The sequence below is a fragment of the Streptomyces sp. NPDC052012 genome (assembly GCF_040689265.1).
Classification (GTDB): Bacteria; Actinomycetota; Actinomycetes; order Streptomycetales; family Streptomycetaceae; genus Streptomyces.
This window is the reverse complement of record NZ_JBFAXA010000016.1, coordinates 1-115343: the sequence shown is the minus strand read 5'-3', so window position 1 is coordinate 115343 and position 115343 is coordinate 1. Positions and strand designations below refer to the sequence as shown.

Genomic DNA, 115343 nt, shown 5'->3' with positions numbered 1-115343 from the left:
CGTGGAACTGCTCAACGTGGTCCGCCCGACGGCCGCCGTCGCCTGGTTCGTCGCCTTCATCGCGCACGCGCTGCACCGCTGGCCCGAGCACCGGGCGCGGCTGAGCGACGGCGACAGCGCGTTCACCGCCGCGTTCACCCACGAGGTCCGCCGGTTCTACCCGTTCGTGCCGTTCCTCGGCGGTCTCGCCGCGCGGGACCTGATGTGGCGCGGCGAATGGGTACCGGCCGGGGGACTGGTGCTGCTCGACGTGTACGGGCAGAACCACGACGAGTCGCTGTGGGGCGATCCGTACGCCTTCCGCCCGCAGCGCTTCCTGGACCGGCCCGTCGAACGCGACGAACTGATCCCGCAGGGCGGCGGCGACCCGCGGACCGGCCACCGCTGCCCGGGCGAGGGCATCACCATCGGCGTACTGGAGGCACTCGCGGTGCGACTCGCCCGAATGGAGTACACGGTGCCCGAGCAGAATCTCGCCATCCCCCTCCACCGGATCCCGACCCGCCCGCACAGCGGCTTCCTGATCGCCGACGTGCGCTAGCCGGTGCGCGGCCGGCGGCGTGTGCTGACGCCGCGGCAGGCGGCGTGTGCCCTACGTGGCCGCCTCGGCCCGGTGCCGTGCCCACGCCGCCCGGCGCAGTCCCGGTTCCAGCAACACGTCCGCCGCCGTGCACGCCAGTGCCTGCGTCGCCGCGAGCAGGACCTCGCGGGCCCGTGAGGAGGCGGCGGCCGCGGCGAACTCGGGCGTGTGGTCGGAGCCGTCCGCGCCCATGATCGCCACGAAGGGGTGGATCGCGGGCAGCCGGGTGCTCACGTTGCCGATGTCCGAGGACCCCAGGTACACGCCCGGCGCCGGCGGGGTGAGCGCGATGCCCGAGTGCGCCAGATGCGCCGCGAACCGCTCGGACAGCGGCTCGCTGTCCTGGAAGTGCTCGTACCGGACGGTCGCCCGCTCCACCTCGGTGGCCGTCCCGGTGGCCAGGGCGACGCCCTCGGCGCACGCCCGCAGCCGGTCCGTCAGCTCCTGGAGCGCCCGGGTGGTGGCCGCCCGCAACCCGAACAGCCCCTCGGCGTACTCCGGGACGATATTGGTGGCCGTGCCGCCGTGGGTGACGATGCCCTGCACGTGCGAGGCCTCGGGCAGCCTGCGCCCCAGCACCGCCAGCACGTTGAACAGCTCCACCAGAGCCGCGAGCGCGTCGACGCCCTCCGTCGGGTTGCCGGTGGGATGCGCCGCGCGCCCGTGGAACGCCACCCGGTACTGCACCTGCGCGGTCAGCGGCGCCCGCGCCCAGTCGTACACCCCCGGATGGAACATCAGCGCCGCGTCGACGTCGTCGAACACGCCGGCCTCCACCTCGACGGCCTTCCCGCCCCCGCCCTCCTCGGCGGGCGTCCCCACGGCCAGCACCGTGCCGGCACCGGCCGTCTCCGGCACGGCCCGCAGGGCCAGCGCGGCGCCCAGGCCGGCGGCCGCGATGAGGTTGTGGCCGCAGGCGTGGCCGAGCCCGGGCAGGGCGTCGTACTCCAGCAGCAGCGCCACCACCGGGCCACCGGCGCCCGAGCGGGCCGTGAACGCCGTCGGCAGCCCCGCCACCCCGCGCTCCACGGCGAACCCCGCCCGCTCCAGCTCGCCCGTCAGCAGCGCCGCCGCCCGGTGCTCGGCGAAGGCGTACTCGGGGTCGGCGTGCAGCCGCAGGGCCACCTCCCACAAGGCCTCGGCCCGGTCGGCCACCTGACGGCGGAGTGCCTGCCGGACGTCGTCGCGTGCACGGGCCACGGGTGCCTCCTCGGCGCCGGTGAGATGAGGTGTCAGGTCCGCTACCCCCGCCGGGTTTCACCACCGCGTGCCCTCACACGACCCCAAGCGTCATCGGCGCGATTCTCACCCGAATTGTTGAAGAAGGGACGGAAGTTGGATTTGAGTAAGTTTGCATCTTTCGTCTGATATGGGTAAATCGGGAGGTGCAGGTACTCACTACACCTCAGGGAGATGGTGTTATGCAGACCGAAGACAAGGTCCTCGACGAACTCACCGGCGTTCGCAGCGCCGACATCGAGGCCGCACTCGACCCGGCCGAGGTCGACGGCGTGTTCCGCGACAGCAGGGAGTGCGCCGGACTGGCCCTGTTCGCCGGTGGCGGCAAGCTGCTGCTCTCGCCTCCGACCCCGCGCCCGAAGAAGGGCTGAGTGAGTCGACGGGAGTAGCAAAGATGGAGCAGTCAGGCACTTCGACCCTCTTGCAGGGCGCGGTGCAGGACCTCGCTTCCGCCGTGGTCTCCGCCCTCCGGGGCGGAGACCACGCACGTGCGGTCCTCCCCGCGGGGGCCGACGGGGAAGCAGGAGACGTCACCCTCGCCGCCGTACGCGTACTGGGCGCCGACGCACTGCTGCCGAGCGTCCTGCTGCGCACGCCGCCCGACCCGGCGCAGGTGGCCGTCTTCCGCAAGGCCGTGGAGGCGTACCCGCCCCGCGCCGACGCGGCGCCCACCGTCCGGTGGAGCCACTGGGCCATGGCGCGTACCCTGCGCCAGGTCGATCCGTCCGTCACCTCCGAACCCCTCGACGAGCCCGACGCCGGCTGGCTCGACGGGGCGAGCTGGCAGTTCCTCACCCATCAACTCGCCGTGCTGGCGCCGCTCGCGCTGCCCGGCCGGGACGACGCGGTGACCCGTGCGGCCGGCCGCCGCTCGGTCGACGTCGCCCGCGGCTTCGTGCGGGCCGTGCGCCGCAGGGACTGGCGGCAGGCGGCGGGCGCCGGCCGCTGGCTGACCCTGCTGCCCGGCGTCCCGGACACTCTCGGCCTGCAGTCCGGCCTGGACTTCGTGGACCTGATGGGCGGACAGGACCCGCAGGTCGCGCTCCCGTTGCAGGCGGCCCGGCTGCTGACACGGACCGGGGCACTCGTGTGACCGCGACCGGCACCCGGGAGATCCGGGAGGTCGCCGAACGCGCCCTCGCCTGGGTCGACGCGCACCGCGCCGACTTCGCACTCGGCGAGGACGCCCTCGCCGCCGACGGCGAGGTCGACCGCAGCTGGAAGCCGCTCGGAGAACTCGCCCAGGTCTGCGCGACCGTCACCCGGCACACCGCACCCCCCGACCCGCTGCACGCCCGCGCCGCCGGTCTGCTGGAGTTCGCCTGGCACCAGACGGGCCAGGGCGAGCTGTTCCCGCGCATCCAGCGGCTGGAACCGTTCGCCACCTACCCGTTGGAGGTGTACGGCGCCTTCGCCTCCGCCGGGTACCGCCATCCCGCCTACGAGGAGGCCGCCGCCGTCGTCGCCCGCACCCGCAGCTGGTGGCTCACCGAACAGGAGCCGACCAGGCGCCTCGCCGTCCTGAGCGCCGAGGAACGCAGCGGCATCCGCCGGGCCGGGCCCGAGGAACTCCTGCCGGCCGGCACCTGGCTCGCCGGACGGCCCGAACCGTGGACCTTCGAACGCGACGCCGGATACGCGGCCACCCACGTCGTCTTCCACCTCACCGACTGGGGACGCGACCCCGGCGCACTGCCCCCCGACCTCGCCTCCTATCTGGCCGACTGGCTGCCGGCCTGGCTCGACACCTGCCTCGAAGCCGGCATGTGGGACCTGAGCTGCGAGCTGCTCGCCGTCGCCGCGACCGTCCCCCGCCCCGAGAGCGAACCGCTCCTGGAAGGGGCCTGGCAGCGCGTCCGCGCGGCCCAGCACCCCTCGGGCGCCCTCCCCGAACTGGAGCACACCCCCGGCGGCGCCGGGGACGACGGCAGCGAGCGGCACTTCATGAACCACTACCACTCCACCCTCATGGCCGCCTTCGCCGCGGTACTGACCACCGCTCAGCCGCGCGAGGCGACCGACGGGACGACCGACGCAGCAGGCCGGACGCGGCACCGGCAGAGCGGACAAGGAGCGCCCGCATGACCGACACCCGCCTGATCCACAACGTCGGCGTGGGCGCGATGGAATGGCTGTGGGCCCACCGCGACGGATTCCGCCTGGAACCCGACGTGGACCCCGAAGTGGGCTTCCTGGAGCGCTTCAAACCCATCGGCGAACTCGCCATGATCTGCGGCGTGCTGTTCCGCGAGGGCGTCGCGGGCTCCCGCCAGGCGCAGCTGGCCCGCCGGCTGCTCGACCGCACGTGGCGCGAGACCCTGGACGGCGGCCGGATGCTGGTGCGCGGCCAGCGGATCGAACCGCTGTCGCCCATCCCGTTCGAGGTGTACCTGCCGTACCGGGAACTCGGCTACAGCCAGCCCGAGATCGAGCGCTCCGCCGCACTGCTCCAGCGGCTCGACGGCTGGGAGGTCTTCGAGACGACCCCCACCCGGCGGCTCGGCCTGTCCGCCTTCCAGCGCCGCCTGGGACTCACCCCCCGCCCCCCGGAGTCCGAGGCCCTGCGCGGCACCTGGCTCGCCCGCACCCCCGAGCCCTGGATGGTCGAGGGCCGCATCGCCTACGACATCACGCACTGCGTGTTCCACCTCACCGACTGGGGCGAGAAACCCGAGGGACTGCCCGACGACATCGCCGACTACCTGGAGACCTGGCTTCCGGCGTGGATCGACGACTGGCTGGACCTGGAACGCTGGGACCTGCTCGGGGAACTCCTGGTCGTCGACGCCTGTCTGCCCCGTCCCACGCTGGACGAGCGGGCCTGGAAGGCCTTCGCCGCCGCCCAGCAGCCCGACGGTGCCATGCCCGCGATCCGCGAGATGCCCGAGGGCGACCCCGACGACGTGTTCGACGTGGTCTACCACTCCACCCTCGTGGCCGCCTTCGCCTCGGTCCTCGCCACCTCCCGCGCGCTCAGCGAACTGGCCCGCGCCTCATGACGACGGCGTACCGCACGCCGTGGCCGGGCAGCCCGCTCGACCGGGACGACGAAGCCGGGGCGCGGCCCACGCGTCCCAGCGCCGGCGAGGCGGAGCCGGCCCCCGGAGACGGCGACTGGGGCGCGCGGCTCGACGACGCCATCACCGCCACCGACGCGCCCGACGCCGTCTTCGCCGTCTCCCACCGCGGCCGTCGCACCGTCCGCACCGGCGGCACCGCGCCGCCCCCGCCCTACCCCCGCGACCGCGTGCGCTACGAGATCGGCTCAGCCACCAAGACGTTCACCGGGCTGCTGATGGCGGACCTGGTGGAGCGCGGCGAGCTGACCGGCGGGGAACCGGCCGCCCGCCTCCTCGACTCCGGCCGGCCGCCCGGCACCGCCCCGGTGACGCTCGCCCACCTGATCACCCACACCGCCGGACTGCCCGCCCTCCCGGCCGGCTTCTACGTCCGCGCCCTGCCCGCCTGGCGCACCAACCCCTACGCCCGCTACCCGGACGCCCGCGTGATCGACGCCTTCCTGCGCCACCGTCCGCGGCACCGGCCCGGCACCCGCTGGTGCTACTCCAACTTCGGGGTCGCCGTGCTCGGGCACGCCCTGGCCGCCGCCACCGGCACACCGTGGGAGGCCCTGATCAGCGCCCGGCTGCTGGAGCCGCTCGGCCTGACCGGCACGGCTGTGCGGGCGGCCGGTGGCCCGGTGGACGCCATCGGCCACGGCAGGAACGGCTCGCCCGTCCCGGCCTTCGACGCGGGCGGCTTCCAGGCGGCCGGGGCGATCCGCGCCACCCCGCACGACCTGCTCACCTTCCTCGAGGCCCACCTCGACCCCGCCCGCGCCCCCGCACTGGCCGCCGCCCTGCACGCCGTGCGAACTCCCGTCCTGCGACGGGGCTTCCGGCACCGGCATGTGCACACCATCGCGTGGTTCCGGCACCCCACCGACGGCGGTCCGCTGTACTTCCACAGCGGGGCGACCCTCGGCCAGCAGGCCTTCCTCGGCTTCCGCCCCGACACCGGCACGGCCCTCGCCGCGGCCTGCTCCCGCCGCTTCCGCGCCGACGACCCCTTCGTGGCCGCGTCGTACGCACTGCTCGCTGAAGGCTAGGCCCTGTCGTCGCATTCCCGCCTGCCCGGCGGCGTCGTGCACGTTCCCCCACTGCCTTGAGGGCGCGGGAGGTGCCCACTCGACGCACCGGGCGCCGACCACGGACAACCAGTACGCCGGTCGACGCCCGGCATTCCCCCAGCCTCGGGCCGGGGAGACCCCAGGGCACGCACCTGACGCCGCTGGGCCCGCCGTTCGGGCGGACGACGGAAAGGTGACGACAGGGCGCAGCGCCCGACAGGGCACGTGCCGAGGCGCCGGCCGCGGCGGGAAGCCGCGGCCGGCGCCGTAGGGGTCAGTGGGTCACAGGCGCTGCCACAGGGCCGGGGTGCCGGCCGGGGCCCACGTGCTCTGCGCCTGGTGGGTCTGCAGGCACTGGTAGCGCACGCCGTCGCGGACCACGGTGGTGCCCGCCTCGTAGACCCGGCCCTCGGTCCACTGCTGGGTCGTGCCGTCCTGCGGGGCCGGTGACGTGGCCTGCGCGGCGGCCGTGGTGAGGGTCAGTCCGAAGTCGCCGAGGATCGCGTTGACCGGCTGGTAGTAGGTCGTGCCGCCGGCGGTGCAGTCGCCGGAGCCGCCGGAGGTGACGCCCTGCGCCTGGGAGCCCGCCAGGTAGGGGCCGCCGGAGTCGCCCGGCTCCGCGCACACCGTCGTGCGGGTCAGCCCGTCGACCCGGCCCTCCGGGTAGGTGACGCTGGTGTCGTGCTGCTGGATCGTGCCGCAGTGCCAGCCGGTCGTCGAGCCCGAGCGGCACACCGACGCCCCGACGAGCGCCTGCACCGAACCGGTGACCTGGACCTCCTGGCTGTCCTGCGCCTTCACGCCCGGCGTGGGCGTCCACTGGGCGTTGGTGGCCACCCACGCCATGTCCTCACCGGGGAACGTGGAGGCCTGGAAGGAGCCCTGCGCGGTCCGGTCGTAGCCGGTCGTGGTGTCGCCCGCCCGGCCGCAGTGCCCTGCGGTGACGAACCCCGGCTGCGCCCCCTTGGTCACGGAGAAGCCGACCGAGCAGCGCGCGGAGTCGTTGATGTAGAAGGCGTCGCCGCCGGTGATGTCCTTCAGCAGCCGCGGCCGGTCCTTGGTCGCGCGGATGCCGACGTCCTCGGCCTGGAGCCCGGCCGCCTTGATGAACGCGGCACCGGCCGCCAGGCTCGTCGCCTGCACCATGACCCGGTTCTTCGCCACGTCCACGTACCACACGGGCGTCTCGAGGGTCTTGACCCGGCCCGCCGCCGCGTCCAGCTTCTCCTTGGCCGCCGTCAGCTCGGCGAGCGGCCGCTTCACGACCATCGCCGTGGCGCCCTCCGCCTCGATGACCGGGACGTCGTCGGAGTCGGTGGTGGCGACCGTGAGCTCCTTGGCCGTCGTGCCGCGCACCCAGGCACCGGCGAACCGCTCGCCGAGCGCGTTGCGCAGCCGGCCCGCGCGGGTGCCCGCCTCGGCCTCGTTGACCAGCCGCTCGGACGCCTGAGCCGGCGTCAGCTTCAGATCGCGCTGGAGGGCGCTCAACAGCTGCGGGGAAGGCCGGTCGGCACCGAGGGTCTGGGCGGCGCCGGGCACCGGTCCCGCGGTGGGCGCGGGCTCGGCCCCGGCGTTCGCGGGAAGGGCTGCGAGGACGAGCGCGCTCAGTGCGCCGAGTGCGCCGAGACCGGCTCGGCGCGCGGTCCGGGCATGTCTGTGGACCATTCGGTACCTCTCCTTCGTTCGGGATCGAGCTGCCGCGGGCGCAATAGGTCTAGCCCGCGCCGCCCGACGCGATGTCAGGAGCGCCGCACTTTCGCGCTTTGGTGACGCGGACGCGCCATGTGCAGTACCAGGGCGCGACGCCGGGCCCCGGCCGTGGTCAGGCGGGCTGGAGACCGGGCGCGCCCACCTCGGTGACGAAGGACGCGGCCGTGGAGACGGCGGCGCCGGGCGTCGTCACGATCGGCACGGTCCTGAAGTCCGCCCGCGCGTCCTGCCGGCCCAGTTCGACACGCACATAGCCGCGCCGGCCGTCGTAGAACTTCATGTGGGGATTGGCCCGCAGGTACGTGTCCCAGTTGGCCGGCCGCTCCACACCGTCGCGGCCGCTGGCGACGGAGGTGCAGGTGAACTCCGTGCCGAGGGTGGCGGAGGCGGGGTCGTCGAAGTCGTCCTTGATGTCGAAGGCGTATCCGACGTGCACGTCGCCGGTGAGCACCAGCCAGTTGGCGACCCCGGCGGCCTTCGCCCCCGCGACGAGACGGCCGCGGCAGGCGCGGTAGCCGTCCCAGGCGTCCATCGACATCTTGGCCTCGGCGTTCAGGTCGAGCTTGCGCTGCGAGAAACACACCTGCTGCGGCATCACGTTCCACAGGGCGGAGGAGGCGGCCCACCCGTCGATCAGCCAGCGTTCCTGGGCGTCACCGGTCATGGTGCGGGCCGGGTCGTCCGACTCCGGGCCCGGCGCGTGCGGCGTGTCGCCGTAGGCCTGGTCGGAGCGGTACTGGCGGGTGTCGAGGACGTCGAACTGGGCGAGCGTCCCCCAGTGCAGCCGGCGGTACAGCCGGGCGTCGGGGCCCTGCGGCAACTGGGCGGCGCGCAGCGGCTGGTTCTCCCAGTAGGCGCGGTAGGCGGCGGCGCGGCGCACCAGGAACTGCTCCGGGGCACTGCCGTTCTCGTCGACGGCGCCCGCGTAGTTGTTCTCGGTCTCGTGGTCGTCCCAGGCGACGACGAACGGATGGGCGGCGTGCACGGCGCGCAGATCGGGGTCGCTCTTGTAGAGCGCGTACCGCAGCCGGTAGTCCGCGAGCGTCATCGTCTCGCGGTTGAACACCTCCGGCAGCACGCGGTCGGTGTAGTTGCGCGCCCCGCCCGCCGAGTTCACCGCGTATTCGTAGAGGTAGTCGCCGAGGTGGAACACCACGTCGACGTCCTCCTGCGCGAGGTGCCGGTGCACGGTGTAGTAGCCGTCGTGGTAGGCCTGGCAGGCCACCGCGGCCAGCCTCAGGCTCGCGGTGTCGTCGCCAGCGGGGGGTGCGGTGCGGGTGCGGCCGGCGGGGCTGATCCAGGTGCCGGTGCGGAACCGGTAGTAGTACGGCGTGCCCGGCTCCAGGCCCTGCACGTCGACGCGCACGCTGTGGCCGTACTCCGGGTACGCGGTGACGGTGCCGCTCTGCACGGTCAGGAAGAAGTACTCGTCCAGCGCGACCTCCCAGTCCACCTCGACCCGCTGCTGGCCGAGGCCCCCGTCGGCCTCGAACGGGGCCGGGGCGAGCCGGGTCCAGATCAGCACCGACTCGGGCAGCGGGTCTCCGGAGGCGACCCCGAGCGTGAAGGGGTCCTCGGTGATGCGGGCGGCCTCCAGGCGCGGGGCGGCGAAGGCGCCGCGGGCGGGCAGGTTGGTGGTGAAGGCGAGGGCGGCGGCTGCCGCGGTGAGGGTGAGAAAGCGCCGGCGGGCCAGATGCGGGGCGGCGGTGCGCAGTTCGGCGTCGTGCGGGGAGAAGGCGTGCTCCAGGGGGAGTCCGGTACGGCCCGGCAGCGCCATCTGGTGTCCTCTCGTACGGGGTCGGGGCATCCGTCGGCGAACGGCGCGACGGGCACGGGGCCCCCGGCGGTCGCCCCGCGCGGGCCGGTGTGCGAGCCGGGGCCGGCGAGCGCGGACCGCGCCCCAGGCTGGTGTGTGTGGCGAACAGCGGCCGTGGGGCGCGGAGCCTGCATGCTAAGCAGACAAAATGCCTAAAGTGGGCACGCCTGGCGGTCAGTTCACACACAAGGCGGTACGCGCACCGGCGGCGGACAGCGAAAAGCGCCACCGGCGGGTGGGCCGATGGCGCTCAGGAGTGGTGCGACGGGGGCGGTTCAGCCGGCCGCGTCCATGCGGGCGGCGGCGGTCACCGGCTCGCGGACCGGCAGGTGGTAGACGTGGAAGGCACGGCCGATGACGGGCTGGGCGACATTGCGCACCTTGACGCCACCGCCGGTCATGCCGTGCTCCGTGCCGGCGTGCGCGTGGCCGTGCACGGCGAGGTCCGCGCCGGCCGTGTCGATGGCCTCGGCCAGCAGGTAGCTGCCGAGGAACGGGTAGATCTCCAGCGGTTCACCGGCGAGGGTCTCCGCGACGGGGGAGTAGTGGGTCAGGGCGATCCGGGCGTCGCACTCCTCCTGCGCCAGCCGCTCCAGGGACGCCCGCAGGCCGTCGGCGCAGTGCCGCGAGTGCCGGACGAACTCCTTCATCACCGGTTCGCCGAACTCCCCGGCCGACCGCCCGACGAATCCGCCCCCGAAACCCTTGGTCCCGGCCACGCCGACGCGTGCCTCCCCGCACCGCACGACCGTCCCCTCGCCCTCCAGGACGTGCGCACCGGCGTCCCGCAGGAGGGCCGACACCTCGTCCGGGCGGTCGTCGTGGTGGTCGTGGTTGCCGAGGACGGCGACCACGGGCACGGCCAGCCCCCGGATCTCGTCGGCCACGACGCGGGCCTCATCGGGCGTGCCGTGCCGGGTGAGGTCCCCGGCCAGCAGCAGCAGATCGGCACACTCGGGCAGGGTGTCGAAGGCGGGACGCAGCCGGCCCCGGCTGTCGGGCCCCATGTGGATGTCTCCGACGGCGGCGATCCGGATCATGGCAGCTCCTCCGCGTGATCGGGTGACGAGGTCTCGCTGACCACGATGTCGCAGTGCACCGCGAGCCCGGCCAGCTCCTCACGGACGGTGCGCAGCACGTCCTCGCGGCACGGTTCCGAGGGGACGGTCCCGGTGACCAGCACGGAGTCGCCGCGCAGTTCCATCCGCACCCCGAGCTCACCGAGCTCCCCGGAGGCGAGCCGGTCCTGCAGATGGGCGATGCGGTACTCCGCGCTCAGCGCCGAGGGTGCGCCGCCCGGCGATGCGGCGCCTTGCGTGCTCATGAGGATGCTCCTTCCGCGGGTGCGGGGATCACGTTCAGGCGTTCCAGGAGGAAGAAGAAGGCGGCCGGCATGGGCTCGTCCCCGCAGTCGCTGCGCACCCGGTCCCAGTCGACCTTCTCGCGCAGTGCGCGGGCGATCGGCAGCACCGCGCCGAAGTCGCAGTGGTGCTCGGAGAACGCGGCGATCAGGCTCCACAGCAGGTCCGTGGGCGCCAGGACCGGCATGCGCACCGACTCCACCGACAGTTCCTCCGCCCGGTCCAGCATGGCGGTGGAGACCCGGCGGTGCGCCAGCTCGAAGATGATGTCCACGTCCTGGCCGAAGCACGTGGCCTTGATCAGCCAGTCCTCCGGCGGATGGCGCACCGGCAGCCCCGCCTCGCGCAGCGTGTCCTCCACGGGGCCCGCGTCCTCGGGGCGGACGCAGAAGTCGACGTCGTGCTGGAGGTTCCCGCTGCCGCCGTGGGCGTACACGGCGACGCTGCCCGCCAGCGCGAAGCGGTGCCCCTCGCGTTTGAGCACCGCGCCGACCTGCTTGGCCGCCTCCAGGATGGCCTGGTTGCGGTCCCGGGGGAGCTCGGGCTCGGCCTCCCCGGGCGGTGTCGGAGGAGGCGCCGGGCGCCCGGACGCGTCGCCGGCCAGGCGGAGCTCGGGTATGCCCGGCCGCCGGACGTGGGCGGTGTCCTCACTGTTCTCCGTCATGAGCACTCCCTTCGCCGAGCCGGACACTGTGCGTACCCGAGTGCCCGCTCCCCGCGGGCGCACGCACCCACCTCCGTCCGCCGGGCGGCTCGCGAGGCCCGCCTCGGGCGCACGAGGCCCGCCTCGGGCGTACAAGAAAAGCGCTTCGGCCGCTCACGCCGGAATATGGGGCAAAAGGTAGGGAAACCGGTGAGTGCCCTTCGGTGACGCTCTCGTGGAGGTCGGCCATGGTCCAGAACACGTCTCGATCGTCGGAGCTTCCGCAGCCGCTGCGGGCCGTCGCCTCGGGCCTGCGGCATCTGCCCGGTGCCGAACAGGTCGGCAAGGTGGCCGGCGGCACCCTGGACCGGATCGGCGCGGTCTCCCCCCGCGGACGCCGCATGGCGGTCTACGCCGGCGCCGGAGTGCTCGGCGTCGCCGGCATCGTCGAGTGGCCCGTGGCGCTGACCGGAGCCGCCGTCGCCTGGCTCACCCAGCCACGGCCCGGCCCCGGCCAGGAGACCCGCGCCCCGAACGGCGCAGCAGCGGCGGCCGAGTCCGACGACACGCACGCACCCGCTGCCACCCCGGCCGGCCCGGACCCCGAGCCGCCCGCCGACCAGGGCCCCGCCGACCAGGGCCCCGGCGACCGGCTGGCCCGCTCACGGCACCGGCCGGGACCGGCCGCCCCGCACGTGCACGAACAGCCCGCCAAGGTCGGCGACACCGAGACGGCCTCGGCGCTCAAGAAGGTCGCCGAGGCCACGGGCCACCACGAGCCGCACACCGCCCACCCGCCGCACGGAAACGGTGGTCGCGAACGGACCCGCGACGACCGGCACACCGGCTGAAGTCAGGACACGGGACACCTCCACGATGCTCACTCGCTTCGACGTCGCCCCTCTCGCCGGGGCGGTGGCGGGCGCCGCCGCAGGCGCCGCCCGCAGCACCGCCCAGGGCATGACGTCCGTCCACGACACGACACGCCGCATCGGCCACGTCGCCCGCAACGCCCTCAGCGGCGGCCGGCACTGGCGGGCCGGGCCACGCGTCCACCTCGCCCTGCGCCACCCCGACGGCGACGGCGTCGCCCCCCTCGCCCGCAAGGTCGCCGCCGAACTCATCGACCACCCCGACGTGCTGGCCGCGTACTGGGACGAGGGACTGTCCCGGCTGGTGGTGACCGCCGTGGAGGACGCGGCCGGCGACCGCGTGGCCGAGCGGGCCGGTGAGATCGCCGCCCGGCTCGGCCTGAGCGAGAGCGCCGACCCGGAGGAGGAGGACGAAGACATCTCCCACCCCGGCGACCCCCGGGAGGTACGCGTCAGCGCCGCCGCGCTGCTGCTCGACGCCGCCGGAGCCGCAGGCGCCCTCGCCGGACGCACACTGCGCCTGCCGCGCAGCCCGAAGGCCGTCACCGCCGGTGTCACCCTGCTGCGCGAGAACCCCCGCTTCCGCGCCCTGCTGCGCCGGCGGTTCGGCCCGAGCGGCATGGAACTCGTCCTCGCCGCCGCCAACGCCGCCGCGCACGGCGCCGGACAGTCCCCGATCGCCCTCGTCCTCGACGGGCTGCTGCGCACCGGTCAGCTCACCGAGGCGGTGGCCAGGGCCGCGGCCTTCGAGGCGCTGCACGACGACCTGTGCCGCGACGAGCGCACCGGCCTGCCCTGCCCGCCGGGCATCCGCCCCCCGCTGCGGGTCACCCCGGCCCAGGAGTACGCGGCGCACGCCGGCACCGGCAGCGTCGCCGGCGCCGCCGCCACCCTCCTCGTCACCCACGACACACGGGAGGCGGCCGAAGCCGTACTCGCCGGCTCCCCGAAGGCCGCGCGCTACGGCCCCGCCGCCTTCCTCGCCACCTTCGGCACCCACCTCGCCCGGTCCGGGGTCCTGGTACGCAGCACGGAACGGCTGAGGCAACTGGAGATCGCCGACTGCCTCGTCCTGCACGCCGACGCCCTGCGCAACCCCGCCTCGCACGCCACGGCCGGCGACGAGCGGGCCGCCGCCTTCGACGACCCGGTGGACCCCTTCGCCGAAGCCGTCCTCGACGCGGCCCGCCGGGCCGGGCTGCACGTCGTGATCACCGGCGGCTCGGACCTGAAGGACATCACCCGCATGGCCGACGAGGTCGCCCCGCCCGACCTGCCGTTCGGCGACGCCGTACGGGCACTGCAGAACGACGGGCACATCGTGGTGAGCGTCGCCCGCGTCGCCGCGGACGGCGCCCCGGACGTGGCCGAAGGGCTGCCCGCCGGTGACGTGGCCATCGCCCTCACCGACGCCCGCTCGGCCGTCGCCTGGGGCGCCGACATCCTCGCACCGGGCGGCCCGGCCGACGTGTGGCGCCTGCTGCGGGCGATCCCGGCGGCCCGCCGGGTCGGCCGCCGCTCCCAGACGCTGGCCCGCGCCGGGGCGGCCCTGTCGGGACTGATGGTCGCCCGCGGCGGCAAGCCCGGCGGCCGCGTCTGGAACCTTCTCACCCGGCACGCCCCGGTGAACATCGCCGCGGCCGACGCCCTGTACTTCGGCTGGATCGAGGCCGTGCGCGTGGCCCGCGCCACCCCGCCCGAGCCCCGGCTGCACGTGCCCTGGCACGCACTCGAACCCCACGAGGCGCGCGAGCGGCTGCGCCGCGACCGCACCGACGCCGAACCGCGCGGACTGGCCCTGCTCGCCGACCGCTCCCGGCAGCGCGCCGCCCGGCTCACCCGTACGCCGGTGGCGGCTCCCGCCCGCTGGACCTGGCAGGCGGCCGGCGCCGTCCGCCGCGAACTCGACGACCCCCTCACCCCCGTCCTCGCCACCGGCGCCGTCGCCTCCGCGCTGCTCGGCTCCCTCGTGGACGCGCTGCTGGTCGTCGGCGCCATGGACATCAACGCGGTCGCCGGCGGACTGCAGCGGCTGCGCGCGGAACAGGCGCTCGCCCGGCTCGCCGCACGACAGCAGCCCAAGGCCCGCCGACAGGACACCCGCAAGCGCACCGTCACCGTGGACGCCGCCCGGCTGCGGCCCGGGGACCGGATCAGCCTCGGCGCCGGCGACGTCGTACCGGCGGACGCGCGGCTGCTGGAGGTGGACGGGCTGGAGGTCGACGAGTCGGCGCTCACCGGCGAGTCGCTGCCGGTCACCAAGGCCGTCGAGGCGACCCCGGGTGCTCCCGTGGCGCAGCGCACCTGCATGGTCTTCGAGGGCACCACCGTCGTCGCCGGCCGGGGCGTCGGACTCGTCGTCGACACCGGCGAGCACACCGAGGCGGGCCGCGCGGTCGCCCTGGCCTCGCGCACCCCGCCGCCCGCCGGAGTCCAGGCCCGGCTGCAGGAACTCACCCGCAAGGCCCTGCCGGTGACCTTCACCGGCGGCGCGCTGGTGACCGGGCTGTCCCTGCTGCGCGGCAGCCCGATCCGGCGGGCCGTCAGCGGCGGCGTCGCCGTGGCCGTCGCCGCCGTCCCCGAGGGCCTGCCGCTCGTCGCGACCGTCGCCCAGATGGCCGCCGCACGCCGGCTGTCCCGGCGCGGCGTCCTGGTGCGCACCCCGCGCACCCTGGAGGCCCTCGGCCGGGTCGACACCGTCTGCTTCGACAAGACCGGCACCCTCACCGAGAACCGGCTCCGCCTGGTCCGCGTCGCCACCGCCGACGGCACCGTCCTCGACCCCGACGCCGAGCAGGCGGTGCACGTCGTACGGCTGGCCGCACGCGCCTGCCCCCAGGAGGAGACCGGGCAGGGACGCAAGATCGCGCACGCCACCGACGAGGCGGTCCTCGACGTCGCCCCGCCCGACGAGAGCTGGAAACCCACCGGCGAACTCGCCTTCGAGGCCAGCCGCGGCTACGCGGCGGCCGTCGGCCGGGACGAAGCCGCCACCTCTGCGCAGGCCGGCGAGCTGCTCGTGGTCAAGGGCGCCCCCGAGACCGTCCTGCCCGCCTGCCCGGACCTCCCCGACCACGCCACCGAGACCGCCCACGCCCTCGCGGGCAAGGGGCTGCGCGTCCTCGCCGTCGCCCGGCGCCCCTGCCGGGGAGGCGACCCCGCCGAGGAACTCGACGCCGGCCTCGCGGACCTGGAGTTCGTGGGATTCGTCGCCCTCGCGGACGTCCCCCGCGACACCTCCGAGGCCCTGCTCGTCGAGCTGCGCCGCTCCGGCATCCTGCCCGTGATGCTCACCGGCGACCACCCGGAGACCGCCCGCGCCATCGCCCTGCAGCTGGGCTGGCCGGAGGAGACCGAAGTGGTCACCGGGGACGAACTGGTCGCCATGGACCGCCGCGAACGGGTCAGCGCGCTGCACGGCGCGGGCGTCGTCGCCCGGGTCGCGCCCGAGCAGAAGCTGCACGTGGTGGAGGCGCTGCAGCAGGCCGGCCGGGTGGTGGCGATGGCCGGCGACGGCGCCAACGACGCCGCCGCCATCCGGGCCGCCGACGTCGGCGTCGGCATCGAGGCCCGCGGCTCGGCCGCCGCCCGCAACGCCGCCGACCTCGTGCTGACCACCGGCGACCTGTCGGTCCTCGTGGACGCCGTCGTCGAGGGCCGCGCCCTGTGGCGCAGCGTCGCCGACGCGGTGAGCATCCTCATCGGCGGCAACGCGGGCGAGGTCGGTTTCAGCGTCCTGGGCACCCTCCTCGCGGGTTCCTCGCCGCTGTCGACCCGGCAGCTGCTGCTGGTCAACCTGCTCACCGACATGTTCCCGGCCATGGCGGTGGCGGTGACCCCGAGCGACGACCCGGCGACGGCCGCGCACGCCGCGACCGGCCCGATGGGTCTCGACGTGCTCGGCGCCCCGCTGCTGCGCGCCATCCGGCGCCGGGGCGTGACCACCTGCCTCGGCGCGGTCACGGCGTATCTGATCGGCCGCCTCACCCCCGGCACCGAGCGCAGGTCCACCACCATGGCGCTGTGCGGGGTGGTCGGCGCCCAGCTCGTGCAGACCCTCTCCGGCCGCCGCCACAGCCCGCTGGTGTGGACGACCGCCCTGGGCTCCGCCGCCGTGCTGGCCGCCCTCGTCCAGACGCCCGGCGTCAGCCACTTCTTCGGCTGCACCCCGCTCGGACCCGTCGCCTGGGCCGGCGTCGCCCTCGCCATCGCCCTGTCCGCCCTCGCCCCGCGCCTGGAACGCATGGAGGCCGTCCGCCGGGCCTACGACGCGGCGTCCCGCCTCCTGCTGCGCCTGGGCGCCTACGCCCAGCACACCCGCCACCTGCTGCACAGCGGCATCGCCCGCCCGGTGGTGTCCTAGCCCGTTCCGCGCGGGCCCCGCGGCCCGCGCGGAACTCCCGGCGTTCGCCCAGACTGGAAGAGCAGGGCGGCCCCCGGCACCCTCCCGGGGCCCGCCGACGCAGGCGGGCGCAGGTGCGCCCGACGCCGTGGCCCGCCGGGATCAGAAGGGTGAGGATCGGCATGAAGGGCTACGTCTTCCACGGCCCCGGGCAGTCCGCCTGGGAAGAGGTCCCCGATCCGGGCATCAAGGAACCCACCGACGCGATCGTGCGGGTCGACGCCGTCACCGTCTGCGGCACGGACCTGCACATCCTCAAGGGCGACGTGCCCGAGGTGCAGCCGGGGACCGTGCTGGGGCACGAGGCGGTCGGCGAGATCGTCGAGACCGGCGGCGACGTCCGCAGCGTCCGCCCCGGCGACCGGGTGCTCGTCTCCTGCATCACCGCCTGCGGCCGGTGCCGCTACTGCCGCGAGGCCATGTACGGCCAGTGCCGGGGCGGCGGGGGCTGGATCCTCGGCCACCTGATCGACGGCACCCAGGCCGAGTACGTCCGCGTCCCCCACGCCGACCTGTCCGTGCACGCCCTGCCCGGCGCGGTCGGCAACGAGGACGCCGTACTGCTGGCCGACATCTTCCCCACCGCCTACGAGGTCGGAGTGCTCAACGGGAGGGTGCGGCCCGGCGACACCGTCGTCGTGGTCGGCGCCGGACCCGTCGGGCTGGCCGCGATCGCCGCGGCGCACCTCTTCGCGCCCGAACGCGTCATCGCCGTCGACGTGGCCGCGCCCCGCCTGGAGTTCGCGCGGAGCCTCGGCGCGGAGGCCGTCGTCGACGCCCGGGAGGGCCCCGAGCAACTGGTCGAGGACCTCACCGACGGACTCGGCGCCGACGTGGTCATCGAGGCCGTGGGCGTCGCCGAGACCTTCGAACTGTGCACCCGCATGGTGCGACCCGGCGGGCGGCTGGCCAACGTCGGCGTGCACGGCGGCCCGGTCACCCTGCACCTCGAGGACCTGTGGATCAAGAACGTCATCCTCACCACCGGCCTGGTCGACACCCACTCCACGCCCACCCTGCTGCGCATGGCCGCAGCCGGCCGGCTGCCCACCGGCCCGCTGGTCACCCACACCTTCCCCCTGGAGCACATGCAGGAGGCGTACGACGTCTTCGGCAACGCCGCCGAGACCGGCGCGCTCAAGGTCGTCCTCGGCGGTCCCCGGCACGACGAGGTCGTCCCGGTGCCTTCGGCGTCCTGACGCACGCCCCTGCGGTAGCGAGGAGGTGACACCCCATGGCGAGGACACGCGGGGCGCGGCTCCCCAGGGTGCGGCTGTGGCGGTGGCGGAGGAACCCGCTGCGGCGCCGCAGCGATGTGATCGAGGCCTGGCTGCTGCTCGCCACGTTCGTCCTCGCCCTGCTGGCCGCGGTGTTCGCCGGCCTGCTGGGGGCCCGGGCCGTGGACGCGTCCCTCGACGAGCGGCGCGCGCAGACCCGGGCCGTCCCGGCCGTGCTGACCAAGGACGCGGCCGACGCGCTGCCGGCCCCCGTCTCCGAGGAGGGGGCGGGCCATGTCTGGGCGCCCGTGCGGTGGACCGCCCCGGACGGCACCAGCCGCACGGGCCGTGCGAAGACCGAACCGGGGGAGAAGGCGGGCAGCCCCGTCACCGTGTGGACGGACCGCACCGGCCGGCTGGTCACCAAGCCCCCCGAGGGAGCGGAGGCCCGGTTCCAGATCGTCATGGCCGGCGTCACGGTCGCCGTCGCCTCCGGGGGACTCCTGCTGTGCGGCGGAGGCGTCGTCAGGGTCCGGATGCGGCGCCGGCGCCTCGACCGGTGGGAGGCGGAGTGGCGGCAGGTCGAGCCCATGTGGCGCAAGCGCATGACCGGCTGACCCGGCCGGCCCGCACGAGGCCCTGACCGGCCACGTCAGTCCGTCCCGGCGTCGCCCGCGGGATCCTCACGGCGGGCGTGCACGAACAGATGCGGCTCCGGCCTGGCCTCGGGATGCGTCGGCGTGAACATCACGCTCTCCTGCGACAGCACCGTCAGACCCGCCGCCCGCACCACAGCGACGACGTCCTGCGCGGCGAAGCTGGTGACCCGCACGTCCTGCCCCATGAAGACGCCGTCGAAGCTCTCCACGTCCAGCGGCACGGTGGCCAGCGCCAGCAGACCGCCCGGCCGCAGCGCCCGCGCCAGCCGCTGCACGAGACCGGCCTGCTCGGCGCGCGACATCTGCAGCAGCGCGAAGTACACACAGACGGCGTCGAACGAGCCGTCCTCGAGCGGCATCCCGTGAATGTCGGCGCACACGAACTCCGCCTCGGGCACCTGACGGGAGGCGATCTCCACCATCACCGGGGACACGTCGACCCCGAGCACCCGGTGACCGGCCCCGGCGAGCGCGGCGGCCGTCGGCCGGCCGGTCCCGCTGCCCACGTCCAGCACCCGGCTGCCGGGCGGCAGCCGTTCGAGCAGCCACCGCAGCGACGCCCGGTGCGCCTCGGAGGAGGCGAACGCCTTCTCGTACTCGCTGCCCAGCGCATCGAAGACCACTGCCGCGGGCGGCCTGCGCTCCTCGTCGACCACGACGCACCCCGTCTCCCGATTCCGACGCATTCCGACGCGCACGCATCGTGCCACCGACGTGCGGCCCCCACAACGCCGCCCGCCGTCCGAGCCGCGGACGCGGCTTGCACGCGAGCGGGGGCGCACGGCAGGGTCGGGGTGTGCCGACACTGCTGATCGTCCATCACACGCCGTCACCCAACTGCCAGGCGATGTTCGAAGCCGTCGTCTCCGGTGCCACCGCCCCGGAGATCGAGAACGTGCAGGTCGTACGCCGGCCCGCCCTGGCCGCCACCGCCGGCGACGTCCTCGAGGCCGACGGCTACCTGCTCGGCACGCCCGCCAACCTCGGCTACATGTCGGGGGCGCTCAAGCACTTCTTCGACCAGATCTACTACCCGTGCCTCGACACCACCCGCGGCCGGCCCTTCGGCACCTATGTGCACGGCGGCAGCGACGTCACCGGCGCGCTGCGCGGCATCGAGTCGATCACCACCGGCCTAGGGTGGCGGCGCGCCGCGGACACCGTGACCGTCACCGGCGCACCCGACAAGGCCGCGCTCGAACGCTGCTGGGAACTCGGCGCCACGCTCGCCGCCGGCCTCATGGACTGACGGTCACGGTTCGTCCATGCGCCGCCGGTCCTGCTCGTCCCACTTCCGAGTGTCGCGCGGCTGGGTGTACGGCTCGGCCTCCGGGGGATGACCGCCGGCGATGGCGCGCTGCCGGGTGATCTCCGCGTCGAACTCGAGGCCCAGCAGGATCGCCAGATTGGTGATCCACAGCCAGATCAGGAACACGATGACGCCCGCCATCGTGCCGTAGGTCTTGTTGTACGAGGCGAAGTTGGCCACGTACACCGCGAACGCGCCGGAGGCGATCAGCCAGATCACCAGGGCCAGGAAGCTGCCCGGGGTGATCCAGCGGAAGCCCCGGACCTTCGCGTTGGGGGACGCCCAGTACAGCAGCGCGATCATCACGACGACCAGGAGGACCAGGACCGGCCACTTGGCGATCGACCACACGGTCACCGCGGTGTCGCCCAGCCCGAGCGCATCGCCCGCGCGGCGGGCCAGATCGCCGGTGAACACGACGATCAGCGCGCTGGCCACGGCCAGCAGCATCAGCACGACGGTCAGCCCGACCCGCACCGGCAGCACCTTCCACGCCGGACGGCCCTCGGGCATGTCGTACACCGCGTTGGCCGACCGGATGAACGCCGCCACATAGCCCGAGGCCGACCACACGGCGAGGACCAGACCGACGATCGCGACGATCGAGCCGATGCCGGCACCGCCCCGCAGCTGGTCGACCGCCTGGGTGAGAATGTCCCGGACCGCGCCGGGTGCCAGGTCCTGGACCTGCTCCATCACCTTGTCCGTGGCCGACTTCCCGGCGATGCCGAGCAGCGACACCAGCACCAGCAGCGCGGGGAAGAGCGCGAGCACCCCGTAGTACGTGAGGGCAGCGGCCCGGTCGGTCAGCTCGTCGTCCTTGAACTCGCGCAGGCTGCCTTTCAGCGCGGCGACCCACGACTGTTTCGGCAGTCCCGTGGGCGCGTCCGGAGCCGCCCGTTCCACCGCGTCGTCCGGCCCCGGCTCCTGCGCCGCGGGCCTCTCGTCGGTCTGCCGGCCGTTCTTGCCCGGTATGTGCAGCTTCATGGGCGCCGGGTAACCACCGCCGCGTGGGTCATTCGCCGAAGGAGGCCGCGCGGCCAACATCTTGTGGGAGCGCTCCCAGCAGGGGAGGATGCCGTACATGATCTCCTCGCCAGCGATCCGTCCCTACCGCCCCGAGGACCGGGACGCCCTCGACGACATCTGCGTCCGCACGGCGCACAACGGCCAGGACAGCCGGCCGGTCTACGCCGACCCCGGGGTCCTCCCCGCGACCTTCGCGGCGCCCTACGTCCATCTGGAACCGGAGCTCGCCTTCGTGCTCGACGACGGTCATGGCCGCGCGGTCGGCTACATCCTGGGCACCGCGGACACCCCCCGCTTCGCCGAGGCCTTCCGCACCACCTGGCTGCCGCTGGTCGCCGAGCGGTACCCCGAGCCGTCCGGCCCGCCGAGCACCCCGGACGAGACGATGGCCCTGCTGCTGCACCACCCCGAGCGCATGGTCGTGCCGGAACTGGCCGCCTACCCCGCCCATCTGCACATCGACCTGCTGCCCGCATGGCAGGGTCGCGGCCACGGCCGGGAGCTGATGCGGACCTTCCTGGGCGCGCTGCAGGGCAGGGGAGTGCCGTCCGTCCACCTCGTGATGGCGACCGCCAACAAGCCCGCCCGCGCCTTCTACGACCGCATGGGCTTCCACGTGATCGACGTACCCATGGACGCCTCGGTGACCTGCCTCGGACGCACCACGCGCGACCTCGACCGACTCTGACGGGACGTCAACGGGGTGTGTGGTTCGGGAGATTCTTCGAAGAATCTGTGAGGCGCTTGAACACATGACGGCCCCCCTACGTATGGGGCGTGGGAATTCCATGCCGACCCCCCGCGTAGGAGTACTGCCTTGGCACGCAACACACGCAGACGCCCGAAACAGCGCGCGACCTTCGCCGCCGTCGCCCTGATGCTGGGCGGAGGAGGGATGATGGCGGCCAACGTCTACGCCTCCGCGACGGTGGAGAGCGGGACGGGCGAGGGCCAGGTCCTCGCAGCCGCCACCATCGACTGCCCCGATGTGGCCACCCAGCTGACCTCGGTGCCGGAGCAGGCGCGGGCCGAGGTGGACAAGGAACTCGCCGCGCTGGACGCGCAGATCGCCGACGCCTACAAGCGCATCGGCGAGTCGACGCAGGCCCTCCAGCAGGACCCGGCCTTCGCGGAGAACGCGATCGCCCAGCCGCTCGAGGAGAAGCGCTCCGCGACCCTCGAGCGCATCGCGATCGCCATCGACCGCGTCGGCGACCGGCCCGAGGGCCTGGACGAGCTGGCCGCCTGCGCGGTGCGCGAGTCGGGCAACGCCCCCGCGCCGACCGACGCCGGGCAGGAGGGCGACGCGGACGCGGGCGAGCAGACGGGCGACGGCCAGGACCAGCAGGACCAGCAGGACCAGCAGGGCGAACAGGGTGCGGACCAGGGCCAGGAACAGGGCGGCAACGGCGGTCAGGGCGGCAACGGCCCCGTCGCCGGCGACTACGTGGACATCAAGAGCGTCCAGCCCGACGTCGCCGAACCGCAGCCGGCCGAGAACGCCTCCCGCGGCACCTTCACCAGCGAGTGCGGCGTCAACGCGAACGGCCTGTTCAACTCGGACAACGTGATCGCGGCGCCGGGTGTCAGCAACGGCGCCCACCACTTCCACGACTACATCGGCAACCAGGCCACCAACGCCTTCTCCAGCGACGAGGAGCTGGCACAGGCCGAGACCAGCTGTGTGGACCAGGGCGACAAGTCGTCGTACTACTGGCCCGTGCTGCGCCTGCAGAACGGCAAGCAGGAGCAGGACGCCAACTCCCCGGGCGGTGGCATCGAGGGCAACGTCGGTGAGATCGTGACGCCCAAGGACGTCACCCTCACCTTCGTGGGCAACCCGCAGGGCGAGGTCACGGCCATGCCCCGGCTGCTGCGCATCATCACCGGTGACGCGAAGTCGTTCGTGAACGGCCCCGCCAACGCCAACGCCTCCTGGAGCTGCACCGGCTTCGAGGACCGGCAGCTGAAGGACAAGTACCCGCTGTGCCCCGAGGGCAGCGACGTGGTGCGCACCTTCAAGTTCCAGAGCTGCTGGGACGGCCGCAACATCGACAGCGCCAACCACCGTACGCACATGGCGTTCGCGGACGCGGCCGGCAACTGCCCGTCCGGCTTCAAGGCCGTGCCGCAGCTGGTGCAGCGCATCGTCTACGACGTGGACGCGCCGAGCCTGGAGGACGGCGGGAAGACCACACCGCTGTTCGCCGTGGACTCCTTCCCCGAGCAGCTGCACAAGCCGATCACCGACCACGGCGACTTCATCAACGTCTTCGACGAGGACCTGATGAAGGAGATGGTCGACTGCATCAACAGCGGCCGGGAGTGCGGCGTCGGCGCCGACGGCGGCGACGGCGGCGGTGACAACGGCGGTGACAACGGCGGCGACAACGGCGGCGGTGAGCCGACCGAGGAGCCTCAGCAGCCGGAGGAGCCGCAGCAGCCGGAGGAGCCCACGGCCACTCCCGACGACCCGGGCCAGGGCGGCGACGGCAACGGCGGCGGTGACCAGTCCGGTGACGGCGGTGACAAGCCCGGGGACGGCGGCGACCAGGGCGGACAGGAGAACCCGTCCGAGCCTCCCGCGGAGAACCCGTCCGAGCCCCCGGCGGAGACCCCGGCCACCGAGGAGCCCTCGGAGCCCGCGGCCACCGAGCAGCCCGGCATCAAGGCCTCGAACCCGCCCGAGGGCGGCGCGGGTGCCGCTGACGGCGGCGACAAGAACGACGGCGGCGACCAGGGCGGCAACGGCGGCCAGGACGGCGACGACGACGCCGGCCAGGCCGCGCAGGGCGCCCAGGTGCCCGGCAGCCTCCCGGAGCTCGAGGACCGGACCGAGGCGCAGGCCGAGACCGGCAGCCTGGCCGAGACCGGTGCCCAGCTGTGGCCGGCCGCGATCGGCGGCGTGCTGGTGGTCCTCGGCTTCTTCGTCCTGCGCAGCGTGAGGCGCAACGCCTGACCCCGTCCCGCAGATGAACGGCGGCAGGACCCGCACGGGTCCTGCCGCCCTCGCGTTCTCGAACGCGCTACCGCTCGGGCGCGGCGGGAGCCGGCCGGGTGCTCTCCCGCCCGCCCTCCGCGTCGATGTGCGGCAGGATCCGGTCCAGCCATCCGGGCGTCCACCAGGCGTGCCGCCCCAGCAGGGTCATCACGGCCGGGACCAGCAGCAGCCGCACCACGGTCGCGTCGATGAGGACACTGACCGCGAGGCCCAGCCCGAGCATCTTCACCACGATGTTGTCGCTCACGATGAACGCCGCGAACACGCTCACCATGATCAGCGCGGCGCAGGTGATGACCCGCGCGGTGATCTCCAAGGCGTGCGCGACCGCCGCCTCGGCGTCCCCGGTGCGCAGCCACGCCTCGTGGACCCGGGAGAGCAGGAAGATCTCGTAGTCCATGCTCAGGCCGAAGATGATCGCGAACATCATCATCGGCACATAGCTCTCGATCGGCACCGTGCCGTGCACACCGAGCGCCGGCCCGCCCCACCCCCACTGGAACACGGCGACGACCACGCCGTAGGAGGCGGTGATGGACAGGACGTTCAGCACGGCCGCCTTGACGGCGACGAGCAGCCCGCGGAAGACGGCCAGGATGATGAAGAACGCCAGGGCGACCACCACGCCGATGATCAGGGGAAGCCGTTCGGCGATGACGTCGCGGAAGTCGACCTGAGCCGCCGTCGTACCGGTGACGTAGGTCTGGGCGTCCGTGCCGCGCACGGCGTCCGGCAGGGTGTCGTCCACCAGGCGGTTCGTCAGCTCGGTGGTCGCCGCGTCCTGCGGGGGCGCCGACGAGTACACCGTGCCGACCAGGACGTCCCCGTCCTGCGTGGCGGTGAGCGGCGTGACGGCGGCCGCGCCGTCGACCCCGTCCAGGGTCTTCTGGGCCTGCGAGGCGAGGTCGGAGCGCTGGGATCCGGGGACGGAGGACTGGTCGATGACGACGGTGAGCGGACCGTTGGAGCCGGGCCCGAACGCGTCGGTCATCAGGTCGTAGGCCCGGCGGTCCGTGAACGACGTGGGGTCCGCGCCGTCGCCGATGTGACCGAGCTGGATCGAGAACACCGGGATCGCGAGGACGGCGATCGTGGCCACGCCCGCCGCGAGGAAATGCCACGGTCTGCGCTCCACCCGCTGCGCGTACCGGTGCCAGGTGCCCTGGGGCGCCGCCCCCGGCTCGGCGTCGGTCTCGGCCACCGGCCGGCGCACCCGGTAGCGGTCGACGCGCCGGCCGATCAGGCCCAGCAGGGCCGGTACGAGGGTGAGCGCGCCGGCCACGGCGGACACGACCGTGACGGCCGCGGCGAGCCCGAGCAGGCCGATGAACGAGACACCGGACACGGACAGACCCGCCAGCGCGACGATCACCGTGCAGCCGGAGACGAGGACGGCCCGCCCGCTCGTGGACGTGGCGTGCCCGGCCGCCTCCACCGGATCCCGGCCGTCCATGATGTCCTGCCGGTACCGGGTGATCAGGAACAGCGCGTAGTCGATGCCGACGCCCAGGCCGATCATGGTGGCCAGCGTCGGCGAGACGGTGGCGAAGGCGAACGCGGCGGCCAGCAGGCCGAGGACGGCGAGACCCCCGACCACGCTGATCAGCGCGGTCAGCAGCGGGATGCAGGCGGCGATGACACTGCCGAAACCGACCAGCAGCACCACGACGGCGACCGCGAAGCCGATCAGCTCGCTCACCCGGTCGTCGGGGGCCGGCCGGGCCAGCTCGCCGAGCGGACCGCCGTACTCCACCTGGACCCCGGCCTGTCGCAGCGGCCGGACGGAATCGTCCACCCCGGTGAGATAGCCGCCCCCCAGGGTCGACGGCTGGACGTCGAAGCGGACGGTGATGTAGGCCGTCTTCCGGTCGGAGGACAGCGGGCCGACGTCCGGCTGCGACCCGTCCGTGGACGAGCCGGACGCGGACAGCGGGTTCTGCGCCGACAGGACGTGCGGGAGCTTCTCCAGGTCGCCGACCACCGTGGACATCTGCGAGCCGAACGCGGTCAGCTGCTGCTGCGCGTCGTGCAGCACGATCTGGCTGCTGTAGCCGCCCGCCTGGGGATCGTGCCGTTGCAGCACCTCGATGCCCTGCTGCGACTGGGCGTCGGGCAGCGTGAAGTTGTCGGAGTAGTCCGCCCCGACCGTGCGGCTCGCCAGCTGCAGGGCCAGCAGCGCCGCCAGCCAGGCGACGATCACGACCGCGAAGTGATGCGCACACCATTCGCCCAGCCGCCGCAGCAGTCCCGCCTTCGGCTTCCTCCTGGTCCCGCCTCGGCGGCGCTTGGACGGCATGGACGTGGTCTCCTCTGCCCGGCCGGGCGCTTCCCGACCCCGCGTCCCATTACATGCGCGCGGGATCATCCCGGCATCTCGGACCATGCGGACACGGTGACGGCCCGCCACTCGCGCGGGGCAGGGGCATGGTGACGCCCGCCGCTCACGCCCCGGGGGGCACGGTGATGGCCCGCCGCCTCACAGGGTGCGTGCTCACCGGTCCCGTGCGACGACGGTGTCCGCTTCACCGAGGCCAGGGGGACCGGCGGCCGGCCGCCGAAGGAACGGGTGGCGCATACGCGTGCCGGCGCGTACGGCCGTACGCCGGCCGCGTGCCGCAGGGCTAAGCACCCCGGAGCCCAGGGCGACCCCGGCCCCCACGAGGGCGCTGCCCACCGCTTGGGCCGGGCCGTAGGCGCCGGTGCCGACGAGCGGCGCGGTGCAGGCGGCGGCCACCGGGATCAGCCCGGAGTACAGCGTGGCGCGCTCCGCGCCGATCCGCTGCATGCCCATGTACCAGCACACGAACCCGATGACCGTGACCACCACCGCCTGCCACAGCAGCGCCGCCGCCTCGACGCGGTCCGGCCCGCGCAGCCAGTCCGTCCCGTCGAGCATCATCCCGGCCGCCGCCGACTCGACCGCGGCGACACCGCTCACCACCGCCGACAGCAGCCGCGGACCGAGGGGGCGCAGCACGGGCACCGCCAGCACCGCGAACCCGACCTCCCCGGCCAGCGCACACACCGAGAAGGCGATGCCCGCCCCGTCCGTGCGCCCCCAGCCCTGCACCGTGAACGCGCCGACGGCCACGAGCACCGCCCCGTACAGGACGAGGCGCTGGGGCCTGCGCCCGTCCAGCAACGGCACGAGCACGGCGACCACCACCGGCGCGCAGCCCACGAACACACCGGGCACCGCGGGTTCAGCGGATCGCTCCGCGGCGAGCACGGCCAGATTGAAGCCGACCATGCCGACCGCGGCGAGCAGCGCGAGCCGGGCCCACTGACGGGACGTGAGCGAGCGCAGCCTGCCGGCCGCGCCCTTCCCGGCGAGGGGGACCAGCAGCAGGCAGGCCAGTGCGTAACGCAGGAACTGGCCGCCCGCGTACGGGTAGTCGCCGAGAACACTGTTGGCGGTGAAGGAGCCTCCGACGAGGACGCAGGCGAGGGCGGCGAGCAGGGCGCCGCGCGTGGCGGTGGAGTTCATGGCACCGACGCTAGGAAGCACGGCGGTCCGCCGAGAGGTCCACTTCCCTCGCGCCATGGAGGACCACTTCGCGCGCCGGAGCGCGGCCGGTCAGCCGGGCTCGGCCTCCCAGCCGTACGCCGTGAGCAGCAGGGCCACGTCGTCCAGCCGGTCCTCCGCCCGGTGCGCCGCCTTGATCAGCTGGTCGGCGAGCTGCTCCACCGAGTCCGTGCGCGTGTCGGCCAGGCAGCGGCGGACCGCCTCGATGCCCGTCTCGATGTCGCCGCCCGGCATCTCCACCAGCCCGTCGGTGTACAGCGCGAGCACACTGCCGGCCGTCAGCGTGAGGGCGGTGACCGGATAGACCGCCTCGGGCTGGACGCCCAGCATCACCCCGCCGACGAGATCGAGGACCTCGGCGCGGCCGTCGGGGTGGCGCAGCAGCGGCGGCGGATGGCCCGCCCGCACCGCGAGGGCGCGGCCGGTGCGCGGGTCGAGCTCGATGTAGCAGCAGGTGGCGATGGCGTCCGCCTCCAGCTCCGACAGCAGCCGGTTGGTGTGGGTGATGACCTCCTGCGGCGGGCGCCCGCTGGCGGCGAAGGCGTGCACCGCGCTGCGCAGCTGCCCCATGACGGCCGCGGCACTCACGCTGTGCCCCTCCACGTCACCGATCACCAGAGCCACCCCGCGGCCGGTCCTGATGACGTCGTACCAGTCGCCGCCGATGGCCATGCCCTGGGTGCCGGGCAGATAGCGGCCGGTGGCGACCATGCCCTCGATGGGGGGCAGCCGGTGCGGCAGCAGCCCCTCCTGCAGTCCGCGGGCGACGGCGGACTCGGCGTCGTAGAGCCGGGCCCGTTCCAGCGCCTGAGCGGCCAGTCCGCTGAGCGCGGTCAGCGCGGAGCGCTCGTCGGGGGTGAACCGGTGCCGGTCCGCCCAGCCGAGGATGCAGGACCCGACCGGGTGACCGGAGGCGATCAGCGGCAGGAACGACCACGAGTTCATCCGGTCCAGGGCGATGCCCGGATACGCGTTGCTCAGCGCGTCCGGCGACTCGAAGAACAGCGGGAACCGGGTGGTCAGGGCGTGCACGCCGGGCAGCGGGGTGTCGAGCGGCACGCCTTCGAACGGATCGAGGAAGCCCTTCGGATAGCCTGACTCCCACAGCAGGTACATCCGCCCCTCTCTGACCGTGTACAAGGCCAGCTCCTGGGCACCGAACGCCGGGAGCAACTGCTCCGATACCGCCTGGCACACATCCTCCACGGTGACGGCCTCGGTGAGGACGCTGGCCATCTGCACCACGTGGTACAGCGCGCCCGCGCGGGCCGGGGCGACCGGCTCCGCCGGGGCGGTCGCCCCTGCCGCCTCGGCGCCGCGATCGGTGACGCGGCCCGCCGGCGCCGGCTCCGCCCCCGTCGGCGGGGTCGTGCGGAAGACCCGGCCGGTCAGGCCGTGCACTCCCGGATAGAGCACGAATCCCAGCCAGGAGCCGTGTGGGTCCGGCACCAGGTACGACACCGGCTGCTGCGACAGCATCGCCGCGCGGTAGCGATCCTCGTAGGCCGGGTCGTGCAGCCAGGTGATCACCCGCCACGGGTGGTGGCCCAGCAACTGCTTGCGCTCACATCCCAGCAGGTCGAGACAGCGGCGGTTGGCGAACGTCACGCGGCCGTCCTGGTCGAGGGAGAACAGCCCGTCGGGCAGCCGCTCGGCGGCCTCCGCCGCGCCCGCCGCACCCGCCGCGTCGACCAGCGCGCCCGTCAGCAGCCGCCCGGCCGAAAGGGACCGTACGACATGGGCCCACAGCTCGACCGGTCGGTAGCGGGGTTGCCGGTCCTCACCCGGCTCGTCCAATACCCGGAAGTGCCGGGCTCTGACGTATCCGGTCGTCAGCGCGTCGCGCCGGCTCGCCCGCAACTCGTGCAGGTCGTCGGGGCACACCCGGTCCTCCACCTCCGCCGTGGTGCCGCGGAACTCGGACGCGTCGAGACCCAGCAGGTCCAGCGCTTCATCGTCCAAGGACCAGCGGTCGGTGTCCAGGTCCCATTCGATGCCGCCGACCTGCACGGCACGGGCCGGCGGGGTGGGCAGCCGCACGCTGACCGGCTGGTCGTCGTACTCGATCCCCGGGACGGCCACGCCGGGGTGCGCGGGGGCGGGCACCCGGCGGGCGTACTCCGTGAGGCGCCGCTCCATGGCCCGTCCGGCGTTGCGCAGCGCGAAGCCGACGTCGTCCGCCGCCATCGGCTCCAGGGACGCCGAGCGCAGCACCACCAGTACCCCCACGGCCTCGCCGCCCGCGCTCACCGGGTGGTACGCGGAGGCGAACGGGTACGGCAGCGCGGCGGTGAACTGGGGGAAGCGCAGCATCGTCGCCCGCTCGTCCGGCAGCCACAGACTCTCCCGGCGCCGATAGGACTCGGCCATGGGCAGCGCGCCGCCCACGGGCACCCGCCACCAGGACCTCAGCAGCGACCGCGGAACCCCGGTCACCACACAGAGCACCAGCGAACGCCGGTCGGGCGAGCGCAGATACACCAGCCCGCCGTAACCGCCCAGGTCCCGGACGGCCGCCAGGGCGGGCTCCGCGAGCGCGTCCTCGATCCGGGCCGGCTCCCCGGTCCGGATGTCCTCCTCGCCCCGGCCGCCCGTGCCTGCGCGCCGTTCTCCGTCCGGTACGGCGGCTGCCTCTTCCATCTCGCGTCCTCCCGGTGCGGACGCACAGGATTGGTTCGCTCCTCACCAGGATGTGCCATGCGCGCCGGGAAGGCGCGGCGGATGCGCCACCGTCGGCAGGGGCCGTCCCACCGCACGGGTCCGCCGCCCGGAAACGGCCGGGATGAAGCGCAACCTTCGGCCCGAGCGGGTCGTCTCACCCGATAACAGGCACATGCAAGCCCGGGGGGCGAAAATGCTACGAACCAGAACTACCAGAACCGTCTGCGCGACTCTCGCGCTCGTCGGCGCCTCGCTGGGAGCCGCCGCGGTCCCGGCCGTGGCCACCCAGACCGCGCCCACCAGGACCACGGCCTGCCCCACCGGCTGGGGCAGCCTCCCCAAGACCGACACCACCGCCACCACCACACCGGTGCGGGACATCAGGACCGGCCGGCACGCCTGCTACGACCGGATGGTCGTCGACCTGCCGGGCGCGGGCCGGGGCGTCGGCTACTCCGTCCGGTACGTCGACCGTCTCCACCAGGACGGCTCGGGCCGGCACATCCCCGTCGCCGGCGGCGCCGTCCTCGAGGTGCGGGTGGCCGCCCCCGCCTACGACCCCGGCACCGGCGCCCCCACCTATCCGGCGCGCGCCGGACGCCCCCTGCCCGGCGTCGACCTGGCCGGGTACCGCACCTTCAGGGACGCCCGGTTCGCGGGCAGCTTCGAGGGCGACACCCAGATCGGCCTCGGCGTGCGCGCCCGCCTGCCGTTCCGCGTCCTGCACCTGACGGACCGCGTCGTGATCGACGTGGCCCACAGCTGGACGGGCACACGCTGAGCACGGCCGCACGGCAATGGGCGCCCCGGCCGGAAGGCGGGGGGCGCTCAGGCGTCCGGGCCGCCGGTCTCGCACACCCGGCGCGCCACGTCGCGCAGCTTGGTGTTGGTGCGCTGGGAGTGCATGCGCAGGATGTCGAAGGCCTGGTCCTCGGTGATGTGATGGCGGCCCATCAGGATGCCCATCGCCTCGCCGATCAGGTGCCGGGTGGCGATCGCCTCCTGCAGCTGGGCGTCGGTCCGTGCGGTGGCGAAGGCGACCGCCGCGTGCGAGGCCAGCAGCCAGCCCGCCGTCTCGCTGTCCTCGGTGAACATGCCGGGCTTGCGGGAGTACATGTTGAGCGCCCCCAGCTCCTCCTCCCGCGTGTACAGCAGGAACCCCATCATGCTGCCCACCCCCAGCTCCCGGCCCGCCGGCACGAAGGCGGACCAGCGGTCGTTCTTCGCCGTGAAGTCGACGATGCGGAAGACCCGGTCCTCGGTCTCCGGCCGGGCCACGTCGAAGCACGGCCCCTCCTGGAGACGTTCCTGGAGGCGATCGCTGTCGACCACCAACGGGTCCGTCGGGGCCAGCGAGCGAACACGCTTTCCCTGGAGGACGAGGATGCCGGCGGCGTCGCAGCCCTCCACGAGGTCCACGGCCGCGGTGGTGATCTGTTTCAGCGTGTCGTCGAGGGTGCCCTCCGCCAGGAGGTCACGGGCCATGGAGGCCATCTGCTGTGCGAAGCCACGCCAGTCCACCGCCGCCTCCCGGGCCGATCCGGTCCGTACCCAGCCCATGGTTGCACGCCCGCATCCGGCGTACCTCCCTCCGCACCATGTTTGAGCGACGCGTCATAGGCGACCCGGCCCCCCAGGAACACCGATCGCGAACGCGACTGGGAGTGAGTCACGGTGGCTGGAGAGCAGAAGGCCAAGGCGAAGGCCGAACAGGCCAAGGGCAAGCTCAAGGAGGCGGCGGGCCGCGCCGTGGGGAACGAGCGGCTCGAAGCCGAGGGCCGGGCCGGGCAGTCCAAGGGCGACGCGCGGCAGGCGAAGGAGAAGACGAAGGACGTCTTCAAGCACTGAGAGTTTTCTACGCACTGAAGGACGACACCGACGGACGACTCCGGGCGTGGTCCCTGCCGTGGCGGGGGCCCCGCCCGATTGTCAGTGCCGGATGCCACCCTGCCGGTATGGACGAACTGGAGTTCATGCGCGGCCGGGTCTACGGCGCGGATCACGACGATCCCGGCCCGCGCGCGGGACGGACGTACGTGGAATTGGCGGGCGGTCCGCTGGACGGCCTCCTGCTGGACGTCACGGACCGTTCGGAGACGGAACGGGGACAAGGCGTGGTCCTGCCCACCGAGATAGGGCGCTACGGAGCGGGCGGGCGTGCCGTCTACGTACCCCGCGGCACGGGGGAGCGGGTCTTCGACTGGCGCGGCGACGTGCCCTGAGCACACCGTGCCCGCGTACCGGGAAGGGCGCCGGGGCAGGGGTACGCGTAGAGCGCGGCTGTCGCGGCCTTCGCGGCCGTCGCTGCCGGCTCGGTCGTCGTGGGCGGTGCGGACACAGGAAGCGGAGGGAGCCATGGGACTCCTCTCGGACGGGGGCTCGGCAGTGCGGGACCGCATCGGCACCGCGATCCTCTCCCGGGTCGCGGGACCGGACGGACGGCACACCCGCGAGCAGATCCACGGTATGCCCGGCCCGCGCTGGTTCGGTCCCGACCGGCCCGTCCGGCGGGTGCACGGGGACGCCTCGATGTTCATCGGCGGACTCGCCGCCCTGCTGATGCAGACCCTCCACCCGCTGGCCATGGCCGCCGTGGCCGGACACTCCGGATTCCGCGGCGACCCCTGGGGCCGGCTCCAACGGACCAGCTCCTTCCTCGCCGTGACCACGTACGGCACCGCCGACAGCGCCCAGCGGGCCGTCGACCGGGTGCGTGCCGTGCACGCGACGGTGCGCGGCACCACCGCCGACGGCCAGGAGTACCGGGCGGACGACCCCCGCCTGCTGTGCTGGGTGCACATCGCCGAGGTCGACTGCTTCCTGCGCGCCCACCAGCAATACGGCGCGCGGCCCCTGGACGCCGCGGGCTGCGACGCGTACGTCGCCGACATGGCGCGCGTCGCCACCGCACTCGGCGTCGTCGACCCGCCGGTGAACCGCGCCGGACTCGACGAACGGCTGGCCGCCTACCGCGGCGACCTGCGCGCCACCCCCGAGGCACGCAGCACGGCACGCTTCCTGCTGCTCAACCCGCCCGTACCGCTCCTCGCCCGGCTGCCGTACGGCGTCCTGGCCGCCAATGCCGTGTCGCTGCTGCCGGGCTGGGCCACGCGTGCCCTGTGGCTGCCCCGCGTCCCCCCGGCCGAGGGCGTGTGCGTGCGCCCCCTGGGCACGGCCGTCACCGCGGGCATCCGCTGGGTGCTGCCGCCGCCGCGCGACGCACGGTAGCGGCGCGCCGGGGTCGCGCCGAGGGTTCCTGGTGCTGCCGCCGGTTGACCTCTCTCACAGGGGGCACTCAGTGCTGACTGGTGCCGCTGAAGGACATGGGAGGTCGTCGTGGCGGTCCGACATCGTCTGATCAGAACGAGCCCGCAGACCGTCTGGTCCGTCCTCGCGGACGGCAGCCGCTATGCCGAGTGGGTGGTGGGGACCTCGTCCTCGGAGCCGGAGCACGGCCACTGGCCCGACCTCGGCGCGGCGATCCGCTACACCGTCCGCCTGGGCCCGGTGCAGCTGTCCAACCACACGGTCGTCCGGCGCTGCGTCCGGGGCGAGACCCTGGAACTCGAGGCCCAGGCGGGGGCGCTCGGCACCGCGCGCATCGCGATCGAGCTGCGGCCCTGGGGCGAGCACTGCCTCGTCGTCGTGGACGAGCACCCGCTGCACGGCGTCGGCGGGACCTTGCACAACGTGGCCGTCGAAGCCCTCATCCAGCTGCGTCACCGCGCCATGCTGGCCCGGCTGGCGGAGCTCTGCGAGACCGAGGCCGCCGAGGAGGAGCGCCGCCGCCCCCTGGGGCAGGTGGTGACGCCGGGGCCGGACGAGGGAGCCGCCCGTGCCTGACGCGGTGGTGATCGGGGCCGGCCCCAACGGGCTCGTGGCGGCGAACGTCCTCGCCGACGCCGGCTGGAGTGTGCTCGTGCTGGAGGAGCAGCCCGAACCCGGTGGCGCGGTACGCCACGACCGGGGCGTCGACCCCGGCTTCGTCAACGACCTGTGCAGCTCCTTCTATCCGCTCGCCGCCGCCTCCCCGGTCCTCGCCGCGATGCGCCTGGAGGATCACGGGCTGCGCTGGAGCCACGCCCCGCACGTCCTCGCCCACCCGCTGACGGACGGCAGATGCGCGGTGCTCGACCGCCGGATCGACGTCACCGCCGAGTCTCTGGAAGGCTTCGCAGCCGGTGACGGAGCCGCCTGGCGCGGACTGCACCGGTTGTGGCAGCGCCTGCGGCCCGACCTGCTCGACGCGTTGTTCACGCCGTTCCCGCCCGTCCGCTCCGCGGCCCGGCTCGCCCTGCGGCTGCGCGCCGCGGGCGCGCTGCACGTTGCCCGCACCCTGCTGCTGCCGGTGCGCCGGATGGGGCAGGAGGAGTTCCGCGGCGAGGGCGGCAGACTGCTGCTGGCGGGCAACGCCCTCCACGCCGACCTCGCCCCCGAGGCGGCGGGCAGCGGCGGCTACGGCTGGCTGATGGCCATGCTCGGACAGACCTACGGCTTCCCCGTTCCGGCCGGCGGCGCGGGCGCCCTCACCGAGGCCCTGGTCCGCCGGCTGCGCACGCGTGGCGGCGAACTGCGCTGCGGGCAGCGGGCCGACCGCGTCCTGGTGCGCGACGGCCGGGCGGTGGCAGTGCGCACCGCCACCGGCGACACGGCCAGGGCCCGGCGGGCCGTCCTGGCCGATGTCGCAGTACCCGATCTTTACGGCCACCTCGTCGCCCCCGAGCACCTTCCCGGCCGGCTCCTCGACGACCTGCGGCGCTTCCAGTGGGACTTCGCCACCTTCAAGGTCGATTGGGCGCTCGGCGGCCGGGTGCCCTGGCAGACGGAGCCGGCCGTGGGTGCCGGCACCGTCCATCTGGCCGACGGTGTCGACGAACTCACCTGCTTCGCCGCCCAGATCGCCATGCGACAGGTCCCGGACCGCCCCTTCTGCCTGTTCGGCCAGATGACCACCGCTGACCCGTCCCGCTCACCCGAAGGCACCGAGTCCGCGTGGGCCTACACCCACGTCCCCCACGACATCGCCGGCGACGCCGGCCACGAAGGGCTCACCGGGAGCTGGGACACCAGGGAGCAGGAGATCATGGCCGACCGGGTCGAGCGCCAGGTCGAGCGGTTCGCGCCCGGCTTCCGCTCCCGCATCCTCGCCCGCCGCATCCTCGCCCCGCCGGCACTGCAGTCCCTCGACCGGAACCTGCACGGCGGCGCCCTCAACGGTGGCACGGCGGCCCTGCACCAGCAGCTGTTCTTCCGCCCGACCCCCGGCACCGGCCGCCCGGAGACCCCCGTGAAGGGCCTCTACCTGGCCTCCGCGGCCGCACACCCGGGCGGCGGCGTGCACGGCGCGGCGGGCGCCAACGCCGCGCGCGCCGCACTGCGCGGGCGCCTGGCACCGGGACTGTCGCAGGCCCAGCGCCTGCTCACCCGGCGGTCCGGGGAGCGGGACCACACGTGAGGCGACCGCGACCGAACAGGAACACCACGACCACAGGCGGAGGCGAGACGATGACCGGTCACGACGACGGCCCCGACCGCGCCCATCAGCGTCCCGAGGGGGTCAGCGACGAAACGGTGGCGGCCCTCGGGTCGCTGTCGAAGGCGCTGGAGACCACCGAGCGCGCCCGCGGTCACCTCTACAGCTTCCACCAGCTCACCGGCACCGCCGACCTCGAACTGGACCGCGCCGTCGAACTGCTCCGCAAGGCCGGCCACACCGACTGGGCCGAGACGGTGCGCACCCAGGTCCTCGGCCGCAACGTGATCCCCGGTCACTGGACGTTCCAGATCATTGAGGCCTACGACGCCACCTACTACCAGCCGTTCCGTGAGATCGAACGAGCCGCCGTCGACGAGCTGGCCGACGGCCGCGACCACCTCTACGAGGCCGAGATGAAGGAGGCCCGCCGCACGGTCGGCCACCCCGACCACACCGCCCGGCCCGACACCACTCCCGCCGACGGCACCCGGGACGGGGAAGGGTGACGGGGAGACGGTGAAGGCGGTGAAGGCACCACCGACGGGCCCGGGCCCCCTGCTGCACCGCACCGTGGTGGTGACCGGCGCGGCCCGGGGCATCGGTGCGGCCGTGGCGCGGGATCTGGCCCGGCGCGGTGCCCGGCTCGCGCTCCTCGGCCACGAGCCGGCCGAACTGGCGGCGGTGGCGGCCGACCTGCCCACCCCGGCGCTGGTCCACGAGGTCGACGTCACCGACGAGGCCGGGCTGCAGACCGCCGCCGCCCTGGTGCGGGCGCGCCTGGGCACACCCTCGGCCGTGGTGGCGAACGCGGGCGTCGCGGAGGGTGGCCCGTTCGCCACCTCCGACCCCGCCACATGGCGCCGGATCATCGACGTCAACCTCACCGGCAGCGCGGCGACCGCCCGAGCCTTCCTCCCGGACCTCCTCGGGACCCAGGGCTACTACCTGCAGGTCGCCTCGCTGGCCTCGTTCGGTGCCGCGCCCATGATGAGCGCCTACTGCGCCTCCAAGTCCGGCGTGGAGGCCTTTGCGCACAGCCTGCGGGCCGAAGTGGCCCACCGCGGAGTCGCCGTGGGCATCGGCTACGTCAACTGGACCGACACCGAGATGATCCGCGACGCCGACCGCTACCCCGTGCTCCGAGAACTCCGCGCCCACATGCCGCTCCCGGCGCGTCGCGTCCACCCTGCCGAGGTCGTCGCCGCACGCCTCGCCACGGCAGTCGAACACCGCAGCACGGCCGTCTACGTCCCCCGCTGGCTGCGCCTGGTCCAAGCGACGCGCGCGGTCCTGCCGCCTCTGGTCCTACGGGTGTCGCGCCGTGAACTGTCCCGTCTGGAGGCGGAGCAGCCGCTGCGGCACACGGGCCCCCTGGGCGCGGGCGGCCAGGCCGACCGGGCGGCTGTACGGCGGGACGGATGACACCGCAGACGTTCGGGGTCCTCGCGGACGTTCGGGCTTCAGCGGGCGGACGTCGCGTGCAGTACCGCTCGGTGGACCGCACGGGCCAGTCGTGCCCCCCACAGGGAGCGGGGGCCGGCGAAGGTGCAGGGCTCGTCGCCGGGGGAGGGGGCGCGGGCGGCGACGCACACCGCGTCGGTGGGCGTGCCGGAGCAGTCGTACCCGGCCTCCAGCAGCGCCTGGACCTTCGCCTCCGTGGCGGTCGCCACCGCGTTGACCAGAGCGGCATCGGTGAGCGCCGCGGGCACGGCGACGACGATGTTGATCGTGCCCGGAGCCCGCGGGCCGCCGCCCTCCTCGGCGGAGGCCGCCCAGCCGCGCACGTCGATACCGGAGGTGACGACCGCTTCCGCGCCGCCGTCGCGGGCGTGGGCGTACGCCGAGACATCGGCCGCAGTCATCAGCCCCACCCCGGGCCCCCGCACACCCGCCGCCGCGGCGAGCGCGGCGAGGTGACGGTCGGGGTCGGTGCGCCGGTAGCCGTGGGAGACCTGGGCATTGAGCACCCAGGCCCGCTCCCCGATCCCGCCCCCCAGGACGGCGCTGCTGATCATCCGCCAGCCGGGGCCGGCGACCCACAGCAGGGACCGCAGCCGCTCACCGTCCTCGGCGCGGGTGAGACGGCGCGGACGCAGCAGCCCCTCGGCGCTGCGGGGCGGTGGAACGACGGCGGTCACCGGGCGGAACTCCTCGCGGGGGTGGGACCGGCCGATCGTATGCCGCACCGCCCACCCCGCCCGCACCGGGGCCGTCACAGGCGCTCCGGCGGCGCACCTCGGCGACAGCCGTCAGCGGCAGCCGTCAGCGGTGGCCGCCGCGGAGCTTGCCCAGCAGGCGCTGCGCCTGTGCACGGCGCCGCGGATCGGCCGCGGCCCGCCGCACCTGCTCTGTCGTACGCCGCCCCTGGGGGCTCCTGGCGAATCGCTTGATGCGCTCCATCATGCTCGGCATGGGGGGCTCCTCTCCTCGCGCGTCCGTGCGCTGTGCGTGCTTGCCCTTGCCCACTGCGCCTACCCCGGCCGGCGGACTCAAGGCCTCACGTCTCACGCACCGGCGCGTACACCTCGGCACCCAGCCCGAACGTCCACGCCACCCCCTCCCGTGCCGTCCGTGTCGCCGGCGGGACGCGCAGCCAGTACGTGCGGTGGCTGCCGTCCGGCTCCGGCGTGGAATTGACGACCTCCACCATGACGACCGGCTCGTCGCCCACGAGCTCGATGCGCCACAACGTCCCCGTCGCGTCCCGGTGCACCGGCTGCGCCCCGGAGTCGGACAAGTAGCGGTCGTAGCCGTAGTACTCGAGCATCACCCGCCGCAGCTCGGCGTTCTCCTCGGCGCGGATCCGCTCGGGCGTGAGCGTGCGCAGCTCCTCGAGGAAGGCGCGCGGCACCGGCATGCCCCGCCAGGCGCAGAGCGCGAAGCCGTCGGGGAACTCCAGCGCGGGCCCCTCGCCGTGGTCGAGTCGCCCGGCCTCGTCACGGTGCAGAGCGACGGGACGTTCACACACCACCGCCACCTTCTCGAACGGCCACCACCAGCCGGCGCTGCGGCACACCCGCGCCGCACCCTCCAGCGGTGACCCGTCCCGGTCCAGCGCGGCGAGCCACGGCGCGTCGTGCTGCCCGAGCAGCGCGTCCAGCAGGATCAGCCGTATCTCCGTACGGGCCGCCCGGTCCTCCCCGGCGAGCTCGTCGAGCACCCCCGCGCGGATCCGGTCCACCAGCGCCTGCGTGGAGTCCCACAGGGCACCGCCGGTCGCCGACCAGTGCCGTGCCCAGCCCGCCGCCCCCAACTCCTGACGCAGGCGGTGCCGCTCGGCCGCCCACGGTGCCGAGCGCACCGTCTCCCGCACGCTCGCCCCGAAGCCGGTCCCCTCCCGCGCCAGTGTCACGCCCTCGCGCGGCGACCCCGCCCAGACCACCCGCTCCGGCTCCGCCAGCCCGGCGCGCCGGTACGCCAGCCGGATGCCCTCCTCCGCCGCCGCACGGTCGGCGGGCACGGCGGCCGAGGCCCACTCCCGCCAGCGCGCCACCCCGTCCCCGGCACCGACCGGCTGATCCGTCACCGTCACCGTCGTCGTGACCGTCGATGTCATCCTCGAACTCCCCCTGCTCATCCGCCCTGTCCGTCCCTGCCGCCGCCCTCGCCGCCCAGCGCCGTTCCGCGCCCGTCAGTCGGCCACGAGCCGGACGGAACCCGGCACGTACTCGCGTTGCCGGATCACTCGGTACCAGCCCTCGGGCAGCGCTATCGCGGCATGCTCCTCGTGGACCACCCGGCCGCCGTCCGGCAGATGCAGCAGCAGCGGCCCGAACGGGCCCGGCTCGCGGACGAGTTCGCCGCGGCCCACCACCGCGTGCGCATGCCCGGTGACCTCTCCCAGCGCCAGCACGAGCCGGCCCCGGGCGTCCCGCGGCTCCTTCGGCGCGTCCGCGACGTGGGACGGCACCGCCTCGTCGGCGACGGGCACGATCAGCACGTCTCCCTGCCGGTACATGGGTCTCCCCTCCGCTCCGGCGCCCAGCGCTCCGGAGCCCATGCCGCAGACAGTACGAGCGGCCACTGACAATCGGCCCCGGAGACGGACCGTCACCCGCCCCGCCGCCGGGCGTTGTCAGTCGCTGTTGGTAGAACTGGGCTCTCACGCGATCCGTCGCACGTCAGGAGCAGCCGGTATGACCATCCATGGCCACCTCGAGAAGCTGTACGGCCTGCCTGCCTTCACGTTTCCGGGGCCGGAGGACGAGTCGGAGCTGCCCGAGCCCGACGCCGTCGCCTGGCGCGTCACGAGCGACGTGTACGACGCGGACGAGGAGTGGGAGGCGGCCTTCGCCCGGTTCTGCTCCGCGGTCGACACGACCAGGGTGCGGGCCCTGATCGTCGGTGCCTGGCAGGAGGCGTACGACTCGGACCCCTCCGGCGTCATCGATGCCCTGCTGGCCGCGCGTGACCGGCTGCCCGCGCTGCGCGCGCTGTTCCTCGGCGACATCGTGATGGAGGAGTGCGAGATCTCCTGGATCAACCAGACCGACGTCACCCCGCTGCCGGCCGGCTTCCCCGCCCTGGAGGAGTTCGCCGTGCGCGGCGGCACGGGACTGCGGTTCCCGGCCCTGCGCCACGAAGCGCTGCGCAGCCTCACCATGGAGACCGGCGGCCTGCCGGTGGACGTTGTGCGTGGCGTCGGCGCCAGCGACCTGCCCGCCCTGGAACACCTCGACCTGTGGCTCGGCACCTCGTGGTACGGCGCCGACAGCGAGGCCGCCGACCTGGAGCCCATCCTGTCCGGCGCCCGGCTGCCCCGGCTGCGCCACCTGGCGCTGCGCAACAGCGAGATCCAGGACGAGGTCGCCGCCGCCGTCGCCTCCGCCCCCGTGGTCGCCCGCCTCGACGTGCTCGACCTGTCCATGGGCACCCTCGGGGACGACGGTGCCGCCGCCCTCCTCGGCGGTCAGCCCCTCACCCACCTCAAGAAGCTCGACCTGCACCACAACTACATCAGCGAGCCGCTGCGGCAGCGTATACGGGAGACGCTCGAACCGGCCGGGGTCGAGGTGGACCTCGACCAGGACGACGCCGACTTCGACAAGGACGACGACGGCACGGTCCACCGCTACGTCGCCGTGGGGGAGTGACACGACCGGTGAGGTTCGCCGTCGTGGGGAACCCCGGCAACCGCAGGGTCGCGCTCTTCGCCGACGCCGTACGCGCGGCGGGCCTCGCCACGCCGCGCGTCGTGCCCTGGCTGGACGTCCTGCGCGCGGGCGGCGCCGACTTCGACGCCGACGAGATCGTCCGGCTCGATTCGCCCGGCGAGCATCCCGAGGTCGACGGACTCCTGCGCGGCATCCCGGAGGCGACCCGTGTCGAGGGCACGGGACGCTGGTACGCGCGGTTCACGCGGGCCGTTCGCTCGCTGCGCGGCGGAGTCCGCCTCGACGACGCCGGTGAACTGGCCGTGATGTTCGACAAGCGGCGCTGCCACGCCACCCTCGCCGCGGCGGGCGTACCGGTGCCCGACTCGCCCACGTCGGGGCCCGCGGCGGCGCGGATCACGGGCTGGGACGACGTGCGCGCGGTCATGCGTGCCCACCGGATGCCGAGGCTGTTCGTCAAGCTCGCGCACGGCTCCTCGGCCTCCGGTGTGCTCGCCGTCGAGTCGTCGGCCGGCGACCGCATCAGAGCCACCACATCGGTCGAACTCGCCCCGGACGGGCGGCTGTTCAACTCCCTGCGGGTGCGCCGCTACGAACGGGAGCGGGACGTCGCCGCCATCGTCGACCGGCTGGCCCCCGACGGGCTGCATCTCGAACGCTGGCTGCCCAAGGCCGCCGTCCGGGGCCGGGTCGCCGACCTGCGGGTCCTGGTGGTGGCGGGCCGGGCCACCCACGCGGTGGAACGCACCAGCACCTCACCGCTGACCAACCTTCACCTCGGCGGCAGCCGCGGCGACCTCGACGCGGTCCGTGACGCCGTCGAGACGGCGGGCGGGCGCTGGGCCGACGTGCTCGCCGTGTGCGAGCGCGCGGCGGCCTGCTTCCCGCGCACCCTGTGCGTGGGCGTCGATCTCCTCCCGGCCGTCGGCTGGCGCCGGTTCGCGGTCGGCGAGGTCAACGCATTCGGTGACCTGCTGCCCCGCCTCACCGGCCTGCCGGGCAGCGGCGCGGAGGGGCTCGACACCTATGCCGCCCAGGTGGCGGCGGTCCGACACCGGCACCAGCGGCACCACCGGCACGAGCACCACCACCAGCACAGAACAGGAACCACCCATGTCAGCGCCTGACCCGACGACCCAGCCGGACATGAACGAGATCGTCGGCAGCCACGACATCCTCCTCGTCACCCTCGACACCCTGCGCTTCGACGTCGCGGCCGAGCTCGCCGCGGCGGGCCGCATCCCGAACCTGGCCCGCCATCTGCCCGGCGGACACTGGGAGAAGCGGCACGCCCCGGGCAGCTTCACCTACGCCTCGCACCAGGCGATCTTCGCCGGGTTCCTCCCGACCCCCGCCGCCCCCGGCCCGCACCCGCGCCTGTTCGCGGCCCGCTTCGCCGGCAGCGAGACCACGGCCGAGGGCACCTTCGTCCACGACACCCCGGATCTGGTCGCGGGCCTGGCGAAGGAGGGCTACCGCACCGTGTGCATCGGCGGAGTCGGCTTCTTCAACAAGCAGGGCCCGCTCGGCTCGGTCCTGCCCGGACTGTTCCAGGAGTCCCACTGGCAGCCCGAGTTCGGCGTCACCTCGCCCACGTCCTTCGAGTCCCAGGTGGCCTGCGCGGAACGGGTCGTACGTGACCTTCCGCCCGAGCAGCGGCTGTTCCTCTTCGTCAACGTCGCCGCCCTGCACCAGCCCAACTGGTTCCACCTGCCCGGCGCGACCCGCGAGTCCGGCGACACCCGCGCCTCGCACGCCGCCGCACTGGAGTACGTCGACCGGCACATCGGCCGCCTGTTCGCCGCGGTGAGCGGCAGGCGCCGCTGCTTCGCCATCGTCTGCTCCGACCACGGCACCGCCTACGGCGACGACGGCTACACCGGCCATCGCATCGGCCACGAGTCGGTGTGGACCGTGCCCTACGCCCACTTCTTCCTGGACCACACCCCCGCCGAGGCCGCCCGATGACCACCGCCACCCCACCGCAGCCGCCCCGCACGGCCGGCGTGCAGCCGACCAGCCCGTACCAGGCTTACGTCTACGCCTACCCCCACAAGACCGCCTACCGCCCGCTGACCGACCGCCCCCGGCTGAGCTCCCTGTGGGCCGCCGAGCCCAAGGACGCCCTCTCCCTCTATCTGCACATCCCGTTCTGCGAGGTCCGCTGCGGCTTCTGCAACCTGTTCACCCGCATCGGCGCGCCGGACGGCCTCACCGGCGCCTACCTCGACGCGCTCGACCGGCAGGCGACGGCGGTACGCGCGGCGCTCGGCGAGCGGGAGCCCGTCCATTTCGCCACGGCGGCCTTCGGCGGCGGCACCCCCACCTTCCTCACCGCCGCCGAACTGGAGCGGCTGTGCGACATCGCCGAGCACCGGATGGGCGCCCGTCTCGGCGCGATCCCGCTGTCCGTGGAGGCCTCGCCCGCCACCGCCACCGCCGACCGGCTGGAGGTGCTCGCCGCACGCGGCACCACCCGGCTCAGCCTCGGCGTGCAGAGCTTCGACGACACCGAAGCACGTGCCGCCGTACGCCCCCAGCGCCGCGTCGACGTCGAGGCGGCACTCGGCCGCATCCGCGACGCCCGCGTCCCCGTCCTCAACATCGACCTGATCTACGGCATCGACGGCCAGACGGAACGCACCTGGCTGCGCTCCCTGGACGCGGCACTCGCCTGGCGCCCCGAGGAGCTCTACCTCTACCCGCTCTACATACGCCCCCTGACCGGCCTCGGCCGCCGCGCCACCGGCCCCGACCCGGCCTGGGACGAACAGCGGCTGCGCCTGTACCGCCTCGGCCGCGACCATCTCCTCGCGCACGGCTACGAGCAGCGGTCCATGCGCATGTTCCGCCGCACGGACGCACCGCCCCAGGGCGCGGACGACTACGCCTGCCAGACCGACGGCATGATCGGCCTCGGCTGCGGCGCCCGCTCCTACACCGCCGGGCTGCACTACTCCTTCGACTACGCCGTCGGCATGCACGAGATCCGCGGCATCATCGACGACTACGTCGCACGCCCGGCCGCCGACTTCGGCCACGCCGAGTACGGCCGCCGGATCGACACCGACGAGGCCCGCCGCCGTCATCTCCTGCAGTCCCTGCTCCAGGCCGACGGCCTCGATGTCGCCGACTACGCGCGCCGCTTCGGCGGCCGCACCCCGAGTGACGACTTCCCGGCCGAGCTGTCCCGGTTCGCCGACCGCGGCTGGCTTCAGGACCACGGTCCGCACGCGGCCCGCCTGCGTCTGACGCCCGAGGGCCTGGCCCACTCCGACGCCGTCGGCCCGGAGCTGTTCTCCCCGGCCGTGCGCGCCGCCATGGCCGCCTACGAGCGGAAGTGACCCACCCCGATGGACCTGACCCTCCTCTACCGGGGCCCGCTCGCGTCCTGCGACTACGACTGCCCGTACTGCCCCTTCGCCAAGCGCCGCGACAGCGGGGAGCAACTGCGCACCGACCGCGCCTGCCTGGAACGCTTCGCCGACTGGGCCGGCGCGCAGACCACCGACCGCCTGTCGCTGCTGTTCACCCCCTGGGGCGAGGGCCTGGTCCGCTCCTGGTACCGCCGCACCCTCACCGAGCTGTCCCACCAGCCGCACATCCGGCGCGTCGCCATCCAGACCAACCTCAGCTGCCGCACCGACTGGCTCGCCGGTGCCGACCTCGACACCCTCGCCCTGTGGTGCACGTACCACCCCGGCCAGACCCCGTACGACCGCTTCCTCGGCAAATGCCGGGAACTCGCCCTTCTCGGCGCCCGGTTCAGCGTCGGCATCGTCGGCCTGCCCGAGCACCTCGACGCGGCCAGGCGACTGCGTGCCGACCTGCCGGACCAGGTGTACCTGTGGGTCAACGCGGCGGAGGGCCGCACCTACGACGACGCCGAGGCCGCCGTGTGGACCGCGCTGGACCCGCTGTTCCCCTACAGCCGCCGCCCGCACGCCAGCGCCGGGCTGCCCTGCCGCACCGGTGAGTCCGTGATCTCGGTCGACGGTGAAGGCACCGTCCGCCGCTGCCACTTCGTCCGCGCCGAGCTGGGCAACCTCTACGACGGCACCTACCGCGGGGCCCTGCGCCCGCGCCCCTGCCCGCTGACCACCTGCGACTGCCACATCGGCTATGTGCACCTGGAGACGCTGCCGCTGTACGACGTGTTCGCCGGCGGCGTCCTGGAACGCATCCCGGAGACGCTCCCGCCGCACACCTCGTCGGCCCCGACGGGTTTGCCCCGGGAATCGGAGGCAAGTCGGTGTCCATGAGTGAACAGAACAAGAACACACAAGCGAAGAACGCGGCGACCGGCGCCACCGCCTCCAAGGCCCGTCAGGCCACGGACAAGGCGACCGCCCCGGCCGAGCGGGCGGCGAAGAACGCCGGGTCCAAGGCGACTGACACCGCGTCAGCGGCCGCGTCCGGCACCCAGCGCGCGGCCCAGGCCGCCGAGGCCGCCGCGCAGAGCGCGGTCAAGGGCGTCGAAGGCGCCGCGCAGACCGCGGCCAAGGGCGTCGAGGCGGGCCGCCGCGCGGTCGTCGCGACCTCCGGTCAGGTCGCCGCCGGCGCCAAGACCGCCTGGACCGTCATAGCCAACCGCAAGCTCGTCGCCGCCGGTGTCGGTGCGGGACTGACCGCTCTGAGCGCCGCCTCCTACGCGGTCGGCCGGCGCGCGGAACGCCACGCGCACGGCCCCCTCACGAGGATGACCGGCGGCCGGATCTGACCGCCGGCCGCGCCGGCACCGGCACCTGCGACGCCCGGTCGGACGGGCGCCAGGGGGCCCGCTCGCGCGAAACGTCCCTGACAAGGAAAGATGTCTCCGCAGGAGAAGAATCAACCCATGCGGAGGAGTGGGCACATGCAGCACGAGCGAGCGGGCGGCCCGGCCGGCCCCGAGGATCTCGTCGACGTCGCTCGGCTGGTCACGGCGTACTACGCGTTGCACCCCGATCCGGAGGACGCCGGTCAGCGCGTCACGTTCGGGACGTCGGGACACCGTGGCTCGTCCCTGGCGGCCGCGTTCAACGAGGACCACATCGCCGCGACCAGCCAGGCCATCTGCGAGTACCGCGCCGAGCAGGGCACCGACGGTCCCCTGTTCCTCGGCGCCGACACCCACGCGCTGTCCGAGCCCGCGCGGATCACCGCGCTGGAGGTGTTCGCGGCCAACGACGTCACGGTGCTCATCGACGCGGCCGACGGCTACACGCCCACCCCGGCGGTCTCCCACGCGATCCTCACCCACAACCGGGGCCGCACCAGCGGCCTCGCGGACGGCGTGGTCGTCACCCCGTCCCACAACCCGCCCGCCGACGGCGGCTTCAAGTACAACCCGCCGAGCGGCGGCCCCGCGGGCTCGGAGGCGACCACCTGGATCCAGGACCGCGCCAACGACATCATCCGCGGCGGTCTGAAGGACGTCCGCCGCATCCCCTACGCCCGCGCGCTCGCCGCACCCGGCACCGGCCGCCACGACTTCCTCGGCACCTACGTCACCGACCTGCCGAACGTGCTCGACCTGGACGCGATCCGGGCGGCCGGCGTGCGCATCGGTGCCGACCCGCTGGGCGGGGCGTCCCTGGCCTACTGGGGCCGGATCGCCGAGCAGCACGGCATCGACCTGACCGTGGTCAACCCGCTCACCGACCCCACCTGGCGGTTCATGACGCTGGACTGGGACGGCAAGATCCGCATGGACTGCTCCTCCCCGTACGCGATGGCCTCGCTCATCGAGCAGCGCGACCGCTTCGGGATCGCCACCGGCAACGACGCCGACGCCGACCGGCACGGCATCGTCACCCCGGACGCCGGCCTGATGAACCCCAACCACTACCTCGCCACCGCCATCAACTACCTCTACGCCCACCGGGAGCAGTGGCCGGCCGGGGCCGGGGTGGGCAAGACGCTGGTGTCCTCCGCGATGATCGACCGGGTCGCCGCCGACCTGGGACGTGAACTGGTCGAGGTGCCCGTCGGGTTCAAGTGGTTCGTGGACGGACTGGTCGGCGGCACCCTCGGCTTCGGCGGGGAGGAGTCCGCCGGGGCGTCCTTCCTGCGCCGTGACGGCTCGGTGTGGACCACCGACAAGGACGGCATCATCCTCGCGCTGCTCGCCTCCGAGATCACGGCGGTCACCGGCAGGACCCCCTCGGAGCACTACGCCGGCCTCACCTCCCGCTTCGGCGAGCCCGCCTACGAGCGCATCGACGCCCCGGCGACCCGCGAGGAGAAGGCGAAGCTCGCCAAGCTGTCGCCCGCCCAGGTCACCGCCGACACCCTGGCCGGTGAAGCGGTCACCTCGGTGCTCACCGAGGCTCCGGGCAACGGCGCCCCGATCGGCGGGATCAAGGTGACCACGGACAGTGCCTGGTTCGCGGCCCGCCCCTCGGGCACCGAGGACGTGTACAAGATCTACGCCGAGTCCTTCCAGGGCCCCGACCACCTCCGCCAGGTGCAGGAGGAGGCGAAGACGGTGGTCCTCGCCGCCCTGAACGGCTGAGCCCCCGGCGCGCGGGCCGGTCGGCGCCGTCCGTCAGCCGGCCTGCACCGCGGACCCGGAGGGAGAAGGGCTGACGGCACGGGCCGGCAGGGACGTGGCCGTCGGCAGGTCCGCGGGGACGTCCTCCGACTGCTGCAGCACGGTGTCGCCGGGCCCCTCCGGCCGGCCGCCCCCGCCCGTGGAGAGCTGGGCCCAGGCGCCGAGCACCAGCGCGATCGCGACGGCCGTACCGGCGACCCGGCACACACGGCGCAGCCGGGCGCGGCCGTCCAGGTCCCGCCAGGCCGGGCCCTCCCACGGGTCGTCGGGGCGCCACAGATCGCCGACCGCGTCCGCCGCGTCGTACCCCGTACCGTCGTCGGCGGCGCGCGGCGGCTGCGGGCGGTGCCCCGCCGCCCGCTGCCGCGCGGAGGGTTCCCTGGGCGCGGAGGCGCGGATGGCGTGTTCGTCGTCGGTGAGGAACCGCTGCCAGACGTCCTCCGGCAGCAAGGGTCCGCCGCCCGGCTCCTCGGGCGTCCCGCCGTCCTCCGGCCGCTGCGCGGTCACGTCCGTCCTTCCCCTCTCGTGCCGGTGCTCGGGCAGGATCATGGCACAGCGCGAATTCACCGGAACAGCGACCCGGACCCGCACCCGGAGCGGACCGGGACCCGGACCGCGGACATCACCGGAAGCTGACGTTGCGCCGACTCCGCTTCGCACCACCGGTCCCGCGTGCCACTCTGGTTGCGCCACCGAGCACCGCGGCATACGGGGAAGCGGCTGCCGCGGGCCGGCGCCCCGGGCAGCGACCTGTCCGGGGCGCCGGGCGGTGTCGCGAGCGTGCGCGACAGGCACCGCCGAGGCCCCGTGCTACCTTCCAGCTCCGAGCGGCCGAGCGGAGCCCGCCCCCGGTCGGTCCGGGACCGGCGAGTTCAGACACAAGGGACGGTGACACCGGAGGATGACGGCAGCAGGCGGCGACACCCCCGGTACCCCACGCGAGGACGCCCCGCTCCCGCGGATCCTGTGCGACACCGCCGCACTGGCCGCCCTCGACGACGCCCCCGCCGGCGCGCTCTGGCGGCTCGCCGAGTCAGGCCGGCAACTCGACGCCAACGTCGTGCACCTGCCGCCCGGACACCACGTCGGCACCCACCGCGAGCCCGACCTCGACGTCCTCCACCTCGTCATCGCCGGCAGCGGCACCCTGACCGCACCCGACGGCACCCACCCCCTCCACCGGGGCACGCTGACCTGGCTCCCGCACGGCTCCACCCGCAGCCTCACCGCCGGCCCCGAGGGCCTGACCTACCTCACCGTCCACCGCCGCCGCCCCGGCCTGCGGATCCAGAGCCCCGGCCGCGGGTAGCCCTCGTCGTCCCGTCGGACCGGCGAGAGCCACAAAGTGATAACAACGGACAACTCCTGACTGCTTGTTGCTGTCTAGTCCCCCATGAAGATCTCTTTCCTGCTCCACAACGCCTACGGGATCGGAGGCACGATCACCACCACGTTCAATCTGGCCGGCGCGCTGGCCGAGCGGCACGACGTGGAGATCGTCTCCGTGTTACGGCACCGGGAGCACCCCAGCCTCACTCCGCATCCCGGAGTGAGATTGCGGCCGTTGGTGGATCTGAGACGGGAGAAGGAGCATCCTCTGCATCTGAGACCCGCCCGGGTCTTCCCCTCCGGCGAGTACCGCTACCACCAGTACAGCGAGTTGACCGATCAGCGGATCGCCGAGTGTCTGGAGACGACCGACGCCGACGTGGTCATCGGCACCCGGCCGGGACTCAACGTGCATCTCGTCTCCCAGGCCCCGGAACGGGTGATACGCGTCGGACAGGAACACCTCACGCTCGACAACCACCCGCCCCGCCTGCGCACCGCGCTGCGCCGCGCCTACCGCGGCCTCGACGTGCTCACCACCGTCACGGAGGCCGACGCCCGCGCCTACCGGCGCAAGATGCGCCTGCCGGGCGTGCGCGTGGCGGCCCTTCCGAACAGCGTGCCCGACCCCGTGCTGCCCGCCGCGGACGGCAGCGCCAAGATCGTGATCGCGGCCGGCCGACTGGTCCGGGTCAAGCGCTACGACCTGGTCATCGACGCGTTCGCCCGTGTCGCGGCCGTGCATCCCGACTGGCAGCTGCGGATCTACGGCAAGGGCGAGGAGGAGGCCCGGCTGCGGGCACGGATCGAGCACCTCGGCCTGTGGAACAACGTGTTCCTGATGGGTGCGGCCGCTCCCATGGAGGCCGAGTGGGTCAAGGGCTCGATCGGGGCGGCGGCGTCCGACTTCGAACCGTTCGGCATGACCCTCGTCGAGGCCATGCGCTGCGGCCTGCCCGTGGTCAGCACCGACTGCCCCCACGGGCCGGGCGAGATCATCCGGGACGGCGAGGACGGACGCCTCGTCCCGGTGGGGGACCCCGAGGCCTTCGCCACCGCCCTGCTGGAGCTCGCCGGTGACGACGAACGCCGCCGTCGCATGGGCCGGGCGGCCCGCGCCAACGCCCGCCGCTACGCCCCCGGACCAGTGGTCGAGCAGGCCGAACAGCTCCTGCGGGACGCCCGGGCCGCCAGAGGCGCGGGGCGAGGGCCCACACCCGGACGCGGCGGGATACCCGGCACCCTGATCAGCGGTGCCCATGCCGCCCGCGACCTCGCCCTGGTCGCGGCCTCCGGCGCGCTGCGCACCGTACGGAAGGCACACCGATGAGCACCCGGCCCCCTGCGCAGCCGCGTCTGCACTGCACGGCCGAGGCCGACGGCCGGATCACGTTCGACCTGGCACCGGGGCACCCCGAGCGCGCCCGGCTGGCACTCGTCCTGCGGCCCGGGAAGGGACGTCCGGAGACGACCCGGCACCTGCTCGACCTCGAACGCCACGGCGCCGACGGCCACTCGAGAGCCGTGCTGGAAGCGCGGACCGTGCTGGAGGAGGGCCGCTGGGACGCGTATCTGCTGTCCGCGGCGGACACCGGCGCCGAGCAGCCGGGGCAACCGGGAGCGGAACGGCAGCGGCTGCGCCCCGGCCTGCGCGACCTGCGCCGGCTCGTCGACGGCGGCCTGCGGGACCGGCCCTCACCCGTGGCCGTCAGGGTGCCGTACGCCACCATGGACGGCTTCTTCGCGATCCGCGCCTGGTTGCGCCCCGCCCACGCGGAGGCCGGCCGTATCGACATCGCGCACGGGGCGATGACGGTCCACGCGCGCCTCCACGGCGCCGAACTGACCGACGAGGCCACCGTGCGGCTGCGGCTGCGGGGCAGCAGGGACACACTGCTCGGCTTCCGGCCCGTGGCCGACGGAAGGGACTTCTCCTTCACCGCCGCCTTCGACGAACTGGTGGGCGCGTCCGGTGGCGTCCCTCGCGTGTGGGACGCCTTCCTCCAGCCCGCCGCCGGTGCGCCGCTGATCAGGATCGGACGTCTGCTGGACGACGTGGCGGACCGCAAGCGGGTGTGGGTGTATCCGCGCACCACCGTCGAAGGAGCCGCGGTGTGCCCGTACTACACCGTGGACAACGACCTCGCCGTCGAGGTGGCGTCGGGGTGACGGGCGGCTGACGACCGAGCCGGTGCGCGGTGCCTCAGGACGGGGAGCTGGTCTCGGACGTCTTCGCCGTGTCCTCGGGGTCGGTGTCGGGCGCGGTGTAGAAGACCGATGAGCCCTGCTTGCTGCGCTGGGCCTGGTTGCGGGCGACGAGGCCCTCGAGGGTGCTGCGCACGACCGTGGTCTTGACGGAGCGTTCGGGGTGCGACCGGCCGATCGCGGTGGCGATCTCCGCCGCCGAACGCGGCTCCTTCTGCTCGGCCAGATGCCGCCGGACGAGTTCCACCAGCTTGGGCCCGGTGGCGGCCTCGGACCGGGTGGCGCCCTTGGACCGGGAGGACGTGCGCGCCGGCTTCCCGGACGTCGCACGGGGAGAGGCTGCGGTGCTCCTCTTCCCGCGCTTCGGCTTGTCCGCGCCCGACTTGGCGCCGCCGCTCCTCCTGCGGGGCGCGGGAACCGTCGCGCCGCGCGACACCGCCTCCGGGCCGGACGTGCCGTCGGACGCCGGCGGTTCGGCGGATCCGGCGGTCTCCGCGGCGGCCGGCGGCTGCGCCGCGACGCCCAGTGCCTGCTGCATGTTCACCAGCACGGTGTGGTCGCGCTGCAGCGCGGCCAACCGTTCCTGGAGCGCGGCGATCTCGGCCGAGACGCGCTCCTGTTCCTTGACGTTGCGCTCCAGGTCACTGGCCACCTGAGCGGTGTACTGCGAGGTGAGGTCCGTGACGGAGGCCGGGCTCTCGGACATGACGGTGCCCTTCTCGTGGGTTGCCTGATGGCCAGTCATCGTACGACCGCGTCACGCACGCCGTTCACGGACTTCTCCGGGACGTTGTGTCCATGCCATTGACAAGCGTGGCGTTGAGGGAAACTCTCGGTCGAACACCCGCAAGAAATCTACGGAGTTACGCAAATAAGAAACCCAACTGAAGAATGAGGGCTTCATGAGACGGAAGCAACGCGGTCTGCGGGCGCTCACCGGCCTCCTCCTGGCCGGCCTCGTCGCCGTCGGCCTCCCCACGGGCACGGCCGGCGCCGCCGCGCAGGCCGCACGCGGCCCCAACCTGGCGCTGGGCAAGCCGGTCACGGCCGGCGGCTCCCACGCGGGCCACCCCGCGCCGAACGTGACCGACGGCAGTCAGCAGACCTACTGGGAGGGCCCGGCCGGGGCGTTCCCGCAGTCGGTACGCGTCGACCTGGGCGGCACCGTCGAGGCCGACCAGGTCGTGCTGAAACTGCCCACCACCTGGGAACCCCGCACCCAGACCCTCACCGTCGAGGGCAGCACCGACGGCTCCTTCTTCTCCTCTCTCTCCGCCTCCGCCGCCCGCCGCTTCGACCCGGGCGACGGCAACACGCTCACCCTCGGCTTCACCGCCCGCGACGTGCGCCACATCCGCGTGACGGTGACTGCCAACACAGGCTGGAACGCGGCCCAGTTGGCCGAGATCGAGGTCTACGACAGCGACACCGGCGGCGACCCCGAGGTGCCGCCCGCCGACGGCACCAACCTGGCCCTCGGCGAACCCGTCGAAGCCTCGTCCACGATTCACTCGTACGTGGCACGCCACGCCAACGACGGCCGACGCGGCACCTACTGGGAGTCCGACGGCCACCCCGCGACCCTCACCGTGCGGCTCGGTGCGGACGCCGACCTCACCGGCGTCGTCGTCAAGCTCGACCCCGACCCCGCCTGGGCCGCCCGCACCCAGAGCATCGAGGTCCTCGGACGCGAGCAGGGCGCGAGCGACTTCACCACGCTCACACCCCGCGCCGACCACACCTTCGACCCCGGGTCGAACGACAACACGGTCACCATCCCGGTCACCGGCCGCTACGCCGACGTGCGGCTGCGCTTCACCCACAACTCCAGCGGATACGGCGCCCAGGTCGCCGAGCTGGAGGTGATGGGCACCGCCGCACCGAACCCCGACCTGGTCGTCACCGACCTCACCTGGACACCACAGGCCCCCACCGAGTCGGACGACGTCACCGTCCGCGCCACCGTGCGCAACGCCGGCGCCGCCGCGTCCCCCGCCTCCACCGTGAACGTGAGCCTCGAAGGCACCGTCGCGGGCAGCGCCCCGGTCGGCGCGCTCGCCGCCGGCGCCTCGACCACCGTCACGGTCGACGCGGGCAGGCGCACCGCCGGCAGCTACACCGTGTCCGCCGTGGTCGACCCCACGGACACCGTCCCCGAACAGGACGACACCAACAACAGCCGCACCGCCACCGGCCCCCTGACCGTCGGCCGCGCCCCCGGCCCCGACCTGGAGGTCCGCGCGATCAGGACCGACCCGGCCTCGCCCGCCCAGGGCGCCTCCGTCTCCTTCACCGTCACCGTGCACAACCGGGGCACCACGGCGGCACCCGCGGGCTCCGTGACCCGGCTGGAGGTGGGCGGCCGCCGCCTCGACGGCACCACGGGCAGCATCGCCGCGGGCGCCACCTCGGACGTCGGCGTCAGCGGCACCTGGACCGCGACGAGCGGCGCGAGCCTGCTCACCGCGACGGCGGACGCCACGGACACCGTCCAGGAGACGAACGAGGGCAACAACATCCTCACCCGCTCGATCGTCGTCGGCCGCGGCGCCGCCGTGCCCTACACCGAGTACGAGGCCGAGGACGGCACCTACACCGGCACGCTCCTCACCGCCGACGCCAAGCGGACCTTCGGCCACACCAACTTCGCCACCGAGTCCTCCGGGCGCCGGTCCGTCCGCCTGAACTCCACCGGGCAGTACGTACAGTTCACCTCCACGGGCGCGACCAACTCCGTCGTCGTGCGCACCTCGATCCCGGACGCCCCGGCGGGCGGCGGCACCGAGGCCACGCTGAGCCTCTACGCGGACGGCGAGTTCGTGCAGAAGCTCAACCTCAGCTCCAAGCACAGCTGGCTCTACGGCAACACCGACGCCCCCGAGGGGCTCACCAACACCCCGCAGACCGACGCCCGCCGCCTCTTCGACGAGTCGCACGCCCTGCTCGACCGCACCTACCCGGCGGGCACCACCTTCCGGCTCCAGCGCGACGCCGGTGACACGGCCGCCTTCTACGTCGTCGACCTGATCGATCTGGAGCAGGTGGCCCCGCCCGCCGCCAAACCGGCCGACTGCGTCTCCGTCACGGAGTACGGGGCGGTCCCGAACGACGGACTGGACGACACCGACGCGCTGCAGCGCGCCGTCACCGCGGACCAGAAGGGGCAGATCGACTGCGTGTGGATCCCGCCCGGCCAGTGGCGCCAGGAGCAGAAGATCCTCACCGACGACCCCCAGGACCGGGGCCAGTTCAACCAGGTCGGCATCCGCGACGTCACCGTCCGGGGGGCCGGCATGTGGCACTCACAGCTGTACACACTCACCCCGCCCCACCAGGCCGGCGGCATCAACCACCCGCACGAGGGCAACTTCGGCTTCGACATCGACGACAACACCAGGATCTCGGACATCGCCGTCTTCGGCTCCGGCACCATCCGGGGCGGTGACGGCGGCGCCGAGGGCGGGGTCGCGCTCAACGGCCGCTTCGGCAGGAACACGAAGATCAGCAACGTGTGGATCGAGCACGCCAACGTCGGTGTGTGGGTGGGCCGCGACCACAGCAACATCCCCGAACTGTGGAACCCGGGCGACGGACTCGAATTCACCGGCATGCGGATCCGCAACACCTACGCGGACGGCATCAACCTCACCAACGGAACACGGAACTCCGTGGTGGACAACTCGTCGTTCCGCAACACCGGCGACGACGCCCTCGCGGTGTGGGCGAGCAAGTACGTCAAGGACCCGTCCACGGACGTCGGCCATGACAACCACTTCCGCAACAACACCGTCCAGCTGCCCTGGCGTGCCAACGGCATCGCGATCTACGGAGGGTACGGCAACACCGTCGAGAACAACCTCGTCCACGACACCATGAACTACCCGGGCATCATGCTGGCGACCGATCACGACCCGGTGCCCTTCTCCGGGCAGACCCTCGTCGCGAACAACGGCCTGTACCGCACAGGCGGCGCCTTCTGGAACGAGGACCAGGAGTTCGGGGCCATCACCCTGTTCGCGCAGGGGGCGGACATCCCCGGCGTGGTGATCCGCGACACCGACATCCACGACTCGACCTACGACGGCATCCAGTTCAAGTCCGGCGGCGGAGCCGTGCCCGGCGCCAGGATCACCGACGTCACCATCGACAGGTCCAACAACGGGGCGGGCATCCTCGCCATGGGTGGAGCGCGGGGCAGCGCCACCCTGACGAACGTCACCATCACCGACTCGGCCGAGGGCGACGTCGTCGTCGAGCCCGGGTCGCAGTTCGTGATCAACCGGTAGGCGGCGCCCCGGCATCACCGCACACGGCGGGCCCGTACTCCACCCGGGGGACGGGCCCGTCACACGGACGGACGACGGGACACGCTGCCGAGAGCGGTGCACCGGTCCGCGGGGCGAGCAGATGGGGGACGTTGCCCGGACTCGCGCGGCGTGCGGGCGGGTTTCGCCGGAGTCGAAGTCAGGCTGAGCCCATGGCTTCATCGATCGACCACCCGCACCGTGGGAGTCGCCGCGCTTCCTCCCGGCGTGACCCGTGGCCCGCCTCCCTCCGCCGCGCTCGTCACCGTCTGCCGCGGCCGGCCCTCGCCCTCCTGGTGACGGTGGCCCTCAGCGGCTGCGCGTCGCTCACCGAGGGCCCCGCACGGGACGTCCGGCCGGCCGCCTCACCGGCGGGCGGCGCCCCGGCGCACGGCGCACCCACGCAGGGCGCCCCCGGCACGGCGAGCACCACGCAGGGCAGAGCCGAGACCCCCGCGGAGACGCGGGCCCCGGCCCCCCTGCCCGGCCTCGGCCCGCGCACGCTGGCGCGGATCCCCGAGAAGAGCCGTCAGGTCGTCCTCGTGACCGGCCGCGCCCGGGACGCCAACCGCTCCGAGGTCGTGCTGTACTCGCGCACGGCGTCCGGGTGGCAGGCGGGCACGCCCTGGCCGGCCCGCAACGCCCAGAAGGGCTGGACCGAGGACCACTATCTCGGTGACCTGCGCTCGCCCATCGGCGTGTTCACCCTCACCGACGCCGGCGGGCTGCTGCCCGACCCCGGCACCCGGCTGCCGTACTACCAGGACGAGGGGTTCGGCATCAGCGGTCCGGGGCTGGCGGGGGAGTCCCTCGAAGGGGCCTTCGACTACGTCGTCGCGATCGACTACAACCGCGTGCCCGGCACCTCCCCGCTCGACCTGACCCGCCCGCTCGGGGAGGACAAGGGCGGCGGCATCTGGCTGCACGTCGACCACGAGGGCCCCACCCAGGGCTGTGTGAGCCTCTCCGAACAGCACATGAAGGACCTCCTGCGCGCGCTCGACCCGGCCCGGTACCCGGTGATCGTGATGGGCGACGCCCAGTCGCTGCGGCAGTGAGCCGCACCGCGCCGGGCCGGTGGCCCGGGGCCGGCGCGCCGCCCCTGCGTCACACGTCCTCGCCGCGCCGCCGGCCCTCCTCCTCCGGCGGCGCCCGGTTGGACGCGCCCTCGCCGGCGGTCAGATGCTCCAGGACCTCGACCAGCTCCTGGCAGGCGCGTTCCACGGAGCGCCGCAGGTTCCGCTGCTCGCTGATCATCGAGGACAGCAGCAGGGCGGTCAGCGCCGCCGCCCCGTTGAAGGCCAGAAGATTGATCATCACCTCTGTCCGGGTCAGCTCCGCGAACGGCCCCGTCCGGTCCGTCGCCGCGATGGTCGCCATCACGGAGGCGAACAGGGCGCACACCATGCTGCCGGCGAGCTGGAAGCGCAGCGCCGCCCAGATGAGCAGCGGATAGACGATGAACAGCAGGCTCGCGGAGGTGTGGGTGGCCAGGGGGACCAGGCCGGCGGTGATGACCGTCAGGACCGCGGCCTCCTTCCACCGCGACCAGCGCACGGGGGTGTGGATGCGGTGGAACAGGAGCAGCAGGGGCGTGACGATCAGCACGCCCATGGCGTCGCCCACCCACCAGGCCAGCCACACGGTCCAGAAGCTGTCCGCCGGGAGCTTGCCCTCGGCGAGCAGCAGGACCGCGCCGGTGGTGGAGCTGATCAGCATGGCGGCGAAGGCGCCGAGGAACACCAGGCTGAGACCGTCCCGTAAGCGGGCGAGGTCGGTGCGGAAGCGCTGTCTGCGCAGCAGCAGGTATCCGCAGACCGGCGCGGCGGTGTTGCCGGCGACGACGACCAGCGACTGCGGCTGCGGGGTGGTGATCGACATGACCACGAACAGTGCGCCGAGCGCGATGCCGAGCGAGCTGCGCAGGCCGAGGATGAGCAGGGCGGCGAGAGCCACACCGGTGGGCGGCCAGATCGGGGTGACCACGGCGCCCTCGACGACCAGTTCGCGCAGCAGCCCCAGCCGTCCGGCCGCGAAGTAGCACGCGGCGACTCCCAGTGTCCACAGAGCGAAGACGACCGGTGCACGCAGATCCTGTCTAGCCACCACACAAGCCATCAGACACCGAGGCCGCGCCGTCGGCGAGGCGGAGGACGGTGCCCTGCGGCCCTATGGCTGAGCCCGCAGTCCGTCGTGCCCGATGACGAGCACGGCCGCGTCGTCGTCGTGCCCGACCCGTTCCGCCCCCTTGATCACGGCGGCGGCGAGCGCGTCCGCGTCCATCTTGGCGACGGCCGCGACACCCGCGAGCCGCACCGCCTGGTCGAGCCCCTCGTCGAGCGTCATGGACGGCCCTTCCACCACCCCGTCGGTGAGCATCACGAAGACTCCGCCGGTGGCGAGCCGGTACCGGGTGACGGGGTAGGTCATCCCCCGGGCGATGCCCAGGGGCGGTCCCCCCTCGTCCTCGGTGATGCCCGACCTGCCGTCCGCGGTGGCCCACACGCACGGCAGATGACCGGCCCGGGCGCTCTCCAGCACACCGGTGACCGGGTCGAGCCGCATGAAGGTGCACGTGGCGAACAGCTTGGAGCCGAGCGACAGCAACAGATCGTTGGTCCGGGCGAGCAGCTCGCCCGGTTCGCTGTCGACGGAGGCGAGGGCGCGCAGTCCGACCCGGACCTGGCCCATGAAGGCCGCCGCCTCGATGTTGTGTCCCTGGACGTCCCCGATGGACAGCCCGATCCTGCCGTCCGGCATCGTGAAGGCGTCGTACCAGTCGCCGCCCACGTTGAGGCCCTGGTACGCGGGGGAGTAGCGCACCGCCAGATGCACGCCGCGGGCGACGGGCAGGTCCCTGGGCAGCATGCCCCGCTGGAGCGCGAGGGCCAGCTCGACCCGGGAGCGTTGCACCTCGGCCTGGGCGCGCGCCTGAGCCGTCAGCGTCCCGAGTCTGGTCAGCAACTCGTCGCCGTCGTCCGCGGGGCCGGTGCGGGACATGGATCACTCACTCGGGCGAGGGCGGTCACGCTCGGTGATCACCTTCGTGGACAGAACCCCCAAAACAGGGCTCAACGGATGATAGTAGGAAATCTAATGAAGGGGCCAGTCGCGGAGGCGGGGCGGACGGCCGGATGCGGTGATCCGTGCCGGTGCCCGGTGTTCATGGGGCAGGCTGTGCGCATGGAGCAGCACCAGATCATGCAGCGGGCCGTCGGCATCCTCACCGAGGCGCTCGACATGCGGCGGCGCCTCAGGGAGAACCCGGATGCCGACGTGACGAGCAGCGGGGCGGTCGCGCAGCTGCTCGAGGAGATGCTTCCGCGCATCCAGCTGCCCGCGGACGCCGGCGCCCGTGAGGTGGCGGACATCATCACCGCGGAGCTGGGGCCGGCCATCGTCCAGATCACCTCCGCGCTCACCTTCGCCTTCGTCCAGCTCGCCGAGGTCCACGACGCGGGCCGCACCGACATGACCTCCGCGGACGTCCTGCGGTCCATCGCGCTGCACTACGAGTCCGACGGCGGGCGGTGAGCCGGGGCGTTTGTCACCCGGCGGCCAATCCGCGGCTGCTGACCGCTCACCCGGCGACGGATCCTCCGTCGCCGGCTCAGGTCGGCCGTCCCTGTCCCTTGACTCATTACGTGTCAGTAGCGATCCTCTGCCATGTCTGCACGGACATGACAAACGTTCACGTTCGCCGTCCGTGCCGCCCCGCTGACGGAGGGACGTGGGTAGTGACCATCGCTCGGCTTCCGTATCGCAGACGGCGGTCCGTCGCCGTCGCATCGCTGCTCCTGCTGGTACTGGCCGCGGCTCTCGGCCCGACCCCCAGTTCCGCGGCCGGCGGCGGCTGGTGGGAGCCGGACGCGCGTCCGGCCCCGGACTCGCAGATCGGAGTCAGCGGCGAGCCGTTCCGGGGCACGGGCGCCGGTGGCGAGGTGCGCGGCTTCGTCGACGCGCACAACCACATCATGTCCAACGAGGCCTTCGGCGGCCGCCTCATCTGCGGCAAGGCGTTCTCCGAGAAGGGCATCACCGACGCGCTCAAGGACTGTCCCGAGCACTACCCCGACGGCTCGCTCGCGATCTTCGACTTCATCACGGGCGGCGGCGACGGCAGACACGACCCGGTCGGCTGGCCCACCTTCAAGGACTGGCCCGCGCACGACTCCCTGACGCACCAGCAGAACTACTACGCCTGGATCGAGCGCGCCTGGCGCGGCGGCCAGCGCGTGCTGGTCAACGACCTGGTCACCAACGGCGTGATCTGCTCGGTGTACTTCTTCAAGGACCGCAGCTGCGACGAGATGACCTCGATCCGGCTCCAGGCGAAGCTGACGTACGACATGCAGGCCTACATCGACCAGATGTACGGCGGCCCCGGAAAGGGCTGGTTCCGCATCGTCACCGACAGCGCGCAGGCCCGCCGGGTCGTCGAACAGGGCAAGCTCGCGGTCGTCCTCGGGGTCGAGACCTCCGAGCCCTTCGGCTGCAAGCAGATCCTGGACGTCCCGCAGTGCGACAAGGAGGACATCGACCGCGGGCTGGACGAGTTGTACGCCCTCGGCGTGCGCAGCATGTTCCTGTGCCACAAGTTCGACAACGCGCTGTGTGGCGTCCGCTTCGACTCCGGCGCGCTCGGCACGGCCATCAACGTCGGCCAGTTCCTGTCCACCGGCACCTTCTGGCGCACCGAGAAGTGCACCGGCCCGCAGGCCGACAACCCCATCGGCCTGGCCGCCGCCCCCGGCGCCGAGAAGAAGCTGCCGCCGGGCGTGACGGTGCCCTCCTACTCCGCGGACGCGCAGTGCAACGTACGCGGGCTCACCGACCTCGGCGAGTACGCGGTGCGCGGCATGATGAAACGCAACATGATGCTCGAGATCGACCACATGAGCGTCAAGGCCACCGGCCGGGTCCTGGACCTCTTCGAGGCCGAGTCGTACCCCGGCGTGATCTCCTCGCACAGCTGGATGGACCTGAACTGGACCGAACGGGTCTACCGTCTGGGCGGCTTCATCGCCCAGTACATGCACGGCTCGGAAGGATTCATCGGCGAGGCCGAGCGCACCAAGGCGCTGCGCGACAAGTACGGCGTGGGTTACGGCTACGGCACCGACATGAACGGCGTCGGCGGCTGGCCGGCCCCGCGCGGCAAGGACGCGCCCAACCCCGTCACCTACCCCTTCCGCAGTGTCGACGGGGGCTCCGTCATCGACAGGCAGACCACCGGCGAACGCACCTGGGACCTCAACACCGACGGTGCCGCCCACTACGGTCTGGTGCCCGACTGGATCGAGGACATCCGGCGCGTCGGCGGGCAGGACGTGGTCGACGACCTGTTCCGGGGGGCCGAGTCCTACCTCGACACCTGGGGTGCCTCCGAGCGGCACAGCTCCGGCGTCAATCTCGCCGAGGGTGCCTCCACGACGGCCAGTTCGACGGAGTGGAACCCGTTCACCAGCTATGCGCCCGGCCGCGCCGTGGACGGCGACCGGGGCACCCGCTGGGCCAGCGACTGGAGCGACGGCCAGTGGCTGCGGATCGACCTCGGCGCCACCCGTCAGGTCGGCCGCGTCACGCTCGACTGGGAGCGCGCGTACGGCAGGTCGTACCGCGTCGAGGTGTCCACCGACGGCGCCGACTGGCGGACCGTGTGGTCCACGACGTCCGGCGACGGCGGCCTGGACACGGCGAGGTTCACGCCGTCACAGGCCCGCCAGCTGCGCATCCAGTTCCTGGACCGGGGCACCGACTGGGGGTACTCGCTGCGGGAGGTCTCCGTCCACAGCGGTTGACGTCACGCCAGCTCCGCGACCTCCGCGAGGAGTTCGCGTGCCGCGTCCAGCGCCCGCGCCCGGTCGGCCGGGACCAGGCCGATCCGGGTGCGGCGGTCGAGCAGATCGGAGGCGTCGAGGGCGCCCTCGTGGCGCAGTGCCCACAGCAGCTCGGCGCCGGTGACGGGATACGACGGCAGCACCGGCTCGTTCAGCCGCGCGTCCCGCACGCCGAGGGCGTGCACCGCCGGTGCCTCCGTGCCGTAGCGGCGCACGAGGCGGCGCGGCGCGGGCAGCGCGGCGAGCACGTGCGGCGCCGCCGCGCCCACCAGCGGCAGGGACGCGGTCGCCGACCGCCCGGCCGGCAGCCGGCGCTCGCGCACCGCGGCGTCCACGGCGTCCTGCGCCATGCGCCGGTAGGTGGTCAGCTTGCCGCCGACGACGGTGATGACGCCGTCGGAGGAGGTCAGCACCGCGTGTCGGCGGGAGACGTCGGCCGTGCGCGGCGCGGTGCCCGCATCGCCGCCGGTGGTGTCCAGCAGCGGACGCAGACCGGCGAACGCGCCCACCACGTCGTCCCGGCGAACGGGCACGTCCAGGACGGAGCCCAGCACGTCGAGGAGGAAGCCGATGTCGGACTCGGGCGCCTCGGGCACGTCGGGGATGTCGCCGTCCACGGGCTCGTCGGTGAGCCCGACGTAGACCCGGCCGTCGTCCTGGGGCAGTACGAGGACGAAACGGTTGCTCTCGCCGGGGATCGGGATGTGCAGGCCCGCGGGGAGCGTGCCGAGACACTCGGGGCGCAGGACGAGATGCGTGCCGCGGGACGGGCGGATCCGGATGCCGTCGACGAGCCCGCCCGCCCAGACACCGGAGGCGTTGATCACCGCGCGGGCGCGGATCTCCCCTTCCTCGCCGGTGAGTTCGTCGCGGACCCGGGCGCCGGTGCCGGTCAGGCCGAGAGCCCGCACGCGGGTGAGGATCCGCGCCCCGCGCGCGGCGGCCGTACGGGCGACGGCGGTGACCAGCCGGGCGTCGTCGGTGAGCCGGCCGTCCCAGGACAGCAGCCCTCCGCGCAGCCCGTCCCCGCGCACGGCGGGCGCGAGATGCCGGGTCTCGACCGCGGACAGCCGGCGCGGCGGGGGCAGGGTCGCGCGGGCGGTGCGGGCCGCGAGGCGCAGCGTGTCACCGGCGTGGAACCCGGCCCGCGCGAGGGCCGCCTGACCGCGGGAGACCAGGGGCGTGAGGGGCAGCACGAACGGCTGGGCACCGACGAGGTGCGGCGCGGTGCGCTCCATCAGCACCCCGCGCTCGACGGCGCTCTCGTGGGCGACGTCGAGCTGTGCGGACGCCAGATAGCGCAGCCCGCCGTGGATGAGCTTGCTGCTGAAGCGGGAGGTGCCGAAGGCCAGGTCGTGGGCGTCGACGGCGGCCACGCTCAGACCCCGCGCCGCGGCGTCCAGGGCGACCCCGGCGCCGGTGGCGCCGAGACCGACGACCAGGACGTCGACGGCCGGACCGCCCACGGTGTCGGTCAGCTCACGGGCACGCCGGCCGGCGGACAGGGACGAGCCGGGCGCCGGACCGCTGGGGGAGTTCATGGCGTGAGGGTCCTCTCCAGGATGTCGCGCAGCTCCGCGAGGAAGGCCTCGCCGCCGAGCTCGGGGTCGTCCTCGTCGGTCATGGTCCGCAGGGACAGGGCGTAGGACTGGACGATCAGCAGCACCGAACGGGCCTGCCGTCCGACGTGCCCGGTGCGCACCGAAGCGTCGGCGTGCCCCTCGCGCAGCTCGCCGGCCAGCAGCTCCAGCAGGGCCTCCTGGCTCGCCCCGCGCCGGTCCAGCACATACGGCAGCAGCAGCTCCGGATCGACGTCGACGATCTTGCGGAAGAGCGGGTGCTCGCGGAACGCGCGCACTCCGGCCACCAGACCGTCGACGACTCGGGCGCGCGTGGTCACGTCCGGCCGGCGCTCGGGCATGGCGCCGGTGGCCACGTCGATCCACTCACGGGTCATCAGATCCCCGACCAGCGACCGCACATCGGGCCATCGCCGGTACAGCGTCATCCGGGAGACACCGGCGCGGCGGGCCACGTCGGTCATCGTCGTGCGGCGGACCCCGACGGCCAGGACACAGTCCCGTACCGCGTCGAGGACCGCGTCGTTGTCCGAACCGTTGTGACGATTAGGCGTCATGTGTAACAGTGTAACGCCACGTGAGGCCGTCGAGCGACGGCATCGCTCATATCGACCGGTGAGGACGACAGCCATGGACATGCTGTGGAGCGGCTGGGGCGACCCGGCCAGGGCGACGCCGCTGCCCGAGACGGTGATCGGGCTGTTGCGCGATCTGCTCGGCGTCAAGCCGCGCGAGACCGGGCCGGTCGCCCTCGAGGACCTGACCGTCCCCGAGTCACGGCTGCCGCAGGCCGCGCACCGCGCCCTGGCCGCCGCGCTGGGCGGCGAGGACCACGTGCGCACCGACCCGGAGACGCGGATCCGGCACACCCGCGGCAAGTCCACCCCCGACCTGCTGCGCATCCGCGACGGCGAACTCGACGACATCCCGGCGGCCGTACTGCTGCCCGCCTCGCACGACGAGGTCGTCGCCGTCCTGCGGGTGTGCGCCGAACACCGCCTGCCGCTGGTCCCGTTCGGCGGCGGCACCTCGGTGGTCGGCGGACTCGCCCCCGACCGGCAGGGCCCCTTCGTCGCCCTGGACCTCAGGCGCATGGACGCCCTGCTCGCCCTCGACCCGGTCTCCCGCACCGCCACCCTGCAACCCGGACTGCGCGCCCCCGCGGCCGAGGCGCTGCTCGCCGAGCACGGCTTCACCCTCGGCCACTTCCCCCAGTCCTACGAGTGGGCCACCATCGGAGGCTTCGCCGCCACCCGCTCCAGCGGCCAGGCCTCCGCCGGCTACGGCCGCTTCGACGAGATGGTCCTCTCCCTCACCCTCGCCACCCCCGCGGGCACCCTCGACACCGGCCGCGCCCCGCGCTCGGCCGCCGGACCCGACCTGCGCCAGCTCGTCCTGGGCTCCGAGGGAGCCTTCGGCGTCATCACGTCCGTGACGGTCCGGATCCGGCCCGTCCCGCAGACCCGGATCTACGAGGGATGGCGCTTCGCCTCCTTCGACGAGGGCGCCGGCGCCCTGCGCCGGCTCGCCCAGGACGGACCGCGCCCCACCGTGCTGCGCCTGTCCGACGAGACCGAGACCCTGATCGGTCTCGCCCAGCCCGACGCGATCGGCTCCGGCACCCCGGAGTCCGCCGGATGCACGGCCGTCGCCGGCTACGAGGGCACCGCCGAGGACACCGCCCACCGCAGGGAACGCGCCGCGGCCGTCCTGCGCGCGTGCGGCGGCACCCCGCTGGGTGAGGAGCCGGGGGAGCGCTGGGCCCACGGCCGCTACTCGGCCCCGTATCTGCGCGACTCCCTCCTCGACGCCGGAGCCTTCGCCGAGACGCTGGAGACGGCCACCTTCTGGTCGCGCATACCCGAGCTGTACGCCGCCGTCCGCGACGCCCTCACCACCACCCTCACCGAGGCCGGCACGCCGCCCCTGGTCATGTGCCACATCTCCCACGTCTACGAGAACGGCGCCTCGCTGTACTTCACCGTGGTCTGCGCCCAGGGCGAGGACCCCGTGGCCCACTGGGCGCGCGCCAAGCACGCCGCCAACGAGGCGATCCTCGCCGCCGGCGGCACCATCAGCCACCACCACGGAGTCGGCACCGACCACCGCGACTGGTACGTCCGCGAGGCGGGCCCCCTCGGCATCGCCGCCCTGCGCGCGGTGAAGGAGCGCCTGGACCCGGCCGGACTGCTCAACCCCGGCGTGCTGCTGCCCGCCGACTGAAACGCCGTCAGCTCCCCTCCCCCCATCCCGTCGGCCGCCCCCGGAGGTACCCCGATGCGACAGTTCACCGCCGTCGTCAACCCCACCGCGGGCGGATCCACCGGCGCGGCCGCGCTGCTCGCCCTCGCCCGGCTGCTCCGCGAGGCCGGCGCCGAGCTGCTGACCGAGTACAGCCGCAGCCTCGCGCACGCCCAGGAGCTGGCCCGCGCGGCGGGGGAGCGGGGGCGTGTCGTCCTCGCCGTCGGCGGGGACGGCATCGCCGGCGGCATCGGCGGCGCCCTCAGCGGGACCGGCGCCGTCCTCGGTCTCGTGCCGGCGGGCCGCGGCAACGACTTCGCCCGCGCCCTCGGGCTGCCCGGGGACCCGGAGTCCCTGGCCCGCGTCCTGCTCGAGAACGAGCCGCGGCTCGTGGACACCATCGAGGTCACCTCGGCCGTCCACGACCGCACCGTGGTCCTCGGCAGCGTCTACGCCGGCGTGGACGCGCTCGCCAACCGCCACGCCAACCGGTCGACCCTGCTGAAGGGCTCCGCCTCCTACTACGCGGGCGGCCTGCGCGCCGTCACCACCTGGCGGGCCGCCCGCTACACCGTCACCGTCGACGGCGAGGAGCACCCGCACACCGGCTACACCGTGGTCGCCGCCAATTCCGGCTACTACGGGTCCGGCCGCATCATCGCGCCCGACGCCCGCGTCGACGACGGCCTGCTGGACGTCGTGATGATCCAGGACGCCCCGCGGCACCTGTTCTTCACCCTGATGAACGAGCTCAGGACCGGCGCACACGTCCACCGGCCCCAGGTGACGATCCTCCGTGGCCGGGAGATCCGCATCGCGGCCGACCGCGAGGTCCCCTACGGCGCCGACGGCGAGGTCGAGGCCGTCCTCCCGGTCACGGCGAGGGTCCTGCCGGGGGCGCTGCGCGTCCTGTGCTGACCGGCCGCAGCGTATGCGGGCGCCGGCCGGAGCGTCCTGTGCCGGTCGGCCGGCCGGGACGCTCCGTGCGCCGACCTCACTCGCGGGAGCCGTGGTAGCGCTGAGCCAGCCGGGCCAGCGCGACCGCGCCGAGGAGCAGTCCGAAGTCCCGCAGGGCGATGTCGTAGTGGCCGGGAATGGTCAGCAGGTCGACGATGATGCCCGCAAGCCAGCCGGCGACCAGCCAGCCCCCGAGGCGCGGGGCCAGGCCCACGACGACTCCGGCGACGATCTCGACGACCCCCACCGCGTACATGGCGGTCTGGGCGCTGCCCGGAACGATGTCGTCGATCCACGGCGCGAGGTAGACCGGCCAGTCGACGAGCAGGTTGGCGAACTTGTCCAGGCCGAACAGGATCGGCGCCACGGTGAAGCCGGTGCGCAGGATCACGAACGCCTGGTAGCCGGGGTCGGCGAAGGCCGCTCGCCGGGCCGCGGGCGCGGTGCTTCTGGTGGTGGACGTCATGGCCCTCTCTCCTTCTGCCGTGCTGCCGACTTCTATCGACAACTTTCACTAACGATAGAAGCCCCTTCCCGTTCTTTAGTCAATGGCTCTGGGTTTTACACTCGGACGTGTGGACGACACCGAAGCAGCAGCGGACGGCACGGCAGCGGCACGCGACGCGGAGGTCTCCGCCATCGCCGCCCTCGACGAGCCCACCCGCCGGAAGCTCTACGAGTACGTGGTGCGCCGGCCCGACCCGGTCGGTCGCGACGAGGCCGCCGCCGCACTGGGACTGGCCCGGCAGACCGCGGCCTTCCACCTGGACCGGCTGGCCGGCGAATCGCTGCTCGACGTCGTCTACGAGCGGCGCAGCGGGCGCACGGGGCCGGGTGCGGGCAGGCCGGCCAAGCTCTACCGGCGGTCCGCGAGGCAGATCGCGGTCAGCCTTCCCGACCGGCGCTACGAACTCGCCGGAAGGCTGCTCGCCCGGGCCGTGGAGGAGTCCGCCGCCACCGGCGAGCCGGTGCGCGACGTACTGCACCGCAGGGCGCACGAGTGCGGGGCGCGGCTGGCGGCCGACGGGGACCGGATGGAGCTCGTCCCGCTGCTGGAGCGGTACGGCTTCGAGCCGCGGCGCGACGGCGAAGCCGTCGTCCTGGGCAACTGCCCCTTCCACGCGCTGGCCCGCGCCCACACCGAGACGGTGTGCGGGATGAACCAGCATCTGCTGCGCGGCGTCCTCGACGGTCTCGGCGACACCGGCTTCGAGGCCCGTCTGGCACCGGAACCCGGCCGCTGCTGCGTGCGCCTGGAGCCCGCGGCCTGAGGACCTTCGCGGCCTGAGGCCCTTTGTGGAGTGGTCCCCGACCGGACGTCCCGACACGCACCTCGCGTGTCGAAGCCCGGTCGGGGACCACTCCTTTCTGCATGATGACCCCGTCGCTCCGGGGCCGCCGCGTGCCCGCCACCCGGGAGTCATCCGCAGTTCCCGGAAGTGGCACAAGACTGGAACGGTTCGTACTCTGGAATTAATCGTGTCTTGGGCGGTAGGTTCTGCTCCATGACCGCATCCCGGCCTCCCACCACCGCCGAGGAGCTCCGCGGTGCCGGCCTTCGTGCGACGGCCGCCCGCGTGGCGCTGCTCGACACCGTCCGCCAGGGTGACCACCTCGGAGTCGAGGCCATCGCCTCCGGAGTGCGCGGACGCATAGGGCACGTCTCCCTCCAGGCGGTGTACGAGGCCCTGAACGCGCTCACCGAGGCCGGCCTCATACGCCGTATCGAGCCGGCCGGGAGCCCCGCGCGGTACGAGGGCCGCGTCGGGGACAACCACCACCACCTGGTGTGCCGGTCCTGCGGCCGTGTCGTCGACGTCGACTGCGCCGTCGGCGACGCCCCGTGTCTGACCGCCTCCCAGGGGCACGGCTTCGAGATCGACGAGGCCGAGGTCATCTACTGGGGCCTGTGCCCCGGCTGTTCCACCGCCCGCACCAGCTGAGCTGCGCGAACCCCTTTTTCGCCCGGAAGGACTTCCCATGACCGAGAACCACGACGCGATCGTCACCGACGCGAAGGCGGAGGAGACAGGCGGCTGCCCGGTCGCGCACGGGCGCGCCCCGCACCCGACCCAGGGCGGCGGGAACCGCCAGTGGTGGCCGGACCGGCTCAACGTCAAGATCCTGGCCAAGAACCCGCCTGTCGCCAACCCGATGGGCGAGGAGTTCGACTACGCCGCGGCGTTCCAGTCCCTCGACCTGCCGGCCGTCAAGCGGGACATCGCCGAGGTGCTGACCACCTCGCAGGACTGGTGGCCCGCCGACTTCGGTCACTACGGCCCGCTGATCATCCGCATGGCCTGGCACAGCGCCGGCACCTACCGGATCAGCGACGGCCGCGGCGGCGCCGGAGCCGGCCAGCAGCGCTTCGCCCCGCTCAACAGCTGGCCGGACAACGCCAACCTCGACAAGGCCCGCCGCCTGCTGTGGCCGGTGAAGAAGAAGTACGGCAAGAACCTGTCGTGGGCCGACCTGATGATCCTCGCCGGAAACGTCGCGCTGGAGACGATGGGCTTCAAGACCTTCGGCTTCGCCGGCGGCCGCGAGGACGTGTGGGAGCCCGAGGAGGACGTGTACTGGGGCCCCGAGACCACCTGGCTCGACGACCAGCGCTACACCGGCGACCGCGAGCTGGAGAACCCGCTCGGCGCGGTCCAGATGGGCCTGATCTACGTCAACCCGGAGGGCCCGAACGGCAACCCGGACCCGATCGCCGCGGCCCGCGACATCCGTGAGACGTTCCGCCGGATGGCGATGAACGACGAGGAGACCGTCGCCCTCATCGCCGGCGGCCACACCTTCGGCAAGACCCACGGAGCCGGTCCGGCCGACCACGTCGGCGCCGACCCCGAGGCCGCGCCGCTCGAGGAGCAGGGCCTCGGCTGGAAGAGCACCTACGGCACGGGCAAGGGCGGCGACGCCATCACCTCCGGCCTGGAGGTGACCTGGACCGAGACGCCCACGCAGTGGAGCAACAACTTCTTCAAGAACCTCTTCGAGTACGAGTACGAGCTCACCGAGTCCCCGGCCGGCGCCAAGCAGTGGGTCGCCAAGAACGCCGAGGCGATCATCCCCGACGCGCACGACCCGTCGAAGAAGCGTCTCCCGACGATGCTCACCACCGACCTGTCGCTGCGCTTCGACCCGATCTACGAGCCGATCTCGCGTCGCTTCTACGAGAACCCGGAGGAGTTCGCGGACGCCTTCGCGCGTGCCTGGTACAAGCTGACCCACCGCGACATGGGCCCGAAGTCCCTGTACCTCGGCCCGGAGGTCCCGGAGGAGACCCTGCTGTGGCAGGACCCGCTGCCGGAGCCGGAGGGCGAGGTCATCGACGCCGCCGACATCGCGGCGCTGAAGGCCAAGCTGCTCGACTCGGGCCTGACCGTCTCCCAGCTGGTCAGCACCGCCTGGGCGTCGGCCTCGACCTTCCGCGGCAGCGACAAGCGGGGCGGTGCCAACGGCGCCCGCATCCGCCTGGAGCCGCAGCGCAACTGGGAGGTCAACGACCCCGACCAGCTCGCCGTGGTGCTGCGCACCCTGGAGAACATCCAGCAGCAGTGGAACACCGGCGCCAAGAAGGTGTCCCTCGCTGACCTGATCGTCCTCGGCGGCTGCGCCGCGATCGAGCGGGCCGCCAAGGAGGCCGGCTTCGAGATCGAGGTGCCGTTCACCCCGGGCCGGGTCGACGCGACCGAGGAGCACACCGACGCGGAGTCCTTCGCCGCCCTGGAGCCCACGGCGGACGGCTTCCGCAACTACCTGGGCAAGGGCAACCGCCTGCCCGCCGAGTACCTGCTGCTCGACCGGGCGAACCTGCTCACCCTGAGCGCCCCCGAGATGACGGTCCTGGTCGGCGGTCTGCGCGTGCTGGGCGCCAACCACCAGCAGTCGCAGCTCGGCGTTTTCACCAAGACGCCCGGTGCGCTGACCAACGACTTCTTCGTCAACCTGCTCGACCTGGGCACGACGTGGAAGTCGACCTCCGAGGACCAGACCACCTTCGAGGGCCGCGACGCCGCCACGGGTGAGGTGAAGTGGGCCGGCAGCCGCGCCGACCTCGTCTTCGGCTCGAACTCCGAGCTGCGCGCTCTCGCCGAGGTCTACGCCTGCGACGACGCCAAGGAGAAGTTCGTGCAGGACTTCGTCAAGGCGTGGGACAAGGTCATGAACCTGGACCGGTTCGACCTGGCCGCTCGCGCCTGATCCTCACCTCGAGCGTCCGGGACGGCTCTCACGGCCGTCCCGGACGCTTCGTGTGCCGGTGGGTGCCTGCGGATCAGCCGGCGTACACCCGGCCGTCCTTGACGACGTAGTGCACCGGGTCGGAGCAGCCGATGGACGGTGTGACCAGCAGGCTCACCGTGACCGGCGCCGGCTCGGTACCGGCCGTCGAGAACTGGCAGACGGCCCCCTTGCCCGTGAGCGGATACCAGAACCAGCCGTCCACGTCGCCCACGGTCACCCGGTCCGACTCCTTCCACGCGCCGTGGGACTTGGTGAACACCTGCAGCCGTACGGAGGCGGCGTACGGGTCCTCGGCGGAACGGAGCGCGGTGAGGGTGATCTTGTAGTCGGCGCCGAGCGCGGACGACGCGATCCGCTGCTTCTGCTTCTGCTTCTGTGTCTCCGTCTGCTGCTGCGGTGCGGTGCTGTCGGCGCCGGCGGCACCGGCCCCGGCGGCACCGAGCGCCGCCGCCATGAGGAGGGTGAGCGCCGCGGCGGTGCCACGGCGGGTGCGAGAGCGGGTCAGGCTCATGAGGTTCCCCCGGTGGAACGAGTCGAAATGATCGGTTTGCTACGGAAGGTCTCGTTGCTCCCGTTCACTCATGATGACCCCTCGTACGGCCCGATGGTTGTACGCACCCGGACTCGGGGAAGACTCGCCGCCGGACATCGACGGCACAACCACCGCACACGGGGGAGACATGGCCATGAACAAAACGGCGGACAGGGTGGCGCCCGGGACGCGCACGCAGTTCCGGGCGGGGCCGGTCACGGGCCTGGCGGCGTTGATCGCTCTGTCCCTGACCTTGGCCGGCTGCGGCGGTTCGGACGGTGGGGACGGGGCGTCCGCGGGCGGTCCCGAGGCTTCCGCGTCGGCTTCGGCACCGTCACCGTCGGGGAGCCCCGCCGCCGGTCGCTCCGTGTCGGCGCAGCCGTCGGTGCCGGCGGCCGACGGGGACGACGTCGGGGCCTGCGCGGACGGCGACTGCGAGATCGCGGTGTCGGAACCGGTGACGATCCGCTTCCCGGGGCCGGACGGCGGCAAGGCGACGCTGTCCGTGACCAAGGTCGGCCCGAACGAGATCGAGTACACGGTGAAGTCGGGCAACGGCCAGGCCGAGGCGGGTGCCGGCGGCCCCGGTCAGGGCTGCGTCACCGTGCTGCGCGCGAACGGGTCCGGCAACTCCTGCGGCGGACTCGGCGATCCCCGGCCGCCCCGGGCGCAGCCCGACGCCGTCGTCGTCCAGGCGGCCACGGGCGAGGACGGCACGGCACTGCTGCACATCGTGTCGGAGTGACCGGCTCACGCGGCCCACGCAACAGGCCGTGCCTTAGGTCTCGTTCAGGCGATGGACGCCGAAATCACCGCGGACACCGCGAGGTTGCAGGCGGCGGTCACCCACACCGCCGGGTGCGGCTCCGGCTCGACGAGCGTGGCACCGAGGCGGCCCGGCGTGATCAGGTCCACGACGAGGAACGCCACGGCCATCATCACCAGGCCCAGCAGCCCGAACACCGCCGTCGACACAAGGCCCTTGCCGAAGTCCTCGTACGTCGTCCAGATGGACGTGAACACGATGCCGCCGATGCCGAGCAGCGAGGAGCTGAGCACCGCGGCGGCGTTGCGGTTGCGCTCTTCCCAGATCTGCCGGCCGAGCTTCCCGGGCGTCAGCACGTCGACCAGGACGATGCCGAGGACCAGAAGGACCAGGCCGAGCGCGCCGTAGGCGGTGGCGCGGCCGAGTCCGTTGACGATGTCGGTCATGGGGTTGCCGGCTCCGTAGGGTGAGGGATCGTGAGTGATCGCGGTCAAGGGCGAGCAAAATGTAGCGCACCCGTTCGGCCGCTCCGCGGCCCGGCCGAGGGTGTGAATGCCCGGTCCGGACCACGGTCTTGACCCCCACTTAGTTCATTCCTTAAATCAAGGGTCGACGCGTATCCCCCCACCACCATGCTCAGAAGGGAGAGCCATGGCCTCTCCACGCGCACTGCGCCAAGGGCTCGTCGCCGCCCTGTCCGCCGCACTGGTCGCGTCCGGTGCCGCAGGGCCCGCCCAAGCGGAACAAGCCGAGCCGGAGGGTGGCGCACACCCTGCTGCCGTCACCTTCCAGGACACCTTCGACGGGCCCGCCGGCGCGGCCGTCGACTCCTCCAAGTGGCAGATCGAGACCGGCGACAACGTCAACAACCACGAGCGCCAGTACTACACCCCCGGCGCGCACAACGCCGCCCTCGACGGCCAGGGCCACCTGGTCATCACGGCCCGCAAGGAGAACCCCGCCGGCTACCAGTGCTGGTACGGCGCCTGCGAGTACACCTCGGCCCGCCTGAACACCGCCGGCCGGTTCACCGCCCAGTACGGGCACGTCGAGGCCCGGATGAAGATTCCCCGCGGCCAGGGCATGTGGCCCGCGTTCTGGATGCTCGGCCACGACCTCGGCGAGGTCGGCTGGCCGGCCTCCGGCGAGATCGACGTCATGGAGAACGTCGGCTTCGAGCCCTCCACGGTCCACGGCACGCTCCACGGCCCCGGATACTCCGGTTCGGGCGGCATCGGCGCGGCCTACTCCCTCCCGGGCGGCCAGGCGTTCGCCGACGACTTCCACACCTTCGCCGTCGACTGGGCCCCCGACGCGATCACCTGGTCCGTCGACGGACACGTCTACCAGCGTCGCACCCCCGCCGACCTCGGCGGCCGGACCTGGGTGTTCGACAAGCCCTTCTTCCTCATCCTCAACCTGGCGGTGGGCGGCTACTGGCCGGGAGACCCGGACGGCAGCACCGTCTTCCCGCAGCAGCTCGTGATCGACCACGTGTCGGTGACCACCGGCTGACCGGACGCGGTCACCGCCGAATCCCTTTGCGCACAGGGGAGTTGTCATTACGATCACCGCGTGCGCATCCCCCGCTCAGCCTCGGGCTGGACCATGGCCGTCTTCGGTGTGCTCGCCGCCGTGCTCGGAGCGGTGGGCCTGGTCTCGCCGGCCGCCCAGCTGTCGATGCTGGGCCTGGCCGTCCCGGGCGAGCGGGGGAGCGGTGACCACACCTCCGCCTTCGTCACGGCCTCGTCGATGGCCGCGCTCAACATGGGCGTCTACTACGTGCTGGCGGCACTGGCCGACTGGCGGGCCTTCTTCCGCTGGACGGTGCCGTTCAGACTGCTCACCTTCACGGTCTTCACGGCCGCCGTCGTCGGCGGCAGAGCACCCGAGGCGTTCATCGGCGTCGCCGTGTGGGAGGGCCTCGGCGCCCTCGCCACGGGCGCGGCGCTGCGGTACGAACAGCGCAGGCGCGGCCCCGCCCCGGCCTGACCCGTTCAGCGGGACCGCTGAACCTCCCGGCGGACCGGCCGGAAGGCCCGGTCGAGCTTCGGCTCCACCGTCCACCGGAACACCCGCCGCACCGGCGCCGTGCACAGCACCGTCACCACCACGGCCGCGACCCCCGTGACGACGACGGCACCGAACGGACGGTACAGCCAGTCGGGGTCGTACCAGCCCCAGTACTTGCTGACCTGCGCGACGAACCCGTGCAGGAGATACCCGTACAGCGTGGCCGCGCCCAGCGAGGTGAACCACGTCCGCCGCCCCGGCACCCAGGACAGGAAGCACGCCACCAGCAGCAGCGAGGAGCCGAAGAGGGCGAGCGTCACCAAGGGCCCGTACCAGGCCGGAGCGCCCAGTTCCTGAGCGCTGTCGCGGTGGTAGAACCAGGCGGACGTCATCCGGGGAACCGCCCAGTACGCCACCGCCAGGGCCCCGGCGAACACCGGCACGGCCAGCATCCGCACCCGGCGGCGGCGCACCAGGCGGAAGTGCTCCGGCCGCAGGCACAGACCCAGCACGAAGTACGGCAGGAACTGCAGCGTGCGCTGCAGGTCGAGATCCTCGCCGAGCGACGGCGAGACGGAGGCCAGCACGGCGACGACCAGGGCGATCGGCACCGGCCACCGCACGAGCCGCCACAACGGCGTCGTCAGCCGCCACACGAAAAGCGCGGCCAGGAACCACGTCAGATACAACGGCTCCAGCAGGGTGACCGGACGGTCCGGCACCCCGTCCGTCCACCGGGTGAACAGGGTGTAGGCCGTCTCGAACACCACATACGGCAGCACCACCCCGGTGAGCAGGCGTCCGACGCGCTTCTCGCTGCCGTCGAAGCTGCGGGAGTGATACCCGGCGACGACGATGAACGCCGGCATGTGGAACGCGTAGACCAGCATGTACAGCGCGCTGACCGTCCGGCTGCCGTCCCGCAGCGGCTCCCACGCGTGCCCCACCGCCACCAGCACGATCGCCAGGTACTTCGCGTTGTCGAAGAACGCGTCACGCCGCAGCCCCTGCTGCGGCTGAGGAGTGCTGGGCGGGGCTGCGGTGGCGGAGAGCGACGACATCCCCCGCGCCTCACCCGTCCCGCGGGAGTCCAAACATCGCCCTCGCGGCCCGCCTGCCGGGCGTTCCCGCCCGTTCCCCCCGGGGTGGTCCTTTGCTTTTCTTTTGCCAACCGGGAACATGGCCGCTGACCCATCCGTTCATCAAGCGGACGGACCAAGATCCCGGACCGGTGACCGGCACGGGACGAACAGCAACAGAAGCCGAGGTGGCACGAGTGGCGATGTGGGACCGGCTCAAGGACCAGGCCAGGGCGCTCCAGCAGTCCCAGGGCGGCCGGGCGGGAGGCGCGCAGGGGCAGGCACCCTTCGGCCAGGGGCACACCGGCGGCCAGGGGCACGGAGGGGGTCCGGGACACGGCACGCGGTCCTCCTCCGGCGGCTCCAAGGCCCAGCTGATCGGGCTTCTGAAGTCGCAGCTCGCGGCCGCCAAGACGGAGCTCAAGAGCGGCGCCTTCCGGGACGCCAGCATGGCGGTCTGCGCCCTGGTCGCCGCGGCCGACGGCCATGTCGACCCGGCCGAGCGGCAGCGCGTGGAGGAGTTGATCGTCGCCGACGAGGTCCTGCAGAACTTCCCGGCGGAGCAGCTCCGCAAGCGGTTCAACGAGCATGTGGACCGCCTGGTGGCCAACTTCCAGGCAGGCAAGGCGAAGGCGCTGGAGGACATCGCCAAGGCCGCGAAGAAGCCGGTCGAGGCCCGCGCGGTCATCCAGACCGGCATCGTCATCGCCGGAGCCGACGGGCACGTCGAAGCCTCCGAGCAGTACGCCATCCACGAGGCGTGCGCGGCCCTCGGCCTCTCACCCGCGGAGTTCGGCATCTGACCACCGCGGCGGCGCACGGAGTGGCGGGTGCCGGCCCCCGGACGAACCGGTGAGCCGGCACCGCACCGCCCGGCCGCTCAGCCGCTCGCCGCGACCCTCCCGAGGAGACCGGCGTCCAGGGTGTGGCCGAGCAGATGCAGCGGGGCGGCCGCGATCCCCGCCCGCTCCATGGCCTCCGCGTACGCCCGTGCCGTCGTCGCGTCCACCAGGCCGTGCACCGGCGGCAGTTCGTGGCCCGCCGCATGCAGCAGGGACTCGGCCCGGCAGGACGCCAGGGTGCCGTCGATCCACGGCTGGGCGAGATGACCGGCCTTCGCGACGGCGGGCAGATCGTCGGCGGCCTCCCGGACCGTGGCGCCGACGTGCACCAGCCCACCGCCCACGACCAGCACATCGCCGCGTTCCCGCATCCGGGCCAGGGCCCGCCCGGTGTCGAAACAGTGGGGGAAGGAGTCGTCGACCACCAGCGTGCCCGGGCGGAGCCGCTCGATGTCGAGCACCGGGCCGCCCGTGCCGCTCACCGCCGTCACCACGAGATCCGCGCCGTGCACCGCGTCCGGCAGCAGCCGCCCCCGCGTCTCGGTGACCTCCACCTCGCCGGCCAGTCCTCGCTCGCGCAGCCGTCGCGCCAGCCCGGTGAGCCGGGGCCCGCTGCCGCGCACATCGCACAGCAGCAGACGCCGGGGCGCGCGGCCGGTCAGGGACAGCAGCAGCTCCAGAGAGGACCCACCGATCGAACCCAGCCCGGCGAACGCCACCTCCAGCTCCCCGAGATCGCGGCCCGTGGCATCGAGGCTCGCCCGGACGGTCCTGATCACCGACACGACCGTCGCCGCGTGCCCCGTCGTGACGGCCGCCGGATGCTGCCGGCCCCGCAGCACGTCGAAGCCGTAGCCGGTGAGCGACGGGATCATGCCCGCCAGGGACACGCATCGCGCGCCCGCCGAGGCGGCGAGCGCCACCGCCCGGACCGTGTGCTCCACGAGACGGGAGTCGGCGGCGAGTTCGTCGGCGAAGAGGGGAAGGCAGACGAACCCGGACCGGCCCAGCGGCGTCCCCACCGTCTCCAGCAGGCGCGGGGCACCGTCGGGGAACAGCAGGGCGCGCAAATCCGCCCGCGGCAGCTCCGCAGCGCTGAGGCCGGCCAGACGTGCGAGCTGGTCCGGCGCCGGCAGATAGCCGACGAGAGCCGCGTCCATCGTCCGCGGCGGGCTCGGTGGCCGGGGGGCTTCGGCGGGCCGGCTGACCGCCGCGACGAGACGGCCGCGCACCGCGCGGGCGAACGTGTCGAGCGCGGTCGGTGAGAACGCCCTGGCGGAGCCACGCACCGTCACGCGCAGCCCACCTCCTTCCGGCCGTACCGCCATGAACACATCCGTCGCGCCCGACGGCGGCAGGAACGCGCTGTCCGCCCCCTCCCACGACACCCGCAGCACGCCGTCCTCCGCCGGGGCCAGCGCCGAGAAGTCCAGGAAGGTGAAGAAGAACTGCGAGGTGACGGGCAGCCCGTCCGCGTGCCGCGGAACCGCGTCCTGTCCGTGGGCGCGTGCCTCTTCCGTCTCGGCCACGATCCGGCGCAGGGCACCGGCGAAGTCCGAGCCGGCGAGCGGCCTGTCCGCCGTCCCGGCCGGTCGTATCGGCACGGCGGCGGCGAACGGACCGAACACCCGGTCCCCATCGGGCAGCGCCGACTCGTCCCGGCCGCTCACGGCCAGCCCCACCACGAGGTCCGCCCTGCCCGTCACCGCCGTCAGCTCCTGGTAGTACGCCGTCAGCAACGGCGCGTAGAGGGTGGCCCGCGCTCTCGCCGCCAGGCTCCGCAGCGCCGCCGTCCGGGAGGCGTCGAGGGTGAACTCCGCGGAGTGGAAACCCTCACCGTCGCGCTCGCCACCCTCGCCGCCGCCGGCGGCGGCACGCAGCACCGGCTGCCGGTACGGGGCGGACACCCGGGCGAGCCGCTGCGCCGGGCCCGTCGGCGCCGGCACGGACGTGCCGGTGTGCGCCAGGGCGTGGTCGCGGAAGTCGGCGCGCAGCACGGGCAGTTCGGGGGGCAGGCCGCCGGCCAGCCGGTCGTAGGCCGCGATCAGTTCCCGTATCAGCAGCGCCGCGCTGTAGCCGTCGCCGATGAGATGGTGTGCGTGGACCAGAAGAACGTGATCGTGCGCACCGAGGGTCAGCACCCGCAGGCGCAGCAGCGGCCACGCCCAGGGCTCCAGGCGCCGCGCCGCCTCGGCCGCGGCCTGCTCGTCCACCTCCGCGGGGCCGTTCACCGTCTCGAAGACGACCGGCAGGCGCAGGGATCGGGGCAGTTCCTGCTGGAGGGGCGGCCGGACGCCGGCGGGGAAGACCGTGCGCAGCATGCCGTGGCGTTCCACCAGCAGGTCCACCGCGGCCTGGAAGACCTCGGGATCCAGTGGGCCGGACAGCCGCAGCCGGGTCAGCCACGTCCCCGCCCCCGGCGCGAGTGCGTCGGCGAGCAGGAAGCCGCGCTGCGCGGGCGTCACCGGGAACGGAGCGGTGCGGTCCGTGCCGGACGCGTCCTGCCCACCGGGGTCGGCCGCATGGTCCGGGGCTCCTGTGGCTGCCGTGGCCGCCGTGGCGTCGACGGCCGCGGCCAGCTCGGCCAGCGTGCGATGCCGGTAGACCGCCGTCGGCCGGGGCAGGGCTCCCGCCTCCCGCGCGAGCCGGGCGAACACCTGGAGGACCAGCAGCGAGTCGCCGCCGAGCTCGAAGAAGTCGTCCTCCCGGCAGACGGTGTCCACGCCCAGGACCTCGGACCAGACAGCCGCCAGTCGCCGCTCGGTGGGTGTGGCCGGGGCCGCGCCCACCGCGCCGGAGCGACCGGACGGCACCTCGCTCAGCGCCAGGCGGTCCACCTTGCCCGTGCCGGTCAGGGGCAGTGCGTCGAGGAAGGTGATCCGCGAGGGGACCATGTACGCCGGCAGCAGCTCGGCCAGATGCCGGCGCAGCGCACGCGCGTCCGGCCGGCCGGTGCCGGACCGGAGGGTGACGTACGCCGAGAGCCGCCCCTCGTGCGCGGTGACGACGGCCCGCGCGACGTCGGGGAACGCCTGGAGCGCCGCCTCGACCTCCCCCGGCTCCACCCGGTTGCCGCGGATCTTCACCTGGTCGTCGACCCGGCCCAGGAACTCCAGACTGCCGTCCGCGAGCCGTCGGACCCGGTCACCGCTGCGATACCAGCGGCGTCCCGACCGTACCGTGAACGCCCGTGCGTTCAGCTCCGGTTCGTCCAGGTAACCCGGTGTCAGACCGACACCGGAGAGGAGAAGTTCGCCCACCTCCCCGTCCGCGCACTCGGAACCGTCGGCCGAGACGATCTCGAGGTCGGTGCCGGCCACGGGCCGCCCGATCGGGAGCCGCCGCACCTCCGCCCCGGGACGGGTCTCGATGACATGGCAGGTCGCGTTGATGGTGGCCTCGGTCGGCCCGTAGAGATTGGCGATGCGCACGCCGCTGCCGAACAGGTCGAACCAGCGGCGCACATGCTCCACGGGCAGCGCCTCGCCGCCGACGTGCACCCAGCGCAGCGCGGAGAGGCCGGGCTCTCGCGCCCCGCGAGCCACGCGCTGCTCGGCGGCGGTCAGCACCTGCTCCCAGAGTGTCGGCACGGAGCTCCACACGGTCACCCGGGCCCGCTCCACATGGCGCAGCAACAGCTCGGGGTCACGCAGCAGTCCCGGCGGCACGGTCACCACGGTCCCGCCCACCAGCAGCGGCGCCAGCAACTGGCGTACCGAGGCGTCGAAACACGGCGACGCGGTCTGCGCGAGCCGGTCACTCGCGTCGTAACCGAAGGTGGTGACGGCCCAGTCGAGGTAGTTCTCCATCGCCCGGTGCGTGATCGGCACCGCCTTCGGGCGGCCGGTGGAACCGGACGTGAAGATGACGTACGCGATCCCGTCGGCGTCGTGACCGCAGGGGACTGCGGGAGCGGATCCGGGGCCGTCCTCGTGTGACCCCGGCGCGTCGTCCAGGGGCACCGCGCGCACGCCGGTGAGGGAGCCGGCGAGGGGCAGGGTGGGGGAGTGGCACACCACCGTGCCGGCGCCCGTGCGGGTCACCTGGTCGTGCAGCCGGGCGGGCGGGTGTTCCGGGTCCAGCGGAACCCAGCCGGCCCCGGCCCGCAGGATGCCCACCACGCCGACCACCGTCGCCGCACCGCGCTCGGTGAGCAGCCCCACCAGGTCACCCGGGCGGACTCCGCGCTCGTGGAGCCGTGCGGCGAGCCGCCCCGAAGCGCGGTCGAGCGCCGCGTAGGTGAGGGACGAGTCGTCCCCGGTGTCGACGGCGATCGCGCCGGGCGCCGCACGGAACCGGTCCAGCAGCCGATCGACCAGCGGACGGTGCCCAGCGGGTGCCACGCCGGGGGCCGGGCGTACGGCGTTTGCCGTGCCGGTCGCCGGGCGTTCAGCGGCTGCCGGTCGCTCAACGGCTGCCGTGCCGGGGGCCGGGCGCACCGCGGTCAGTTGCGCGTGGTACTCCGCGTGCAGGCGTGCCACGGTGGCCCGGCGGAACAGCGGCGCCGGGTAGTTCCACGACAGCCGCAGCACCGGCCCGTCCGCCCAGCACAGCAGACTCAGCCGCGTCGTGGCCGACCCGGTGCCCGCCGCGGTCGCCCGTACCTGGACCGGGCAGCCGGCGGCCGGTTCGACCGGGAAGCGGGCGAAGCTGAAGCCGGCCGGACTCACCGTCCGGGGCCCGTCACCGGCGTCCGGCAGCAGACCGGCCAGGTCGAGACTGCTCATCCCGGCGTGCCGCTCGCTCTCCCACCACAGGTGCCGCAACCGCTCCGCCAGTGCCGTGACCGGCTCGTCGTCCCGCACCTCGCACAGCAGCGGCAGGGTGTCCGCGAGGGGGCCGACGAGCCGGTCGACCCCTTCGAACCGGTCCTCGCGGCCCGCGCGGGCCACGTTCACGGCCACGTCACGGCGGCCCGTCCACGCGGACAGACACCGCACGTATCCGGCGAGCAGCAGGTGGAACAGGGTCACGCCGTGCGCCGCGGCCGCCTTCTCCAGACGGGCGGTGAGTTCCGCGTCGAGCTCGCCGTGGTGCTGCACGATCGGTCCGGAGGCCGGGGCGTCCGGGTCACCGTCGTACGGCAGGTGCGGCGACGCGCCGCGCGCCGCCAGACGCTCGGCCCAGTAACGCCGGTCGCCCGCCTGCCGGTCCGGGGTGGCCGGGGTCCGGCCGCCTGCCGCGTACTGCGCGAAGTCCGGTGCCGGCAGGGCCGGTCGGGGCCGCTCTCCGCGCCAGAGCGCCGTGTACGCGCTCCACAGTTCCTCGGCGAGGATGTTCAGGCTGTACCCGTCGACGGCCGCGTGGTGCACCACCAGGAGCAGGTGGGCCAGATCCGGCTCCTGGCGCAGCAGCACGGCCCGCACCGGCGGCTGGACGGCGAGATCGAAGGGCCGGTTGCAGACCTGCGACTCGACGTCCGTCACCTCCTCGGCCGGGCAGTCGCGGACCTCGTACCAGTCGGAGACAGGAACGGGACCGGTGATCCGCTGGCTCGGCTGTCCGCCGGAGTCGTCCACCCGCAGCCGGAGCATGCCGTGCCGTTCGGCCAGCTCCGACAGAGCGCGGCCGAGCAGGCCGGTGTCCAGCGGGCCGCGGACGGTGAGCCGCAGGTGACCGCGCGCAGGGACGTCCGGGTACAGGAGGCTGCTGGTGTACAGCGCACGCTGCACGGGCGTCAGGGCGAAGGGCGTACCGTCCGTGAGACCCGGCCGCTCCGCGTCCGCGGCGCCGAGGTGGGCGGCGAGTTCGCGCACCGTCCGGTGCTCGAAGAACAGGGTGGTGGGCAGCTCCCTGCCCAGCTTCCGCTCCAGCCGTTTGACGAGGTCGACGGCGCCCAGCGAGTCCAGTCCGAGGGCCAGGAAGGGCGTGTCGTCGTCGATGGACCCGGCCGGTGTCCCGAGTGACTGCGCCAGGAGTTCGCGCAGCAGGGAGGCGACGGGGCCGGGGAAAGGCGCACCTTCGTCCGCCCGTGGCCCGGCGGCCGGCGTGGGCACGGGCTGCCGCCGCGGTGTGAGATCGGCCAGTACCCGCTGTGCCGCGTTCGAGCCGCAGGCCGCGCGCAGGGCCGCCAGCGCCGGTGCGGTCGCGAGCGGCCGTCCGGCGCCGGCCGGGAACGCACCGGTGCCCGTCGCGGCGGCGAGGCCCGTCTCCGCGAACGGCCCGAGATTGACCGACAGCCACGGGCGTCCCGCCCGGCGCTCGGCACCGGCGAAGGCATCGAGGAAGGCGTTCGCGGCGGCGTAGGCACCCAGGGCCCCGGCGAGGCCGGGCAGCACCGACGAGACGGAGGACAGCGCGACGCACACCCCGGGACGCTGCCCGTGCCGTCGCAGCGCCTCGGCCAGCAGGACGGTCCCCAGCGTCTTGGCCCCGAGGACGTCCAGCGCCTGCGGCACGTCGGTGGCCCGCAGACTGCCCGGCCGTACGATCCCGGCCGCGTGGAAGACGGCGTCCAGCGGTGGCAGTGCGGCGACCAGCCGCTCGACGTCCTCCGGTGCGGTGAGGTCGGCGGTGACGTAGCGGGCGTCTGCGCCGAGTCCGGCGAGTTCCTCCACCAGCCCCGCGGGCGGGAGCGGGGAGCGTCCCGCCAGGACCAGCACGGGGCGGCCCCGCCCGGCGAGGTCCCGCGCCAGCGCCGAGCCGATGCCCCCGGCTCCGCCCGTCACGAGATACGTGCCGTCGGCGGGCAAGAGCTCCCCGCCGGCCGCCCCTTCGCGCTCCGCGCCGGTGGGCGCGTTGCCTTCGGCGTCGCCCGGCCTGTCGTCCCGCGCTCCCGCCCCGACGGTCCGCACGAGGCGCCGGCCGTTCCGCCAGGCAACCGCCCCGGTCGCCTCAGGCGCCGCCGTCTCGGCGACGAGCGCGTCCCAACGGTGTCCGGCGTCGTCGTGGGAGGAGACGTCGACCCAGTTGGCCACCACGTCGGCCGACTCGTCGGGGACCGCCAGTGTCAGCCCGCCGAGGACCGCCTGCGCCGCGTCGCTCCCCTCCGCGCTGTGCCCGGTGACATGCGCGTCCTCGGTCACGACCAGCAGCCGCCGGGCCCCGGTCCGGTCGAGCAGCCCGAGCGCCTCACGGAACGCGGTGACCGTCGTGCGCAGACGCTGCGCGAGATCCGGAGAAGCCCCCCGCCACGCCGGCCCGCCGAGCAGCACCACCGTCCGCGGACGCACGCCCTCGTCGCCCTCCGCGACGGTCGTCACGCCCCGCTCGGCGAGCCCCCCCGTCAGCCGCCGTGCGGCAGCGCTGTCCGCGCCCGTCACCACTACCGGCCCGCCCGCGTCGCCCGAGGGCAGCGGAGCCGGCCGCCACACCACGTCGTGCAGCAGTGACCCGTGGACCCCCGTCGGCGGGTCGGGCCAGTACCTGAGCCGTCGGTACGGGTACGGCGGCAACGGCACGCGCCGGTGTCCCGCGTCCAGCGCCGTACGGTCCAGCGGCACGCCCCGCACCCACAGCCGCGCCAGCGTCTCCATCAACTCCCGCGCCCCGCCCGCTCCCGGGCCCTCGGGAGCGGACAGGGCGAGGACACCCGGCGCGTGTGCCTCCCGCCGAGCAGCCGCGACCGCGCGAAGATGACCGACCAGGTCGCCGCCCGCACCGAGCTCGACGAACGTGTCGAACCCCTCGTCCACCAGGCGGCCCACGGCCTGCGCGAACCGCACCGGCCGCAGCGCGTGTTCCCGCAGGTGACCGGGATCCATGCGCGGCAGCCACTCGGCGGTGAGCGTACTCATCACCGCGAGCTCCGGCTCCGACGACGTCAGCGCGCGTGCCGCGCCGGTCAGCGCCCCGGCGACGGGCTCCATCAGCGGGGAGTGGAACGCACGCGACACCCGCAGCGGACGGACCACCGCACCCCGCTCGGTGAGCCGCCGTGACGCGCTCCGCACCGCCTCACAGGTTCCGGAGATCACCACCCTGCCCGGCCCGTTGTAGGCCGCCACCGCAAGCCGACCGGCGAAGGCGCTCGTCAGGTCGTCCAGCAGCCCGGTCAGCTCCTCCTCGTCGGCGCCCCCCACCGCCGCCATCGCACCCGGTGCGGTCGACTCGCCCATCAGCCGGCCGCGGCGCGCGGCGAACGTCACCGCGTCGGACAGCGACAGCATGCCGGCGACACAGGCGGCCGCGAGTTCGCCGACGCTGTGTCCGAGGACCGCCTCGGGCCGCACGCCCCAGGCCCTCAACTGCCGCGCGAGAGCGACCCCGTGGGCCACCAGCAGCGGCTGCGCAACCTCGGTCGCGGCGAGCGCGTCCGCGCTCACGCCGTCGTCCACGCACCAGTCCGTCAACTCCCGCCCGCGAACCGGCCCGACCAGCGCCGAGGCCTCGTCGAGCGTGTCGCGGTACGCGGATGCCGATGCGTACAGGTCCCGGCCCTGACCGGGGCGCAGGGACCCCTGACCGGGAAGGACGAACACCGTACGGGGCCGATGCGTGACCGTCGCCGTGGCCGGCCGCTCCTCTCCGGTGACGACCCGGCTGAGCCGGGCGCGCAGGTCTCCGTCCGCCACGATCGCGAGGCGGTGAGGACGCTCGTCCCGCGCCGTGCTCGCGGCCAGGCAGATGTCCCCCTCGGCGAGCTCGGGGTGGTCCCGCAGATGCCCGGCCAGCCGCGCCACCCAGGCGTCCAGCCCCGCCGCGCTGCCCGCCGAGAGCGTCAGCAGGTGCGGCCCGCCGCCCTCCCGGTGCCCGGCGCGGGGCGACGGCGGCGCGGGCGGGGCCTCCTCCACGACGGCGTGGGCGTTGGTGCCGCCGAAACCGAAGGAGTTGACGCCCGCCCTGCGCGGTCCGGCGGACTCCCAGGCGCTCACCTCGGTGACCAGACGGAACCCGGACTCCGCGACGAGGGGAGCGGGTGACGTGTGGTGCAAGGACGCCGGCAGCCGGCCGTGCCGCAGGGCCAGCACCACCTTCACCAGGGACGGCAGCGCCGCCGCGTTCAGCAGATGTCCGACGTTCGTCTTCACCGAGCCGAGCAGCCGGGGCCGCCCGTCCGGACGGGCCGGGAAGGCGTGGGCGAGGGACCGCAGTTCGATCGGGTCGCCGACGGCCGTGCCCGTGCCGTGGGCCTCGACATACGTCACCGACGCGGGGTCGATGCCGCAGTCGGCGTAGGCCCGGTCGATCACCTCGCGCTGCCGCAGCGGGTTGGGCGCCAGCAGGCTCAGCGACGTACCGTCGTTGTTGACGGCGGTGCCGCGCACGACGGCCAGGACCTCGTCGCCGTCCCGGCGGGCCCGCTCCAGCCGCCGCAGGACCAGGGCCGCGCCGCCCTCGCCCGGCACGAACCCGTCGGCCTCGGTGCTGAAGGCCCGGCTGCGGCCGGTCGGTGACAGGGCCTGCGCGGACTCCAGGGCCTCGTGCGCGGCAGGGGTGAGATGCAGGTTCACGCCCGCGACGACCGCGAGGTCGCACTCGCCGTCGGCGAGGCTGCGCCGGGCCAGATGCAGCGCCACCAGGCCGGAGGAACACGCGGTGTCCACGGCGAGCGCGGGGCCGTCCAGATCCAGGCAGTGCGCCACGCGTGCGGCGACGAGGTTGGGGAGGTTGCCGGTCATGGCGGTCGCGGGTGAGGTGACGGCGGCGGGAACGGCACGGGCATCGGCATGGATACCGGCACGGGCATCGGCATCGGCATCGGCATCGGCAAGGATCTGCCGGTATCCGCTGTCGCCGACGGCGGCGAAGACACCGATCCGCAGGCCCCGGCGGCGGTGCCCGGCGTATCCGGCGCGTTCCAGCGCCTCGTGGGCCAGTTCGAGGAAGAGCCGCGCCTGCGGATCCAGCGCGCGTGCCTCCTCGGTACCTATGCCGAAGTGCTCGGCGTCGAACGCGGCGGGGTCCTCGAGAAAAGCTCCCCAGCGTCGTACGTCCGCCGCGGCTCCGGGCCAGCGTCCGGCGGGAACCGGGGTCACCGCGTCACGGCCGGCGGCGAGCAGCTCCCAGAACTCCTCCGGCGTACTCGCCCCGGGGAACCGGCAGGCCAGTGCGACGACGGCGGTCGCCGACGGACCGGTCGAGACCGGGGGTTCACTGCGCTCCCCGCTTTCCGGCGGGACCTGCTCGCTCGTGACCGGCCCCTTCGGGTCCGCGGCACCCATGAGGTGGTCCGTGAGCGTGGCCACGGTGTCGTGGCGCATCACGGCCGGGCTCAGAGTGGCACCGAGAGCTCGTTCGAGCTCGGCCAGCACCTCCATGGCCTTGACCGAACCGCCGCCCAGCTCGGCGAACCGGTCCCGGTCCCCGAAGGACACCTCCGGCACCCCCAGCACCCGCGCCCACACCTCGCGCACCAGACGCCGCAGCTCCCGGCGTGAGCGGGGCGGCCGTCCGCCGCTCACCGCTCCGCAGAGGCCGGCGGTGCCGCCGTCCCGGGCGCCCGATCCGGCCGTCGCGCCCGACACCGCCGTCGGCCGGTACCTCCCCGCCTCGTACCGCGACCGCATGCGGTGCCGCTGCACCTTGCCGCTCGTCGTGCGCGGGAAGGCCGACGGCGGCAGGGCGAGCACGCGTACGTCGTCGTGGCCCAGCGCCGCGCGGACCCGTCCCGCCACGCGGTCCAGGACGGCGGTCGCGGTGCGGGGCGGCCGGGCCCAGGAGACGAACACGATCACCCGCTCGCGGCCGGTCACGGGGTCGGTCGACCCCACCACCACGGTCGTCCCCGGCGGCACCCCGGGCGTCGCGGCGGCCACGTCCTCCATGTCCGGGGCGTGGAAGGTACGCCCGGCGACGAAGAGGACGTCCTTGCGCCGGCCGCTCACGCAGAGCCGGCCGTCCCGGAGGAAGCCCAGGTCGCCGGTGCGCAGCCAGCCGCCGGCGAAGGTCCGCGCGGTCTCCTCGGGCAGCCGGTGGTAACCACGGGCGATCTGGGGACCGCGCACCTCGATGTGCCCCACGCGCCGGTCGCCCAGAGTCCTGCCCCGGTCGTCGGTGATACGCACCGCACAGCCCGGCACCGGCACGCCGACATCCATCAACTCCACGGTGTCCTCGCCCGGTTCACGGTCCACCGCCCGGCCACGGCTGAGCAGGGCCCGGTCCAGCGTCACGGGTGCGGCCACCTCGCCCGGCGGCGGGAAGGTGACGGCCAGCGTCGCCTCGGCCAGTCCGTACACCGGCGTCGCCGCCCGCGGATCCAGTCCCGCCGGCCGCGTCCGGACCGCGAAGTCCCGCCACACCGTGGGCGAGATGGGCTCGGCGCCCACCAGGATCAGCCGCACCGTGCTCAGATCCAGCCCGGCGAAGACCTCTCGGGGCACCCGGCGCAGCGTCAGCGCGAGTGCGAAGTTGGCGGCCGACAGGACGGTCGCCCCGTGGGCGGCGGCCACGTCGAACCACAGCCGGGGGTTCTTGGCGAACGACAGCGGGCCGATCTTCACCTGCTTGGCGCGCGCCGCGAGCGGCGCCAGGTGGGTGCCGATGAGGCCCATGTCGTGGAAGTACGGCATCCAGCTGACCACCACGTCGTCCGCGGTGAGCGCGGACGCCTCTTGCAACTGCCGCAGGTTCGCCAGCACGGCCGCGTGGGTCAGCTCCACCCCCTTGGGCGCCCCGGTGCTGCCGGAGGAGAACTGCAGGAAGGCCGGCCGGTCCGCCGGGACGGCGACCGGGGAGCTCAGCGCGGGAGACTCCCGCAGTTCCTCCAGTCGCAGCACCCTTACGTCGTCGCCGAGTTCGTCCGCCACGGGGGCGCAGGCCGCGTCCGCCACGACCGGCGGGCGGCCCAGGTGCTCCCACACCGGCCGCACGCGCCGCGCGTCCGGCGCGAGCGGCACCGGCACCAGGCCCGCCGCGAGCGCGCCCCAGAACATGGGCTGGAAGTCCTCGCTGCGGTCCGCGAGCAGGGGGACGCAGGTGCCCGGCGCGACGCCGGCGGCCCGGTGACCGCCCGCGACGCGCAGGGACTCCTCCAGGAGCCGCCGGTAGGTGACGGCCGACTCGCCGCCGTCGCCCCGGACATGGACGACCACTTGGTCAGGGGCATGGCGGGCGGCGTCGGTCAGGACGTCCAGCAGCGTTGCGGCGATCATGGATCCGTTCGTTCGTGCGGGGGCGGGCTTCCAGGGCGAACGCTATGGGGGACGGCCAGGGAAGTGAGCGGGTTGCTCCCCGCACGCTACGGGGCTCCCCGGTGGCGTCCGCCCGCCGGGGAGCCCGCGTCGCGCGGACCGCGGATCAGATGCCGCAGCTGGGTGCCGACCAGAACTGGCTGCTGCGGTGGTCGACATGGGTGTGGTCGTCGTGGCCCGGGTAACCGGGGCCGAGGATGCCGCGGAATCCGTGGTAGCGGGCCTGCTTGGCCAGGGTGCACAGGGAGTGCGGCCCGGCGCCCAGGTCGGCCGCGTCGCCGTAGAGGTGACGGCTGCCGCTCGCTCCGCCCACCGCGTCGTTGCAGGCGTGGGAACGGAAGCCGCTGGTGACGGTGATCGGCCGGTCGCCCAGCGCGTGCCGCATGGCCTCCAGCTTCCACATGGTGCGCAGCGCGTTGGCCTTGGCCGTCGCGGCGCTGACCGCTCCGCCCGCCCAGGTGGAGTTGCAGTCGTTCAACTCGCTGTAGGAGAAGTGGACCGGTGTGCAGTCGTCGTCCTGCAGGGCGTACAGCTTGCTGTAGGTGGCGGGGCCGGCGACCCCGTCCGCGGCGAGGCCGTACGCCGACTGGAAGCGCTTCAGGGCGGCGGCGGTGGCCGGTCCGAAGCTGCCGTCGACGGCCAGCACCGCGCCGTAGCCGGGGTAGCCGGAGAGGCGGATCTGCAGCTGGGTGACATCGGCGCCCGAGGCGCCCTGGGAGAGGGTGCGGGTCCAGGTGTAGCAGCCGTCCGCGTGCGCGGTGCCCGCGGTGGCCACGGTCCCCGCGACCGCACCAGTCATGATCATGACAAACGAGACGAGGAGTCGTGCGGCGCGTCTGAACATGCGAACTCCGTTGTGGGGAGGATGAGTTTCGGCTGGGGATGACGAGCCATGTGACGCGCGTCAACCATGGAGCACCCACCCCGCCCTGCGCAAGGCAGCGGCGCCGCCACGCCGGAAGGGCGCACGTGGTGCGTGCGTGAGCCCTGTACGCGCCCCCGTGACCGTGCGGACAATGCAGTGTCCTTGATCACGCAGCGGAGTCCCGTTTCCAGCCACCGAAGTTGAGGAAAGCAGGTCGACCGTCGTGCTGTTGCGTCTCCCCACCTCCCTGTCCGAAGCACGCAAGCACCTGGCCGAGGGAGCGGTGCCCGTCGGCGGGGCCACCCTCGTGTGGGCCCAGTGGCAGCGCGACGGCTTTCCCGAGCAGGCCATGTCCCTGCGCAGCCTGCCCGAGGCCAATGTGATCGAACACGAGGCGCTGGGCGCGGCCGTCCTGCTGCACCAGATCGACGACCGCGTCCCGGAGGTGCTGCGCCGGGCGGCCGGCACCATAGGCACCGGAGCCGTGCGCCGCACCGCCACCGTCGGCGGCAACATCGTGGGCAGCACCCTGCGGTGCCTGCTCCCCGCGGCGCTCGTCCTCGACGCGCGGGCGACCGTGCTCGACCGGGACGGCACGTACGAGACCGATCTCGCCGAGGTGGTGGCGAAGCGTCACCTGCTGCTCGGCCTCGCCTGGCGCACCCCCGTCGCCAGCGGCTACCACAAGGCGCCCGCGGAGGCCGGGGGCCCGCCGCCGCTCGTCGTCGCGACCGCCGTGTCCGCCGAGGGCGAGGGGCGGCACCGCCTCCGGGTCGCCGTCCGGGACGGCTACGACGTGATCGGCGAGAGCGCCGAGTTCCGGACCGGCGCGGACGGCACCGACGAGGTGCTCGACGCCCTGGAGCGCACCGCCCTCGGCTCCCTGACACTCGCGGTCCGCGACGTCGTACGCCGGGAGGTGGCCGGCGTCCTGACCCGCCTTCCCGGCAGCTGACGACTCCCCGCCGGTCCGCGGGGAGGACGTCACCCCGACGTGCCGTAGCGCAGCACCAGCAGCGCGATGTCGTCCAGGCGCTTCCCGCCCGCGCCGTACGCCCCCAGCAACTCGTCGACGAGCAGGTCCAGGTCCCGGTCGTCGGCCCGCCCGAGCCGGTGGGCGAGCCGCGCGATGGACTCCTCGAGATCCACTCCGGGCGCCTCGATCAGACCGTCGGTGTAGAGGACGACCGTCAGACCCTCCGTGAGCGGCACGCTCGTCACCGGGAAGGCGGCGTCGGGATCGATGCCCAGCAGCGGACCGGGCCGCACCTCGGCGATGCGGGTCTCGCCGCTCGCCAGGCGCAGCACGGGCGGCGGGTGACCGGCGCTGGCCAGCATCAGCCGTCCGCGGGCGAAGTCGAACTGGGCGTACAGGCAGCTGGTGAACAGGTCCGGCTCCAGGTCGGTCAGGAGCCGGTTCGTCGCGGCGAGCACCCCGTCCGGCGGCTCGCCGTGCGTCGCGTGGGCGTGCACACCGGTGCGCACCTGACCCATCAGCGCCGCCGCGGCGACGTTGTGGCCCTGGACGTCACCGATGACGGCCGCCGCGGCCGTGCCGCCGAGCCGCAGCAGGTCGTAGAAGTCACCGCCGATCTCCATGCCCCGGGTGGCCGGCAGATAGCGGGCGGCCACGCGCAGACCGTTCACCGCGGGCAGCGCACGCGGGAGCAGCGCCTGCTGCAACCCGTGGGCCAGGGCGTGCTTGGTGTCGTACAGCCGCGCCCGGTCCAGGGCCTGGGCGATGAGCCCGGCGAGCGACGTCATCACGGCCCGCTCCTCGGCCGGGAACTCGCGCGGATGGTCGTAGGACAGGATGCAGCAGCCGACGGGACGACCGGAGATGATCAGCGGCAGAAAGGCCCAGGCCTGCTTGCCGCTGATCAACGGAGCCTCGGGGTAGATGCGTCGCATCTCCTCGGGATGCGCGAAGAACGCGGGGATGCCGGTGGCCAGGGCGCGGCCCGCCGGGGTGAAGTCGGTGTCGACGGGCAGACCGTCCAGGCGCTCGATCGCGCGCCGGGTGTAGCCGCGGTGCCCGGTGATGCGCAGCCGGCCCTCCTCGGCCGTGGACAGCACCAGGCCCTGGGCGCTGAACGCCGGCATGACCTGGTCGGCGACCAGGTCGACCACGTCCTGCACGCCGACCACCTCGGTCAGCGCCGCGGCCAGATGCGTGAGCTGGTAGAGCCGGCCCACCCGGGCCGGTGTGACGGTGCGCGTGGACCTCGGCGGCTCCGGCGCGGTCGACGCGTGCGTGTCGCTGGGGACGATCCGGACGCTGATCCCGCTGGCGTCCGGGTAGAGGAAGAAGTCCAGCCACCGGTCCGGCGGACGGCAGGCCGTGAAGGACACGGGTTCGCGGGTGATCACCGCGGCCCGGTATCGGTCCTCGTACGTCGGGTCGTCGAGCCAGGGCAGGGCCTGCCACGGCAGCGTGCCGAGCAGCTGACCGGCATCGCGGCCCAGGAGGTCGCCGGCGCCGGAGCTGATGTAGGTGAAACGGCCCTCGAGGTCCAGCGCGCAACTGCCGCCCGGCAGGCGCTCGGCGAAGTCGGCGGCGGCCATCGCCGGGCCCATGGGCCGCCGCCCGCTCCCGTACGGGAGCACACGCGGCCGTACGGCGGAGGCCGGGCCCCCGTCCGGCCCGGCGGCGTCCTCCAGGACCCGGGCCAGATGCCGGCAACTGGACAGGACGTGGTGGCGCTCCCGCGACGACATCTGCGACGGCCTGGTGGCGGGCCACATCAGCAGCAGGGCACCCCACGTCCGGCTGCCGGTGACCGGCACCGCGGCCAACGCCAACGGGTAGGGCAGCGCCATGGCGGTGCGCGGATAGCGATGCGCCATCTCGCCCCTGCCGCCCACCCACACCAGACGGTCCTCGCGGACCGCGTCCGCGACCGGCGCCGGAGCGGTCACCGGGACTCTCTCCCACGGCGCGGCGAAATCGGCCGGCACCCCGGACAGCACGTCCAGCCGCAGCATCCGCTCGTCCGGCGTGAGCAGGTACAGCGCGCCGATGGACGCGCCCGTCCGGCGCACCGTCTCCGCGAACACGGCGTCGAGCGCGTCGACCCCGGCGACCGGCTCACCCGCGCTCGGCATGCGGCACCTCCAGCCGGACCGGGCGGTCGCCCACAGCCCCGCCGGGCCCGGCACGACCCGGAACCGGACGCCCGGCCTCACTCATAACGAGGACGCTACGCCCATACGCCGCGGCGGGCACGCCGTCCGGAACCTGTCCCCGGGGCGGCCCCGTCGCGGCGACGGTCAGTCGACGTACGACTCGAGCGTGCCGCGGCGCCGGACGTCGAGCGTGGCGCAGTGGAAGGAGCCGCCGAACGGCGCGTAGTGCAGCAGATCGCAGGGGATCGGCTCGAATCCCCACTTCTCGAGGGCGCGCAGCATGCCGGTGTGATGCCGCTCGGCGATCACCCGCTTCTCGTCGATCATGAGTACGTTCATGCTGAGCCACTTGCCGCACATCGACGTGATCCTGAGGAGGCGTTCGGAGATCGGGTCCGGTTCCGGGGCGACCAGGACGTCCCAGGAGCGCAGCACCTCGGGCAGGCGGTCGACGTCGACGTACTCGGGATTGACCAGGACCTTGCCGGGCGCCAGCAGCACGAACGTCGTGTCGATGTGCATGGGGGTACGGCAGCGGCTCTCGATCTCGTGGATCCGGTAGCCGGGCCCGAGATGCCGGCGCAGCCATTCGATCCCCATGCGATTGGTGACATTGCTCCGGGTGACGAACAGATCGCGTCCGGCGCGCACGAAATCGGCCGCGTCGAAGACCGGCTCGAACTCGGTGAGGATGTAGCGCATGGGCTCGCCGGGTTCCGGGACGCGGAAATCCTGCTCGAAGAGCTCGTCGGTGAGCTGCGGTCTGGGTGCGGCCGTCCAGCGTGCGCCGCGGCGGAAGTAGTCCTTGAGGATCGCCCGATAGGAATGCGTCTCGAAGTACCGGCACGGCCACGCCATCGGCGTCTCGATGATCTCGTCCCCGATCACGAGCATGCTGTCGCGCGGGCAGCTGTTGCAGAAACCGCGCGACGACCAGTCGGGGGTGGCGAAACGCTTCCGGTGGTCCACCGGGTCCGGCCGCCGGACGGTGACACCGAGCGTCTCCAGGAGAGCGACGAACTGATCGAGTTCGGTCTGCGCCTGCTCGACCAGCATCCGCGGGTAGGTGAAACCGGCGGCGAGGCCCTGCAGGCGCGCCGCCCACGGAGGAATGTTGCAGGTCACCACCGGATGGTTCGAGGGGATGGTCGCACCGTCGAGACGCCCGACGATGATCTCCTCCAGCGGATCCCACTCATTGTGCGAACCGACCGGCGAAACGACGGGTTCCGCTGCCTGCGCGGCAACTCCGGGCCTCTGCACCACCGACATGCTGCACCACTTTCGACACAGGAGTCAGTCACTCGATATAGCGAAAGTATTACTGAAAGTGAACACCAGTGCGTGGGTACCCGCGGCGGCCGCCCTCAATCGGCCTCCGGCTCGTCCGGGGCCGCGGACGTGATGTGGCTCAGCACGCACCGCCAGCGCCCGTCACGCTTCATGAACACATCCGTGGTCCACTCGTCCGCGTCGAAGCGCGTGCCCCGGTAGTGGGCCGTGTTCGTCACCCGGCCGGTCACCACCGCCGTGTCGCCGTACACCCGGATCCTCGGCCGCGTCACGAGGTCCATCGCGGAGTGGGTCAGGTCCCCGGACGCGACGAGGGACAGGAACTGCTCCTTCGAGGTGATCCCCGACTCGGAGACGATCACCCAGTCGTCGGCCATGAAACGCGCGATACGTCCCGCGTCGTCGGCTACGATCGCGGCCGCCCAGTCCTTCGCCTGCGCGAGAAGCCGGGCCTCGTCCTGCTCCTGCTCCCGCTCGCTGTCCGCGTCCATCCCCGTGTCCGCCCCCCTCAGTCGACCGGCCAGGTGTGCACCGGGGCGTTGAGGTGCATGTAGTCGATGTACTGCTGGGTCATCCGGCGCAGCGCCTCGTGCCGGCCGCAGTGCGCCGAGTCGTCGATGTGATGGAACATCTCCTTCTGCCACACCGCCCCGTTGCGCCCCGTCACACACCGCTGCTCGATGATGCCGAGCAGCGGCTCCCGCCAGGCGGCGTCCATGCCCGAGCGTTCCAGCCCCTGGTGCGCCAGCGGCAGCAGCCGCCGCAGGACGAGTTCGGTCACCGGCACCTCGCCCATGCCGGGCCAGTACAGGAGCGCCTCGATGCCGTGGCGTGCCGCCGTGTGCAGATTCTCCTCGGCGGCCGAGAAGGACATCCGCGACCACACCGGCCGCTCCTCCTCGACCAGGGCGCGGGTGAGCCCGTAGTAGAACGCGCCGTTGGCGAGCGTGTCGGCCACGGTCGGGCCGGCGGGCAGCACCCGGTTCTCCACCCGCACATGCGGCTTGTCGTGCGCGATGGCGTACACCGGGCGGTTCCAGCGGTAGATGGTGCCGTTGTGCAGGGTCAGCTCGGCCAGCTCCGGGATGTCGCCGCGGTCCAGCGTCTCCACCGGATCCTGGTCGTCGCACAGGGGGAGCAGCGCCGGGAAGTAGCGCAGGTTCTCCTCGAACAGGTCGAAGACGCTGTTGATCCAGCGTTCCCCGAACCACACCCGGGGCCGCACCCCCTGCACCTTGATCTCCTGCGGCCGGGTGTCGGTGGCCTGCTCGAACAGCGGGATGCGCGTCTCGTGCCACAGCTCCTTGCCGAACAGGAACGGGGAATTGGCCGCCAGCGCAACCTGGATCCCGGCGATCGCCTGGGCCGCGTTCCAGTAGTCCGCGAACTGCTCGGGGTAGACCTGCAGGTGGAACTGGGTGCTGGTGCAGGCGGCCTCCGGGGTGATGGTGTCCGCGTAGGTCCGCAGGCGGTCGGGACCGTCGATCTCGATGTGCAGGTCCTCGCCGCGCGCCGCGAAGATCTGGTCGTTGAGCAGCCGGTAGCGCGGGTTCTCGGACAGGGCCGCCTCGCCCACGTCCTCCTGCCGCAGCGTGGGCAGGATGCCGGACATGATCAGATGCGCGCCGACCGACCGGGCGCGCTCCTCGGCGTGGTTCAGCGCCGCGCGGATCTCCCGCTCCCAGTCGTCGGGGCCGCCCGCGGTGAGCCGGCGGGGCGCGATGTTGATCTCGAGGTTGAACCTGCCCAGCTCGGTGTCCCAGGCGGGGTCGGCGATCGCCTCCAGGACGTCGCTGTTGCGCATCGCGGGCTCCGCCCGGTCGTCGACCAGGTTCAGCTCGATCTCCAGCCCCACCTGAGGCCGCTCGGACTCGAATCGCGCCTCGCGCAGCATCTGGGCGAACGCGTCGAGGCACTCCTGCATCTTGATCCGGTACCGGCGGCGGTCCTCGCGGGTGAACACCAGCGCCGGGACGTCCCGTCCCATAGGTCAGCCTCCCGGGCCCCGTCCTACGGACACCTGTCCCCCCAAGCGTCGCACCCCGGCCCCACTCCGACCACCAGACGACCCACGGAATGCGCCGGGGCCCTCGGCCGGTGGGGGACCACCGGCCGAGGGCCCCGGGTGTCGTGTCGCTCGCTACCGGCCGACGCCCAGGCCCGCGTCGTCCGCCTCGGGCTCGTTCTCCGCCTTGAGGACCTTGTTCAGCAGCGTGAGGTCGTAGATGCCCTTCAGATCGGGCTTCTCCAGCAGGCCGGCCTTCACCGCGTGCGCCGCCTCGGTGCGCAAGGTGGCGGCCAGCGGGTCGTCGAGGAAGGTGATGGACTTCCACGCCGGGTCGAGCACCTCGGCGGGCAGCGCCTTCCCGGTCAGCTCCTCCAGCGCCTTGTTCGCGGACGCCTTCGCCTTCTCAGGGTTCGCCGCGATCCACTCGTTCGTCCTCACCGACCCCCGCAGCACGGCCTCGACGACATCCGGGTGCTCCTTGAGGAACTTCTGCGACACGATGATGTTCGTGATCACGAACTTCTTCTCCGGCCACAGATCCGCCTCGTCGAGCAGCACCTTCGCCCCGTCGGCGACCAGCTTGGACGCCGTCGGCTCCGGCACCCACGCACCGTCGATGGACCCCGCCTTGTAGGCGTCCGGCGTCACCTTGTTGTCCGAGCGGACCACGGAGACGTCGCCCTTGCCGCTCTGCGGATCGACCTTCCAGCCCTTCTCCGCGATCCAGTTGAGGAAGGCGACGTCCTGGGTGTTGCCGTGCTGGGGCGTCGCGATCTTCTTGCCCTTGAGGTCGTCCTCGGACTTGATCCTGTCCGGGTTGACGACGAGCTTCACCCCGCCGGAGGCGGAACCGCCGATGATCCGCAGATTCCTGCCGTTCGACTTGGTGTAGCCGTTGATGGCGGGGGAGGGGCCGATCCAGCCGATGTCGATGGAGCCGGCGTTCAGCGCCTCGATCTCGGAGGGGCCGGCGTTGAAGGTCGCCGTCTTGATCCGGGTCCCGCCGAGCTCCTTCTGGAGCAGACCTTCCTGGACGCCCACCAGGGCCGTGCCGTGCGTGAGGTTGGGGAAGTAGCCGATCTTCACCTCGTCGGCGGAGAGCTTCTCGGCGTTCGCCGCCACCTCCGACTGCTTGCCGTCGTCCGTGGACTCGGATCCGTAGCCGCAGGCGGTGAGCAGCAGGGGCAGCGTCGCCGTGACGGCGAGGGCACGCAGGAAGGTGAGCGGTCTTGCGGCAGACACGAGGGTGTCCTCTCGAAGAAGGTGATCAGGGGGTACGGGCGCACATGCGCGGGCTCTCGAGTGATCTCAGACGAGCCGACACAGCGCGGTCGACGTACGGCCGAAGTCGATGTGACGCCGTGACGTCAGGAGCGGGAGCGTCCGTGCCGCGTGCTGATGCATGCTCAACGACCCCGCCTCCCCGGATCCCTAGTTCTCCTACCTGGTTGGTAGGGATAGTGGCAGAAGGAGGCGCCGGCCCCAAGAGGGTGTTCACATGGTGGACTCAGATGTTCAGGGGTTGATCCACGCTCCGGGCGTGTCCGCCAACGCCGAGACGTCGGAGGGCAGTTCTGCCGACGCGACGTCCGCCAGCGACACACCCTCCAGGATCTCCCGCACATTGCTCCGCAGAGCGATCCACAGCGGCAGCAGCGACTGCGCGGGCCCGGTGTACGACAGGTCCGGCGGGCGGACCCCGCGCACCGACACCAGCGGCCCGTCCACGACGCGGATGACATCGGCGATGCTGATCGACGCGGCGGGCCTGGCCAGCCGGTATCCGCCGTTTCCGCCGCGCTGGCTGAGGACGAGACCGCCGCGCCGCATGTCGTTCAGGATGCCTTCGAGGAACTTGTGCGGGATGTCCTGCGCCTCGGCGATCGCCTCGGCCTTGACGGGTGCGTCCTCCCTGGACGCGGCGAGCTCCAGTGCGGCACGTACCGCGTAGTCCGCTCTGGCTGAGATCCGCATGTGCGCATTATCCCGCAGGTGCCGGCCGGCGTCGGCCGCGGCCGGCCGGGCACGGGCACCTGCGCGCCCTGCCCGGCCGGCCGGTGTCCTCAGGCCGCCGCGGGCGTGTAGTGGGAGGCGTCGTCGCCCTCGACGACGTGACTGCGCCTCCCGTCGACGCCGACCGGGACGTCACCGGCGACGGTCACCCGGTGCAGCAGCCGCGGCAGGTCGCCGTAGTCGTCCGGGGCGTAGTGCTGGGTGATGCGGTTGTCGAACAGCACCAGGTCGCCCGGCGTCCACACCACCCGCACGATGTTCTCCGGGCGGGTGACGTACGCCTGGAGGATGCGCAGCACGTCCCGCGACTCGGACGCGCTCAGCCCGACGACGCTCTGCGCGAAGCCGCCGATGAACAGCCCCCGCTCCCCGGTCTCCGGGTGGACGCGCACCACCGGGTGCGCGGTGCGGTACTTCCGGGAGACGAACCGGCGGCGGTGTTCGGCCGCCTTCTCGGTCTTCGGAGCGGCGTAGTCGTAATCGTTGGTGTGCACCGCCCACAGCCTGTCCGCCAGCTCCCGCAGCGGCTCGGGCAGATCCCGGTACGCCGCCGCCGCGTCGGCGATGAGCGTGTTGCCGCCGTAGGGCGGGACCACGATGCTGCGCAGCGTGGACGCCTTCGGCGGCGTACGGACGAAGGTGACGTCGGTGTGCCACTGGTTGGCCCGGATGCCCTCCTCGCCGTCCACGGGCAGGATGTGGGGCCGGCCCTCGACGGACGGCACCGTGGGGTGCGCGGTGGTCAGCTCCCCGAAGAGGGAGGCGAAGCGCAGCTGGCCGGCGTCGTCGAGGTTCTGGTCGCGGAAGACCAGGGCCTTGTGCTCCAGGAGCGCCGAGTTGATCTCGGCGACGACGGCGGGGTCGAGGTCCGCGGCGAGGTCCACGCCGAGGATCTCGGCGCCGATGCGCCCGCCGATCCTGCGGATGTCGAAAGCGGTACCGGTGGTCATGGGGTGTGTCCTTTCAGCGGGCACCACGGGGGTGCGGATCGGGCTGTGCGTCAGGAATCCGAGTCAGGAATCCGAGCGTCAGGATCTGTGTGTCAGGAAACGGTGGGCAGGACCGCGCCTTCGGGCGCCCCTGCGGGGCGGGCGAGCCCGTAGTGCTCGCGCAGGGTGCGGCCGGTGTACTCGGTGCGGAACAGTCCGCGCCGCTGGAGGATCGGCACCACGTGGTCGACGAAGTCCTCCAGGCCGCCCGGCAGCAGCGGCGGCATGATGTTGAAACCGTCGGCGGCGCCCTGTGTGAACCACTCCTCGAGCTGGTCGGCGACCTGCTCGGGCGTGCCGGCGAAGACCCGGTGCCCGCGCCCGGCGCCGAGGCGGGCGATCAGCTCGCGCAGGGTGAGACGGTCCCGCCGGGCGAGCTCGGCGACGAGCGTGAAGCGGGACTTGTTGCCGTTGATGTCCCGCTCCTCGGGCAGGTCCGGCAGCGGCCCGTCGAGCGGCAGCCCGGTCAGGTCGGTGCCGAGCATCCCGGACAGCTGGGCGAGTCCGTACTCGGGGACCTGCAGTTCGGTGAGCTCCCGTTCCAGGGCCCGCGCCTGAGCCTCCGTCGCGCCGAGCACGGGGGCGATGCCGGGCAGGACCAGCAGCTGGTCCTCGGTACGGCCGTGGCGGGCCAGCCGGGACTTGAGGTCCTTGTAGAACGCCTGGCCGTCGGCGAGCGTCTGCTGGGCGGTGAAGACCGCTTCGGCGTACTGGGCGGCGAACTCCTTGCCGTCCTCCGACGACCCGGCCTGCACCAGCAGCGGGTGACCCTGCGGCGAGCGGGGCACGTTCAGCGGCCCCTGCACCCCGAAGTGCTCTCCGCGGTGGTCGATCGCCCGCACCCGGTCCGTGTCGGCGTAGATGCCGCGCGCCCGGTCGAGCACGATCGCGTCGTCCGCCCAGCTGTCCCACAGCCGGGTGGCCACCTCGACGAACTCCCGGGCCCGCGCGTAGCGCAGCCGGTGCTCCAGGTGCTCGTCCTGCCCGAAGTTGCGGGCCTCGTGCACCGTGCCCGAGGTGACGATGTTCCATCCTGCCCGGCCCCCGCTGAGGTGATCCAGGGAGGCGAACTTGCGGGCGACGTGGAACGGTTCGTTGAACGTGGTGGAGACGGTGGCGATCAGGCCGACGTGCTCGGTGACCGCCGCGAGGGCGGACAGCAGGGTGAGCGGTTCGAAGCCGCCGAGGGCGTTGTACCGGACGTTCCCCCACAGGGCGAGGCCGTCGGCGAGGAACACCGAGTCGAGCAGGCCGCGTTCGGCGGTCGCCGCCAGGTGCTGGAAGTAGCGCAGGTCGGTGACGCGCTCCGGCCGGGTGTGCGGATGCCGCCAGGCGGCGTCGTGGTGGCCGGCGTTCATCAGGAAGGCATTGAGGTGCAGTTGACGGGGGTGGGGCGCGGTCATGGCGATCCTCGGAAGGGGTGGCGGGACGACGAAGGGGCAGGGCGCCGGGTCAGCCGGCGAGCGGTACGCGCCAGGAGCTGAGCCGTCGCTCCACGGCCACCAGGAACTGGTTGAACGCCACGCCGATGGCGGAGATCGTGACGATGCCCGCGTACATCTGCGGGATCGCGAAGTTGAACTGCGAGGCGTTGATGAGATAGCCGAGGCCGGCCTTGGCGCCGATCATCTCGGCGGCCACCAGCACCAGGATGGACACCGCCCCCGCCAGCCGGATGCCGGTGAACATCACGGGCACCGACGACGGCAGGATCACCTTCTGGAACAGCCGGGGAGCGGACAGGTCCATCGACCTCGCCAGCTTCAGCAGGGTCGGGTCGACGGTGCGCACGGCGCTGATGGTGTTCAGCAGGATCGGCCAGGTGCAGGCGTACACCACGATGGAGATCTTCGACGTCTCGCCGATGCCCAGGAGCAGCACGAACACCGGCAGCAGGGCCAGCGCGGCGGTGTTGCGGAAGACCTCCAGGAGCGGGCCGAGGAGGTCGGCGAGGCGCCGGTACCAGCCGATCAGCAGACCGAGCGGCACCGCGATCGCCACCGCCAGACCGAAGCCGCTGAACGAACGCACCAGGCTGGCCTTGGTGTTGTCGAGGAGCTGACCGTCGCCGGCCAGCCCCCACCAGGCGCGGGCCACCTCGCTGAACGGCGGCAGGAAGGTGCGGTCGACCAGACCGAGCCGGGGCGCGGTCTCCCACAGCACCAGCAGGGCGATGACGGCGGCCGACCTGGCCGCGGCGTGCACCAGCAGATACGGCAGCCGGCGGACCGCACCCAGCAGCCGGGCCGACGGGGACGCGACCGGGCGCGCGGGCGCCTTCGCCGGCGTGTCCCCCGTGCGGTGAGCGGCCGGGGCGGAGAGGGTGCGGGCCGACGAGTCCGCGGGGGCGGTCTTCTCGGGAGCCGTACCGGTCGTCGTGGGGCTCATACGGAAGCCTCTTCCTTCTCCAACTGCTGGGCCCTGGCCACCTCGTCGTGCAGCAGCGACCAGATCTCGTGCCGGTGGCGGGCGAACTCGGGGCTGGAGCGCGGGTCGTCCGTGGCCGTGCGGTCGCCGAGCTCCACCCGCACGATCTGCTTGATGCGGCCCGGCCGGGAGGTCATCACGGCGACGCGCTGCCCCAGGTAGACGGCCTCGTCGATGCCGTGGGTGATGAAGACGACGGTCTTGCCGGTGCGTTGCCAGATGCGCAGCAGTTCGTCCTGCAGCGACTCCCGGGTCTGGGCGTCCAGCGCGGCGAACGGCTCGTCCATCAGCAGCACGTCCGGGTCGTAGGCGAGGGCCCGGGCGATCGCCACCCGCTGCCGCATGCCGCCCGACAGCTCGTGCGGATGGCGGTCCTCGAATCCGGCGAGGCCCACCAGATCGAGGAACTCCCATGCCCGGCCCGCGCGTTCACGGCGCGGTACGCCGGTGGCCTCCAGGCCGAACTCGACGTTGCCCTGGGCGGTGCGCCACGGCAGCAGCGCGTACTGCTGGAACACGATGCCCCGGTCCAGGCCCGGACCGGTGACGGGCCTGCCGTCCAGCAGGATCCGTCCGCCGTCGGGAGTGGTGAGACCGCCGAGCAGATCGAGCAGGGTCGACTTCCCGCAGCCGCTCGGGCCGACCAGCACGGTGAACTCGCCGGGTGCGATCTCCAGATCGATACCGTCGAGGGCGGTCAACCGGGTGGCCCGCGGCTCTGCCGTGGGCCGGGCGCCGCGGCCTCGTCCGCCCCGGTCCTTGACCGTGAAGTCCTTGCGCACCTGCTCCAGTACGAGCTTGGGCGCGGCGGACGGCGTGGAGGGGGTCACGGGATCAGCTTCCCTTCGTCGTGGCGGCGGGCCGTGCGCTGCCCCTGCCGGCCTCGTTGAAGTCATTGGTGAACAGATCGGCCGGCCTGACCTGGTTCTTGTCGATGTCGCCGCGCTCGGCCAGCCAGTCGATCCACAGCTGCAGTTCCTTGCCGGTGATCCGGCCGCCCGCCTCGGCGACGCCGTAGGACCGCCAGTACTTCAGTGGCGCGGGGTCCTCGTTGCGGCGGCGCCTGTTCACGATGTCCGTCATCCGGGCGACGACCTCTTCGCGGGGCGTGGAACGCGACCAGTCGAGGGCCCGCCCGACCCCGGTGACGAAGACGCGGGCCGTGTCGGGGTTCTGTTGCAGGAACCGGTTCGTCATCACATAGGTGCCGGCGCTGAACGAGCCGAGGAGCTGGTGATCCGTGAACAGCGGGCGTATTCCGCCCTTCTCCAGCGCCTTGTCGCGCAGCATCCCGCCGAGCACCGCCACGTCGATCTGCTTCTGCCGCAGCGCCTGCTCCGTATTGACCGGGGGAACCACCAACGGTTCCACCTCGTCGATCTCGGCGTCGGAGAGTCCCTTGCGCCGCAGATAGATGTCGAGCAGTGCCTCGGAGTGCCCTCCGAGGGTGTTCATCCCGACCTTCTTGCCGAGCAGGTCCCGAGGTGAGCGGACGGCACTGTCCTCGAGGACGTAAAAGCCGTTGTAGGCATGCCTGTCGGCTCCGTAGTAGCTGATGACGGCCTTGATGGGGGCGTTGTTCGCGGCCAGTTTGACGACCGCGCCGTTGAACGCCCCGCCGAAGTCCACCTGGCCGGTGGCGGCGGACTGGATGTCCTGCGGACCACTGATCGTGTTGCCGACCCACTCCAGTTTCACGTCCTCCAAATAGCCCAGGTCCGCGGCCAGTTCGGCCACGGTCACCTGGCCGGCCCAGCCCTGGTACCGCAGCGTCCTGGTCTGTCCCTTGCCGGAGGGGGCACCGGTGGCGGCACCGCAGCCCACGGACACCGCCGAAAGGCCGAGCAGAGTGAGGAACTGGCGTCTCGTCGATGCCGTAGTGGCCATGAAAAGGTCCCTGTCCGAGAGCGAGAGAGCGGCTGAGAAAACCACCCGGAATTACTGAGCGGAGCGAGCGAAAGGAGAGAAGCAATTCCTGCTCGCAGTCATGAGAGAACCAGCGGCCCCGGACCGGGTCAACGCCTCACCGGCGGACGTCGCACACTCTCAACACCGCGACATACAAGTGAAGTACACCGTTCACAAAGCGTCAGACAGGAAGAACGAAAGGAGGATATGCGCCGTTGAGGAAATGGTCGCCGACATCGCGGAGCCGGTCGGCGGCCGGCTCGTACAGCGCGTGGGTGCGGGCATTGCGCCAGAAACGATCGAAGCCCAGTCGCGCGGACATCGACGGCGCGCCGACGACGTCGAGAGCGCGGGCGGCGCATTCCTGCGCCGCCCGCGAGGCGGCGGCCTCCGCCATGCTCACGAGCACGGAGGCTTCCGCGTACTCGTCGTAGCTGAGTTCCTCCCCGCGCGCCAGCGCCCGCTGCACGGCGTCCAGCGCCTGACCGGCGAGCGCGGAGGCGGAACGGGTGAGCACCGTCAGCTCGCCGTAGACGGTCAGGGTGTACGGGTCGTGTCCCGATGCCGCGGGCCGGACGGGATCCCAGGACGGCCCGCCCGCCCGGCGGTACTCGCGGGCCTCGGCCAGCACGCCCTCGGCGAGCCCCAGGCGCAGCTGCACGGACAGCAGCCGTCCCACCGGCGACAGCAGCGCGGCCCTCGGCGCCATGTCCTCCTCGTCGGCGGCCAGGGACCCGAGGATGTCGTCCTCGGTCACCGGCACGGCGTCGAACTCCACGCTCCCGCCGCCCGCGAGCCGCTGCCCGAAGGTGCCGGTGTCCCCGCCGACCGCCACCCCCGCGCACGCGGGATCGACGACGACGGCCACCGGCTCACCGGTGTCCGCCCGCACCGCCCGCACGGCGAGGACGTCGGCGACCAGCACCCCCGTGGCATAGCTCTGCCGGCCGTCGAGCACATGGCCGCCGCCCTTCCGCGTCAGTGTCGGAGGCGGTGCCTGGTGGGCGAGACCCCCGCCCCAGCACCACTGCAGTGCCGCGGACCGCGACAGGAGCCGCGCCGTGCGGGAGGAGCCGGAGAGGAACCGGGCGCTGAGCGACAGGAAGTAGTGGCAGCCGAGCAGCTGACCGACGGCGCCGTCGGCCGCGGCGATCTCCCGCACCACGGCGCACGCCGTACCCCACTCCGTACCGTCTCCGTCCTGTCCGGCCGGCGGGACGAGGGTGAGCAGACCTGCCTCGCGCAGCCGGGACACCTCGTCGAAAGGGGCCTTGCCCGCCTGCTCCCTGGCGGCGGCGTCCGTGGCCAGATCGTCCGCCGTCTCGCGGGCCACCCGCAGCCAGTGCGCCCGGCTCGGCACCGCCCGGTCGAAGTCCGGGACGGCGACGGACGGCCCAGGGGGTGTGCCCATGGAGATGGTCTCCTCGAAGTCGGCCGGCCCTCATCCTGCGCAGCGGCGCCGGGCACCGTCAACGCTTCCCTAGTAAATCGATAGGAAAAGTAGGGTGACGGGGCCCGGCCGGAGGGCTGATCGGGTGATATGCCCGGTGTGCGGCCCCGTCGGCTCGCGTCGTGGCGACGGCTGCGCTAGTGTCGATCTTGGCCGCACCGGAGAAAACCCTTCGGCGGGCCGCGCGTTGGTGGTCCAAGGCAAGACGCCCCGCTTCCCGCGGGGAGATGCAGGTGCAAGGCCTGCCCAGCGCTCCGGAGACGACGAACCCCGGCTCACCGCCGCAAGCGGGAGCCGGGGTTCGTCGCGTCCGAGGGACGGGAGCCCGGGTTCGTCGCCGTCCGTCCTTGACTCGGCACCGCCGGCTGCGGCCCCGGTTGCCGCTGCCGCCGGGCCGATACGGCGCGGCGCGGTGCTCAGGCCGCGCTCTCGCCGTCCTCGAGACCGTCACCGATGCCGTCGAAGCCTCGGGCGACGCCGGCGCCCGCACCCGGCAGACGGGCCGCCCCGGCCGTCGGGGCCTCACCCGCCGGCGCCGCGTGCGCGCCGTCGGCCGCCGCGGCCGGCTTGCGGAGCAGCAGCAGGGCCGCGTCGTCGTGCAGCCGGCCGCCCACGTGGTGCAGCAGCTCCTCGTGCAGCGCGGCGACGGTCCGGTCCGGCTCGTCGTAGAGGTGCCGGGCCAGTCCCTCCGCGAGCGGATAGAACTCACGGTCGGCGTCCCGCGCCTCGGTGACCCCGTCGGTGTAGAGCAGCAGCCGGTCCCCGTCGGTGAACGGCAGCGAGTGCAGGTCGGGTGTCTCTCCCGACAGGGCGCGCAGTCCCAGCGGCGGTGCGGGCCGGGCGGGCTCCAGCGGTGTCACCTCGGAGCCCCGCACCAGCAGAGGGGGCGCGTGGCCGCAGTTGACGACCTCCAGGCGTCCGCTGCCCGGGTAGCCGGCGACCACCGCGGTGACGAAGTCGTCGTGTCCGAGGTTCCGGGCCAGGCTGCGTTCGATCCTGCTGACCACGTCGAGGAGGTCGGGCTCGTCATGGGCCGCCTCGCGGAAGACACCGAGAACGAGCGCCGCGGTGCCCACGGCCGGCAGCCCCTTGCCGCGCACGTCACCGACGATGAGCCGCACGCCGTGCGGGGTCGGGATCAGCGCGTAGAGGTCGCCGCCGATCCGGGCCTCGGCCGCGGCGGCGCTGTAGTGGACGGCGACCTCGAAGGGCCCCACCGTGCCGGGAACCGGGGCGAGCAGGGCGTGCTGTGCGGTCTCGGCGACCGAGCGGACGGCGGCGAGCACGCGCTCGCGGCGCCCCCGCAGCGCGCTGGCCAGCGCGCTGGCCCCCGTGACGGTCACCAGCGCGGCGAGGATGACGGTCAGCTCCCTGCCCGGTACGCCGTCGCGGATCCCGGTCAGCGCGCCGACGAACCCGGCGAACAGGCCGACGCCGACCACTCCGCGCCATCCGCTCGTCGCGGCCGCCAGCGCGGGACCGGCCGCCAGCAGGGGAAGCCAGATCATTCCGGTCCCGCCGAGGACGTCGACGAGGACGATGAGGCAGACGATCAGGACGGGGAGCGCGGCCGTACCGCCGGCCCAGTGTGCGAGGGCGCGTGTCCGGGACGACGACCCGTGGCCTGGCCTCCTGTTCCTCTTCCTGTCCCGTCGAATCGGCAGATGGTCGCCACCGTGCAGTCGGCCATGCCTCATATGTCGTCCGCAGTCCTCACCGTTCACTGACGTACGCCGTCAAGAATATGTCTGCTTATATTCAAGCAAACCTGGATATTTCTCGTGTCACAAGGGTGCCGTTTTCAGATAGTGAGAGACAAGCCCCTCGTGATCCGGCCGGCCGCGCCGCCCGGGGTGCCGGTGGCGGTCGTTCACGGATGCCTGCGTGTACGCCCCGGTGGGCGATTCGTGATGATTTACGGTGATCCGATGCGACGTGTGCCTCGGTGGGCCCTGCTCTCGTCGGGATGTGCGCCCGTGGTGCTGACCGGGGGATGGGTGGTCGCGGGCCGGCTGGAGGGAGGCTCCTACGACCCCGCCACTCAGACGATCAGCGTGCTGGCCGCGGACGGCGCGGCCGGGGCATGGGTGATGACCGCGGCCCTGGTCGCCCTCGGCCTCTGCCATCTGGTGACCGCCTGGGCGCTGCGCCCGGCCGCGCTCCCCGGACGGGTGGCCCTGGGATGCGGTGGCGTGGCGGCGCTGGTGGTGGCCCTGTTCCCGGCGCCGAGCAGCGGGGGGTCGCTGCAGCACGGCTCGGTCGCGGCGGTCGGGTTCGCGCTGCTCGCCGTGTGGCCGGTCCTGGCCTTCGATCCCGATGGCAGGGCACCCTGGGGGCTGCGCCGCGTGCCCTGCTTCGCGGCGACCGCGGTGATGGGGGCCGGTGCCGTCTGGTTCCTGATCGAGATACAGGGACACGGCGCGATCGGCGCCGCCGAACGCTTTGTGACGTTCGTTCAGTCCGTGTGGCCGTTCATGGTCGTCGCGTCCTGCGTACGCCACAAGCGTCCGGCCGAGTCACGACTGTGACGGGCGCCGGGCTCAGACCTTCGCCCGGTACGCCCGCATCGCCAGCGGAGCGAACACGGCAGCTATGCCCACGGCCCACACCAGCGACCACAGCACCGGCTCCGCCACCGGCCCGCCGACCAGCAGCCCGCGGTACGCGTCGGACAGATGCGTGACCGGGTTGACGTCGCTCCACGCCTGCAGCCAGCCCGGCATCGTGTCGACGACGACGAACGCGCTGCTGGCGAAGGTGATCGGAAAGATCACCGTGAACGAGAACGCCTGCACCTTCTCCGGGTCGCCCGCGAGCATCCCGATGAGCACCGCGCTCCACGAGGCCGCCGCCGCGAACACGACCAGCAGCAGCGCGCCCAGCAGGAAACCCCCGAACCCTCCGGTCACCCGGAAGCCCATCAGCATCCCGATGCCGATCATCAGCAGCATCGCCCACACATGCTTGGTGAGGTCGGCGGTGATCCGGCCGATCAGCGGCGCCGACCGGGCGATGGGCAGGCTGCGCAGCCGGTCGAACACGCCCTTGGTCAGATCGGTGTTCAGCGCCATGGCCGTGTACACCGTCATGAACAGGGTGTTCTGGACGATGATCCCCGGCAGCGCGTACATCAGATACGCCTCCGACGACCCCGCCATCTGGCCCCCCAGCACATAGGTGAACAGGAACACGAACATGATCGGTGTGACGCTGTAGTCGACGAGCTCCAGCGGGTTGTGCTTCACCGCCACCAGGCTGCGCCACGCCATCGTCAGGGTCTGGCTCACCCACGCCAGGGGCCGCACCCGGCCCGACGCCGTGAGCGGGGCGGCGATCGTCGCGCCGGTCACAGCGAACTCACCGCCTTCTCCAGCTCGGACGCCTCCCGGCTCTCGCCGTCCGCCGAGCCGTCGCCGTCGGCCTGCGGCTCCGCCCGGTGACCGGTCAGGGCGAGGAAGACCTCGTCCAGCGAGGAGCGCCGCAACGCCAGCTCGCCGACCCGGATGCCGGCCCCGTCCAGCCGGCGCACCACCGTCGGCATCAGCTCCGGATCCTTCACCGGGACCGTGATCACCTCGCCCTCGATCCGGGTGTCCGGCCCGGCCGTCTCCGTCACGAGCCCGTGCACGGCGGCGAGGTCCCCGGCGTCGAGCGGCCGGACCTCCAGCACCTGACCGCCCACCTCGGACTTCAGCTGGTCGGGAGTGCCCTCGGCGATCACCCGGCCCTTGTCGATCACCACGATGTCGTCGGCGAGCACATCGGCTTCGTTCAGGTACTGCGTGGTCAGCAGCGCGGTGGTGCCCTCGGCCACCAGGCCGCGCAGCATGTCCCACAGCTCCCCGCGGCTGTGCGGGTCGAGGCCGGTCGTGGGCTCGTCCAGGAACAGGATGCTGGGCCGCCCGACGAGACTGGCCGCGAGGTCGAGGCGCCGCCGCATACCTCCGGAGAACGTCTTCACCGCACGCCCCGCGGCGTCGCTGAGCCGGAACCGGTCCAGCAGCTCGCGCGCCCGCGCTCGTGCGTCCCGCCTGCTCATCCCCAGCAGACGGCCGATGAGCAGCAGGTTCTCCGTGCCGGTGAGATTCTCGTCGACCGCCGCGTACTGGCCGGTGAGACCGATCAGCGCACGGACGGCGGCGGCTTCCTCGACGACGTCGTGGCCCGCCACCCTCGCGCGTCCGCCGTCGGGCGGCAGCAGCGTGGCGAAGATCCGCACGGCGGTCGTCTTGCCCGCCCCGTTCGGACCGAGCAGCCCCAGCACCGAACCGGTCCGGGCCGCAAGATCCACCCCCGCCAGGGCCTCGGTCTCTTTGAACCGCTTGACCAGGCCTTCCGCCTGGATCGCGTAGGTCATGGGATTCCCCTTGAGACTTCGCGCTGTCGCGGACGTCGCGGTTCGGCGCCCACCTCTCCCACAACTGTGACGCACACCACTGACATTCCTCCCGGCGAGGCCCGACGGCACCGACGGCACCGACGGCACCGAGGCCGGCGGTGGACCCACGCGACGGGCTCGGCTCAGGCGCCGGCGGCCGTCTGTCCCCGCAGGGCCGCGAGCAGCCAGTCGTGGGCCGCACCCGGCGTCGGCTCCGGGGGCCTCCCCGGCGCGGTAGTCACCACGGCCGCCAGCTCCCAGTACCCGTCGAGCCGCGGGTCGGCCGCGAGCTCCCCGGCCAGCACGCGACGGAAGGCCGGCGTGTCCCGGGTGCCGTACGCATCGGCGTACGCGGCGACGAAGCCGTCCAGTGCCTCACCGGCGCCCGGCTGCCGGCCCCGGCGCATCTGCGTGCCCGCCAGCTCGTACGCCTCGGCGAGCCCCGCGTACAGCACGGCCGCCCCGCCGGCCCGGGCGGCCCGGTGCGCGGCGGGCTGTGGCCGCTCGCCGACCGAGCAGGGGCGGGTCACCAGGGCGTGCAGCCGGGCGAAGGCCAGCACCTGGGCGGGATCCGGCTCGTCCGGCAGGTGCGGCACGGCCACCTCCAGGAACGCACCGACCGAACGGGCCGGCATCCGCGGCGGCAGCCAGCCCCGCCAGAAGCGGGCCAGCGGCGCCGTGCTCGGCGGCACGGTCAGCGAGCCGATCAGCCGCAGCCGGTCGGCCCGCTCGCCGGGCGGGCACTCGTGGACCAGCCGCAGCGCCGCCTCCCGCCACCGCAGCGCCCTCAGTTCGGAGCCGAGCGCGCGCAGCCGTACGGCGACGGCGTCCTCCAGCGCGCCGCCCGTCCCGCCCCGCTCCTCGTCCGCGCCCCGCTCGTCCTGCTCCGCGAGGATCCGGCGCACCTCGGGCACGGGTACGTCGAGGGTGCGCAAGGAACGGATGAGGCGGAGCCGCTCGAGTGCGTCGGGGCCGTAGCGGCGGTGTCCGCCCGCGCTGCGGGAGGCCTCCGGCAGCAGCCCGCGGTCGGAGTAGAAGCGGATCGTCTTGACGGTCACGCCCGCGTGCACGGCGAGTTCGCCGATGCTCCACAAGCCGTCGTGCGCCATGGACAGTTGAACCTCCCTCAGGGGGAGTTCCTACCGTACCGGCGAGCGCGGCCCGGTGATCGAGCCGGGGCCGCGGACGACGACCTGCCGAGGAGCGACCCATGACCGTATTCATCCTGGTGTCCGGCGTGTTCACCGGCCCCCACGTATGGCGGGACACGGCCGCGCGGCTGACCGCCGCGGGCGCCGACGTGCACGCGGTCGCCCTCACCGGCCTCGGCGCCGCCCGGAGCGCCGCGCCGTCCGGCATCTCCCTGGAGACGCACATCGCGGACGTGACCGCGGCGATCGACGCGGTGGACCCGGCCGACGCGCGGGACATCGTGCTGGTGGGCCACGACTACGGCATCCACCCGGCCGTGGGCGCCGCCGACCGCAGGCCGCGGCGCATCACCCGCATCGTCCACCTGGACGCGGGCATACCGCAGGACGGCGTCCCGCCCCTGGCCGCCGTGCCCGACGGCACGCTGCGCGCCCAACTGGCCGCACGCGCCGAGAGCGCGGGACCCGACGGGGAGGTGCCGCCGCCGGCCCGTGACGACTGGTCGCGCTGGGGCAGCACGGCAGGCCTGTCCGACGCCGCGCTGGACCGGCTCACCGCCCTCGCCGCACCGCACCCGCTCGGCACCCTGCTCCAACCCCTGCGCCTGACGGGCGCCGGGGCCTCGCTGCCCACGACCGGCGTGCTGTGCACGGGCAACGGCGTCAGCATCGAGATGGTGCAGAGGCTGGTCGACTTCGGCGACCCCGCACTGCAGGCCCTCACCCGCCCCGAGGTGACCTTCTTCGAACTCGCCACCGGACACTGGCCGATGCTGTCCTGCCCCGCCGAGCTGGCGGAGGTCCTGCTGAAGTCCGCCGCCGGTGAAGGACACCGGCTGGAGCCGGCCGGCACCTCACAACCCCCGGCACATCTGCGCCCGTTCCTGCTGGACGTGCCCGAACGCCCCCGTGAGCGCCGGGGCAACGTCGACCTCTACTTCCCCGACGGCGAGGGCCCGCACCCCGCGGTGATCTTCGTGCACGGCGGCCCGGTCCCGGCCGACGCCCGCCCCACCCCGCGCGACTGGCCGACCCTGCAGGGCTACGCCCGGTACACGGCCGCCGAGGAAGCGGTGGGCGTCACCCTCGACCACCGCCTGCACGACGTGTCCGACTACGAGCGTGCCGCCGCGGACGTGGCCGCCGCCGTCGAACTGGTCCGGCAGGACCCGCGGGTCGACGCGGACCGCATCGCCCTGTGGTTCTTCTCCGGCGGCGGCCTGCTCGCCGCGGACTGGCTCGCCGCATCCCCGCCGTGGCTGCGCTGCCTGGCGGCCAGTTACCCCGTCCTCGCGCCGCTGCCCAACTGGGGCCTGAACGACAGCAGATTCCACCCGGCGGCCGCCGTGGCCGCCGCCGCGGAGGTCCCGCCCCTCGTCCTCACCCGCGTGGGCCGGGAGTCCCCCGAGATCGCCGCCACGGTGGAGCACTTCCTCGCCGCGGCCGGGGACCGGGAGCCGGGCGTCGAGGTGATCGACGTACCGAACGGCCACCACGCCTTCGAGACCCTCGACCGGACCGACGAGTCACGTGAGGCCGTCCGGCGGGCGATGCGCGCGGTGCTGGCCCGTCTGCGCCGACCGGACGGACGGGGCCGGAACGCGCCCGACGCGCGCTAGCCCGCCTCGCGGGCCAGCACCCGGCGGGCCGCCTCGGCCTCCGCCGCCGACGGTGACAACTCGTCGAGGGTGTCCAGCTCGTCGTCGCTCTCCAGCTCGCTCTCCCAGGCCGCCGCGAGCCGCTCCTGCTCCTCGCGGGGTGCGGAGCTGACGCTCTCCCGGTGCTCGGGGTCCAGTGCCGCCAGGAATCGTCCGACGGGGTCGGTCACCATGCCGTGCTCCTTGTCCTGATGAGTGAGGCCTTCCGGGTCCCGGTGAGTGGGGTCCCTTCCGGCCAGCATGACCAGGGGCCTTGGTGCCGCCCGCCCGACACGGCCCGGCGACACCCTGATGGCCGCTCACAGGTCCAGTCTCCCGCTTGCCTCGACTATCGAATATCGATAGGTTTCCATCGTCATTCGATCGAGAGGTGCTGCCGTCATGCCGAGAACAGTCGACCCTTCCGACCGACCGGGCGGGGTCGCCCGCACGGACGTCCTGGTGGTCGGGGCCGGCCTGGCCGGACTGCACGTCGCCACCCTGCTCGCCCGGCGAGGCCACGACGTGCTGCTGGCCGAACGGCGGGCCGGCCTCGCCGGGGCGATCCGCACCACCGGGATCTTCGTGCGCAAGACGCTCGACGACTTCCCGCTGCCCGCCGAGCATCTCGGCCCGCCGATCCGGCGCGTGGTGCTCTACCCGCCCGGCCTGCACCGCCCGGTCGACCTGGTCAGCGACCGTGACGAGTACCGGGTGGGCGACATGGCGCCGCTCTACGAAGCGGCGGCGGCCGACGCGGCCGGCGCCGGCGTACGCGTGGCGCTGGGCACCCGCTACGCGGGCCGGCAGGGCGACACCGTCCGCCTGATCGGCCGCGACGGATCGACGGCGGTCCGCGCACGCTTCGTCGTCGGCGCCGACGGAGCCCGCTCGACGGTCGCCCGCGACCTCGGCCTGGACCGCAACGAGCACCTGCTGGTCGGTGCCGAGGAGGTCTTCGCGGTCCCCGCGCACGGCGAACCGCCCACCTTCCACTGCGTCCTCGACCCCTCGCTCGCCCCCGGCTACCTGGCCTGGGTGGTCAACGACGGGCAGCACGCCCACGTCGGCGTCGCCGGCTATGCCGACCGCTTCCCGCAGGGCCTGCGCGGGGCGCTGACGCGGTTCAGTGCCTCAGCGCCCGGACTGGACGGCGTGCCGCGTCCCGACGTCGTGGAGCGACGGGGCGGGCCGATACCCGTGGGTGGCGTACTGCGCCGCATCAGCTGCGCCGACGGGCTCCTGGTGGGCGATGCGGCGGGCGCCGTCTCTCCCCTGACGGCCGGTGGCCTGGATCCGTGCCTGCGGCTCTCGGAGCTGGCCGCCACCGTCCTGGACGAGGCGCTGCGCTCCGGCAGCGCGGCGCCGCTGGCCCGCTACAGCGGGGCCGCACTGCGTGCGGAGTTCCGCGGACGCCTCACCCTGCGCCGAGGGCTCGGCCTCGTCAGAACGCCGGCCGCGGCGACGGCGGCGTTCGCCCTGCTGCGCACGCCGCCCGGCCGGGCCGCGGCCGGCCGCGTCCTCTTCGGCGACCGGTCCTTCCCGACCCAGGCCGGCGCACTGAGCCGGGCATGAGGACGGTGCGGGCAACGGCCCTCCGTGCGGCTACTCGTCCTCCGTCCGCAGGAACGCGGTGACCGCCTCCGTGAACGCGGCAGGCGCCTCCTGGTGGACCAGGTGCCCGACCGGGATGGTGACGACGCGTCCGCCGGGAATGCGGCGGGCCATCTCGGCGATGCCGTCCTGAGGCACATGGCTGCGGGGCCCGCCGGCCACGAGAAGGGTCCGCGCGGTGATCCGGCCGAGCCGTTCGAGCCACACGGGATCGGGCCGGTCGATCTGCCGTCTGACGGCCTCCACCACCGCCCAGTCGAAGGTCAGGTCGCCCTCCGGCCTGCTCAGGGCCCGCGGCTCCCGGGGCCGGGGGACCGGCACGTCCTCCAGGACGAGGCGGCGCACGCGTGCCGGACGGTCCTGCGCGAACAGATACGCGACCACGCCGCCCAGGGAGTGCCCGACCAGGTCCACGGCATCCAGCTCCAGCGTGTCGAGGAAGCGCCGCAGGTCGTCCCGCATGAGTTCAGCGAGTAGGTGCCGGGCCAGTCGCTGTGGCCGTGCCCGCGCAGGTCGAGGGCGTACACCCGCCGGCCGCGGGCCAGGGCGGGCAGCACCGGCGCCCAGTCGGTGGCGTTCTCGCCCAGCGCGTGCACCAGGACCAGCGGGGGAGCGTTCGGCGGTCCCGTGACCTGAAAGGCCAGGCGGAGACCGCCCACGTCGACGAACTCGTGCTCAGGCATGTCCGGGGGAAGGGCGGGCCGGGGCGGGCGGCGGGTCACAGGCCGGTGACCTTGGCGCCGGCCGAGATGTCGTAGACGAGGGTGACGGTGCGCCGGCCACCGGGGGCCAGGGGGATGTTCCAGCGGACGATCCCGTCCGGGTCGATCGCGTCCGGTGCGGGGGAGCAGGACTCCTTGCGCAGGCGTACCTCCACCGCCGAGATCTCGGAGACCGGAATGCGTTCCCGGAGGACGATCACCCTTTCGTCCTGTTCCGTGGGGGCGGAGAAGCGGGACAGGTGCAGCCGGACCGTCCGGGTGGTGACGGTCCGCCCGGTGAGGCCGGCCGTGTCACGCTTCTCCTCGGTGTCCCGCACGACGCGGTGGTCGTCGCGGCTGCCGAAGGCGAGGCGGACAGGCGCGCCGGGGGCGGTGAAGTCCAGCGTGCCCCGGCCGGTGAATCCGCTGCCGCGAACGAGGTCCACGGGCCCGGCCAGCAGCGCGTGCCCGGACAGGTTGTCGAACCGCACCACCTGGCCGACCAGAGGGGACAGCTCGGGGGAGCAGGCGTACTCACTGCTCGCGGCCGTGGTGAAGGAGGAGAGCGGCACCCGGTGGGCACGGCCGTCCGCTGGCACGGAGACCGGCGTGGGGGAGTGCAGCACGCGCACCTGGCCGCCGTCGTCCACGCCCGGCAGCCCGAGCACGGGCGTCGGACCCAGGTCCGCGATCTCCTCCTCGCGCAGCTCGACCTGCACGGTCCGGCGCTCGGCGGGAGACCGGTCCTCCAGCGTCAGCCGGTCCTCGCCGAGCCGGGGCGGTTCCGTCGCGCGGGCGGAGCGGGCCGTCGACAGGGTCAGCCGGACGTCCGACCAGTCCTCGCCGGTGCGTTGCCACACCACCGCCTCGGTGTCCAGGCTGAGCGAGTCCCCGTCGAGCACGGCCCGGTACGCGGGCCGCCACAGCGCACACGAGGTGAGGTGGCTCAGCCGCAGCCGGGCCGGCCCCGCGTCCGCGGCGTCGACGGTCAGCTCGATGTGGCCGACCAGCTCGGCGGGTTCGGTCTCGGCGAGGTCCAACGCCCGTTCGGCGTCGGAGAGTTCAGCGGCGAGGGCGGTCAGCCGGGCCTCCACCGTGCGCAGCCGCTCGCCGCAGCGGTCGCGTTCGTCGTCCACCCGGTCCAGTTCACGGCTCCACCGGGTCCGTTCCGTCTCTCCGGAGCCGGTGCCCTCGCCGATCTCCCGCAGCAGATCGGCGGCGAGCCGGCCGAGCAGATCGAGGCGGGCGTGCAGCCGGTCACGCTGCTGCCCCTGGGCCACCCGTTCCTCTTCGAGGGCTGCCGCGCGGTGGCGCAGGGCGGAGTCGTCCTCGGTGGGCCGCGGCCCGCGCGGCGTCCAGCTGCGGACGATCCGCACGTCGAGCACGGTCACCGGGTGGCCGGCGGTCACCTCGGCGTGCAGGGTGCGGTCGACGGCGAGGGCGCTGACCGGGCCGAGCCGCAGCCGCTGCGTGCCCGCCGCCAGCTCGAGCACGGCGGAGCGCTCGACGTGGGCGCGGTCCTCCAGGCAGGTGACGGCGGTGACGGGGAGAGCGATCGTCTCCGGTGTGGTGGACATGAGGTGTGTCAGCTCCTGCGGTTGCCGCCTGCCAGGGCCTTGCCGGCCGGGATACGGATGTCGTGGCCGCCGTCGAGAGCGGCGGTGCCCCCGGCGGGCAGCGCGACCCGCCACAGGCGGGTGCCCGGCGCGTGCTGCTCCGGTTCCGTGCCCGCCTCGGGTGCCGTCCAGTCGGCCCGCTCCTCGATGCGGATCTCCGGGTCCGAGGCAACCGGCACCCGCTCGCGCACCTCGACGGTCACCGGCACCGCGAGCCGGTTGGCCAGCTCCACGTGCACACGGTGCTCCAGCACGGTGACGTTGTTGCGCAGACCGGAGGTCGACTCGCGCAGGTTGGTCCGGCGTGTGACGGCGATGGCCTCGGCCGGCCCGAGCCCCACCCGGCACACACCGCCCGGGGCGAGCGTGGGCAGCGACGTGGTCGCCAGGAACTCCCCGTCCACGGTGACCTCCACCGGACCGGCCAGCAGCGCCTGGTCGGTTGCGTTGCCGAGAAGCAACGTCGCGTGGACGACCTCCTCCACCGACGGCACGCACACGTACTCGGTGCGCAGACTCACCGGGATCTCGGCGACGGTGACGGTGTGCCAGGTGCCGTCCGAGGGGATGTCGGCGCGGGCGGCGGCGTCGAACCGGTGGTCGAAGGAACCGGCCGACTCGCGGGGCCGCACGGCGTGTCCCGGCAGGGGCAGCGTGGCGACCCGCTCGGCGCGGCGGCGGTACTCGGCCGTCACCGGGTCGACGGCGGCACCGGGGAACAGCCGCCCCCGGCGCCCCTCCTGCTCGTCCGGCCCGCTCAGGACGAGGGCGGAGTAGTCCAGCTCGGCGCCGCTCGGCCGCGGCGGGCCCGCGGTGGGCGGCGCGGGCGGAGGCGCAGCGGTCCCGGCGGGCGCGGCGGGCGCCGGGGCGGCCCGGCC

The 115343-nt window shown here is 73.4% G+C and carries 95 protein-coding genes and 2 pseudogenes (1 of these 97 running past the window's edge); 48 read left to right on the top strand and 49 right to left on the bottom strand.

The genetic code is table 11. The features are described from left to right. Nucleotides 1–541, top strand: the 3' portion of a protein-coding gene (locus AB0412_RS24000) for a cytochrome P450 (protein WP_366404625.1). Its footprint begins 701 nt before the window's first position; 541 of the gene's 1242 nt are visible here — the last part of the coding sequence; its start codon lies beyond the left edge, outside the window; it ends in the stop codon at nucleotides 539–541. A gap of 51 nt (nucleotides 542–592) precedes the next feature. Here the strand turns inward: AB0412_RS24000 and AB0412_RS23995 are convergent, their stop codons facing one another. Then, a complete protein-coding gene (locus AB0412_RS23995; protein WP_366404624.1) occupies nucleotides 593–1780 on the bottom strand; it encodes an amidohydrolase in 1188 nt (395 codons plus the stop codon). Nucleotides 1781–2001: 221 nt separating this feature from the next. Here AB0412_RS23995 and AB0412_RS23990 point away from each other — a divergent pair, with 221 nt between their 5' ends. The 5 genes from AB0412_RS23990 to AB0412_RS23970 are packed head-to-tail and all read left to right on the top strand — an operon-like array spanning nucleotide 2002 to nucleotide 5927. After that, complete coding sequence (locus AB0412_RS23990) at nucleotides 2002–2190, top strand: hypothetical protein (RefSeq protein ID WP_366404623.1); 189 nt, start codon at nucleotides 2002–2004, stop codon at nucleotides 2188–2190. Nucleotides 2191–2213: 23 nt separating this feature from the next. Further along, nucleotides 2214–2912 carry a hypothetical protein gene (locus tag AB0412_RS23985; RefSeq protein WP_366404622.1) on the top strand — a complete coding sequence of 233 codons (699 nt, stop codon included), beginning with the start codon at nucleotides 2214–2216 and terminating at the stop codon, nucleotides 2910–2912. Continuing rightward, nucleotides 2909–3904 (top strand): hypothetical protein, encoded by a 996-nt coding sequence (locus tag AB0412_RS23980; protein ID WP_366404621.1) that lies wholly within the window; start codon nucleotides 2909–2911, stop codon nucleotides 3902–3904. The genes AB0412_RS23985 and AB0412_RS23980 overlap by 4 nt, the downstream gene beginning before the upstream one ends. Further along, the gene (locus tag AB0412_RS23975) at nucleotides 3901–4818 is read left to right on the top strand and encodes a hypothetical protein (RefSeq protein ID WP_366404620.1); all 918 of its coding nucleotides are present in this window, start codon (nucleotides 3901–3903) and stop codon (nucleotides 4816–4818) included. The genes AB0412_RS23980 and AB0412_RS23975 overlap by 4 nt, the downstream gene beginning before the upstream one ends. After that, complete coding sequence (locus tag AB0412_RS23970; RefSeq protein ID WP_366404619.1) at nucleotides 4815–5927, top strand: serine hydrolase domain-containing protein; 1113 nt, start codon at nucleotides 4815–4817, stop codon at nucleotides 5925–5927. Before AB0412_RS23975 ends, AB0412_RS23970 begins: the two co-directional genes overlap by 4 nt. 303 nt (nucleotides 5928–6230) lie before the next feature. Here the strand turns inward: AB0412_RS23970 and AB0412_RS23965 are convergent, their stop codons facing one another. From AB0412_RS23965 to AB0412_RS23945, 5 genes are all read right to left on the bottom strand, one after another. Next, complete coding sequence (locus AB0412_RS23965) at nucleotides 6231–7613, bottom strand: alpha-lytic protease prodomain-containing protein (RefSeq protein WP_366404618.1); 1383 nt, start codon at nucleotides 7611–7613, stop codon at nucleotides 6231–6233. Nucleotides 7614–7770: 157 nt separating this feature from the next. Further along, a complete protein-coding gene (locus AB0412_RS23960; RefSeq protein ID WP_366404617.1) occupies nucleotides 7771–9435 on the bottom strand; it encodes an alkaline phosphatase D family protein in 1665 nt (554 codons plus the stop codon). 314 nt (nucleotides 9436–9749) lie between these two features. Beyond that, nucleotides 9750–10514, bottom strand: a complete 765-nt coding sequence (locus tag AB0412_RS23955) for a metallophosphoesterase (RefSeq protein WP_366404616.1) — start codon at nucleotides 10512–10514, stop codon at nucleotides 9750–9752. Next, entirely contained in the window at nucleotides 10511–10798 is a 288-nt protein-coding gene (locus AB0412_RS23950; RefSeq protein ID WP_366404615.1) for a hypothetical protein, read from the bottom strand. Before AB0412_RS23950 ends, AB0412_RS23955 begins: the two co-directional genes overlap by 4 nt. Next, complete coding sequence (locus AB0412_RS23945) at nucleotides 10795–11499, bottom strand: nucleotidyltransferase family protein (protein WP_366404614.1); 705 nt, start codon at nucleotides 11497–11499, stop codon at nucleotides 10795–10797. Before AB0412_RS23945 ends, AB0412_RS23950 begins: the two co-directional genes overlap by 4 nt. Nucleotides 11500–11726: 227 nt before the next feature. Here AB0412_RS23945 and AB0412_RS23940 point away from each other — a divergent pair, with 227 nt between their 5' ends. The 4 genes from AB0412_RS23940 (at nucleotide 11727) to AB0412_RS23925 (ending at nucleotide 18586) form a co-directional block, all read left to right on the top strand. Continuing rightward, a complete protein-coding gene (locus tag AB0412_RS23940; protein WP_366404613.1) occupies nucleotides 11727–12329 on the top strand; it encodes a hypothetical protein in 603 nt (200 codons plus the stop codon). A gap of 25 nt (nucleotides 12330–12354) precedes the next feature. Continuing rightward, nucleotides 12355–16713 (top strand): cation-translocating P-type ATPase, encoded by a 4359-nt coding sequence (locus AB0412_RS23935; protein WP_366404612.1) that lies wholly within the window; start codon nucleotides 12355–12357, stop codon nucleotides 16711–16713. 161 nt (nucleotides 16714–16874) lie between these two features. Beyond that, complete coding sequence (locus AB0412_RS23930) at nucleotides 16875–17951, top strand: alcohol dehydrogenase catalytic domain-containing protein (protein WP_366404611.1); 1077 nt, start codon at nucleotides 16875–16877, stop codon at nucleotides 17949–17951. Between the two features lie 35 nt (nucleotides 17952–17986). Next, nucleotides 17987–18586 carry a hypothetical protein gene (locus AB0412_RS23925; protein WP_366404610.1) on the top strand — a complete coding sequence of 200 codons (600 nt, stop codon included), beginning with the start codon at nucleotides 17987–17989 and terminating at the stop codon, nucleotides 18584–18586. 35 nt (nucleotides 18587–18621) lie between these two features. On the opposite strand, the gene AB0412_RS23920 is transcribed toward AB0412_RS23925, so the two are convergent. Beyond that, nucleotides 18622–19314, bottom strand: coding sequence for a methyltransferase domain-containing protein (locus AB0412_RS23920; protein WP_366404609.1), 693 nt, complete (start codon nucleotides 19312–19314; stop codon nucleotides 18622–18624). A gap of 110 nt (nucleotides 19315–19424) precedes the next feature. On the opposite strand from AB0412_RS23920, the gene AB0412_RS23915 reads away from it, so the two are divergent. After that, the gene (locus AB0412_RS23915) at nucleotides 19425–19877 is read left to right on the top strand and encodes a flavodoxin family protein (protein ID WP_366404608.1); all 453 of its coding nucleotides are present in this window, start codon (nucleotides 19425–19427) and stop codon (nucleotides 19875–19877) included. 3 nt (nucleotides 19878–19880) lie between these two features. On the opposite strand, the gene AB0412_RS23910 is transcribed toward AB0412_RS23915, so the two are convergent. Continuing rightward, the gene (locus AB0412_RS23910) at nucleotides 19881–20924 is read right to left on the bottom strand and encodes a YihY/virulence factor BrkB family protein (protein ID WP_366404607.1); all 1044 of its coding nucleotides are present in this window, start codon (nucleotides 20922–20924) and stop codon (nucleotides 19881–19883) included. A 97-nt stretch (nucleotides 20925–21021) separates the two neighbouring features. Here AB0412_RS23910 and AB0412_RS23905 point away from each other — a divergent pair, with 97 nt between their 5' ends. Beyond that, on the top strand, nucleotides 21022–21654 hold the full coding sequence (locus tag AB0412_RS23905; protein WP_366404606.1) for a GNAT family N-acetyltransferase: 633 nt from the start codon (nucleotides 21022–21024) through the stop codon (nucleotides 21652–21654). 207 nt (nucleotides 21655–21861) lie between these two features. Next, the gene (locus tag AB0412_RS23900) at nucleotides 21862–23925 is read left to right on the top strand and encodes a DUF1996 domain-containing protein (protein WP_366404665.1); all 2064 of its coding nucleotides are present in this window, start codon (nucleotides 21862–21864) and stop codon (nucleotides 23923–23925) included. A gap of 67 nt (nucleotides 23926–23992) precedes the next feature. On the opposite strand, the gene AB0412_RS23895 is transcribed toward AB0412_RS23900, so the two are convergent. From AB0412_RS23895 to AB0412_RS23885, 3 genes are all read right to left on the bottom strand, one after another. Further along, nucleotides 23993–26263 (bottom strand): MMPL family transporter, encoded by a 2271-nt coding sequence (locus AB0412_RS23895; RefSeq protein ID WP_366404605.1) that lies wholly within the window; start codon nucleotides 26261–26263, stop codon nucleotides 23993–23995. 195 nt (nucleotides 26264–26458) lie between these two features. Then, nucleotides 26459–27454 (bottom strand): DMT family transporter, encoded by a 996-nt coding sequence (locus AB0412_RS23890; protein WP_366404604.1) that lies wholly within the window; start codon nucleotides 27452–27454, stop codon nucleotides 26459–26461. 90 nt (nucleotides 27455–27544) lie between these two features. Further along, nucleotides 27545–30133, bottom strand: coding sequence for a SpoIIE family protein phosphatase (locus AB0412_RS23885; RefSeq protein ID WP_366404603.1), 2589 nt, complete (start codon nucleotides 30131–30133; stop codon nucleotides 27545–27547). Nucleotides 30134–30347: 214 nt separating this feature from the next. Between AB0412_RS23885 and AB0412_RS23880 the strand changes: the two genes are divergently transcribed. Beyond that, nucleotides 30348–30935 (top strand): hypothetical protein, encoded by a 588-nt coding sequence (locus tag AB0412_RS23880; RefSeq protein ID WP_366404602.1) that lies wholly within the window; start codon nucleotides 30348–30350, stop codon nucleotides 30933–30935. A 47-nt stretch (nucleotides 30936–30982) separates the two neighbouring features. Here AB0412_RS23880 and AB0412_RS23875 read toward each other — a convergent pair whose 3' ends face one another. Next, complete coding sequence (locus AB0412_RS23875) at nucleotides 30983–31714, bottom strand: GAF and ANTAR domain-containing protein (RefSeq protein ID WP_366404601.1); 732 nt, start codon at nucleotides 31712–31714, stop codon at nucleotides 30983–30985. Nucleotides 31715–31828: 114 nt separating this feature from the next. On the opposite strand from AB0412_RS23875, the gene AB0412_RS23870 reads away from it, so the two are divergent. From AB0412_RS23870 to AB0412_RS23840, 7 genes are all read left to right on the top strand, one after another. After that, nucleotides 31829–32002, top strand: coding sequence for a CsbD family protein (locus tag AB0412_RS23870; RefSeq protein WP_366404600.1), 174 nt, complete (start codon nucleotides 31829–31831; stop codon nucleotides 32000–32002). 107 nt (nucleotides 32003–32109) lie between these two features. Next, on the top strand, nucleotides 32110–32376 hold the full coding sequence (locus tag AB0412_RS23865) for a hypothetical protein (protein WP_366404599.1): 267 nt from the start codon (nucleotides 32110–32112) through the stop codon (nucleotides 32374–32376). 133 nt (nucleotides 32377–32509) lie between these two features. Continuing rightward, entirely contained in the window at nucleotides 32510–33382 is an 873-nt protein-coding gene (locus AB0412_RS23860) for an oxygenase MpaB family protein (protein WP_366404598.1), read from the top strand. Nucleotides 33383–33490: 108 nt separating this feature from the next. Then, nucleotides 33491–33997 (top strand): SRPBCC family protein, encoded by a 507-nt coding sequence (locus AB0412_RS23855; protein ID WP_366404597.1) that lies wholly within the window; start codon nucleotides 33491–33493, stop codon nucleotides 33995–33997. After that, nucleotides 33990–35609: an NAD(P)/FAD-dependent oxidoreductase gene (locus tag AB0412_RS23850; RefSeq protein ID WP_366404596.1), complete on the top strand. Its 1620-nt coding sequence runs from the start codon at nucleotides 33990–33992 to the stop codon at nucleotides 35607–35609. The genes AB0412_RS23855 and AB0412_RS23850 overlap by 8 nt, the downstream gene beginning before the upstream one ends. Nucleotides 35610–35659: 50 nt before the next feature. Then, nucleotides 35660–36136 carry a hypothetical protein gene (locus tag AB0412_RS23845; protein WP_366404595.1) on the top strand — a complete coding sequence of 159 codons (477 nt, stop codon included), beginning with the start codon at nucleotides 35660–35662 and terminating at the stop codon, nucleotides 36134–36136. 19 nt (nucleotides 36137–36155) lie between these two features. Next, complete coding sequence (locus AB0412_RS23840) at nucleotides 36156–37052, top strand: SDR family oxidoreductase (RefSeq protein ID WP_366404594.1); 897 nt, start codon at nucleotides 36156–36158, stop codon at nucleotides 37050–37052. Between the two features lie 38 nt (nucleotides 37053–37090). On the opposite strand, the gene AB0412_RS23835 is transcribed toward AB0412_RS23840, so the two are convergent. From AB0412_RS23835 to AB0412_RS23820, 4 genes are all read right to left on the bottom strand, one after another. Then, a complete protein-coding gene (locus AB0412_RS23835) occupies nucleotides 37091–37768 on the bottom strand; it encodes an adenosylcobinamide amidohydrolase (RefSeq protein WP_366404593.1) in 678 nt (225 codons plus the stop codon). 124 nt (nucleotides 37769–37892) lie between these two features. After that, nucleotides 37893–38042 (bottom strand): hypothetical protein, encoded by a 150-nt coding sequence (locus AB0412_RS23830; protein WP_366404592.1) that lies wholly within the window; start codon nucleotides 38040–38042, stop codon nucleotides 37893–37895. A gap of 85 nt (nucleotides 38043–38127) precedes the next feature. Further along, nucleotides 38128–39186 carry a DUF6745 domain-containing protein gene (locus AB0412_RS23825; protein WP_366404591.1) on the bottom strand — a complete coding sequence of 353 codons (1059 nt, stop codon included), beginning with the start codon at nucleotides 39184–39186 and terminating at the stop codon, nucleotides 38128–38130. A gap of 75 nt (nucleotides 39187–39261) precedes the next feature. Continuing rightward, a complete protein-coding gene (locus AB0412_RS23820) occupies nucleotides 39262–39588 on the bottom strand; it encodes a hypothetical protein (RefSeq protein ID WP_366404590.1) in 327 nt (108 codons plus the stop codon). A gap of 178 nt (nucleotides 39589–39766) precedes the next feature. On the opposite strand from AB0412_RS23820, the gene AB0412_RS23815 reads away from it, so the two are divergent. The 7 genes from AB0412_RS23815 (at nucleotide 39767) to pgm (ending at nucleotide 47240) form a co-directional block, all read left to right on the top strand. Next, nucleotides 39767–40723, top strand: coding sequence for an STM4015 family protein (locus tag AB0412_RS23815; protein WP_366404589.1), 957 nt, complete (start codon nucleotides 39767–39769; stop codon nucleotides 40721–40723). Nucleotides 40724–40731: 8 nt separating this feature from the next. After that, nucleotides 40732–41871 (top strand): STM4014 family protein, encoded by a 1140-nt coding sequence (locus AB0412_RS23810; protein ID WP_366404588.1) that lies wholly within the window; start codon nucleotides 40732–40734, stop codon nucleotides 41869–41871. A gap of 19 nt (nucleotides 41872–41890) precedes the next feature. Continuing rightward, nucleotides 41891–42712 (top strand): STM4013/SEN3800 family hydrolase, encoded by an 822-nt coding sequence (locus AB0412_RS23805; RefSeq protein WP_366404664.1) that lies wholly within the window; start codon nucleotides 41891–41893, stop codon nucleotides 42710–42712. Next, nucleotides 42709–44088 carry an STM4012 family radical SAM protein gene (locus AB0412_RS23800; RefSeq protein WP_366404587.1) on the top strand — a complete coding sequence of 460 codons (1380 nt, stop codon included), beginning with the start codon at nucleotides 42709–42711 and terminating at the stop codon, nucleotides 44086–44088. The genes AB0412_RS23805 and AB0412_RS23800 overlap by 4 nt, the downstream gene beginning before the upstream one ends. A 9-nt stretch (nucleotides 44089–44097) precedes the next feature. Continuing rightward, entirely contained in the window at nucleotides 44098–45006 is a 909-nt protein-coding gene (locus tag AB0412_RS23795) for an STM4011 family radical SAM protein (protein WP_366404586.1), read from the top strand. Next, nucleotides 45003–45464 (top strand): hypothetical protein, encoded by a 462-nt coding sequence (locus AB0412_RS23790; RefSeq protein WP_366404585.1) that lies wholly within the window; start codon nucleotides 45003–45005, stop codon nucleotides 45462–45464. Before AB0412_RS23795 ends, AB0412_RS23790 begins: the two co-directional genes overlap by 4 nt. A 135-nt stretch (nucleotides 45465–45599) precedes the next feature. Then, nucleotides 45600–47240, top strand: a complete 1641-nt coding sequence (pgm, locus tag AB0412_RS23785; protein WP_366404584.1) for a phosphoglucomutase (alpha-D-glucose-1,6-bisphosphate-dependent) — start codon at nucleotides 45600–45602, stop codon at nucleotides 47238–47240. Between the two features lie 33 nt (nucleotides 47241–47273). Here pgm and AB0412_RS23780 read toward each other — a convergent pair whose 3' ends face one another. Then, complete coding sequence (locus AB0412_RS23780) at nucleotides 47274–47786, bottom strand: hypothetical protein (RefSeq protein WP_366404583.1); 513 nt, start codon at nucleotides 47784–47786, stop codon at nucleotides 47274–47276. A 394-nt stretch (nucleotides 47787–48180) separates the two neighbouring features. Here AB0412_RS23780 and AB0412_RS23775 point away from each other — a divergent pair, with 394 nt between their 5' ends. From AB0412_RS23775 to AB0412_RS23765, 3 genes are all read left to right on the top strand, one after another. Then, entirely contained in the window at nucleotides 48181–48588 is a 408-nt protein-coding gene (locus tag AB0412_RS23775; protein WP_366404582.1) for a cupin domain-containing protein, read from the top strand. Nucleotides 48589–48672: 84 nt separating this feature from the next. Next, nucleotides 48673–49938, top strand: a complete 1266-nt coding sequence (locus AB0412_RS23770; RefSeq protein ID WP_366404581.1) for a glycosyltransferase family 4 protein — start codon at nucleotides 48673–48675, stop codon at nucleotides 49936–49938. Further along, on the top strand, nucleotides 49935–50777 hold the full coding sequence (locus AB0412_RS23765) for a transferase (RefSeq protein WP_366404580.1): 843 nt from the start codon (nucleotides 49935–49937) through the stop codon (nucleotides 50775–50777). The genes AB0412_RS23770 and AB0412_RS23765 overlap by 4 nt, the downstream gene beginning before the upstream one ends. Nucleotides 50778–50811: 34 nt before the next feature. Here the strand turns inward: AB0412_RS23765 and AB0412_RS23760 are convergent, their stop codons facing one another. Then, entirely contained in the window at nucleotides 50812–51519 is a 708-nt protein-coding gene (locus AB0412_RS23760) for a hypothetical protein (RefSeq protein WP_366404579.1), read from the bottom strand. Nucleotides 51520–51715: 196 nt separating this feature from the next. Here AB0412_RS23760 and AB0412_RS23755 point away from each other — a divergent pair, with 196 nt between their 5' ends. Then, nucleotides 51716–55099: a CARDB domain-containing protein gene (locus AB0412_RS23755; RefSeq protein ID WP_366404578.1), complete on the top strand. Its 3384-nt coding sequence runs from the start codon at nucleotides 51716–51718 to the stop codon at nucleotides 55097–55099. A gap of 191 nt (nucleotides 55100–55290) precedes the next feature. Beyond that, a complete protein-coding gene (locus tag AB0412_RS23750; protein WP_366404577.1) occupies nucleotides 55291–56175 on the top strand; it encodes a L,D-transpeptidase family protein in 885 nt (294 codons plus the stop codon). 49 nt (nucleotides 56176–56224) lie between these two features. Here the strand turns inward: AB0412_RS23750 and AB0412_RS23745 are convergent, their stop codons facing one another. Beyond that, nucleotides 56225–57235 carry an MASE1 domain-containing protein gene (locus AB0412_RS23745; protein ID WP_366404576.1) on the bottom strand — a complete coding sequence of 337 codons (1011 nt, stop codon included), beginning with the start codon at nucleotides 57233–57235 and terminating at the stop codon, nucleotides 56225–56227. A gap of 51 nt (nucleotides 57236–57286) precedes the next feature. Continuing rightward, on the bottom strand, nucleotides 57287–58117 hold the full coding sequence (locus AB0412_RS23740) for a PP2C family protein-serine/threonine phosphatase (RefSeq protein ID WP_366404575.1): 831 nt from the start codon (nucleotides 58115–58117) through the stop codon (nucleotides 57287–57289). A 183-nt stretch (nucleotides 58118–58300) separates the two neighbouring features. Between AB0412_RS23740 and AB0412_RS23735 the strand changes: the two genes are divergently transcribed. Next, nucleotides 58301–58651, top strand: coding sequence for a hypothetical protein (locus tag AB0412_RS23735; RefSeq protein ID WP_366404574.1), 351 nt, complete (start codon nucleotides 58301–58303; stop codon nucleotides 58649–58651). Nucleotides 58652–58854: 203 nt separating this feature from the next. Further along, entirely contained in the window at nucleotides 58855–60918 is a 2064-nt protein-coding gene (locus tag AB0412_RS23730) for a discoidin domain-containing protein (protein WP_366404573.1), read from the top strand. Nucleotides 60919–60920: 2 nt separating this feature from the next. Here AB0412_RS23730 and AB0412_RS23725 read toward each other — a convergent pair whose 3' ends face one another. Continuing rightward, the gene (locus AB0412_RS23725) at nucleotides 60921–62498 is read right to left on the bottom strand and encodes a glycerol-3-phosphate dehydrogenase/oxidase (RefSeq protein WP_366404572.1); all 1578 of its coding nucleotides are present in this window, start codon (nucleotides 62496–62498) and stop codon (nucleotides 60921–60923) included. After that, nucleotides 62495–63094, bottom strand: coding sequence for a TetR/AcrR family transcriptional regulator (locus AB0412_RS23720; protein WP_366404571.1), 600 nt, complete (start codon nucleotides 63092–63094; stop codon nucleotides 62495–62497). Before AB0412_RS23720 ends, AB0412_RS23725 begins: the two co-directional genes overlap by 4 nt. Nucleotides 63095–63167: 73 nt before the next feature. Here AB0412_RS23720 and AB0412_RS23715 point away from each other — a divergent pair, with 73 nt between their 5' ends. After that, nucleotides 63168–64760 carry an FAD-binding oxidoreductase gene (locus AB0412_RS23715; protein ID WP_366404570.1) on the top strand — a complete coding sequence of 531 codons (1593 nt, stop codon included), beginning with the start codon at nucleotides 63168–63170 and terminating at the stop codon, nucleotides 64758–64760. 54 nt (nucleotides 64761–64814) lie between these two features. After that, nucleotides 64815–65696: a YegS/Rv2252/BmrU family lipid kinase gene (locus AB0412_RS23710; RefSeq protein WP_366404569.1), complete on the top strand. Its 882-nt coding sequence runs from the start codon at nucleotides 64815–64817 to the stop codon at nucleotides 65694–65696. Between the two features lie 76 nt (nucleotides 65697–65772). Here AB0412_RS23710 and AB0412_RS23705 read toward each other — a convergent pair whose 3' ends face one another. Further along, nucleotides 65773–66201, bottom strand: a complete 429-nt coding sequence (locus AB0412_RS23705) for a hypothetical protein (protein ID WP_366404568.1) — start codon at nucleotides 66199–66201, stop codon at nucleotides 65773–65775. Nucleotides 66202–66310: 109 nt separating this feature from the next. Here AB0412_RS23705 and AB0412_RS23700 point away from each other — a divergent pair, with 109 nt between their 5' ends. The 3 genes from AB0412_RS23700 to katG all read left to right on the top strand — a co-directional run bounded on the left by AB0412_RS23700 (nucleotide 66311) and on the right by katG (nucleotide 69941). Further along, nucleotides 66311–67006 (top strand): helix-turn-helix domain-containing protein, encoded by a 696-nt coding sequence (locus tag AB0412_RS23700; protein ID WP_366404567.1) that lies wholly within the window; start codon nucleotides 66311–66313, stop codon nucleotides 67004–67006. A 234-nt stretch (nucleotides 67007–67240) separates the two neighbouring features. Further along, nucleotides 67241–67678, top strand: coding sequence for a Fur family transcriptional regulator (locus AB0412_RS23695; RefSeq protein WP_366404566.1), 438 nt, complete (start codon nucleotides 67241–67243; stop codon nucleotides 67676–67678). A gap of 37 nt (nucleotides 67679–67715) precedes the next feature. Beyond that, nucleotides 67716–69941 (top strand): catalase/peroxidase HPI, encoded by a 2226-nt coding sequence (gene katG, locus AB0412_RS23690; protein ID WP_366404565.1) that lies wholly within the window; start codon nucleotides 67716–67718, stop codon nucleotides 69939–69941. Between the two features lie 73 nt (nucleotides 69942–70014). On the opposite strand, the gene AB0412_RS23685 is transcribed toward katG, so the two are convergent. Next, nucleotides 70015–70494, bottom strand: a complete 480-nt coding sequence (locus AB0412_RS23685) for a hypothetical protein (protein ID WP_366404564.1) — start codon at nucleotides 70492–70494, stop codon at nucleotides 70015–70017. 169 nt (nucleotides 70495–70663) lie between these two features. Between AB0412_RS23685 and AB0412_RS23680 the strand changes: the two genes are divergently transcribed. Next, the gene (locus AB0412_RS23680; protein WP_366404563.1) at nucleotides 70664–71260 is read left to right on the top strand and encodes a hypothetical protein; all 597 of its coding nucleotides are present in this window, start codon (nucleotides 70664–70666) and stop codon (nucleotides 71258–71260) included. Between the two features lie 44 nt (nucleotides 71261–71304). Here AB0412_RS23680 and AB0412_RS23675 read toward each other — a convergent pair whose 3' ends face one another. After that, a complete protein-coding gene (locus tag AB0412_RS23675; protein ID WP_366404562.1) occupies nucleotides 71305–71727 on the bottom strand; it encodes a DUF350 domain-containing protein in 423 nt (140 codons plus the stop codon). 205 nt (nucleotides 71728–71932) lie between these two features. Here AB0412_RS23675 and AB0412_RS23670 point away from each other — a divergent pair. After that, nucleotides 71933–72790 (top strand): annotated as a pseudogene (locus tag AB0412_RS23670) (glycoside hydrolase family 16 protein); the annotation flags it as partial. 99 nt (nucleotides 72791–72889) lie between these two features. Then, complete coding sequence (locus tag AB0412_RS23665) at nucleotides 72890–73273, top strand: hypothetical protein (RefSeq protein WP_366404663.1); 384 nt, start codon at nucleotides 72890–72892, stop codon at nucleotides 73271–73273. 5 nt (nucleotides 73274–73278) lie between these two features. Here the strand turns inward: AB0412_RS23665 and AB0412_RS23660 are convergent, their stop codons facing one another. Beyond that, complete coding sequence (locus AB0412_RS23660) at nucleotides 73279–74355, bottom strand: acyltransferase family protein (RefSeq protein ID WP_366404561.1); 1077 nt, start codon at nucleotides 74353–74355, stop codon at nucleotides 73279–73281. Nucleotides 74356–74570: 215 nt separating this feature from the next. Between AB0412_RS23660 and AB0412_RS23655 the strand changes: the two genes are divergently transcribed. Beyond that, entirely contained in the window at nucleotides 74571–75176 is a 606-nt protein-coding gene (locus AB0412_RS23655; RefSeq protein ID WP_366404662.1) for a TerB family tellurite resistance protein, read from the top strand. Between the two features lie 77 nt (nucleotides 75177–75253). Here AB0412_RS23655 and AB0412_RS23650 read toward each other — a convergent pair whose 3' ends face one another. Continuing rightward, nucleotides 75254–87250 (bottom strand): amino acid adenylation domain-containing protein, encoded by an 11997-nt coding sequence (locus tag AB0412_RS23650; RefSeq protein ID WP_366404560.1) that lies wholly within the window; start codon nucleotides 87248–87250, stop codon nucleotides 75254–75256. 145 nt (nucleotides 87251–87395) lie between these two features. Next, on the bottom strand, nucleotides 87396–88133 hold the full coding sequence (locus AB0412_RS23645) for a D-Ala-D-Ala carboxypeptidase family metallohydrolase (RefSeq protein ID WP_366404559.1): 738 nt from the start codon (nucleotides 88131–88133) through the stop codon (nucleotides 87396–87398). A gap of 244 nt (nucleotides 88134–88377) precedes the next feature. Here AB0412_RS23645 and AB0412_RS23640 point away from each other — a divergent pair, with 244 nt between their 5' ends. Then, a complete protein-coding gene (locus tag AB0412_RS23640) occupies nucleotides 88378–89109 on the top strand; it encodes an FAD binding domain-containing protein (RefSeq protein ID WP_366404558.1) in 732 nt (243 codons plus the stop codon). A gap of 29 nt (nucleotides 89110–89138) precedes the next feature. Here the strand turns inward: AB0412_RS23640 and AB0412_RS23635 are convergent, their stop codons facing one another. From AB0412_RS23635 to AB0412_RS23575, 13 genes are all read right to left on the bottom strand, one after another. Next, complete coding sequence (locus tag AB0412_RS23635) at nucleotides 89139–91259, bottom strand: SpoIIE family protein phosphatase (protein ID WP_366404557.1); 2121 nt, start codon at nucleotides 91257–91259, stop codon at nucleotides 89139–89141. Between the two features lie 165 nt (nucleotides 91260–91424). Then, complete coding sequence (locus AB0412_RS23630; protein WP_366404556.1) at nucleotides 91425–92552, bottom strand: amidinotransferase; 1128 nt, start codon at nucleotides 92550–92552, stop codon at nucleotides 91425–91427. Nucleotides 92553–92647: 95 nt separating this feature from the next. Next, on the bottom strand, nucleotides 92648–93064 hold the full coding sequence (locus tag AB0412_RS23625; RefSeq protein ID WP_366404555.1) for a nuclear transport factor 2 family protein: 417 nt from the start codon (nucleotides 93062–93064) through the stop codon (nucleotides 92648–92650). 17 nt (nucleotides 93065–93081) lie between these two features. Continuing rightward, nucleotides 93082–94560 (bottom strand): glutamate--cysteine ligase, encoded by a 1479-nt coding sequence (locus AB0412_RS23620; protein WP_366404554.1) that lies wholly within the window; start codon nucleotides 94558–94560, stop codon nucleotides 93082–93084. A gap of 153 nt (nucleotides 94561–94713) precedes the next feature. Beyond that, nucleotides 94714–95823, bottom strand: coding sequence for an aliphatic sulfonate ABC transporter substrate-binding protein (locus tag AB0412_RS23615; RefSeq protein ID WP_366404553.1), 1110 nt, complete (start codon nucleotides 95821–95823; stop codon nucleotides 94714–94716). 273 nt (nucleotides 95824–96096) lie between these two features. Further along, the gene (locus AB0412_RS23610; RefSeq protein ID WP_366404552.1) at nucleotides 96097–96555 is read right to left on the bottom strand and encodes an Rrf2 family transcriptional regulator; all 459 of its coding nucleotides are present in this window, start codon (nucleotides 96553–96555) and stop codon (nucleotides 96097–96099) included. Between the two features lie 89 nt (nucleotides 96556–96644). Then, nucleotides 96645–97544 carry a TauD/TfdA family dioxygenase gene (locus AB0412_RS23605; RefSeq protein WP_366404551.1) on the bottom strand — a complete coding sequence of 300 codons (900 nt, stop codon included), beginning with the start codon at nucleotides 97542–97544 and terminating at the stop codon, nucleotides 96645–96647. Between the two features lie 92 nt (nucleotides 97545–97636). Continuing rightward, on the bottom strand, nucleotides 97637–98986 hold the full coding sequence (locus AB0412_RS23600; RefSeq protein WP_366404550.1) for an LLM class flavin-dependent oxidoreductase: 1350 nt from the start codon (nucleotides 98984–98986) through the stop codon (nucleotides 97637–97639). A gap of 49 nt (nucleotides 98987–99035) precedes the next feature. Further along, nucleotides 99036–99971 (bottom strand): ABC transporter permease, encoded by a 936-nt coding sequence (locus AB0412_RS23595; RefSeq protein WP_366404549.1) that lies wholly within the window; start codon nucleotides 99969–99971, stop codon nucleotides 99036–99038. After that, nucleotides 99968–100840 carry an ABC transporter ATP-binding protein gene (locus AB0412_RS23590; protein WP_366404548.1) on the bottom strand — a complete coding sequence of 291 codons (873 nt, stop codon included), beginning with the start codon at nucleotides 100838–100840 and terminating at the stop codon, nucleotides 99968–99970. Before AB0412_RS23590 ends, AB0412_RS23595 begins: the two co-directional genes overlap by 4 nt. 4 nt (nucleotides 100841–100844) lie before the next feature. Beyond that, nucleotides 100845–101897, bottom strand: coding sequence for an ABC transporter substrate-binding protein (locus AB0412_RS23585; protein ID WP_366404547.1), 1053 nt, complete (start codon nucleotides 101895–101897; stop codon nucleotides 100845–100847). 202 nt (nucleotides 101898–102099) lie between these two features. Continuing rightward, the gene (locus AB0412_RS23580) at nucleotides 102100–103329 is read right to left on the bottom strand and encodes an acyl-CoA dehydrogenase family protein (RefSeq protein WP_366404546.1); all 1230 of its coding nucleotides are present in this window, start codon (nucleotides 103327–103329) and stop codon (nucleotides 102100–102102) included. A gap of 455 nt (nucleotides 103330–103784) precedes the next feature. Beyond that, a complete protein-coding gene (locus AB0412_RS23575; protein WP_366404545.1) occupies nucleotides 103785–104876 on the bottom strand; it encodes a PP2C family protein-serine/threonine phosphatase in 1092 nt (363 codons plus the stop codon). Between the two features lie 420 nt (nucleotides 104877–105296). Here AB0412_RS23575 and AB0412_RS23570 point away from each other — a divergent pair, with 420 nt between their 5' ends. After that, nucleotides 105297–105896: a DUF998 domain-containing protein gene (locus AB0412_RS23570; RefSeq protein ID WP_366404544.1), complete on the top strand. Its 600-nt coding sequence runs from the start codon at nucleotides 105297–105299 to the stop codon at nucleotides 105894–105896. Between the two features lie 12 nt (nucleotides 105897–105908). On the opposite strand, the gene AB0412_RS23565 is transcribed toward AB0412_RS23570, so the two are convergent. From AB0412_RS23565 to AB0412_RS23555, 3 genes are all read right to left on the bottom strand, one after another. Continuing rightward, nucleotides 105909–106718, bottom strand: coding sequence for an ABC transporter permease (locus AB0412_RS23565; protein ID WP_366404543.1), 810 nt, complete (start codon nucleotides 106716–106718; stop codon nucleotides 105909–105911). Next, the gene (locus AB0412_RS23560) at nucleotides 106715–107725 is read right to left on the bottom strand and encodes an ATP-binding cassette domain-containing protein (protein WP_366404542.1); all 1011 of its coding nucleotides are present in this window, start codon (nucleotides 107723–107725) and stop codon (nucleotides 106715–106717) included. Before AB0412_RS23560 ends, AB0412_RS23565 begins: the two co-directional genes overlap by 4 nt. Nucleotides 107726–107889: 164 nt before the next feature. Further along, the gene (locus tag AB0412_RS23555; RefSeq protein ID WP_366404661.1) at nucleotides 107890–108861 is read right to left on the bottom strand and encodes a MerR family transcriptional regulator; all 972 of its coding nucleotides are present in this window, start codon (nucleotides 108859–108861) and stop codon (nucleotides 107890–107892) included. A 95-nt stretch (nucleotides 108862–108956) separates the two neighbouring features. Between AB0412_RS23555 and AB0412_RS23550 the strand changes: the two genes are divergently transcribed. Next, complete coding sequence (locus tag AB0412_RS23550; protein WP_366404541.1) at nucleotides 108957–110516, top strand: alpha/beta fold hydrolase; 1560 nt, start codon at nucleotides 108957–108959, stop codon at nucleotides 110514–110516. On the opposite strand, the gene AB0412_RS23545 is transcribed toward AB0412_RS23550, so the two are convergent. Beyond that, nucleotides 110513–110728: a hypothetical protein gene (locus AB0412_RS23545; protein WP_366404540.1), complete on the bottom strand. Its 216-nt coding sequence runs from the start codon at nucleotides 110726–110728 to the stop codon at nucleotides 110513–110515. The genes AB0412_RS23550 and AB0412_RS23545 overlap by 4 nt on opposite strands. A 208-nt stretch (nucleotides 110729–110936) precedes the next feature. On the opposite strand from AB0412_RS23545, the gene AB0412_RS23540 reads away from it, so the two are divergent. Then, complete coding sequence (locus tag AB0412_RS23540) at nucleotides 110937–112109, top strand: NAD(P)/FAD-dependent oxidoreductase (RefSeq protein ID WP_366404539.1); 1173 nt, start codon at nucleotides 110937–110939, stop codon at nucleotides 112107–112109. A 30-nt stretch (nucleotides 112110–112139) separates the two neighbouring features. Here the strand turns inward: AB0412_RS23540 and AB0412_RS23535 are convergent, their stop codons facing one another. The 4 genes and pseudogenes from AB0412_RS23535 to AB0412_RS23520 form a co-directional block, all read right to left on the bottom strand. Continuing rightward, nucleotides 112140–112610 (bottom strand): alpha/beta hydrolase, encoded by a 471-nt coding sequence (locus AB0412_RS23535; RefSeq protein ID WP_366404538.1) that lies wholly within the window; start codon nucleotides 112608–112610, stop codon nucleotides 112140–112142. Nucleotides 112611–112684: 74 nt separating this feature from the next. Next, nucleotides 112685–112831, bottom strand: a pseudogene (locus tag AB0412_RS23530) (alpha/beta hydrolase); the annotation flags it as partial. A gap of 35 nt (nucleotides 112832–112866) precedes the next feature. Next, a complete protein-coding gene (locus AB0412_RS23525) occupies nucleotides 112867–114426 on the bottom strand; it encodes a mucoidy inhibitor MuiA family protein (RefSeq protein ID WP_366404537.1) in 1560 nt (519 codons plus the stop codon). An 8-nt stretch (nucleotides 114427–114434) separates the two neighbouring features. Further along, the coding region (locus AB0412_RS23520) for a DUF4139 domain-containing protein (protein ID WP_366404536.1) at nucleotides 114435–115343 on the bottom strand (909 nt) is incomplete at its 5' end.

Coding starts and splice junctions, on each gene's coding strand:
- AB0412_RS23990 (WP_366404623.1), top strand. CDS start 2,002: ATGCAGACCGAAGACAAGGTCCTCGACGAACTCACCGGCGTTCGCAGC.
- AB0412_RS23985 (WP_366404622.1), top strand. CDS start 2,214: ATGGAGCAGTCAGGCACTTCGACCCTCTTGCAGGGCGCGGTGCAGGAC.
- AB0412_RS23975 (WP_366404620.1), top strand. CDS start 3,901: ATGACCGACACCCGCCTGATCCACAACGTCGGCGTGGGCGCGATGGAA.
- AB0412_RS23970 (WP_366404619.1), top strand. CDS start 4,815: ATGACGACGGCGTACCGCACGCCGTGGCCGGGCAGCCCGCTCGACCGG.
- AB0412_RS23965 (WP_366404618.1), bottom strand. CDS start 7,613: ATGGTCCACAGACATGCCCGGACCGCGCGCCGAGCCGGTCTCGGCGCA.
- AB0412_RS23960 (WP_366404617.1), bottom strand. CDS start 9,435: ATGGCGCTGCCGGGCCGTACCGGACTCCCCCTGGAGCACGCCTTCTCC.
- AB0412_RS23955 (WP_366404616.1), bottom strand. CDS start 10,514: ATGATCCGGATCGCCGCCGTCGGAGACATCCACATGGGGCCCGACAGC.
- AB0412_RS23950 (WP_366404615.1), bottom strand. CDS start 10,798: ATGAGCACGCAAGGCGCCGCATCGCCGGGCGGCGCACCCTCGGCGCTG.
- AB0412_RS23945 (WP_366404614.1), bottom strand. CDS start 11,499: ATGACGGAGAACAGTGAGGACACCGCCCACGTCCGGCGGCCGGGCATA.
- AB0412_RS23940 (WP_366404613.1), top strand. CDS start 11,727: ATGGTCCAGAACACGTCTCGATCGTCGGAGCTTCCGCAGCCGCTGCGG.
- AB0412_RS23935 (WP_366404612.1), top strand. CDS start 12,355: ATGCTCACTCGCTTCGACGTCGCCCCTCTCGCCGGGGCGGTGGCGGGC.
- AB0412_RS23930 (WP_366404611.1), top strand. CDS start 16,875: ATGAAGGGCTACGTCTTCCACGGCCCCGGGCAGTCCGCCTGGGAAGAG.
- AB0412_RS23925 (WP_366404610.1), top strand. CDS start 17,987: ATGGCGAGGACACGCGGGGCGCGGCTCCCCAGGGTGCGGCTGTGGCGG.
- AB0412_RS23920 (WP_366404609.1), bottom strand. CDS start 19,314: ATGCGTCGGAATCGGGAGACGGGGTGCGTCGTGGTCGACGAGGAGCGC.
- AB0412_RS23910 (WP_366404607.1), bottom strand. CDS start 20,924: ATGAAGCTGCACATACCGGGCAAGAACGGCCGGCAGACCGACGAGAGG.
- AB0412_RS23905 (WP_366404606.1), top strand. CDS start 21,022: ATGATCTCCTCGCCAGCGATCCGTCCCTACCGCCCCGAGGACCGGGAC.
- AB0412_RS23900 (WP_366404665.1), top strand. CDS start 21,862: ATGATGGCGGCCAACGTCTACGCCTCCGCGACGGTGGAGAGCGGGACG.
- AB0412_RS23895 (WP_366404605.1), bottom strand. CDS start 26,263: ATGCCGTCCAAGCGCCGCCGAGGCGGGACCAGGAGGAAGCCGAAGGCG.
- AB0412_RS23890 (WP_366404604.1), bottom strand. CDS start 27,454: ATGAACTCCACCGCCACGCGCGGCGCCCTGCTCGCCGCCCTCGCCTGC.
- AB0412_RS23885 (WP_366404603.1), bottom strand. CDS start 30,133: ATGGAAGAGGCAGCCGCCGTACCGGACGGAGAACGGCGCGCAGGCACG.
- AB0412_RS23880 (WP_366404602.1), top strand. CDS start 30,348: ATGCTACGAACCAGAACTACCAGAACCGTCTGCGCGACTCTCGCGCTC.
- AB0412_RS23875 (WP_366404601.1), bottom strand. CDS start 31,714: ATGGGCTGGGTACGGACCGGATCGGCCCGGGAGGCGGCGGTGGACTGG.
- AB0412_RS23865 (WP_366404599.1), top strand. CDS start 32,110: ATGGACGAACTGGAGTTCATGCGCGGCCGGGTCTACGGCGCGGATCAC.
- AB0412_RS23860 (WP_366404598.1), top strand. CDS start 32,510: ATGGGACTCCTCTCGGACGGGGGCTCGGCAGTGCGGGACCGCATCGGC.
- AB0412_RS23845 (WP_366404595.1), top strand. CDS start 35,660: ATGACCGGTCACGACGACGGCCCCGACCGCGCCCATCAGCGTCCCGAG.
- AB0412_RS23830 (WP_366404592.1), bottom strand. CDS start 38,042: ATGCCGAGCATGATGGAGCGCATCAAGCGATTCGCCAGGAGCCCCCAG.
- AB0412_RS23825 (WP_366404591.1), bottom strand. CDS start 39,186: ATGACATCGACGGTCACGACGACGGTGACGGTGACGGATCAGCCGGTC.
- AB0412_RS23820 (WP_366404590.1), bottom strand. CDS start 39,588: ATGTACCGGCAGGGAGACGTGCTGATCGTGCCCGTCGCCGACGAGGCG.
- AB0412_RS23815 (WP_366404589.1), top strand. CDS start 39,767: ATGACCATCCATGGCCACCTCGAGAAGCTGTACGGCCTGCCTGCCTTC.
- AB0412_RS23805 (WP_366404664.1), top strand. CDS start 41,891: ATGAACGAGATCGTCGGCAGCCACGACATCCTCCTCGTCACCCTCGAC.
- AB0412_RS23800 (WP_366404587.1), top strand. CDS start 42,709: ATGACCACCGCCACCCCACCGCAGCCGCCCCGCACGGCCGGCGTGCAG.
- AB0412_RS23795 (WP_366404586.1), top strand. CDS start 44,098: ATGGACCTGACCCTCCTCTACCGGGGCCCGCTCGCGTCCTGCGACTAC.
- AB0412_RS23790 (WP_366404585.1), top strand. CDS start 45,003: ATGAGTGAACAGAACAAGAACACACAAGCGAAGAACGCGGCGACCGGC.
- pgm (WP_366404584.1), top strand. CDS start 45,600: ATGCAGCACGAGCGAGCGGGCGGCCCGGCCGGCCCCGAGGATCTCGTC.
- AB0412_RS23775 (WP_366404582.1), top strand. CDS start 48,181: ATGACGGCAGCAGGCGGCGACACCCCCGGTACCCCACGCGAGGACGCC.
- AB0412_RS23770 (WP_366404581.1), top strand. CDS start 48,673: ATGAAGATCTCTTTCCTGCTCCACAACGCCTACGGGATCGGAGGCACG.
- AB0412_RS23765 (WP_366404580.1), top strand. CDS start 49,935: ATGAGCACCCGGCCCCCTGCGCAGCCGCGTCTGCACTGCACGGCCGAG.
- AB0412_RS23760 (WP_366404579.1), bottom strand. CDS start 51,519: ATGTCCGAGAGCCCGGCCTCCGTCACGGACCTCACCTCGCAGTACACC.
- AB0412_RS23755 (WP_366404578.1), top strand. CDS start 51,716: ATGAGACGGAAGCAACGCGGTCTGCGGGCGCTCACCGGCCTCCTCCTG.
- AB0412_RS23750 (WP_366404577.1), top strand. CDS start 55,291: ATGGCTTCATCGATCGACCACCCGCACCGTGGGAGTCGCCGCGCTTCC.
- AB0412_RS23745 (WP_366404576.1), bottom strand. CDS start 57,235: ATGGCTTGTGTGGTGGCTAGACAGGATCTGCGTGCACCGGTCGTCTTC.
- AB0412_RS23740 (WP_366404575.1), bottom strand. CDS start 58,117: ATGTCCCGCACCGGCCCCGCGGACGACGGCGACGAGTTGCTGACCAGA.
- AB0412_RS23735 (WP_366404574.1), top strand. CDS start 58,301: ATGGAGCAGCACCAGATCATGCAGCGGGCCGTCGGCATCCTCACCGAG.
- AB0412_RS23725 (WP_366404572.1), bottom strand. CDS start 62,498: ATGAACTCCCCCAGCGGTCCGGCGCCCGGCTCGTCCCTGTCCGCCGGC.
- AB0412_RS23720 (WP_366404571.1), bottom strand. CDS start 63,094: ATGACGCCTAATCGTCACAACGGTTCGGACAACGACGCGGTCCTCGAC.
- AB0412_RS23715 (WP_366404570.1), top strand. CDS start 63,168: ATGGACATGCTGTGGAGCGGCTGGGGCGACCCGGCCAGGGCGACGCCG.
- AB0412_RS23710 (WP_366404569.1), top strand. CDS start 64,815: ATGCGACAGTTCACCGCCGTCGTCAACCCCACCGCGGGCGGATCCACC.
- AB0412_RS23705 (WP_366404568.1), bottom strand. CDS start 66,201: ATGACGTCCACCACCAGAAGCACCGCGCCCGCGGCCCGGCGAGCGGCC.
- AB0412_RS23695 (WP_366404566.1), top strand. CDS start 67,241: ATGACCGCATCCCGGCCTCCCACCACCGCCGAGGAGCTCCGCGGTGCC.
- katG (WP_366404565.1), top strand. CDS start 67,716: ATGACCGAGAACCACGACGCGATCGTCACCGACGCGAAGGCGGAGGAG.
- AB0412_RS23685 (WP_366404564.1), bottom strand. CDS start 70,494: ATGAGCCTGACCCGCTCTCGCACCCGCCGTGGCACCGCCGCGGCGCTC.
- AB0412_RS23680 (WP_366404563.1), top strand. CDS start 70,664: ATGGCCATGAACAAAACGGCGGACAGGGTGGCGCCCGGGACGCGCACG.
- AB0412_RS23675 (WP_366404562.1), bottom strand. CDS start 71,727: ATGACCGACATCGTCAACGGACTCGGCCGCGCCACCGCCTACGGCGCG.
- AB0412_RS23665 (WP_366404663.1), top strand. CDS start 72,890: ATGGCCGTCTTCGGTGTGCTCGCCGCCGTGCTCGGAGCGGTGGGCCTG.
- AB0412_RS23660 (WP_366404561.1), bottom strand. CDS start 74,355: ATGTCGTCGCTCTCCGCCACCGCAGCCCCGCCCAGCACTCCTCAGCCG.
- AB0412_RS23650 (WP_366404560.1), bottom strand. CDS start 87,250: ATGATCGCCGCAACGCTGCTGGACGTCCTGACCGACGCCGCCCGCCAT.
- AB0412_RS23645 (WP_366404559.1), bottom strand. CDS start 88,133: ATGTTCAGACGCGCCGCACGACTCCTCGTCTCGTTTGTCATGATCATG.
- AB0412_RS23635 (WP_366404557.1), bottom strand. CDS start 91,259: ATGCCGAGCGCGGGTGAGCCGGTCGCCGGGGTCGACGCGCTCGACGCC.
- AB0412_RS23630 (WP_366404556.1), bottom strand. CDS start 92,552: ATGTCGGTGGTGCAGAGGCCCGGAGTTGCCGCGCAGGCAGCGGAACCC.
- AB0412_RS23625 (WP_366404555.1), bottom strand. CDS start 93,064: ATGGACGCGGACAGCGAGCGGGAGCAGGAGCAGGACGAGGCCCGGCTT.
- AB0412_RS23620 (WP_366404554.1), bottom strand. CDS start 94,560: ATGGGACGGGACGTCCCGGCGCTGGTGTTCACCCGCGAGGACCGCCGC.
- AB0412_RS23610 (WP_366404552.1), bottom strand. CDS start 96,555: ATGCGGATCTCAGCCAGAGCGGACTACGCGGTACGTGCCGCACTGGAG.
- AB0412_RS23605 (WP_366404551.1), bottom strand. CDS start 97,544: ATGACCACCGGTACCGCTTTCGACATCCGCAGGATCGGCGGGCGCATC.
- AB0412_RS23600 (WP_366404550.1), bottom strand. CDS start 98,986: ATGACCGCGCCCCACCCCCGTCAACTGCACCTCAATGCCTTCCTGATG.
- AB0412_RS23595 (WP_366404549.1), bottom strand. CDS start 99,971: ATGAGCCCCACGACGACCGGTACGGCTCCCGAGAAGACCGCCCCCGCG.
- AB0412_RS23585 (WP_366404547.1), bottom strand. CDS start 101,897: ATGGCCACTACGGCATCGACGAGACGCCAGTTCCTCACTCTGCTCGGC.
- AB0412_RS23580 (WP_366404546.1), bottom strand. CDS start 103,329: ATGGGCACACCCCCTGGGCCGTCCGTCGCCGTCCCGGACTTCGACCGG.
- AB0412_RS23575 (WP_366404545.1), bottom strand. CDS start 104,876: ATGATCTGGCTTCCCCTGCTGGCGGCCGGTCCCGCGCTGGCGGCCGCG.
- AB0412_RS23570 (WP_366404544.1), top strand. CDS start 105,297: ATGCGACGTGTGCCTCGGTGGGCCCTGCTCTCGTCGGGATGTGCGCCC.
- AB0412_RS23560 (WP_366404542.1), bottom strand. CDS start 107,725: ATGACCTACGCGATCCAGGCGGAAGGCCTGGTCAAGCGGTTCAAAGAG.
- AB0412_RS23550 (WP_366404541.1), top strand. CDS start 108,957: ATGACCGTATTCATCCTGGTGTCCGGCGTGTTCACCGGCCCCCACGTA.
- AB0412_RS23545 (WP_366404540.1), bottom strand. CDS start 110,728: ATGGTGACCGACCCCGTCGGACGATTCCTGGCGGCACTGGACCCCGAG.
- AB0412_RS23540 (WP_366404539.1), top strand. CDS start 110,937: ATGCCGAGAACAGTCGACCCTTCCGACCGACCGGGCGGGGTCGCCCGC.
- AB0412_RS23535 (WP_366404538.1), bottom strand. CDS start 112,610: ATGCGGGACGACCTGCGGCGCTTCCTCGACACGCTGGAGCTGGATGCC.
- AB0412_RS23525 (WP_366404537.1), bottom strand. CDS start 114,426: ATGTCCACCACACCGGAGACGATCGCTCTCCCCGTCACCGCCGTCACC.